Annotated in this window: 91 protein-coding genes and 4 pseudogenes (2 of these 95 running past the window's edge); 75 read left to right on the forward strand and 20 right to left on the reverse strand. The window is 69.0% G+C overall.

All coding sequences use genetic code 11. The features are described from left to right. The 5 genes from AB3X07_RS03865 to hemC all read left to right on the forward strand — a co-directional run. Positions 1-788, forward strand: partial view of a two-component system sensor histidine kinase NtrB gene (locus tag AB3X07_RS03865; protein ID WP_369942916.1) — the 3' portion only. It extends 508 nt beyond the left edge of the window; 788 of the gene's 1,296 nt are visible here — the last part of the coding sequence; the start codon falls outside the window, past its left edge; its stop codon occupies positions 786-788. Between the two features lie 413 nt (positions 789-1,201). After that, positions 1,202-3,133 (forward strand): glucans biosynthesis glucosyltransferase MdoH, encoded by a 1,932-nt coding sequence (gene mdoH, locus AB3X07_RS03870; RefSeq protein ID WP_369942917.1) that lies wholly within the window; start codon positions 1,202-1,204, stop codon positions 3,131-3,133. A 63-nt stretch (positions 3,134-3,196) separates the two neighbouring features. Further along, positions 3,197-3,862 carry an alpha/beta hydrolase gene (locus AB3X07_RS03875; RefSeq protein ID WP_369942919.1) on the forward strand — a complete coding sequence of 222 codons (666 nt, stop codon included), beginning with the start codon at positions 3,197-3,199 and terminating at the stop codon, positions 3,860-3,862. An 80-nt stretch (positions 3,863-3,942) separates the two neighbouring features. Further along, positions 3,943-4,710: a LytR/AlgR family response regulator transcription factor gene (locus AB3X07_RS03880; protein WP_369942921.1), complete on the forward strand. Its 768-nt coding sequence runs from the start codon at positions 3,943-3,945 to the stop codon at positions 4,708-4,710. A gap of 119 nt (positions 4,711-4,829) precedes the next feature. Further along, the gene (gene hemC, locus AB3X07_RS03885; protein WP_369942923.1) at positions 4,830-5,753 is read left to right on the forward strand and encodes a hydroxymethylbilane synthase; all 924 of its coding nucleotides are present in this window, start codon (positions 4,830-4,832) and stop codon (positions 5,751-5,753) included. Positions 5,754-6,118: 365 nt separating this feature from the next. Here hemC and AB3X07_RS03890 read toward each other — a convergent pair whose 3' ends face one another. Continuing rightward, positions 6,119-6,913: a DUF481 domain-containing protein gene (locus AB3X07_RS03890; RefSeq protein WP_369942924.1), complete on the reverse strand. Its 795-nt coding sequence runs from the start codon at positions 6,911-6,913 to the stop codon at positions 6,119-6,121. Between the two features lie 184 nt (positions 6,914-7,097). On the opposite strand from AB3X07_RS03890, the gene AB3X07_RS03895 reads away from it, so the two are divergent. Next, a complete protein-coding gene (locus AB3X07_RS03895; protein ID WP_369942926.1) occupies positions 7,098-8,069 on the forward strand; it encodes a helix-turn-helix transcriptional regulator in 972 nt (323 codons plus the stop codon). Between the two features lie 114 nt (positions 8,070-8,183). On the opposite strand, the gene AB3X07_RS03900 is transcribed toward AB3X07_RS03895, so the two are convergent. Further along, positions 8,184-8,600, reverse strand: coding sequence for a winged helix-turn-helix transcriptional regulator (locus AB3X07_RS03900; protein WP_369942928.1), 417 nt, complete (start codon positions 8,598-8,600; stop codon positions 8,184-8,186). 259 nt (positions 8,601-8,859) lie between these two features. Next, entirely contained in the window at positions 8,860-9,441 is a 582-nt protein-coding gene (locus AB3X07_RS03905) for a lipocalin family protein (RefSeq protein ID WP_369942930.1), read from the reverse strand. 131 nt (positions 9,442-9,572) lie between these two features. Between AB3X07_RS03905 and AB3X07_RS03910 the strand changes: the two genes are divergently transcribed. The 3 genes and pseudogenes from AB3X07_RS03910 to AB3X07_RS03920 all read left to right on the forward strand — a co-directional run. Next, on the forward strand, positions 9,573-9,875 hold the full coding sequence (locus tag AB3X07_RS03910) for a hypothetical protein (protein WP_369942932.1): 303 nt from the start codon (positions 9,573-9,575) through the stop codon (positions 9,873-9,875). Positions 9,876-9,942: 67 nt separating this feature from the next. After that, on the forward strand, positions 9,943-12,054 hold the full coding sequence (locus tag AB3X07_RS03915) for a prolyl oligopeptidase family serine peptidase (RefSeq protein WP_369942934.1): 2,112 nt from the start codon (positions 9,943-9,945) through the stop codon (positions 12,052-12,054). A 249-nt stretch (positions 12,055-12,303) separates the two neighbouring features. Beyond that, a pseudogene (locus AB3X07_RS03920) lies at positions 12,304-12,579 on the forward strand (AAA family ATPase); the annotation flags it as partial. 445 nt (positions 12,580-13,024) lie between these two features. Here the strand turns inward: AB3X07_RS03920 and AB3X07_RS03925 are convergent. After that, positions 13,025-14,221 carry a pyridoxal phosphate-dependent aminotransferase gene (locus tag AB3X07_RS03925; RefSeq protein WP_369942936.1) on the reverse strand — a complete coding sequence of 399 codons (1,197 nt, stop codon included), beginning with the start codon at positions 14,219-14,221 and terminating at the stop codon, positions 13,025-13,027. A gap of 203 nt (positions 14,222-14,424) precedes the next feature. Here AB3X07_RS03925 and AB3X07_RS03930 point away from each other — a divergent pair, with 203 nt between their 5' ends. The 9 genes and pseudogenes from AB3X07_RS03930 (at position 14,425) to hslU (ending at position 22,469) form a co-directional block, all read left to right on the forward strand. After that, on the forward strand, positions 14,425-16,512 hold the full coding sequence (locus tag AB3X07_RS03930; protein ID WP_369942938.1) for a S9 family peptidase: 2,088 nt from the start codon (positions 14,425-14,427) through the stop codon (positions 16,510-16,512). Between the two features lie 348 nt (positions 16,513-16,860). Beyond that, entirely contained in the window at positions 16,861-17,244 is a 384-nt protein-coding gene (locus AB3X07_RS03935; RefSeq protein ID WP_369942940.1) for a YbaN family protein, read from the forward strand. Between the two features lie 65 nt (positions 17,245-17,309). Then, positions 17,310-17,567 (forward strand): LPS translocon maturation chaperone LptM, encoded by a 258-nt coding sequence (gene lptM, locus AB3X07_RS03940; RefSeq protein ID WP_369942941.1) that lies wholly within the window; start codon positions 17,310-17,312, stop codon positions 17,565-17,567. Beyond that, positions 17,560-18,414, forward strand: a complete 855-nt coding sequence (gene dapF, locus AB3X07_RS03945) for a diaminopimelate epimerase (RefSeq protein WP_369942943.1) — start codon at positions 17,560-17,562, stop codon at positions 18,412-18,414. The genes lptM and dapF overlap by 8 nt, the downstream gene beginning before the upstream one ends. Continuing rightward, positions 18,411-19,076 carry a DUF484 family protein gene (locus AB3X07_RS03950; RefSeq protein ID WP_369942945.1) on the forward strand — a complete coding sequence of 222 codons (666 nt, stop codon included), beginning with the start codon at positions 18,411-18,413 and terminating at the stop codon, positions 19,074-19,076. Before dapF ends, AB3X07_RS03950 begins: the two co-directional genes overlap by 4 nt. Positions 19,077-19,222: 146 nt before the next feature. Then, on the forward strand, positions 19,223-20,053 hold the full coding sequence (xerC, locus tag AB3X07_RS03955) for a tyrosine recombinase XerC (protein WP_369942947.1): 831 nt from the start codon (positions 19,223-19,225) through the stop codon (positions 20,051-20,053). 112 nt (positions 20,054-20,165) lie between these two features. Beyond that, positions 20,166-20,252: pseudogene (locus tag AB3X07_RS03960) on the forward strand (DUF3079 domain-containing protein); the annotation flags it as partial. A 186-nt stretch (positions 20,253-20,438) separates the two neighbouring features. Then, positions 20,439-20,990, forward strand: a complete 552-nt coding sequence (hslV, locus tag AB3X07_RS03965; RefSeq protein WP_369942949.1) for an ATP-dependent protease subunit HslV — start codon at positions 20,439-20,441, stop codon at positions 20,988-20,990. A 114-nt stretch (positions 20,991-21,104) separates the two neighbouring features. Further along, positions 21,105-22,469, forward strand: a complete 1,365-nt coding sequence (hslU, locus tag AB3X07_RS03970; protein WP_369942951.1) for an ATP-dependent protease ATPase subunit HslU — start codon at positions 21,105-21,107, stop codon at positions 22,467-22,469. Between the two features lie 320 nt (positions 22,470-22,789). On the opposite strand, the gene AB3X07_RS03975 is transcribed toward hslU, so the two are convergent. The 3 genes from AB3X07_RS03975 to AB3X07_RS03985 all read right to left on the reverse strand — a co-directional run bounded on the left by AB3X07_RS03975 (position 22,790) and on the right by AB3X07_RS03985 (position 26,129). Continuing rightward, positions 22,790-24,154, reverse strand: coding sequence for a DUF2252 domain-containing protein (locus AB3X07_RS03975; protein WP_369942953.1), 1,365 nt, complete (start codon positions 24,152-24,154; stop codon positions 22,790-22,792). An 81-nt stretch (positions 24,155-24,235) separates the two neighbouring features. Further along, positions 24,236-25,423 (reverse strand): DUF1624 domain-containing protein, encoded by a 1,188-nt coding sequence (locus AB3X07_RS03980; protein ID WP_369942955.1) that lies wholly within the window; start codon positions 25,421-25,423, stop codon positions 24,236-24,238. 250 nt (positions 25,424-25,673) lie between these two features. Further along, the gene (locus AB3X07_RS03985; RefSeq protein WP_369942957.1) at positions 25,674-26,129 is read right to left on the reverse strand and encodes a nucleoside deaminase; all 456 of its coding nucleotides are present in this window, start codon (positions 26,127-26,129) and stop codon (positions 25,674-25,676) included. Between the two features lie 113 nt (positions 26,130-26,242). Between AB3X07_RS03985 and ubiE the strand changes: the two genes are divergently transcribed. The 12 genes from ubiE to AB3X07_RS04045 all read left to right on the forward strand — a co-directional run bounded on the left by ubiE (position 26,243) and on the right by AB3X07_RS04045 (position 42,114). Next, positions 26,243-27,004, forward strand: a complete 762-nt coding sequence (gene ubiE, locus AB3X07_RS03990; RefSeq protein ID WP_369942958.1) for a bifunctional demethylmenaquinone methyltransferase/2-methoxy-6-polyprenyl-1,4-benzoquinol methylase UbiE — start codon at positions 26,243-26,245, stop codon at positions 27,002-27,004. Positions 27,005-27,139: 135 nt separating this feature from the next. Next, positions 27,140-29,083, forward strand: a complete 1,944-nt coding sequence (locus AB3X07_RS03995) for a M1 family metallopeptidase (RefSeq protein ID WP_369942960.1) — start codon at positions 27,140-27,142, stop codon at positions 29,081-29,083. A 186-nt stretch (positions 29,084-29,269) separates the two neighbouring features. Continuing rightward, positions 29,270-30,256 carry an alpha/beta fold hydrolase gene (locus tag AB3X07_RS04000; protein ID WP_369942962.1) on the forward strand — a complete coding sequence of 329 codons (987 nt, stop codon included), beginning with the start codon at positions 29,270-29,272 and terminating at the stop codon, positions 30,254-30,256. Continuing rightward, the gene (locus tag AB3X07_RS04005) at positions 30,253-30,972 is read left to right on the forward strand and encodes a hypothetical protein (protein WP_369942964.1); all 720 of its coding nucleotides are present in this window, start codon (positions 30,253-30,255) and stop codon (positions 30,970-30,972) included. Before AB3X07_RS04000 ends, AB3X07_RS04005 begins: the two co-directional genes overlap by 4 nt. Beyond that, positions 30,963-31,604 (forward strand): HAD family hydrolase, encoded by a 642-nt coding sequence (locus AB3X07_RS04010; protein ID WP_369942966.1) that lies wholly within the window; start codon positions 30,963-30,965, stop codon positions 31,602-31,604. The genes AB3X07_RS04005 and AB3X07_RS04010 overlap by 10 nt, the downstream gene beginning before the upstream one ends. Before the next feature lie 801 nt (positions 31,605-32,405). Beyond that, on the forward strand, positions 32,406-34,424 hold the full coding sequence (locus AB3X07_RS04015) for a methanol/ethanol family PQQ-dependent dehydrogenase (protein ID WP_369942968.1): 2,019 nt from the start codon (positions 32,406-32,408) through the stop codon (positions 34,422-34,424). Further along, entirely contained in the window at positions 34,421-36,172 is a 1,752-nt protein-coding gene (locus AB3X07_RS04020; RefSeq protein ID WP_369942970.1) for a quinoprotein dehydrogenase-associated putative ABC transporter substrate-binding protein, read from the forward strand. The genes AB3X07_RS04015 and AB3X07_RS04020 overlap by 4 nt, the downstream gene beginning before the upstream one ends. A gap of 71 nt (positions 36,173-36,243) precedes the next feature. Then, positions 36,244-36,825 (forward strand): c-type cytochrome, encoded by a 582-nt coding sequence (locus AB3X07_RS04025; RefSeq protein WP_369942971.1) that lies wholly within the window; start codon positions 36,244-36,246, stop codon positions 36,823-36,825. Beyond that, a complete protein-coding gene (locus AB3X07_RS04030) occupies positions 36,822-37,865 on the forward strand; it encodes a beta-propeller fold lactonase family protein (protein ID WP_369942973.1) in 1,044 nt (347 codons plus the stop codon). The genes AB3X07_RS04025 and AB3X07_RS04030 overlap by 4 nt, the downstream gene beginning before the upstream one ends. 43 nt (positions 37,866-37,908) lie before the next feature. Continuing rightward, entirely contained in the window at positions 37,909-39,018 is a 1,110-nt protein-coding gene (locus AB3X07_RS04035) for an S-(hydroxymethyl)glutathione dehydrogenase/class III alcohol dehydrogenase (RefSeq protein WP_369942975.1), read from the forward strand. A gap of 15 nt (positions 39,019-39,033) precedes the next feature. Further along, positions 39,034-41,430, forward strand: a complete 2,397-nt coding sequence (locus AB3X07_RS04040) for a TonB-dependent receptor (protein WP_369942977.1) — start codon at positions 39,034-39,036, stop codon at positions 41,428-41,430. Positions 41,431-41,979: 549 nt separating this feature from the next. Then, the gene (locus AB3X07_RS04045) at positions 41,980-42,114 is read left to right on the forward strand and encodes a hypothetical protein (protein WP_369942979.1); all 135 of its coding nucleotides are present in this window, start codon (positions 41,980-41,982) and stop codon (positions 42,112-42,114) included. Between the two features lie 27 nt (positions 42,115-42,141). Here AB3X07_RS04045 and AB3X07_RS04050 read toward each other — a convergent pair whose 3' ends face one another. Both AB3X07_RS04050 and AB3X07_RS04055 read right to left on the reverse strand, forming a co-directional pair. Then, entirely contained in the window at positions 42,142-44,121 is a 1,980-nt protein-coding gene (locus tag AB3X07_RS04050) for a sigma-54-dependent Fis family transcriptional regulator (RefSeq protein WP_369942981.1), read from the reverse strand. A gap of 340 nt (positions 44,122-44,461) precedes the next feature. Beyond that, a complete protein-coding gene (locus tag AB3X07_RS04055) occupies positions 44,462-45,394 on the reverse strand; it encodes a carbohydrate kinase family protein (protein WP_369942983.1) in 933 nt (310 codons plus the stop codon). A gap of 259 nt (positions 45,395-45,653) precedes the next feature. Here AB3X07_RS04055 and AB3X07_RS04060 point away from each other — a divergent pair, with 259 nt between their 5' ends. The 15 genes from AB3X07_RS04060 to AB3X07_RS04130 all read left to right on the forward strand — a co-directional run bounded on the left by AB3X07_RS04060 (position 45,654) and on the right by AB3X07_RS04130 (position 65,800). Further along, positions 45,654-46,700, forward strand: a complete 1,047-nt coding sequence (locus tag AB3X07_RS04060) for a rod shape-determining protein (protein ID WP_263112328.1) — start codon at positions 45,654-45,656, stop codon at positions 46,698-46,700. Positions 46,701-46,870: 170 nt separating this feature from the next. Beyond that, positions 46,871-47,980: a rod shape-determining protein MreC gene (gene mreC, locus AB3X07_RS04065; protein WP_369942985.1), complete on the forward strand. Its 1,110-nt coding sequence runs from the start codon at positions 46,871-46,873 to the stop codon at positions 47,978-47,980. After that, a complete protein-coding gene (mreD, locus tag AB3X07_RS04070) occupies positions 47,977-48,462 on the forward strand; it encodes a rod shape-determining protein MreD (protein ID WP_369942987.1) in 486 nt (161 codons plus the stop codon). Before mreC ends, mreD begins: the two co-directional genes overlap by 4 nt. Position 48,463: 1 nt before the next feature. Beyond that, positions 48,464-50,524, forward strand: a complete 2,061-nt coding sequence (gene mrdA / locus AB3X07_RS04075; RefSeq protein ID WP_369942989.1) for a penicillin-binding protein 2 — start codon at positions 48,464-48,466, stop codon at positions 50,522-50,524. Beyond that, positions 50,521-51,639 (forward strand): rod shape-determining protein RodA, encoded by a 1,119-nt coding sequence (gene rodA / locus AB3X07_RS04080; protein ID WP_369942991.1) that lies wholly within the window; start codon positions 50,521-50,523, stop codon positions 51,637-51,639. The genes mrdA and rodA overlap by 4 nt, the downstream gene beginning before the upstream one ends. A 440-nt stretch (positions 51,640-52,079) precedes the next feature. Next, entirely contained in the window at positions 52,080-53,411 is a 1,332-nt protein-coding gene (locus AB3X07_RS04085; protein ID WP_369942993.1) for a virulence factor family protein, read from the forward strand. A gap of 407 nt (positions 53,412-53,818) precedes the next feature. Next, positions 53,819-54,964 carry an NAD(P) transhydrogenase subunit alpha gene (locus tag AB3X07_RS04090; RefSeq protein ID WP_369942995.1) on the forward strand — a complete coding sequence of 382 codons (1,146 nt, stop codon included), beginning with the start codon at positions 53,819-53,821 and terminating at the stop codon, positions 54,962-54,964. 3 nt (positions 54,965-54,967) lie between these two features. Beyond that, positions 54,968-55,282 (forward strand): NAD(P) transhydrogenase subunit alpha, encoded by a 315-nt coding sequence (locus AB3X07_RS04095; RefSeq protein WP_369942996.1) that lies wholly within the window; start codon positions 54,968-54,970, stop codon positions 55,280-55,282. A 4-nt stretch (positions 55,283-55,286) separates the two neighbouring features. Then, on the forward strand, positions 55,287-56,693 hold the full coding sequence (locus tag AB3X07_RS04100; protein ID WP_369942998.1) for an NAD(P)(+) transhydrogenase (Re/Si-specific) subunit beta: 1,407 nt from the start codon (positions 55,287-55,289) through the stop codon (positions 56,691-56,693). Positions 56,694-56,757: 64 nt separating this feature from the next. Beyond that, on the forward strand, positions 56,758-58,149 hold the full coding sequence (locus AB3X07_RS04105) for an NAD-dependent succinate-semialdehyde dehydrogenase (RefSeq protein ID WP_369943000.1): 1,392 nt from the start codon (positions 56,758-56,760) through the stop codon (positions 58,147-58,149). A 209-nt stretch (positions 58,150-58,358) separates the two neighbouring features. Further along, complete coding sequence (gene mltB / locus AB3X07_RS04110) at positions 58,359-59,498, forward strand: lytic murein transglycosylase B (protein ID WP_369943002.1); 1,140 nt, start codon at positions 58,359-58,361, stop codon at positions 59,496-59,498. Further along, a complete protein-coding gene (locus tag AB3X07_RS04115) occupies positions 59,495-60,949 on the forward strand; it encodes a septal ring lytic transglycosylase RlpA family protein (protein ID WP_369943004.1) in 1,455 nt (484 codons plus the stop codon). The genes mltB and AB3X07_RS04115 overlap by 4 nt, the downstream gene beginning before the upstream one ends. A gap of 164 nt (positions 60,950-61,113) precedes the next feature. After that, entirely contained in the window at positions 61,114-62,325 is a 1,212-nt protein-coding gene (locus tag AB3X07_RS04120) for a D-alanyl-D-alanine carboxypeptidase family protein (protein ID WP_369943005.1), read from the forward strand. A 356-nt stretch (positions 62,326-62,681) separates the two neighbouring features. Continuing rightward, the gene (locus AB3X07_RS04125; protein ID WP_369943007.1) at positions 62,682-63,032 is read left to right on the forward strand and encodes a hypothetical protein; all 351 of its coding nucleotides are present in this window, start codon (positions 62,682-62,684) and stop codon (positions 63,030-63,032) included. Beyond that, positions 63,029-65,800 carry a zeta toxin family protein gene (locus tag AB3X07_RS04130; RefSeq protein WP_369943009.1) on the forward strand — a complete coding sequence of 924 codons (2,772 nt, stop codon included), beginning with the start codon at positions 63,029-63,031 and terminating at the stop codon, positions 65,798-65,800. Before AB3X07_RS04125 ends, AB3X07_RS04130 begins: the two co-directional genes overlap by 4 nt. Positions 65,801-66,086: 286 nt before the next feature. On the opposite strand, the gene AB3X07_RS04135 is transcribed toward AB3X07_RS04130, so the two are convergent. After that, positions 66,087-67,145, reverse strand: a complete 1,059-nt coding sequence (locus tag AB3X07_RS04135) for a lipid A deacylase LpxR family protein (protein WP_369943010.1) — start codon at positions 67,143-67,145, stop codon at positions 66,087-66,089. 268 nt (positions 67,146-67,413) lie between these two features. On the opposite strand from AB3X07_RS04135, the gene AB3X07_RS04140 reads away from it, so the two are divergent. The 4 genes from AB3X07_RS04140 to AB3X07_RS04155 all read left to right on the forward strand — a co-directional run bounded on the left by AB3X07_RS04140 (position 67,414) and on the right by AB3X07_RS04155 (position 71,841). After that, positions 67,414-67,692 carry a DUF493 family protein gene (locus AB3X07_RS04140; RefSeq protein WP_369943012.1) on the forward strand — a complete coding sequence of 93 codons (279 nt, stop codon included), beginning with the start codon at positions 67,414-67,416 and terminating at the stop codon, positions 67,690-67,692. Then, on the forward strand, positions 67,680-68,396 hold the full coding sequence (gene lipB, locus AB3X07_RS04145; protein WP_369943014.1) for a lipoyl(octanoyl) transferase LipB: 717 nt from the start codon (positions 67,680-67,682) through the stop codon (positions 68,394-68,396). Before AB3X07_RS04140 ends, lipB begins: the two co-directional genes overlap by 13 nt. A gap of 22 nt (positions 68,397-68,418) precedes the next feature. Beyond that, positions 68,419-69,429 carry a lipoyl synthase gene (lipA, locus tag AB3X07_RS04150; protein WP_369943016.1) on the forward strand — a complete coding sequence of 337 codons (1,011 nt, stop codon included), beginning with the start codon at positions 68,419-68,421 and terminating at the stop codon, positions 69,427-69,429. Positions 69,430-69,663: 234 nt separating this feature from the next. Further along, entirely contained in the window at positions 69,664-71,841 is a 2,178-nt protein-coding gene (locus AB3X07_RS04155; RefSeq protein ID WP_369943018.1) for a carboxy terminal-processing peptidase, read from the forward strand. Positions 71,842-72,130: 289 nt separating this feature from the next. Here the strand turns inward: AB3X07_RS04155 and AB3X07_RS04160 are convergent, their stop codons facing one another. Beyond that, entirely contained in the window at positions 72,131-72,874 is a 744-nt protein-coding gene (locus AB3X07_RS04160; protein ID WP_369943020.1) for a sulfite exporter TauE/SafE family protein, read from the reverse strand. Between the two features lie 86 nt (positions 72,875-72,960). Between AB3X07_RS04160 and AB3X07_RS04165 the strand changes: the two genes are divergently transcribed. Then, positions 72,961-73,869 (forward strand): LysR family transcriptional regulator, encoded by a 909-nt coding sequence (locus AB3X07_RS04165; RefSeq protein WP_369943021.1) that lies wholly within the window; start codon positions 72,961-72,963, stop codon positions 73,867-73,869. A gap of 27 nt (positions 73,870-73,896) precedes the next feature. On the opposite strand, the gene AB3X07_RS04170 is transcribed toward AB3X07_RS04165, so the two are convergent. Further along, positions 73,897-74,772, reverse strand: coding sequence for an endonuclease/exonuclease/phosphatase family protein (locus AB3X07_RS04170; RefSeq protein ID WP_369943023.1), 876 nt, complete (start codon positions 74,770-74,772; stop codon positions 73,897-73,899). A 431-nt stretch (positions 74,773-75,203) separates the two neighbouring features. Here AB3X07_RS04170 and AB3X07_RS04175 point away from each other — a divergent pair, with 431 nt between their 5' ends. The 6 genes from AB3X07_RS04175 to AB3X07_RS04200 all read left to right on the forward strand — a co-directional run bounded on the left by AB3X07_RS04175 (position 75,204) and on the right by AB3X07_RS04200 (position 81,404). After that, entirely contained in the window at positions 75,204-76,259 is a 1,056-nt protein-coding gene (locus AB3X07_RS04175; protein WP_369943025.1) for a bifunctional nicotinamide-nucleotide adenylyltransferase/Nudix hydroxylase, read from the forward strand. A 63-nt stretch (positions 76,260-76,322) separates the two neighbouring features. After that, positions 76,323-77,747 (forward strand): nicotinate phosphoribosyltransferase, encoded by a 1,425-nt coding sequence (locus tag AB3X07_RS04180; RefSeq protein ID WP_369943026.1) that lies wholly within the window; start codon positions 76,323-76,325, stop codon positions 77,745-77,747. An 8-nt stretch (positions 77,748-77,755) separates the two neighbouring features. Next, a complete protein-coding gene (locus AB3X07_RS04185) occupies positions 77,756-78,862 on the forward strand; it encodes a hypothetical protein (RefSeq protein ID WP_369943028.1) in 1,107 nt (368 codons plus the stop codon). Further along, entirely contained in the window at positions 78,855-79,919 is a 1,065-nt protein-coding gene (locus tag AB3X07_RS04190; protein WP_369943030.1) for a DNA methyltransferase, read from the forward strand. The genes AB3X07_RS04185 and AB3X07_RS04190 overlap by 8 nt, the downstream gene beginning before the upstream one ends. A 78-nt stretch (positions 79,920-79,997) precedes the next feature. Beyond that, a complete protein-coding gene (locus AB3X07_RS04195) occupies positions 79,998-80,894 on the forward strand; it encodes a DUF2242 domain-containing protein (RefSeq protein WP_369943032.1) in 897 nt (298 codons plus the stop codon). A 141-nt stretch (positions 80,895-81,035) separates the two neighbouring features. After that, on the forward strand, positions 81,036-81,404 hold the full coding sequence (locus AB3X07_RS04200) for a glycine zipper 2TM domain-containing protein (RefSeq protein ID WP_369943034.1): 369 nt from the start codon (positions 81,036-81,038) through the stop codon (positions 81,402-81,404). Positions 81,405-81,640: 236 nt separating this feature from the next. Here the strand turns inward: AB3X07_RS04200 and AB3X07_RS04205 are convergent, their stop codons facing one another. Beyond that, positions 81,641-82,528 (reverse strand): TIGR01777 family oxidoreductase, encoded by an 888-nt coding sequence (locus AB3X07_RS04205; RefSeq protein WP_369943035.1) that lies wholly within the window; start codon positions 82,526-82,528, stop codon positions 81,641-81,643. Positions 82,529-82,700: 172 nt separating this feature from the next. Between AB3X07_RS04205 and AB3X07_RS04210 the strand changes: the two genes are divergently transcribed. Both AB3X07_RS04210 and gnd read left to right on the forward strand, forming a co-directional pair. Continuing rightward, positions 82,701-84,029 carry a hypothetical protein gene (locus AB3X07_RS04210; protein WP_369944644.1) on the forward strand — a complete coding sequence of 443 codons (1,329 nt, stop codon included), beginning with the start codon at positions 82,701-82,703 and terminating at the stop codon, positions 84,027-84,029. 70 nt (positions 84,030-84,099) lie between these two features. Next, complete coding sequence (gnd, locus tag AB3X07_RS04215) at positions 84,100-85,044, forward strand: phosphogluconate dehydrogenase (NAD(+)-dependent, decarboxylating) (RefSeq protein WP_369943037.1); 945 nt, start codon at positions 84,100-84,102, stop codon at positions 85,042-85,044. 10 nt (positions 85,045-85,054) lie between these two features. Here the strand turns inward: gnd and AB3X07_RS04220 are convergent, their stop codons facing one another. Next, complete coding sequence (locus AB3X07_RS04220; RefSeq protein ID WP_369943039.1) at positions 85,055-86,101, reverse strand: oxidoreductase; 1,047 nt, start codon at positions 86,099-86,101, stop codon at positions 85,055-85,057. A 152-nt stretch (positions 86,102-86,253) separates the two neighbouring features. Here AB3X07_RS04220 and AB3X07_RS04225 point away from each other — a divergent pair, with 152 nt between their 5' ends. The 6 genes and pseudogenes from AB3X07_RS04225 to AB3X07_RS04250 all read left to right on the forward strand — a co-directional run bounded on the left by AB3X07_RS04225 (position 86,254) and on the right by AB3X07_RS04250 (position 91,151). After that, complete coding sequence (locus AB3X07_RS04225) at positions 86,254-86,643, forward strand: BON domain-containing protein (RefSeq protein WP_369943041.1); 390 nt, start codon at positions 86,254-86,256, stop codon at positions 86,641-86,643. 294 nt (positions 86,644-86,937) lie between these two features. Then, a complete protein-coding gene (locus AB3X07_RS04230) occupies positions 86,938-87,177 on the forward strand; it encodes a hypothetical protein (RefSeq protein ID WP_369943042.1) in 240 nt (79 codons plus the stop codon). A gap of 309 nt (positions 87,178-87,486) precedes the next feature. After that, a pseudogene (locus AB3X07_RS04235) lies at positions 87,487-87,843 on the forward strand (CHASE3 domain-containing protein); the annotation flags it as partial. Positions 87,844-88,422: 579 nt separating this feature from the next. Then, positions 88,423-89,193, forward strand: coding sequence for an ATP-binding protein (locus AB3X07_RS04240; RefSeq protein ID WP_369944645.1), 771 nt, complete (start codon positions 88,423-88,425; stop codon positions 89,191-89,193). After that, positions 89,190-89,630 (forward strand): response regulator, encoded by a 441-nt coding sequence (locus AB3X07_RS04245; RefSeq protein WP_369944646.1) that lies wholly within the window; start codon positions 89,190-89,192, stop codon positions 89,628-89,630. Before AB3X07_RS04240 ends, AB3X07_RS04245 begins: the two co-directional genes overlap by 4 nt. Positions 89,631-89,636: 6 nt before the next feature. Continuing rightward, positions 89,637-91,151: a response regulator gene (locus AB3X07_RS04250; RefSeq protein WP_369943044.1), complete on the forward strand. Its 1,515-nt coding sequence runs from the start codon at positions 89,637-89,639 to the stop codon at positions 91,149-91,151. Positions 91,152-91,314: 163 nt separating this feature from the next. Here AB3X07_RS04250 and AB3X07_RS04255 read toward each other — a convergent pair whose 3' ends face one another. Further along, positions 91,315-92,154, reverse strand: coding sequence for a 20S proteasome subunit A/B (locus tag AB3X07_RS04255; protein WP_369943046.1), 840 nt, complete (start codon positions 92,152-92,154; stop codon positions 91,315-91,317). A gap of 96 nt (positions 92,155-92,250) precedes the next feature. Here AB3X07_RS04255 and folK point away from each other — a divergent pair, with 96 nt between their 5' ends. Continuing rightward, on the forward strand, positions 92,251-92,787 hold the full coding sequence (folK, locus tag AB3X07_RS04260; protein WP_369943047.1) for a 2-amino-4-hydroxy-6-hydroxymethyldihydropteridine diphosphokinase: 537 nt from the start codon (positions 92,251-92,253) through the stop codon (positions 92,785-92,787). A 104-nt stretch (positions 92,788-92,891) separates the two neighbouring features. Here folK and AB3X07_RS04265 read toward each other — a convergent pair whose 3' ends face one another. Next, the gene (locus tag AB3X07_RS04265; protein ID WP_369943049.1) at positions 92,892-93,626 is read right to left on the reverse strand and encodes a pteridine reductase; all 735 of its coding nucleotides are present in this window, start codon (positions 93,624-93,626) and stop codon (positions 92,892-92,894) included. Positions 93,627-93,680: 54 nt separating this feature from the next. Between AB3X07_RS04265 and AB3X07_RS04270 the strand changes: the two genes are divergently transcribed. Together AB3X07_RS04270 and AB3X07_RS04275 are read left to right on the forward strand one after the other, a co-directional pair. After that, positions 93,681-94,865 carry a class I SAM-dependent methyltransferase gene (locus AB3X07_RS04270; RefSeq protein ID WP_369943051.1) on the forward strand — a complete coding sequence of 395 codons (1,185 nt, stop codon included), beginning with the start codon at positions 93,681-93,683 and terminating at the stop codon, positions 94,863-94,865. After that, positions 94,865-95,266, forward strand: a complete 402-nt coding sequence (locus AB3X07_RS04275; RefSeq protein ID WP_369943053.1) for a VanZ family protein — start codon at positions 94,865-94,867, stop codon at positions 95,264-95,266. Before AB3X07_RS04270 ends, AB3X07_RS04275 begins: the two co-directional genes overlap by 1 nt. A gap of 51 nt (positions 95,267-95,317) precedes the next feature. Here the strand turns inward: AB3X07_RS04275 and AB3X07_RS04280 are convergent. From AB3X07_RS04280 to AB3X07_RS04290, 3 genes and pseudogenes are all read right to left on the reverse strand, one after another. Beyond that, positions 95,318-96,124 (reverse strand): annotated as a pseudogene (locus AB3X07_RS04280) (IS5 family transposase). A 150-nt stretch (positions 96,125-96,274) separates the two neighbouring features. Then, positions 96,275-97,753 (reverse strand): XVIPCD domain-containing protein, encoded by a 1,479-nt coding sequence (locus AB3X07_RS04285; protein ID WP_369943055.1) that lies wholly within the window; start codon positions 97,751-97,753, stop codon positions 96,275-96,277. A 9-nt stretch (positions 97,754-97,762) separates the two neighbouring features. Then, positions 97,763-98,335 carry a lysozyme inhibitor LprI family protein gene (locus AB3X07_RS04290; protein WP_369943056.1) on the reverse strand — a complete coding sequence of 191 codons (573 nt, stop codon included), beginning with the start codon at positions 98,333-98,335 and terminating at the stop codon, positions 97,763-97,765. Between the two features lie 351 nt (positions 98,336-98,686). Here AB3X07_RS04290 and AB3X07_RS04295 point away from each other — a divergent pair, with 351 nt between their 5' ends. The 3 genes from AB3X07_RS04295 to AB3X07_RS04305 are packed head-to-tail and all read left to right on the forward strand — an operon-like array spanning position 98,687 to position 101,993. Further along, positions 98,687-98,989 carry a hypothetical protein gene (locus AB3X07_RS04295; RefSeq protein ID WP_369943058.1) on the forward strand — a complete coding sequence of 101 codons (303 nt, stop codon included), beginning with the start codon at positions 98,687-98,689 and terminating at the stop codon, positions 98,987-98,989. Further along, on the forward strand, positions 98,986-100,794 hold the full coding sequence (locus AB3X07_RS04300; protein WP_369943060.1) for a CHAT domain-containing protein: 1,809 nt from the start codon (positions 98,986-98,988) through the stop codon (positions 100,792-100,794). Before AB3X07_RS04295 ends, AB3X07_RS04300 begins: the two co-directional genes overlap by 4 nt. Next, positions 100,791-101,993, forward strand: coding sequence for a hypothetical protein (locus tag AB3X07_RS04305; protein WP_369943061.1), 1,203 nt, complete (start codon positions 100,791-100,793; stop codon positions 101,991-101,993). Before AB3X07_RS04300 ends, AB3X07_RS04305 begins: the two co-directional genes overlap by 4 nt. A 205-nt stretch (positions 101,994-102,198) precedes the next feature. Here the strand turns inward: AB3X07_RS04305 and AB3X07_RS04310 are convergent, their stop codons facing one another. After that, positions 102,199-104,829 carry a TonB-dependent receptor gene (locus tag AB3X07_RS04310; protein ID WP_369943063.1) on the reverse strand — a complete coding sequence of 877 codons (2,631 nt, stop codon included), beginning with the start codon at positions 104,827-104,829 and terminating at the stop codon, positions 102,199-102,201. Between the two features lie 1,052 nt (positions 104,830-105,881). Here AB3X07_RS04310 and AB3X07_RS04315 point away from each other — a divergent pair. From AB3X07_RS04315 to AB3X07_RS04335, 5 genes are all read left to right on the forward strand, one after another. Continuing rightward, entirely contained in the window at positions 105,882-108,581 is a 2,700-nt protein-coding gene (locus AB3X07_RS04315) for a TonB-dependent receptor (RefSeq protein ID WP_369943065.1), read from the forward strand. 111 nt (positions 108,582-108,692) lie between these two features. Then, complete coding sequence (galA, locus tag AB3X07_RS04320; RefSeq protein ID WP_369943067.1) at positions 108,693-111,578, forward strand: beta-galactosidase GalA; 2,886 nt, start codon at positions 108,693-108,695, stop codon at positions 111,576-111,578. A 4-nt stretch (positions 111,579-111,582) separates the two neighbouring features. Beyond that, positions 111,583-113,937, forward strand: coding sequence for an alpha-N-acetylglucosaminidase (locus AB3X07_RS04325; protein ID WP_369943069.1), 2,355 nt, complete (start codon positions 111,583-111,585; stop codon positions 113,935-113,937). Continuing rightward, complete coding sequence (locus AB3X07_RS04330) at positions 113,934-115,088, forward strand: acyltransferase family protein (RefSeq protein ID WP_369943071.1); 1,155 nt, start codon at positions 113,934-113,936, stop codon at positions 115,086-115,088. Before AB3X07_RS04325 ends, AB3X07_RS04330 begins: the two co-directional genes overlap by 4 nt. 104 nt (positions 115,089-115,192) lie before the next feature. After that, positions 115,193-115,343, forward strand: partial view of a GntR family transcriptional regulator gene (locus AB3X07_RS04335; RefSeq protein ID WP_369944647.1) — the 5' end (the start) only. Its footprint extends 572 nt past the window's final position; 151 of the gene's 723 nt are visible here — the first part of the coding sequence; it begins with the start codon at positions 115,193-115,195; its stop codon lies beyond the right edge, outside the window.

The raw sequence follows: 115,343 nt of genomic DNA on the forward strand, positions 1-115,343 counted from the left end.
CCGCGCAGCGCGTCGCCGAGCGGGCGATGACCCAGGCGCAGAAGGGCGAGGCGGTCGGGCAGATGCTGGCCGGCGTCGTCCACGACTTCAACAACATGCTGCAGACCGCGATGACCTCGGTGAGCATGGTCGCCGACCAGCCGCAGCGGTTGCAGCCGGACCAGCGCAAGCTGCTCGGCATCGCCAGCGAGGCGCTGCAGCACGGCGCGCGGATGACCCGGCGCCTGCTCGGCTTCGCCCGCGCGCACCCGGTCAAGCCGGAATGGCTGGACTTGGGCGAGCTGGTGGTGAGGATGCAGCCGCTGCTGGAGCAGGCATTGGGCGGGGACATGCGCCTGCAACTGGCGAGCGCCGAGGGCGCCACCACCACCTACGCCGACCGCGGCTCGGTCGAGCAGGCGGTGATGAACCTGGCCTTGAACGCGCGCGATGCCTGCCGGCCCGGCGACCTGGTGTCGGTCCGTTGCGGCACCCTGCAGGTGCCGCTCGACGGCGGCGCCTCCACGCTGCGCCAGCCCGGCCGTTACGTGACCCTGGCGGTCAGCGATCAGGGCGAAGGCATGTCCGAGGACACCAAGTCGCGGCTGTTCGAGGCGTATTTCACCACCAAGCCCGAGGGCAAGGGCACCGGCTTGGGCCTGGCCCAGGTATACGGCCTGGTGCGGCAGGCCGGCGGTTTCGTCGACGTGGATTCCGAACTGGGCCACGGCACCACCATCACCCTGGCCTTCCCCTACGTCGCCGAGCCGCCGCCGGGCGAGGCCGACGACGGCGCGCCTCCGGCCTGAATCGCCTGCTCGATGCGGCGGCGGCCGCTCGCCCAGGTCGACCGCGCACGCGTCGCGCCGCCGCCGCACCGCGCGTTGTCGCCGCGCCGCGCCGAAGGTGGCGCAGCACGATGGCGGCACCTGCACTGCACCTGGCGCATGCGCGCGACATGCATGCTTGCTACACGCGGAAAACGCGGGTGAGCGCGGCGGAGCGGCTGAACGGATCGCGGGCGCCGCACGCTGCGCGGGTTCGGGCCATCTTCGCGAAAGCTTACTATTCCCGGTTTACAGTGGCGGCGGTAGTTTGCCCGCCTGATAGGAGAGAACGTGGGTACCAGCGGTAATCACAGCAACAGGGCGCCGGTGGCGCCAGGGCGCGCTGCGGCCGATCGCGGCATGCGGCGCGGGTTCCGGCGAGACTGGCGGATCGCATGAGCATGGTCGTTCCCCCACCGACCCTGTCCCGTCCCGCTGCGCCCGATGCCGGTCACGCGGTGCTGCCGCCCGAGGCGCCCCTGGCGATGCCGGTGCAGTCGCTGCGCGAAGGCAAGCTGCGCAACAAGCGCCTGCCGACCACGCCGATGGGCATGTTCTGGCGGCGCCTGTACGTGTTCGGCACCACCGCGCTGATGACCGCCTACGCCAGCATGCTGATCGGCAAGGTGCTGCTGATCGGCGGCGTCAGCGTGCTCGAAGCCTGCCTGATGGCGCTGTTCATCCCGCTGTTCGCGTGGATCGCGTTCTCCTTCGTCAGCGCGCTGGCCGGCTTCGTGACCCTGGTGTTCGGCGCCGGGCGCAAGCTCGGCATCGACCCGGACGCGCCGCTGCCGAGCGTGCGCAGCCGCACCGCCCTGTTGATGCCGACCTATAACGAGGATCCGCACCGGCTGATGGCCGGGCTGCAGGCGATCTACGAATCGGTCGAGGCCACCGGGCAGATCGCGCAGTTCGATTTCTTCATCCTCAGCGACACCACGCGCGCGGCGATTGGCGCCGAGGAGGAGCAGGTCTACGCCGATCTGGTCGCGCGCACCGGCGGCCAGGGCCGCATCTACTACCGGCGCCGCGGCGACAACGCCGAGCGCAAGGCCGGCAACATCGCCGACTGGGTGCGCCGCTTCGGCGGCGCCTATCCGCAGATGCTGATCCTGGACGCCGACAGCCTGATGACCGGCGAGACCATCGTGCGCCTGGTCGCCGGGATGGAGAACAATCCCGACGTCGGCCTGATCCAGACCTTGCCGGAAGTGGTCAACGGCAACAGCCTGTTCGCGCGCATGCAGCAGTTCGGCGGCCGCGTCTACGGCCCGGTGATCGCCTATGGCGTGGCCTGGTGGCATGGCGCCGAGAGCAACTACTGGGGCCACAACGCGGTGATCCGCACCCAGGCCTTCGCCGAACAGGCGGGCCTGCCGGCGCTGCCCGGGCGCAAGCCGTTCGGCGGCCACGTGCTCAGCCACGATTTCGTCGAGGCCGCGCTGATGCGCCGCGGCGGCTGGGCCACGCACATGGTGCCGTACCTGCAGGGCAGCTACGAGGAAGGCCCGCCGACCCTGACCGACCTGCTGGTGCGCGACCGCCGCTGGTGCCAGGGCAACCTGCAGCATTCCAAGGTGGTGTTCGCGCGCGGCCTGCACTGGATCAGCCGCATGCACATGATGATCGGCATCGGCCACTACTTCACCGCGCCGATGTGGGGCTTGCTGATGCTGATCGGCATCGCGATCCCGTTGCAGAGCGACGGCATCGACCTGGTCGCCACGGTGGTGGATCCGTTCTCGCCGGCGCGCTACTGGCACCAGCAGGATTCGACCCGGGTGTTCTGGGTGTTCGCGGTGACCATGTTCGTGCTGCTGGCGCCGAAGGTGCTGGGCTACTTCGCGATGCTGCTGCGGCGCGAGGAGCGGCGCGGCTGCGGCGGCGCGCTGCGCGCGCTGCTGAGCATGCTGCTGGAAACCGTGCTGGCGGCGTTGATGGCGCCGGTGGTGATGTACGTGCAGTCGCGCGGCGTGGCCGAGGTACTGGCCGGCAAGGACTCGGGCTGGGACGCGCAGCAGCGCGACGATGGCCGCCTGTCGTGGCTGGCGCTGGCGCGCAGCTACGGCGGACTCAGCGCGTTCGGGCTGCTGATGGGCGGCATGGCCTACGTGGTGTCGCCGTCGCTGGCGGCGTGGATGGCGCCGGTGGTGATCGGCATGGCGCTGGCGATCCCGGTGGTGGCGGTGAGTTCCTCGCGCGCGGTCGGGCTGTGGCTGCGGCAACTGCGCATCCTGTCCATTCCCGAAGAGCAGACGCCGCCGCCGGTGCTGTTGCGTGCCGGCGAACTGCGCCGTGCCGCGGCCGCGCGGCGCGCCGCCGGCTGACCCGCTGACCGACCGGCGGGCGCGGCAGGCATAATGCCGCGCATCTCGCCCGGACCACCGCACATGCTGGAAACAGTCGAACACGAAACCGCCGCCGCGCCGGCCTGGACCGTCCTGTGGCTGCACGGACTCGGCGCCGACGGCCACGACTTCGCGCCGCTGGTGCCGGAACTGCTGCGCCCCGACTGGCCGGCCCTGCGCTTCGTGTTCCCGCATGCGCCGGTGCGCCCGGTGACCATCAACAACGGCGTGCGCATGCGCGCCTGGTACGACATCGTCAGCCAGGACTTCTCCAACCGCGCCGATAGCGCCGGGGTGGCCGCCTCGGTCGCCGAGGTCGAGCATTTGATCGCGCGCGAGCACGAACGCGGCGTGCCCGCCGAACGCGTGCTGCTGGCCGGCTTCTCGCAGGGCGGCGCGATTACCCTGGCCGCCGGGCTGCGTCGCGAACGGCCGCTGGCCGGCCTGATCGCCCTGTCCACCTATCTGCCGGACGTGGCCGAGGTCGGGCGCTGGCATGCGCCGGCGGCGCTGGCGCAGCCGGTGTTCATGGCCCATGGCCAGGGCGACCCGGTGATCCCGCGCACCTTCGCCGCACAGACCGCGCAGGCGCTGCAGGCGCTGGGCATGCCGCTGCAATGGCAGCAGTACCCGATGGCGCACCAGGTCTGCGCCGAGGAGATCGCCGATCTGCGCGACTGGATGAGCGCGCGCTTCGCCGCCGGCTGAGGCACCCCGGGGGCGCCCCAGCCGCGGCGCGGCCAGCGCCACCATGGCGCGGATGACGGCCCGCCGGAAGCGGCGCTACTATGCGGCCAGGCCTCGCTCCAGCCGCTGAGGTGACGCACGTGAAGGTGTTGATCGCCGACGACGACCCCCTGGCGCGCGAGCGCCTGCGCGCGCTGCTGGCCGAGCATGCCGGAGTCGAGGTGGTGGCCGAGGCCGGCAATGGCCTGGACGCCTTGCGCGCCTGCGCCGGCACCGGCCCGGACCTGGTGCTGCTGGACATCGCCATGCCGGGCGCCGACGGGCTGGAGACGGCGCGCCACCTGGCCAGCTTCGAGCCGCGTCCGGCGGTGGTGTTCTGCACCGCCTGCGATGCGCACGCGCTGTCCGCGTTCGAAGCGGCGGCGATCGATTACCTGATGAAGCCGGTGCGTGCCGAGCGGCTGGCGGCGGCGCTGGAGCGTGCGCGCACCTTCCTGGCCGGCCGCGGCGGCGCCGGCGCGCCCACGTCGGCGCGGCGACGCAACCACCTGTGCGCGCGACTGCGCGGCAGCCTGCGCCTGATCCCGGTCGACGAGATCCACTACCTGCACGCCGAGGAAAAGTACGTGGTGGTGCACCACGCGCGCGGCGAGGACCTGATCGAGGAGTCGCTGAAGGCGCTGGAGGAGGAGTTCCCCGAGCGCTTCGTGCGCATCCACCGCAACTGTCTGGTCGCGCGCCACGAACTGGTCGAGCTGCGGCGCCTGGTCGAGGGCCAGGTGCAGGCGGTGTTGCGGCATGGCAAGCAACCGCTGGAGGTGAGCCGGCGCTGCGTGGCGCAGTTGCGGCAGGAGATCCGGCAGCGTTGAGGCGGGATTAGGGATTGGGGATGACCCGCCGTGTGGCCGGCGGGTGGGAGGCGGTCGGCTGACAGGACGCACGGGCTTGGTTGCGCACCCGCGGCGGCGCTTTCCGCGATAATGCGTCGATGAAGACCCTGCGCATCGCAACCCGCAAGAGCCCGCTCGCCCTGTGGCAGAGCGAACACGTCGCCGCGTGCCTGCGCCGGGCGCATCCGCAGTTGGAGGTGGTGCTGGTGCCGATGAGCACCCGCGGCGACGAAGTGCTGGATCGCTCGCTGGCCGCGATCGGCGGCAAGGGCCTGTTCCTGAAGGAGTTGGAGTTGGCGATGCTGCGCGGCGAGGCCGATTGCGCGGTGCACTCGCTCAAGGACGTGCCGATGGAACTGGACGCGCCGTTCGTGCTGCCGGCGATTCTGCCGCGCGCCGATCCGGCCGATGCGCTGATCTCCAACCTGTACGCCTCGCTGGACGCGCTGCCGCTCGGCGCGCGCGTCGGCACGTCCTCGCTGCGGCGGCAGGCGCAGTTGCGGGCGCGGCGTCCGGACCTGGAACTGCTGGACCTGCGCGGCAACGTCAACACGCGCCTGGCCAAGCTCGACAACGGCGGCTACGACGGCATCGTGCTGGCCTGCGCCGGCCTGCAGCGGCTGGGCCTGGACGCGCGCATCACCCAGCGCCTGCAGGCGCCGGACTGGCTGCCGGCCCCGGCGCAGGGCGCGATCGCGGTGGAATGCCGCGCGGATGCCGGCGCCGCGCTGGCGCTGTTCGCCGCGCTGGACGACGCGCCGACCCGCACCTGCGTGGAGGCGGAGCGGGCGATGAACCGCGCCCTGCACGGCAGCTGCCACGTGCCGGTGGCCGCCTTCGCGCAATGGCGCGGCGAGGACCTGCACTTGCAGGGCCTGGTCGGCGGCGTCGCCGACGGGCGCCTGGTGCGCGCCGATCTGCAGCGCAGCGCACAGGATCCGCAGGCCCTGGGCCAGGCCGTGGCCGACGCCCTGCTCGGCGCCGGCGCCCGCGAACTGCTCGACCTCGATCTGCCGGCCTGAAGGCCCACAGCCGCGCGCCACCCCTGTAGGAGCGGCTTCAGCCGCGACGGGCGTTACCGGGAATGCCCGTCGCGGCTAAAGCCGCTCCTACAATGGGCTACGTGGCGCTCGAAAGCTGCGGCCGTGTGCTGGCCGGTTGCAGCGAAAGCCGCTGCTGCGACGAGGTCGAACGCGCCTGGAGCCTGCCGTTGCCGACCCTATCCGGTCGCGGCTGAAGCCGCTCCTACAGAAAAGCGGGGTGCGCGCGATGTGGTGTCGCCCATTGCGCGTCGCGCGGCGACCGGCACCGCCACGCCGCCGTCAATCAATCCGACCCCGGAACCCCGGCGTTTCCCAATCCCGATTCCCGACTCCCCAATCCCGGCTCACTTGAACTTGTAGACCAGGTTCATCGTGGTCAAGGTATCGGTCTTCTTCTTGTTGTCGCTGACGTCGCTGTTGTAACGCGCCTGCCAGCCGGCCTTGAGCGCCAGACGCTCGTTCATGCTGACCGCGATGCCCAGGTCGTTCTGCGCGAAGGTGTTGTAGGCACCCGATTCGACCAGCAGGGTGTTGCCCAGCTCGGTGTTGCTGGTCAGGCCGTACTTGAAATCGACCAGGCCGCGGCCGATCAGGCCGGTCTCGGTGCGGTCCTCGACCACGTCGTGGGCGCGGCGCACGCCGGGACCGATCTGCACGTCGATGCTGCGGCGGTCGCCGTCCATGATCCGGGTGCCGTAGCCGATACCGATCGTGGCCAGGCGGTCGTAGGTGGCGAAGTCGTCGCGCTCGTAGCGCAGCGAGGCGGTCAACTGGCGGTGCTCGCCCAATTGCAGCGCGCTGCCGGCGCTGCCGGTGTAGCGGTTGGAGGTGGTCTGGCGCTTGCGCGTGGTGGTGCCGTCCGGGTTGGTGTCGGTGTACTCGGCGCTGGCGTGCAGGGCGAGCAGGTCCAGGCTGTGGATCCAGTCTCCGTCCACGTACTGGCCCTTGAGCCGGCCGTTGAGGCTTTCGTTGGTGCTGTTGCCGTGCGAGGAAGCGAAGCCGAGCTCGCCCGATCCGCTCCACGGCGAACTGGCCGGGTCCGTGGCTGCCGACGGGGTGGCGACGTCGGCGGCCCAGGCCGGGGACGTGCTCAGCAGCAATGAGGCGATGGCGGATACGAGGGTGGCGCGGCGGAACATGGCTTCTCTCCGGGAGGGGGAACGCAGCCTGCGGCTAACGAAATGGAAACGATTTCATCATACCGGATCCACATGACACCCTGGACGCCGCCCGGCACCGGCTTTCATCGACGGTTTGGGCGCCGGGCACGATCGCCGCGCCGGGCAGGCGTTTTCCGCCCGCGACTCAGACATAATCGGGGCCATGGACCGCTACGAACGCATCAACGCACTGCACCGCCTGCTCAAGTCCGCGCGCTACCCGGTGACGGTGGCGCGGCTGCAGGACGAACTGGGCTGCTCCCGCGCCACCGTCTACCGCGATCTGGCCTTCCTGCGCGACGCGCTGATGGCACCGGTGGAGGGCGACGGCGAGGCCGGTTTCCGCTACGAATCCGGCGAGAGCGACCGCTTCGAGCTGCCGGGGCTGTGGCTGAGTTCGGAGGAGCTGCACGCACTGCTGGCCTCGCAGCAGCTGCTGGCGCGGACCGGCGGGGGCGTGCTGTCCTCGGTGCTGGCGCCGCTGCAGCAGCGCATCGAGAGCCTGCTCGCGGCGCAGGCCGGCGCGACCCACTGGCCGGTGGAGCGGGTGCGGGTGATCCCGCACCGTGGCCGCAAGCTCGACGAGGCCAGCTTCCGCACCGTCGCCTCGGCGGTGTTGGAGCGCAAGCGCCTGTCGTTCGATTACCGCGCGCGCTCCACCGACGAATCGACCAAGCGCACGGTGTCGCCGCAGCGCATCACCCACTACCGCGACAACTGGTACCTGGACGCCTGGGACCATGGCCGCGACGCGGTGCGCAGCTTCGCGGTGGACCGCATCAACCAGGCGCGCCTGCTCGACCAGCCGGCGCAGGACGTGGCCGACGAAGAGCTGGACACGCAATTGGCGGCCAGCTACGGCATCTTCTCCGGCGCGCCCAAGGGCTGGGCCACGATCGTGTTCAGCCCCAAGGCGGCGCGCTGGGTCGCCGACGAGCACTGGCATTCCAAGCAGCAAGGCCGGTTCCTGGCCGACGGCCGCTACGAACTGAAGGTGCCGTACAGCGTCTCGCGCGAACTGCTGATGGACGTGCTGCACTACGGCTCGGATGCCGAGATCGTCGAGCCGCGCTCGCTGCGCGAACAGGCCAAGGCGCTGCTGTCGCTGGCATTGAGCAACTACAGCGACGATTGAGCGCTAGCCGCCGCGATGCATCGACGTGACCTGTAGGAGCGGCTTCAGCCGCGACAGGCCTTCCCGGGAAGGCCTGTCGCGGCTGAAGCCGCTCCTACAGGGGATGGATTGCGTTCACGCCGCGTCCAGCGGCGCGCCGCCGCCGAGGATCACCCCGATGTTGCGCTCGATCCAGTCCACCAGGGCGTGCACGTGCGCGGCCGCTTCCTCGCCGAGCGGGGTCAGGTCGTATTCCACGTGCGGCGGCACCACCGGGTAGGCGGTGCGCTGCACCAGGCCGTCCGCCTCCAGCGCCTGCAGGGTCTGCGACAGCATCTTTTCGCTGACGCCTTCCAGGCTGCGGCGCAGGTCGCCGAACCGGTGCGTGCCCTTGCGCAGCGCCACAAGCACCAGCACGCCCCAGCGGCTGGTCACATGGCTGAGCACGGCGCGCGAGGGACAGTTCTGCGCGAACACCTGGCCGCGCAGCAGGGGCGTATCCGCGCAGTCGCGCGGCGCATCGTCGAGAGCTTCGGAAAGAACGCTGGACACGCGGTGCACCTGTCTGTGGGGGGAGACGCCCCCGATCATACGGTCCGTGCGCGGCGCTTCGCTGAGCGGCAGGTGATCGGCGGCGCACGCCGCGATCCTGTGGGCTTCCGGTCGGCATGCGGGACGGGAGCGGCGTGCGCCCCGTCCGGCACTGCTTGCGGCCGTGGTAGCAGGGGGCGGGGCGGCGTTGGCGCCTCGATCGCGAAGGCGCGGCGGTTGCCGCGCGGCACAGTCTGCCGCCGGCGCGGGCGTGGCGCGATCAGGGCTCGCTCGGCACCTCGAAGCCGAGCTTGCCGACCTGGTCGCGGCGCTGTGGCACGCGCTTGAGCTTGTCGACGTTGACCCCGTAGTCGCGGTCCAGCTTGCCGACCAGTTCGCGGTACTGCTTGTAGTCCATGTCCGGCTCGCGCGCGAACACCCAGGCCAGGTCGCGGTCGGGGTAGTCCACCAGCGCCCAGGAATAGTCGGGCGCCACTTCCAGGATGCGGTACTTGGTCGGCACCACGGCGAAGAACCAGGTGGTCCAACGACGATTGCCGGTGTCTTCCTTGACCGTGGCACGCGAGGTGATTTCCTTGACCGGCTCATCGAAGCCCTTGCGGTACTGGTAGCGCACCGCGATCTTGCCGTCGTCCTTGAGCGTGTACTCGTCGCTGCTGGCGACATGGCCGCGTTCGGCGAAATAGGGGATGTGCGCGATCACGTACCAGCGCCCCATGAAGCGCTCGAGGTCGATCGGGGGTTGCGCCGATTCGCGTTCCGGGGACTTCGCCCGGGCCGCCGGCAGGGGGACGGCCATGCCGAGCAGCAGCACCGAGGCGAACAGGGGGAGCAGGCGCATAAGACGGAATCCGGAGACGTAAGGAGACAAGCTAGTGAGTATCGAGCGAAAGCCATGTCAATAGTGGGTCGCAGCCGTTGAGATGCGGGCGCGGCACGCTGCGCGCCTCATCGCCCTCCGGAGTCGCCGCCATGCCGATCGCCCATTCCTCCCGTTCCGCCCGCGCGCCGCACCCAGGCCTGCGCCGCCTGGTGCTACAGGCGCTGCTCGCCGGGCTGGCCCTGGTCCTGGTGTGGCCGGCCGCGCGCGGCTACAGCGACTGGCTGGGCTGGCGCCCGCTGTGGCTGCTGGGCATGCCGTTGAGCGCCTGGTGGGCGTTGCATCGCTTCCCGTTGCCGCTGCGGCCGTTGCGCCGCGCACTGGCGCGGGCGCGGCCGCGGGTCCAGGCGCGGCGGCGCGCGCCAGCGGCATGGCGGACCACGCGCGCGGCCTGACCTTCGGCAGGGGAGGGCCCTGGTTTTCGCGTGCTACGTTGCCAGCCTGACCTTTCTGGACCCTTCCATGCCCTCTCTTGCCCATGCCTGCCTGCTCGCCGGACTGATCGTCTCCGGCACTGCCGCGGCGAAGGAAACCGCGATGCCCCAAGACCCCTATGCCTGGCTCGAAGACGTCACCGGCGCCAAGCCGCTGGAGTGGGTCAAGGCGCAGAACGCCAAGACCGAGGCGCGGCTGACCGCCGAACCGGGCTTCCAGGCGCGCGAAGCCGGCATCCGCGAGGTACTGGATTCGGATGCGAAGATCCCGGGCGTGCAGAAGATGGGCAAGTACTACTACAACCTGTGGAAGGACCGCCAGCACGAGCGCGGGCTGTGGCGGCGCACCACGCTGGAGGAGTACCGCAAGCCCGAGCCCAAGTGGGAGACGGTGCTGGACCTGGACGCGCTGAACAAGGCCGAGGGCGAGAACTGGGTGTGGCACGGCGTCGAATGCCTGCGCCCGGAGTACCGCCGCTGCCTGATCGCGCTGTCGCGCGGCGGCGCCGACGCCGACGTCACCCGCGAATTCGACATGGACACCAAGCAGTGGGTCAAGGACGGATTCTTCCGTCCCGAAGCCAAGGGCGGCCTGGGCTGGATCGATGCCGATACCGTCTACCTGTACACCGACTTCGGTGCCGGCTCGATGACCAGCTCCGGCTATCCGCGCATCGTCAAGCAGTGGAAGCGCGGTACCCCGATGAGCAGCGCCACACTGGTCTACGAGGGCAAGCCGGACGACATGTATATCGCCGCGATGCGCGACGACACGCCCGGCTACGAGCGCGACTTCGTCAGCCGCACGCTGGCCTTCTACAACGACGAACTGTATCTGCGCGCCCCCGGCGCCGATGCGCGCCTGACCAAGATCGACGTGCCCAACTCGGCCAACAAGAGCGTGCACCGCGAGTGGCTGACCCTGGAGCTGCGCGAGCCGTGGAACGTGGGCGGCAAGACCTATCCGGCCGGCGCGCTGCTGGTCACCCGCTTCGACGACTTCATGGCCGGCAAGCGCGAGTTCCAGGTGCTGTTCACGCCGACCGAGACCGCCTCGCTGGCCTCCTTCGCCTGGACCAAATCGCGCCTGGTGCTGAACGTGCTCGACAACGTCAAGAGCCGGCTGTGGGTGCTGACCCCGGGCGCGGGCGAGTGGCCGCGCACGCCGTTCCCGGTCGGCGACCTGGCCTACGGCAGCACCAGCGTGTCCGCGGTGGATGCCGACGAGAACGACCAGGTGTGGTTGACCTCCACCGACTTCCTGACCCCGACCACGCTGATGCTGGCCGACGTGCAGCGCGGGCCGCAGAGCATCGAGACGCTCAAGGCGATGCCGAGCTTCTTCGATGCGTCCAAGGACGAGATCGAGCAACACTTCGCGGTCTCCAAGGACGGCACCAAGGTTCCGTACTTCCTGGTCCGGCCCAAGCAGCTCAAGCTCGACGGCAGCACGCCGACGCTGCTCTACGCCTACGGCGGTTTCGAGGTCTCGATGACCCCGTCCTACTCCGGCGGCATGGGCCGCGCCTGGCTGGACCAGGGCGGCGTGTACGTCCTGGCCAACATCCGCGGCGGCGGCGAGTATGGCCCGCGCTGGCACCAGGCGGCGCTGAAGCAGAACCGGCACAAGGCCTACGAGGACATGGCCGCGGTCGCGCAGGACCTGGTCGCGCGCAAGATCACCTCGGCCAGGCACCTGGGCGTGCAGGGCGGCAGCAACGGCGGGCTGATGGCCGGCAACATGCTGATGCAGTACCCGCAGCTGTTCGGCGCGGTGGTGGTGCAGGTGCCGTTGCTGGACATGAAGCGCTACAGCCACCTGCTGGCGGGCGCCTCGTGGATGGCCGAGTACGGTAACCCGGACACCGACGACTGGAAGTACATCCAGACCTTCTCGCCGTACCACCTGTTCGACCCGAAGAAGACCTATCCGCCGGTGATCTTCCTCACTTCGACTCGCGACGACCGGGTGCACCCGGGCCACGCGCGCAAGATGGCGGCGAAGATGATCGACGCCGGCAAGGACGTGACCTACTACGAGAACATCGAAGGCGGCCACGGCGGCGCGGCCAACAATGCGCAGGCCGCGCACATGGCGGCGCTGGCGTACAGCTTCCTGTGGGAGCGGTTGGCCGACTGAGCATCGGCAACGGTTGCATGCAGCGTCGATCGACACGGGCCCGCTGAGACAAAGCGGGCCCGTGTCGTTTGCGAAGGTGGGTAGAGGTCAAGTCGGACAGTGAGAACCGCGGACGATCGGTATCCGCAATGAGGCCCTCATGCAGGGCGGTGAATGTGGCATTGGCAGTGCTGGAGCGGCGCAATGAAACTGGAGGATCTCGGCCAACGGATCTGCATTCTCGGGCCTTCCAACAGCGGCAAATCGACCATGGCGCAGGCGATCGGGCAGGCGCGCGGCTGCGCGACAGTGCATATGGACCAGTTGTGGCATCTGCCCAATACCACCTGGACACCGCGGCCCAGCCAGGACTTCGCGGCGCTTTACGAGGCCGCACTGGCCCAGGAGCGGTGGGTGATGGAGGGCAACTATCTTCGCTTTCTTCCGCAACGTCTGGCGCGTGCCACCGGCATCATCGTGTTGGACATCCCCACCATCACCAGTGTGCTTCGCTATCTGCAGCGAAGCTGGCGCGACTCCCACCGTTACGGTGCGCTGGAAGGCGCCAAGGACCAGGTGACGTGGGCAATGCTCCGCCACATCACGGTCGTCGAACGTGGCAAACGAAAAGAACTGTCGAGGCTGGTCGACGCCGCGGCCTTGCCGACGCTCGTCTTGCCGTCGACCGTCGCCATCGACCGGTTCTATCGCTGCGAACGGTTGCCTCGTCCGGGCCGGCGTCCTTCGCCAGTCTGAAGCATGGTCTTGCAGACGAACCGGGCGCGGTGACAACGCTCCTGGCACGCAGGCAGCGTTTGCCGATGCGCGATGGTCGTCTGCAAGGCGCCGCTACAAACGTAGGAAGCGTCCTGTGGGAACGGCTTCGGTCGCGCCGGGGTTTGCCGGGAACGCCTTGTCGCGGCTGAAGCCGCTCCTACAGGGCAAGCGGCCTTCGTTATGATTGTGGCGACAGCAGGGTGCTGGAGGTGCCCTACAGCCGCTCCAGCCCACGCGCAATCCGCGCCACGGCCTGCTCCAGCCGCGGCAGGCTCTGCGTGTAGGCGATGCGCACGTGCTGGCGTGCGCGGTGCCGGCCGAAATCCACGCCTGGGGTGAACGCCACGTGTTCGGTCTCCAGGAAGTGCGCGCAGAACGCCTGCGCGTCGTCGGTGAACGCGCCGACATCGGCGTACAGGTAGAACGCGCCCTGCGGTTCGACGTCGATGCGGAATCCGAGCGCACGCAGCGCCGGCAGCAGGTAGTCGCGGCGTTGCGCGAATTCGGCGCGTCGCGCTTCCAGGATCTGCAGGGTTTCCGGCAGGAAACAGGCCAGCGCCGCATGCTGGGCGATGCTCGAGGCGCTGATGTACAGGTTCTGCGCCAGCTTCTCCAGCGCCGGCACCGCCGCACGCGGCGCCACCAGCCAACCCAGGCGCCAGCCGGTCATGCCGAAGTACTTGGAGAAGCTGTTGAGCACGTAGGCGTTGTCGTCCACTTCGAGCACGCTGGGCGCGTCGACGCCATAGCTGAGGCCGTGGTAGATCTCGTCCACCACCAGGTGTCCGCCGCGCGCATGCAGTGCCTGCGCCAACGCCGCCAGTTCGGCGCGGTCCAGCAACGTGCCGGTGGGGTTGGCCGGCGAGGCGACCAGCGCGCCGACGCTGTCGGCGTTCCAGTGCGCGTCCAGCAGGGCCGGCGTCAGTTGGTAGCGGCTGTCCGGACCGACCGGCACCAGCTGTGCGCCGCCCTCGACCAGGCGCAGGAAATGGCGGTTGCACGGATAGCCGGGATCGGCCAGCAGCCAGTGCTTGCCCGGATCGACCAGCAAGGCGCTGGCCAGCAGCAACGCGCCGGACCCGCCCGGGGTGATCATGATCCGCGCCGGATCCAGGTCCACGTCGTGGCGCTGCCGGTAGAAGCCGGCCAGCGCCTCGCGCAGCGCCGGCAGCCCGCGCGCGGCGGTGTAGCGGGTGTGGCCGGCCGCCAGCGCGGCCTGGCCGGCGGTCACGATCGGCGCGGCGGTGGTGAAGTCCGGTTCGCCGATCTCCAAGTGGATCACGTCGTGGCCGGCCTGTTCCAGTTCGTTGGCGCGGGCCAGCAACGCCATCACGTGGAAGGGTTCGATCTCGCGGCTGCGCTGGCTATAGCCGGGCGCGGCGGTCGGTGGGGGTGAGGGAAGGGAAGCCATGCCCCGATGATAGAGGAGCGCGCCGCAACAAAACGTTGCGCGCTTGCCAGGATGCGGCGTTGCGCGGAGACTCGCCCGCACCGTGCGGCATCGTGCCGTGTGCGTGCCGCCTCCCGGCCGGGTGGCGCCATCCCGTTGCGTTGCCGCCGCTGGAGCCCCATTAGATGCATCCCCGTCCCTTGCTAGCGAGCTTCCTCCTGCTCATGACCGCGCCCTTCGCTTCCGCCCTCGCCACCGACGCCACTCCCCCGCATCCGGCCAAGCAGCCGCACACGGTCAAGGCGCCGTTCGGCGCCACCCGCCAGGACGACTACTACTGGCTGCGCGACGACAAGCGCGAGAACCCGCGGATACTGGCCTATCTCAACGCCGAGAACGCCTACGCCGACGCGGTGCTGAAGCCGCTCAAGCCGCTGGAGGACACCCTCTACGGCGAGATCGTCGGCCGCATCAAGCAGGACGACAGCAGCGTGCCGTACCGCGAGCGCGGTTACTGGTATTACACCCGCTACGAGAGCGGCAAGGACTACCCGGTGCACGCGCGGCGCAAGGGCAGCATGGACGCGCCGGAAGAGGTCCTGCTCGACGTCAATGCCATGGCCGCCGGCAAGGGCTATTTCAGTGTCGGCGATGCGGTGGTCAGCCAGGACAACCGCCTGCTGGCGTGGACCGAGGACGACGTCGGCCGCCGCCAGTACGTGGTGCGCTTCAAGAACCTGGAGACCGGCGAGGTCTACGCCGATCGCGTGCCGGGCGTGTCGCCGGACGTGGTCTGGGCCGACGACAACAAGACCCTGTTCTACGTCGAGAACGACCCGGAGACCTTGCTCACGGTGCGGGTCAAGAAGCATGTGCTGGGCACGCCGGCGGTGCAGGACGCGCTGGTCTACGAGGAGAAGGACGACAGCTTCTACATGGGCCTGGGCCGCACCCGCGACGACAAGTACATCCTCATCGGCGTGGAAAGCACGGTGTCCTCCGAGCAGCGCTACGCGCCGGCCGCCGATCCGCAGCACTTCACCGTGCTGGCGCCGCGCGAGCGCGACGTGGAGTACAGCGCCGACCATTTCGACGGGCGCTGGGTGATCCGCACCAACTGGAAGGCCAAGAACTACGCGCTGATGACCGCGCCGGACGGCGCGACCAAGCGTTCGCAGTGGCAGGCGTGGTTGCCGTACGACGAGAAGGTGTTCATCGACGGCTTCGAGCTGTTCGACGGCTTCACCGCGATCGCCGAGCGCTCCGACGGCCTGGAACGGATCCGCCTGCATTTCGCCGACGGCCGGGAAGACTACGTCAAGGCCGACGAGCCGGCGTACTCGATGGGCCTGTCGGTCAATCCCGAGCCGGACACGCCGTGGCTGCGCTACAGCTACACCTCGCTGACCACGCCGGCCACCACCTACGAACTCAACACCCGCACCGGCGAGCGCAAGCTGCTCAAGCAGCAGCCGGTGATCGGCTACGACGCGAGCAAATACCAGACCGAGCGGGTGTGGGTGACCGCGCGCGACGGGGCCAAGGTGCCGGTGTCGCTGGTGTACAAGAAGGGCTTCAAGAAGGATGGCACCGCGGCGCTGTACCAGTACGCGTACGGCAGCTATGGCATGTCCACCGATCCCAACTTCAATCTGCCGGTGGTGAGCCTGCTCGACCGCGGCGTGGTCTACGCCATCGCGCACATCCGCGGCGGCCAGGAAATGGGCCGCGACTGGTACGACCAGGGCAAGCTGCTGCACAAGACCAACACCTTCACCGACTTCATCGACGTGACCCGCGCGCTGGTCAAGCTCGGCTATGCGGCGCCGGACCGGGTCGCCGCGGCCGGCGGCAGCGCCGGCGGGCTGCTGATGGGCGCGGTGGCGAACATGGCGCCGCAGGACTACCGGGTGCTGGTGGCGCAGGTACCGTTCGTCGACGTGGTGACCACCATGCTCGACCCGAGCATCCCGCTGACCACCAACGAGTACGACGAGTGGGGCAATCCCGAGCAGAAGACGTACTACGACTACATGCTCGGCTACTCGCCGTACGACAACGTCAAGCGCCAGGCGTATCCGGCGCTGTATGTCGGCACCGGGCTGTGGGATTCGCAGGTGCAGTACTGGGAACCGGCGAAGTGGGTGGCCAAGCTGCGCGAATACGACACCGGCAGCCGGCCGATCGTGTTCCGGGTCAACATGGAAGCCGGCCACGGCGGCAAGTCCGGGCGCTTCCGTCGCTACCGCGAGCAGGCCGAGTCGTATGCGTTCATGCTCGATCAGTTGGGCGTGGAACATGCGGCGAAGTAGCGTCGGCTAGGCTGGCATCCTGTCGCGGCTGAAGCCGCTCCTACAGTGCAGGCGGCCGGCGCATCGCCGGCTTCCTGTAGGAGCGGCTTCAGCCGCGACGGATTCCGAAGCCGCTGACTCAGGAACGCCGCGTCGCGACTGAAGTCGCTCCCACGCCGGCAGGTGCGCCGCCTGCCGGCTGGGTGCACTGTGGGGAGGGACTTCAGTCCCGACTGCAGGAAGCTCGGCCGCCGCATCGCGCGCGGCGACGGATGCAGAGTGGCGATGCGCGGCCGCTCTCGACGCAGCGAGGACACGCCGCGACGCACGGCCCGCATCCCCATCCGGCCGCGGCTTTATCATGCACCGATGGAACCCCCTTCCCGTTTCCGCTGGGCATGGTGGCTGCTGGCCTACGCCAGCCTGGCGACGGGCATTGTCGGCATCTTCGTGCCGGGACTGCCGACCACGGTGTTCGTGCTGATCTCCGCCTACGCCGCGTCGCGCGGCTCCGAGCGCCTGCGCCGGCGCCTGCTGGAGGATCCGCGCTTCGGCGCCAGCATCCGCGACTGGGAAGCGCACGGGGCGGTCAGCCGCCGCGGCAAGTGGATGGCCACGCTGACCATGGCGGTCTGCGCGCTGGTGCTGGTGCTGTTCGTGCACACGCGCTGGGTGCAGGTGCTGGCGATCGGGTGCATGAGCGGCGTGGCGCTGTGGCTGTGGCTGCGCCCGGAGCCGCCGCCGCGCGAGTGAAGGGGCGCCAGCGTGACGCCGCCCGCGGCACAGCCGGTTCATGCCCTTCTGGCTATACTCGGCGCATGAGCACATCGTTCCCTCATCCGATCCGTATCGCCCTGTTCGCCGCCGCCCTGCTGGCGCTGTCCGGGTGCGGCAACAAAGGCCCGCTGGTGATGCCGCAGAAGCCGGTCCCGGTGGAAACCGCGCCGGCCACCGCGCCCGACGCGACGCCGCCCGCCAGCACCGATCCGGCCGGCCAGGCGCAGCCGGTCGATGGCCAGCAGCAGCCGGTCGACGACACCCCCACCCCCACGCCCACCACCAATGGGAATGAGTGAGGCCACGCCCGCGGCGCGCCTGCGCTTTTCCAAGATGCAGGGAGCGGGCAACGATTTCGTGGTGCTCGACCTGCGCGACGGCACCCCGGCGCCCGACGCGACGCTGGCGATGCGTATCGCCGACCGCCATTTCGGCGTGGGCTGCGACCAACTGCTGACCATCGAGGCGCCGCGCAGCGCCGAGGCGGTGGCCAGCTACCGGATCTGGAATACCGACGGCAGCCTGGCCGGGCAGTGCGGCAACGGCGCGCGCTGCGTCGCCGCCTGGCTGGTGCGCGACGGCACCGCCACCAGCGACAGCTTCGTCATCGACAGCCCGTTCGCCTCGCATCGCATCGAGCGCGGGGCCGACGGCCAGTTCGCGGTGGCGATGGGCGTACCGCGCTTCGCCCCGGAGGACGTGCCGCTGGTCGGCTTCCCGCGCGCGCGCGAGGAATACGTGCTGCCGCTGCAGGGCGGCAGCGTGCGCTTCGGCGCGGTGTCGATGGGCAATCCGCATGCGGTGCTGGAAGTGGGCCTGGTCGATGCGGCGCCGGTCGAGCGGCTGGGGCCGCTGCTGCAGCAGCATGCGTCGTTCCCCGATTCGGTCAACGTCGGCTTCGCCCAGGTGATCGACCGCGGCCATGTGCGCCTGCGCGTGTACGAGCGCGGTGTCGGCGAGACTCTGGCCTGCGGCAGCGGCGCCTGCGCCGCGGCGGCGGTGCTGATCCAGCGCGGCCGCGTGGAACGCGACGTGCGCGTCACGCTGCCCGGCGGCGAACTGCGCATCCGCTGGCCGCACGACGACGCGCCGGTGGTGATGTCGGGGCCGGCGGCGTTCGTTTTCGATGGGGAGTGGATCCGATGAGCGAGACCCAGGACAAGCTCGGCGCGCACGACGTCGCCGCATGGCTGCGTCGCCACCCGACGTTCCTGAAACAGTTTCCCGATCTGGCGCTGACCCTGGTGGTGCCGCGCGACGACGGCCCGACGGCGTCGCTGGCGAGCTACCAACTGGAAGTGCTGCGCGACAAGAACCGCGAGTTGTCGCGGCGCCTGTCGGAGCTGGCCGCCAACGCCCAGGTCAACGAACGCCTCGCGGTGCGCACCCACCAGCTGACCCTGGCGCTGATGCGCCAGGGCAACGCCGCTGACAGCGTGCGCGCGATGGCGGCCTCGCTGCAGGAGGATTTCCAGGGCGACCTGGTCAGCATCGTGCTGCTGCAGCCGCTGCCCGGCCTGGAACAGGCGCCGTGGCTGCAGATCCTGGCCCAGGACGATCCGCGGCTGGCGCCGTTCCGCGACTGCCTGAAGGACGGCGAGCCGATCTGCGGCCGCCTGCAGCCTGAAAAACAGGCGCTGCTGTACGCCGAGCGTGCCGACGAGGTGCAGTCCACCGCGCTGCTGCCGTTGCCTGGGGTGGGCCTGCTCGCGGTCGGCAGCCGCGACCCGAACCGCTTCTATCCCGGTATGGGCACGCTGTTCCTGCGCATGATGGGCGAGTCGCTGGTGGTGGCGCTGCAGCGATGAGCGGCGCCGGGACCCGGGGAAGCGCCGGACCCCGGACTGCCGGCGACGACGCCGGGCAGGCGGCTGGTGCCGCGCAAGACGCGGTCGCTCCCGGATCTCAGGGGGCCGCGGCCCGGTTTCTTGCCTATCTGCATGTCGAGCGCCGCATGTCCGCGCATACGCTGGACGCTTATCGCCGCGATCTCGCGGCGTTGGCGGCATGGGCGGCGGACAACGCCAACGCCGACCTGGCCGCGCTCGATGCCGAGCAATTGCGCCATTTCATCGCCGCCGAGCACCGCCGCGGCCTGTCGCCGAAGAGCCTGCAGCGGCGCCTGTCGGCCTGCCGCAGCTTCTATGCATGGTTGCTCAAGCACGGCCAGATCGCCGCCAGCCCGGCGGCCGCGCTGCGTGCGCCGAAGGCGCCGCGCAAGCTGCCGCAGGTGCTGGACGCGGACGAGGCGGTGCGCCTGGTCGAAGTGCCGACCGATGCGCCGCTGGGCTTGCGCGACCGCGCGCTGCTGGAACTGTTCTATTCCTCCGGGCTGCGCCTGAGCGAGCTGTGCGCGCTGCGCTGGCGCGACCTGGATTTCGCCAGCGGCCTGGTCCGCGTGCTCGGCAAGGGCAACAAGCAGCGGCTGGTGCCGGTCGGCTCGCACGCGCGCAAGGCGCTGCTGGAATGGCAGGCGGAGACCAAGGCGGCGGTCGAGGCGCCGGTGTTCCCGGGCCGCGGCGGCGCGCCGATCGGAGCGCGCGCGGTGCAGATCCGGATCAAGCAGCTGGCCGGGCGCCAGGGCCTGTTCAAGCACGTGCACCCGCACATGCTGCGGCACAGTTTCGCCAGCCACATCCTCGAATCCTCCGGCGACCTGCGCGGCGTGCAGGAACTGCTTGGCCACGCCGACATCGCCACCACGCAGATCTATACCCACCTGGATTTCCAGCATCTGGCCAAGGTCTACGACGCCGCGCATCCGCGCGCCAAGCGCAAGACCTGAGCGGCCGAACGCAGACGGCACGGCGGTAGGGTCGCGCGCGCTTGTTCTGGATCAAGGCGCGCGCCGCGGGGAGCGGAGAGAGTGTCCGCTGAACATGCAGCGAGACAGATCGATGGCGAAACCCTTTCCATTGCACCCCGCGCATCCGGAGCGGATCTGCTGGGGCTGCGACCGCTATTGCGCGGCGGACGATCTGGCCTGCGGCAATGGTTCTGGACGCGTCATGCATCCCATCGAGGCGCAGGGCGAGGACTGGTACCTGCTGTGGGGCATCGAACCCGAGCCGCAGCGCCCGAGTCACGCCAGGATCGCCAACGGCCGAGCCGCCGACGCTTGAACGGGCGCTGGCATGCCCCCACACCTGAAGAACCGTTTCGGAGGCCGCATGGACCCCAGTCAGAATCCCAACGTTTTCCACGCCACCACGATCCTGTCGGTGCGCCGCGATGGCCGTGTCGCCGTGGCCGGCGACGGCCAGGTGACCCTGGGCCACACCGTGATGAAGGGCAACGCGCGCAAGGTGCGCCGGCTCGGCCGCGACGGCCAGGTGCTGGCCGGTTTCGCCGGCGCCGCCGCCGACGCCTTCACCCTGTTCGAACTGTTCGAAGCCAAGCTGGAAAAGCATGGCCAATTGACCCGCGCGGCGGTGGAACTGGCCAAGGACTGGCGCACCGAACGCCGCCTGGGCAAGCTCGAGGCGCTGCTTGCGGTGGCCGACAAGGAAACCTCGCTGATCATCAGCGGCACCGGCGACGTGATCGAACCGGAGGACGGCATCATCGCCATCGGCTCCGGCGGCTCCTACGCCCTGTCGGCGGCGCGCGCGCTGCTCGGCCACACCGCGCTCGACGCGAAGACCATCGCGGTCGAAGCGCTGAACATCGCCGGCGACATCTGCATCTATACCAATCGCAACGTGGTGGTCGAAGAGCTGTGAATCGGGAATGGGGAATCGGGAATCGCCACGGCGGTTCCTGTCTCCGTTGCCGATGACGCCTGCTTTTCCCATTCCCGATTCCCCATTCCCCATTCCCTCTTCGATTCCCCGACCATGACCGATACCCATAGCACCATGACCCCGCGCGAAATCGTGCAGGAACTGGACCGCCACATCGTCGGCCAGCACGACGCCAAGCGCGCGGTGGCGATCGCGCTGCGCAACCGCTGGCGGCGCATGCAGCTGCCCGATGCGCTGCGCAACGAAGTGATGCCCAAGAACATCCTGATGATCGGCCCCACCGGCGTGGGCAAGACCGAGATCGCGCGGCGCTTGGCGACGCTTGCCAATGCCCCGTTCGTCAAGGTCGAGGCCACGCGCTTCACCGAGGTCGGCTACGTCGGCAAGGACGTGGAGCAGATCGTGCGCGACCTGGCCGACACCGCGGTCAAGCTGTACCGCGAGCAGGCCAAGGTGCGCGTGCGCACCCAGGCCGAGGACCGCGCCGAGGACCGCATCCTGGATGCGCTGCTGCCGCGGCGCAGTGCCGGTATCGGCTTCGATCCGGAGGCCGCGCGCAACGAGCCGTCGGCGCAGGACAGCGACACCCGCAGCAAGTTCCGGCGCATGCTGCGCGCCGGCGAACTGGACGAGCGCGAGATCGAACTGGACGTGGCGGTCAACGTCAACATGGATATCATGACCCCGCCGGGCATGGAGGAAATGGGCCAGCAGCTGCGGCAGATGTTCGCGAACCTGGGCGGCAGCAAGTCGCAGGCGCGCAAGCTGACGATCAAGGCGGCGCGGCCGCTGCTGATCGAGGAAGAGGCGGCCAAGCTGGTCAACGAGGAGGACGTGCGCGCCGCGGCGATCGAGGCCTGCGAGCAGCACGGCATCGTGTTCATCGACGAGATCGACAAGGTCGCCAAGCGCGGCGAAGCCGGGTCCTCCGGCGGCGACGTGTCGCGCGAAGGCGTGCAGCGCGATCTGCTGCCGTTGGTGGAAGGCTCCAACGTCAGCACCAAGTACGGCACGGTCAAGACCGACCACATCCTGTTCATCGCCTCCGGCGCGTTCCACCTGGCCAAGCCCAGCGACCTGATTCCGGAACTGCAGGGACGTTTCCCGATCCGGGTGGAACTGTCGGCGTTGTCCAAGGAGGACTTCATCCGCATCCTCACCGAACCCAAGGCGGCGCTGACCAAGCAGTACGAAGCCCTGTTGCTGACCGAGGGCGTGAGCCTGCGCTTCACCGACGATGCGATCGACCGGCTGGCCGAGATCGCGTTCCTGGTCAACGAACGCCAGGAGAACATCGGCGCGCGGCGGCTGCATACCGTGCTCGAACGCTTGCTCGATACCTTGAGTTACGAGGCGCCCGACCGCGACGGGCAGAGCGTGGTGGTCGACGCCGCGTACGTGAACGCGCACCTGGGCGAACTGGTGCAGGATCCGGATCTGAGCCGGTACATCCTGTAACCGCTGGTCTGCGGCGCGTCTCGCGTCCCGGGACGCGTCAGGCGCGCGTGGATCCTGTGGGAGCGACTTCCGTCGCGACGGGTTATATCGGTAAAGCCTTGTCGCGACTGAAGTCGCTCCTACAGACGCTTCATCTGCAAACCATGAATCGGACGAGCGCGTCTGCGCATGGCGTCTACCGGAGCCCTGTAGGAGCGGCTTCAGCCGCGACCCGGTCTTCGGAAAGGGCAGGTCGCGACTGAAGCCGCTCCCACAAGAAGCCCTTTCACCATGGCCGTCGCAGCAGCGCAGTGCGCGCGATTCGCATGCGCCCGGCAAAGTCAGTACAGCGGTGTCCCCGCCTGGTACGCGGCCACGAAGCCCTGCCAGTCCAGTTGCACCTGCGCGGCGTAATCGAACGCGAACTGGCGCAGTTCCGACTTCAGGCCGCTCTTGCTGGTGACCGCCTGGTCGATCTGCTTGTCGATGCTGTAGGGCACCACGTTCGCGTCGTAGTCCTGGTCGGACAGCGCGTGCGCCGAGGCCAGCGCCTGGCCCAGGTAGGTGGCCGCGGTCGCGAGCTTGCCGGCGCTGCTCAGCGCGGTCGGGTCCAGGTCTTCCTGGAACGGAGATTTCTCGTGCACGTAGAACGGCACGCCGGCCACGCTGGCGTAGCCGATCAGCACGTCCGCATCCAGGGTCTGCGCCTTGGCGGTGCGCGCCACGCGCGCGCCCTCGTTGTTGGCGTAGCCGGAGGCCGGCATCTGCGACGGTGCCGCCACGGCGACCACGCTGGCCGCTTCCTGCTTCCATTCCAGGATCACGTCGTCGCCGGTCGCCGCGCTCGGGCCTTCGATCAGCACGTACAGGCGCAGGCGGCCGAGGCTGCCGGTGCCCGAGCCCAGTTTCTGGCGCACGTCCTTGATGGTGTAGTAGCTGCTGGCATAGCGCTTGGACGCGGCGATCGAGCCGATGTAGCCGTTCATCGCTGCGGCCACCGCCGAGGCGGTGCTGGCGTCCACCGCGACCAGGGTGTCCAGGTCCTGGAACTGGCGCTTGCCGCCGCTGACCGCGGTGTACTTGGACAGCAGGCTGCCGCGGCTCTTGCCGTCGGCGTTGTCGATGGCCTTGGCCACCACGCCGCTGGTGTTGCTCTTGCTCAACTGGAAGCTCTTCTCGGCGTCGCTGCCCTTGAAGTCGCCGATCTTGTCCAGGTAGGCGCCGACCATCGTGTCGATGGCATCGCCGATGTCGCTGTCGGACAGGCCATTGTCGCGCCCGGCCAGGACCATGCTCGCCGCCAGCCGGCGCAGGTCCCACACGTACTGGCCGAGGTGGCCTTCGTCGAAGTCGGCGACCTTGAACACCGCCTTGCCGCTGCTGTCGCGCGCCGCGTCGAAGTTGCCGAGGTGGGGGTCGCCGCCCAGCCAGGTATAGCCGGTTTGCGGCGAGGTCCACAGCGAGCCCGGCAGGGTCTTCATGTCCTGGTAGAACAGATGGTCGGTGCCGCGGTAGAACGCGTAGGCGCTGCCGGCCATCGCCGCCAGCTTGGTGTCCAGTTCGGCGTGTTGCGCCGCATACGCATGGTTGTAGTCGTGGATCTGCTGCACGACCCAGGCGTCGCGCTGGCTGGCGGCGGTGGCGCAGCCGGCGGTGGCGGCGAGCAGCAGGCCGATCGGCAGCAGGCGCGGCAGGCGGATGGGCATGGCGGGGCTCCGGACACGGACAGGGCCGCCAGTGCAGCATGCCGGCGTTGCACGGCGATGAATCGCGCCGCCACGCCGCGGCTACAGATAGCGCAGCCAGGCCAGATCGCGACGGCGCGCCTTCAGCCGCGCGAACGCGGCGGTGGGCCAGTACAGCGCCAGCCCCAGCGCCGCGGCGATCGCCCACAGCGCCGCCACGCTGTCCACGCCGAACAGGCTGCCGTGGCTGGCGCCCCAGAAGGCCAGCGCCGCCAGGTAAAGCAGCTTCAGCACGTACAGGTGCAGCAGGTAGAAGAACATCGGCGCCGCGCCGATCGCGGCCAGCGGCGCCAGCGCCCGCGCCAGCCGCGGCCGTTCGTACAGGCGCAGCAACAGCAGGCCCACGCCCACGGTCAGCAGCAGGAACAGGAGCGATGGCGGGTACTTGGTCAGGTTGAAGAAGCTCATCGCGGTATGCGCGAGGTCGTCCTGGGCCTGCCAGGGCGCATCGCCGTAGCCGTTGTGCCAGCGCAGCAGGTGGAACAGCGCCAGCGCGCCGAGTCCGCAGGCCAGCAGCCGCTGCTGCCGCTGTGCCGGCGCGGTGTCGGCGCCGTACCAGGGGCCGGCCGCATAGCCCAGCGCGATCACCCCGATCCACGGCAGCAGCGGATACGAGGTCCGCAGGCGCAGGTCGCCCAGTTGCAGCCAGCCGCGGTCGTGCAGCACCGCCCAGGCCGTGGCCAGCGCGCCGTCGCCCTGCACGTGCACGCCGTCGAGCAGATTGTGCCCGGCCACCAACAGCGCGCCGAGCAGGGCCAGCAGCGGCCGCGGCAGCCACAGCAGCGCCGCCAGCGCCAGCATGCTCAGGCCGATCGCCCAGATCACCTGCAGGTACAGCACCTGCGGCGGGAAGGCGAAGGTCCAGGCGAGGTTGACCAGGGTCAGCTCCAGCACGATCAGGAACAGCCCGCGCTTGAGCAGGAACGCCGCCGCCGCGGCACGGCCGCGCGGCTGCCGCGCAGCGTACAGCCAGGCCGACAGCCCGGTCAGGAACACGAAAACCGGCGCGCACAGGTGCGCCAGCAGGCGGGTCGCGAACAGCGCCGGCGCGGTGCGCTCCACGTCCATCGGGTCGCCGATCTGGTGCTGCATGTAGAAGGTCTCGCGCACGTGATCCAGCAGCATCAGCAGCATCACCGTGCCGCGCAGCAGGTCGATCGAGGTCAGGCGCGCGGCCGGCGCTGCGGGGACGACGGGGGAAGCGGGCGAAGCGAGGGCAACAGGCGGCATGCGGCGCGATCAGTGTTCGTCTATTGAAATAATATAACATTAGACCTGCGGGCATCTGCGCGCCAGTGATGACGCCCCTGGTCTTGCTGGTGTTATGGCTGCGCTGTCTATCGAGGCCGCGGCCGCAGCGAGCGGCGAGCGATGTCTTGCGGGTGCACGTTGCTGGCTGCGCCGGCCGCTAGCCCGGTTTGGGAGCGGCCGAGATCGCGGCCCGTTGCCTGTGGCCGTTGCGCCCGGCCCCGCGCGGCGCTCAGTCCTCGCCGATGTCCTCGTTCCACACGTCCGGGTTGGCGGCGATGTAACCGCCGAGCAGGTCGATGCATTCCTGGCTGTGCAGGTCGATCACGTTGACGCCGCTCTCGCGCAGCCAGTCGATGCCGCCCTGGAAGGTGACCGACTCGCCGACCACCACGGTGCCGATGTTGAACTGGCGCACCAGGCCGCTGCAGTACCAGCACGGCGCCAGCGTGGTGACCATGATGGTGTCCTTGTAGCGGCGCTGGCGGCCGGCCTTGCGGAACGCGTCGGTCTCGCCGTGCACCGAGGGGTCGCCCTCCTGCACGCGGCGGTTGTGGCCGCAGCCGAGCAGGCGGCCGTCGTTGTGGTACAGCGCCGCGCCGATCGGGATGCCGCCTTCGGCCAGGCCCTGGCGGGCTTCGGCGATGGCGGTGTCGAGCAGGGCGCGGTAGTCGGGGGTGGTCAGCATCGTGCGGGCCGGCGGGGGTGTGGCTACGCAGTCTGGCCCAGGCGGCCAGGGCTGTCATCCGCCGCGCGGCCGGTTGACCGCCACGGAGCGGCCGGCAGTGCGATAATCCCGGCATGAGCGAATCTCCCTACAAGTCAGGCACCACCCATTTCGGCTTCCGTGACGTCGCCGCCAAGGACAAGCAGAAGCTGGTCGGCGAGGTGTTCACCTCGGTCGCCGGCAACTACGACCTGATGAACGACCTGATGAGCCTGGGCATCCACCGGGCCTGGAAGCGCTATTTCGTCGCCACCGCGCAGGTCAAGCCGGGCGATCGCGTGCTCGACCTGGCCGGCGGCACCGGCGACATCGCCGCGCTGCTGAAGGACCGGGTCGGCGCCGACGGCGAGATCGTGCTGGGCGACATCAACGCCGGCATGCTGTCGGTGGGCCGCGACCGGCTGACCAACCGCGGCCTGGTCGCGGGCCTGGACTACGTGCAATGCAATGCCGAGGCGCTGCCGTTCCCGGACCAGAGCTTCGACCTGGTGACCATCGCCTTCGGTCTGCGCAACGTCACCGACAAGGATGCGGCGCTGCGCGAGATGTACCGCGTGCTGAAGGTCGGCGGGCAGGCGCGGGTGCTGGAGTTCTCCGAGGTCACCGCCGACTGGTTCAAGCCGCTCTACGACTTCCATTCGTTCAAGATCCTGCCGCGGCTGGGCCAGTTGTTCGCCAGGGATGCCGACAGCTACCAGTACCTGGCCGAGAGCATTCGCAAGCACCCGCCGCAGGACGCGCTGAAGGGCATGATGGCCGAGGCCGGCTTCGCCCGCAGCCACTACAAGAACCTGACCGGCGGCATCGTCGCGATCCATTCGGGCTATAAGATCTGAGAGGCCGGGATTCGGGAATGGGGATTGGGGATTCGTAAGGAGCGGGCTGCTGCGCTTTGCGAATCCCCACTCCCGAATCCCCAATCCCGGCCTTCCGGTAAACTGCGGGTTTTCCCCGAACCGGTGCTGTCCGCCATGCGTTCCCCGTTCCTGTTGTTGTCCCTGGCCGCGGTCATCGCGACCGGGTGTTCCCGCGAGGCGCCCACCGAGGCCGCCGCTCCCGCCGCCGCCAAGCCCGCGCCCGCCGCCGCCGTGAAACCCGCCGACCGCAGCCACGACGAAAGTTCCTACGCCGATCCGTCCAAGGTCGTGATCAAGGATCTGGCGCTGGACCTGAAGCTGGATTTCGACAGCAAGCAGATCGGCGGCACCGCCACCTACACGCTGGACTGGAAGGACAAGAGCGCCAAGCAACTGGTGCTGGACACGCGCGAGCTGACCATCGAGAAGGTCCAGGGCGACGACGGCAAGGGCAACCCGGCGCCGCTGCAGTACGCGCTGGCGCCGGTGGACAAGATCTACGGCAGCAAGCTGACCATCGAGGCGCCGACCCAGCCGCAGAAGGTCACCATCGCCTACCACACCGCGCCGACCGCCTCGGGCCTGCAGTGGCTGGAGCCGTCGATGACCGAGGGCAAGAAGCTGCCCTTCATGTTCAGCCAGTCGCAGGCGATCCACGCGCGCTCGTGGGTGCCGCTGCAGGACACGCCGAGCGTGCGCTTCACCTATAGCGCGCATGTGACGTCGCGTCCGGACGTGATGGTGCTGATGAGCGCCGACAACGATCCCAAGACCGCGCGCGACGGCGACTACAGCTTCAAGATGCCGCAGCCCATCCCGTCCTACCTGCTGGCCATCGCCGCCGGCGACCTGGTGTTCAAGCCGATCTCGGCGCGCTCGGGCGTGTGGGCCGAGCCGGCCATGGCCGACAAGGCGGCCAAGGAGTTCGAGGACACCGAGAAGATGATCGTGGCCGCGGAAAACCTGTACGGCCCGTATCGCTGGGGCCGCTACGACATGCTGGTGCTGCCGCCGTCGTTCCCGTTCGGCGGCATGGAGAACCCGCGCCTGACCTTCGCCACCCCGACCGTGATCGTCGGCGACAAGTCGCTGGTGTCGCTGATCGCGCACGAACTGGCGCATAGCTGGTCCGGCAACCTGGTGACCAACGCCAGCTGGAAGGACATCTGGCTCAACGAAGGCTTCACCACCTACGTGCAGGCGCGCATCACCGAGGCGCTGTACGGCGCCGAAGCGGCGGAGATGGAGCGCGAGATCGACCAGACCGATCTGCTCGCCGAACTGAAGGGCATGAGCCCGGCGGACCAGGCGCTGGCGCTGCCGGCGCTGACCGAGCGCGATCCGGACGATGCTTTGAGCCAGGTCGCCTACGTCAAGGGCGCGTGGTTCCTGCAGTTCCTGGAGCAGCGCTTCGGCCGCGCCACCTTCGATCCGTTCCTGCGCGGCTGGTTCGACGACCACGCGTTCCAGAGCGCCAACACCGACCAGTTCGTGGACTACCTCAAGAAGAACCTGCTGGCCAAGAAGCCCGGTGCGGTGAGCGAGGCGGAACTGCACGCGTGGCTGGACGAGCCGGGCATTCCGGCCTTCGCGCAGAAGGCGCGTTCGCGCAACTTCGCGATGGTCGATACTGCGCGCATCGCCTGGGTCGGCAGCGGCACCTTGCCGGGCAAGCAGGTCACCGACGCCTGGAGCACGCAGGAGTGGACGCGCTTCCTGAGCGGCCTGGGCGAGACGCTCAAGCCCGAGCAGCTCAAGCAACTGGATGCGGCCTACCACTTCACCGGTACCGCCAACGGCGAGATCGCGATGCGCTGGTATCCGCTGGCGATCCGCAGCGGCTATGCCGAGGCGCGTCCGGCCGCCGGCGAGTTCATCGCCCGCGTCGGTCGTCGCAAGCTGATCCTGCCGATCTACGCCGAACTGGTGAAGACGCCGGACGGCCTGGCCTTCGCCAAGCAGGTGTTCGCCCAGGCCAAGCCCGGCTACCACCCGATCACCACGGTGTCGGTGGAGGACATGCTGGCCAAGGCCGACAAGGGCGCCGCCGCGCACTGAGTCGGCACGCCAAGCGTGACACCCCCAGCGGGAGCGGCGTTGGCGAGCCGCTCCCGCGTTCGTTCTGGCGTGCCCCTGAGGCGCATCGCACCTGATGCCGAATGCGCCGTCCGCGCGGGGCTTGGCGCCGGCTGCGGCCGCATGCGAAGGTAGCGGCATGGCACGCCACAGGTTTCCTTCTCTTCCATGATGCTGCTCGTCGCGTTGCTGCTGGCGGTGCTGGCCGCGAGCCTGTTGCTGGTCCTGCTGCTGTGCGCGCTGTTCGCGCTGCGCCGCGATCCGTTCCTGCTGGTGCGCCTGGAAGGCCGGCGCCTGCGCCTCGGTAGCGGCCTGCAGCGCCTCCAGGCGCAGGTCGCGGGACATCGTTGGACCTACCTGCATCGCGCCGCGGCCGACCCCGCCGCACCGGCGCTGTTGCTGGTGCACGGCTTCACCGGCAGCAAGGAGAACTGGCTGCCGCTGGCGCGCGCGCTCGGCGAGCGCTATCACCTGTTCATTCCCGACCTGCCCGGCTGGGCCGAGAGCCAGCGTATCGACGGCGCCGACTACGGCTTCGTCGCGCAGGCCGAGCGCGTGGCCGCGTTCGCCGCGCAATGTGTGCGCCATGCCGATCGCGCGTGCGTGCTGATCGGGCATTCGATGGGCGGCGGCATCGCCGCGCTCGCCGCTGCGCGTCATCCCGAGCTGTTCGACCGCGTCGGCCTGCTCAATGCCGCCGGCGTGCGCTTCGCCGACAACGCGTTCGGCCAGGCGGTGCTGGACGGCGCCAATCCGTTCGCGGTGGAGGACGCCGACGCGCTGCGTCGCTACATCGACACCGTGTTCCTGCTGGAGCCGAGCAAGCCGCGGATCCCGTCCTGGGCGGTGTCGACGATCGTCGCCTGGCGCCGCCGCGAGGCCGGCTTCGAGCAGCAGGTGCTGGCGCGGATCGGACGCAGCGAGGAGGCCTTCCTGCCGTTCGAGGAGGCCGCGCGCATCCGCCAGCCGGCGCTGCTGCTGAACAGCGCGCAGGACCAGGTGATCGACGCCAGCGCGCTCGGGCTGTACGCGCAGCAGGTGCCGCAGGCGCTGCAGGTGCTGCTCGACGGCAGCGGCCACATGTCCATCGTCGAGAAGCCGGCCGAGGTGGCGCAGGCGATCGAGACGCTGATCCAACGAGGAGTCCCCCGATGAAACGCATTCTGCTCGGCGCGCTGTGCGCCGTCGCCCTGGCCGGTTGCGGCGACCGCGAGGCCGAACGCAAGGCGCAGGCCGCGGCCGAGGCGCAGGCCAGGCAACAGGCCGCCGACGATCTGGCCAAGCAATACGACGCCGCGGTGAAATCCGGCAACTGGGACCTGGCGCGCATCCATGGCGCGGCGCTGCTGGAGCAGTACCCGGGCTCGGACGCGGCCACGCGCATCGAATCCAGCTATGCCGAAGTCAAGGCCAAGGGCGAGGCGGCGCGCGAGCTGCGGCGCATGCAGGCCGCCTGGGAGTATTCGCAGGTGCCCGCCGGCAAGGGCACGCAGCGCTCGGCGATGCTGTACAGCCGCGACAAGGTCGATGTGGATGGCAGCGGTCCCAAGCCGGTGCAACTGGTGTTCCGCGATCACCCGGAGTGGAAGCGCAGCGCCTATCTGGTGCTGCAGGCCGGCGATTTCCGCTGCGCCGGCGGCTGCAAGGTGCAGCTCAAGGCCGACGACGCGGCGCCGCGCGCGGCCGCGGCGTGGCGCCCGAACACCGACGAGGCGATCGCGATGTTCATCAGCGACGACAAGGCGCTGTGGAAGCTGGCGCGCAAGACCAAGGTGTTGCAGATCGAGTTTCCGGTGAAGGCGGGCGGCACCCGTACGGCGGTGTTCGAGACCGGTGGACTGGACGGGTCGCAGATGCCGGGATGGGACTGAGCACGCTGGGCGAGGGCGGTGCCGCGCGCGCCGCGGCGTTGCGCGGGGTGCGCCACTGGGTGTTCGACATGGACGGCACGCTGACCTGTGCGGTGCACGATTTCGCGTTGATCCGTCGCGCGCTGGGGATTCCGGAACAGGCCGACATCCTGGAGCATCTGGCGGCGTTGCCGGTGGAGCAGGCGGCGGCCAAGCATGCGTGGCTGTTCGAGCACGAGCGGGCGCTGGCGTTGCAGGCGGTCGCTGCGCCTGGCGCGGTGGCGTTGTTGCGTGCGCTGCGTGGGGCTGGCTGCACGTTGGGAGTGCTGACCCGCAATGCGCAGGAATTGGCGCGGGTGACCTTGCGCGAGATCGGGGTGGAGCATCTGTTCGAGGACGCCAGCATCCTTGGTCGCGACGAGGCGCCGCCGAAGCCGCATCCTGGTGGTCTGCAGCAGTTGGCTGCGCGTTGGGGTGTGGCGTCGCGTTCGCTGGTCATGCTCGGCGATCACGAATACGACCTGCAGTGCGGGCGCCATGCCGGTGCGACGACGGTGTTGCTGCACGCGGACAATCCCTGGCCGGCGTTGGCTGATTTGCATTTCGCCGATTGCGCGGCGCTGCTGGCGTGGTGGCAGGACGCGGCTGAGTAGTGTGGCTTCTCTGTAGGAGCGGCTTCAGCCGCGACAGATAGTTGATGCAGCCTGTCGCGGCTGAAGCCGCTCCTACAGTTTCCTCTCGATCCGACACGCAAAACCTAAAGCAACAGCAAAGCTTTCGCCTTACGGCGAGTCACTTTTCTTTGCTTGTGCAAAGAAAAGTAACCAAAAGAAGCGCTTCACCACAGCCGAAGGCTGGTCAAGCACACCCTGCCTGTGCGCGCTCCGGGTCCGCGAATAGGGCGGGATTCGCGGAAGGGGCATCCTGCCCCTGCCGCGAACGGCGCACATCCATGTGCGCCGCCCCTGCGGGGTTTTTCCCACTCTATTCGCCGCTACGGAAGGGAACCCGGAAAATCCAAAGCAATAGCAACAGCCACAGCAGCAGCCACAACCATGGCCACAGCCAGAGCCACGGCCAGAGCCACGGCCAGAGCCACGGCCAGAGCCAGAGCTACGGCCAGACCCACGGTCGGGGGCGTACCGCGGTCGGATGAGACCGACGCTCCAAGAGAAGAGGCGCCGATGTGCCGATCTCGGCCAGCCGAGCGCACCGCTGCGCTGATCGCGATACAGGTCCGTGGCACAAAGTGTGGCGATATCGATACAGCGCCGCCGCTGGACGGGGCCGCGCTGGTGTCCCGTGGGCCGGCGATGCCTGTCCTGGCGGCGATGCCGCGCTGCAGCAGGGCGCTGGCACGTGGGTTGCTCGTTCTTCTCGCGATGTTCCCGCATCCCGCCGCGCCGCATCGGCCGACGGCAAGCGCCACGGCACTCAACGAGGGGAGTAGAACGATGCACAGTCATCCATGTCGTACCCGCACCTGGACGCTGCTCGCGCTGGCCACCGCGCTGGTGCTGGCCGGGTGCAAGAAGCAGGAAGAGGCCGCGGCGCCCGCCGCGCCCGCCGCGCAGCCATCGGCCGCGGCCGCTCCCGCGCCTGCCGCGGCGGCCGACACCGATAGCGAGTTCGCCAGCACCGCCAGCAACCCCGACAACTGGGGCGGCATCGGCCGCGACTTCGGCCTGACCCGGCATAGCCCGTTGGCCGAGATCAATCGCGACAACGTCAAGAATCTGAAGATGTCGTGGGAAATGAAGACCGACGCCACCCGCGGCCACGAAGGCCAGCCGCTGGTGATCGGCAACATCATGTACATGGTCAGCGCGTATCCGAACAACGTGTTCGCGATCGACCTGGCCGCGCAGGACGACGGCGGCAAGGTGCTGTGGAAGTACACCCCGCAGCAGGACGAGCGCTCGGTGGCGGTGGCGTGCTGCGACACGGTCAACCGCGGCGCGTCCTATGCCGACGGCAAGGTGGTGTTCGGCAGCCTCAGCGGCGATGTGATCGCGCTCGATGCCAAGACCGGCAAGGAAGTGTGGAAGCAGAAGCTCGCCTATCCGGAAAAGGGCGAGACCATCACCATGGCGCCGATCATCGCCGACGGCAAGGTCGTGGCCGGCATCAGCGGCAACGAGTTCGGCGTGCGCGGCCGCGTCGCCGCGTACGCGCTGGCCGACGGCAAGCAGGCCTGGTCGTGCGAGGCCACCGGCAGCGACAAGGACATCTGCCTGGGTCCGGATTTCAACAAGGCCAATCCGCAGCATGGCCAGCTCGGCGACCTCGGCGTGAAGACCTTCCCCGAGGAGGGCTGGAAGCGCGGCGGCGGCGCGGCGTGGGGCTGGTACAGCTACGACCCGAAACTGAAGCTGGTCTACTACGGCACCGGCAATCCCGGCCTGTGGAGCCCGTCGTACCGCTGCGGCAAGACCACGCAGAAGGAGTGCGATACCGGCGAGTACGACAACAAGTGGTCGATGACCCTGTTCGCGCGCAAGATCGATACCGGCGAAGCGGTGTGGGGCTACCAGAAGACGCCGTTCGACCAGTGGGACTACGACGGCATCAACGAGCCGATCCTGGTCGACCTGACCATCGACGGCAAGCAGGTGCCGTCCGTGGTGCAGTTCGACCGCAACGGTTTCGCCTATGTGCTCGATCGTCGCGACGGCACCCTGCTGCGCGCGCACAAGTTCGTGCCGGCCAACTGGGCCGAGCGCATCGACATGAAGACCGGGCGTCCGGTCAAGGTCGCCGCGCATTCGCCGTTGGAGCGCGGCAAGAAGGTCGAGGCGTTCCCGTCGGCGATGGGCGGCAAGGACCAGCAGCCGTGCTCGGTGGATCCGGCCAATTCGGCGGTGTTCTTCTGCGGCACCAACAACTGGCACATGGAACTGGAACCGCAGGAACGCGGCAACACCATGATGGGCCTGCCGTACGTGTTCGCCAACGTGATGATGAAGCCCAACGAGCCCGGCGCGCTGGGCATCGTCAAGGCGTTCGACGTGGTCGAAGGCAAGTCCAAGTGGGAGATCAAGGAGAAGTTCCCGGTGTGGAGCGGCACCCTGGTCACCGACGGCGGGCTGGTGTTCTACGGCACGCTCGACGGCTGGTTCCGCGCGGTCGACAAGGACACCGGCAAGAAGCTGTGGGAGACCAAGCTGCCGTCGGGCATCATCGGCAATCCGATCGCCTACAAGGCCAACGGCCACCAGTACGTGGCGGTGTTCTCCGGCATCGGCGGCTGGATCGGCCTGCCGGTCGCCGGCGGCCTGGATCCGGGCGATCCGTACGGCGCGCTCGGTGCCGCGGGCCTGGCCTTCAGCAACGGCTTCGACAAGATCCCGTTGGGCGGCATGGTGCATACGTTCCGCATCGACGGCGCCGGCAAGACCATCACCGCCAGCGCGACCGCCACCGCGGCGACCGGCGGTGGTGCTGCGGCCGCCGCGGCCAAGACCGCGCGATGAGCCGGCGGCCACGCGTCCACGGTGCGGGCGAACGCCGGACGGCGTTCGCTGCGCGGCGACTGTCCGTGGGCGCGCGTGCCGTGCTGCTGTTTTGCAGCCTCGGACTCGTCGCCGCAGGTTGCACGCGCGAGCCGTCGTCCGCGACGGCTCGCGTTCCTGAAGCGGCTTCCAGTGCGGCCGCCAAGCCCGCCGCGGCCACGCCCGCGACCGCACTCGCCGCCGATGCGCCGGTGCTGCGGGTCTGCGCCGACCCGGGCAACATGCCGTTGTCCAACCGCGCCGGCGAAGGCTTCCAGAACAAGATCGCGCAGGTCCTCGCCGAGGCGATGGGCCGGCGCCTGCAATACGAATGGCGCACCTACTACCAACGCGGGTTGGCGCGCAGCACCATCAACGCCGGCAAGTGCGACGTGCTGATGGACATGAACAGCGATTTCGAGATGGGCCTGCCCACGCAACCGCTGTACCGCTCCACCTATGTGCTGGTGACCCGCAAGGGCCTGGCGCTGCAGCCGGCCTCGCTGGACGATCCGGCGCTGAAGAAACTCAGGATCGGCGTGTTCCAGAGTTCGCCGGCGCGGCAGGCGCTGTTCGACCATGGCGTGTCCGGCGACGTGCAATACCTGTTCTACGATTCGGCGACTTCGCCGCAGGACCATCCGGGCAAGCTCGCCGAGCGCGTCGCCGGCGGCCAGCTCGACGCCGCCGAATCCTGGGGTCCGGTCGCCGGCTACTACGCCGCGCGTGGCGGACTGGGCGTGGTGCCGCTGAACGTCATCGACGACGAGGTGCTGGAGTATTCGATGGCGTGGGCGGTGTCGCGCAAGAACGCCGCGCTGCGCGATGCGTTGAACGCGGCGATGCAGCGCAGCGCCGGCAAGATCGGCGCGATCCTGCGCGATTACCACGTGCCGCTGGTGGCCTGCGCCGACTGCATCGTCAACGGCGAGCTGCGTTCGCACGGCAGCTACGACACGCCGACCGACGATGTCACCACGCCGAGCGCGCAGGCCTCCTCGGAGATGCTGGCGCAGTTGCAGTTGCGTATCGCCGGTGGCGCCGACCCCAACCAGGAACTGGCGCATGCGCTGGACGCCGGAGATGGCGTGCGCGTGGCCTGGTTGCTGCGCCACGGCGCCAGCGCCGACCGGCCCAACCTGCTGGGCGAGCCGCCGCTGCATCAGGCGATCCGCAACCAGGCGCCGGTGCTGGTCGGCGAGCTGCTGGCCGCGGGCGCCAACGTGGAAACCCGCGACGGCAACGGGTGGACGCCGCTGATGAAGGCCGCGTGGTCCAACGATGCGCAGAGCCTGGCACAGCTGCTGGCGCGCCGCGCCAAGGTCGATGCGGTGTCCAGGGATGGCTGGACCGCGCTGGACCTGGCGATCTCCTACGCCGATGTCGATCTGGTGCAGGCGCTGCTCGGCGCCGGCGCCGACGTGCGCCGCGCCAATCCGGCCGGCTTCACCCCGGTGATGTTCGCGGTGGCGCGCAACGACCCGAAGATGCTCGACGCGCTGTTGGCGCACGGCGCCGCGGCCGACCGGCCCAACCGCGCCGGGATCACCCCGCTGATGCTGGCGGCTGCGGCCGGCCGCGACGAGGCCACCCGTCGCCTGCTCGCCGCCGGCGCCGACGCCCGCACCCGTGATCCGGAGGGCAAGACGCCGGCGGCGCTGGCGCAACAGCGTGGCGACGCGCCGCTGGCGCAACTGCTGACGGAGGCCGAACACCGCCGCACGCAATGACCGCCGTATCGCTCCACGCAGGCCGCACCCGCGGCCTTCCCCACAGACCGTCCCGCAAAGGTTGTTTTCCCATGCGCAATGTCGTCGTCCGCTCCGGTGCCGTCCCGAATCTGCTGCAACTGTTCCTGCTCGCGTTGACCTTGACCCTGGCCGCCTGCGGCAAGGATGCGCCGCCGTCCACGCCCGCCGCCGCGCCGGCCCCCGCCGCGCCCGCGCCCACGGCACCTACCGCACCAGCGCCAAGCGCCGCCCCGGCGGCCGCGCCCGCCGCTGCTGCCGCGACGCCGCCGGCGGCCGCGGTCACCCCGATCCCGAAAGGCCCGCCGGTGAAGGTGACCCCGGAGCTGGCCGCCGAAGGCAAGAAGATCTTCCTGTCCGCCGGCTGCAGCGCCTGCCACGGCGGCACCGGTGGCGGTGGCATGTGCCCGCCGCTGACCAACGATATCTGGGTCTACGGTCACGACGACGACACCCTGCGCGCGTTGATCAACGAAGGCACCGCCGGCATGGCCGCGCACGGCAAGACCCGTATCGGCCACGAAAAGGTGGTGGGGCAGATGCCACCGTTCGCGCCGGTGCTCAAGGAGGGCGACACCGAGAAGCTGCTGGCCTTCATCCACTCGATCAACAAGACCGCGGGCGCCGCTCCATGAGGCCAGGCGCGCGCTCCAGGCTCGGTGGCGCGGCGCTGGCGCTGGCGCTGGCCGTGGTGGGCTGCCAGCGTGCGCCTGCACCGGCGCCGACCGACGCCGCGGACCCTGGCGCAGGCGCGCAACCCAAGCCGGCCGCGGCGGCGTCGCCGGCGTTGGCCTATGTGCCGAACCAGCGCAGCGGCACCATCTCGGTGATCGACACCGACAAGGACGTGGTGTTGCGCACGTTGTCCGCGCAGGGCCAGCTCGGCACGCGCCTGCAGCAGGTGCTGCCCGGGCCGAGCGGGCACCTGTACGTGATCGACGCGCAGGGCCACCGGCTGCTGGAGCTGGACACGGTGCAGGATCGGATCCTGCGCAGCGTGGACATCGGCGAGAACGCCGAGGGCATCGCCGCGTCGCCGGGCGGCGACCAGTTCGCGGTGTGCGTGGAAGGGCAGAACCAGGTGATGCTGATCGATCCGGCCAGCTTCGCGATCGGCGCGCGCATCGCCACCCAGGGGCAGGCGCCGGAACACTGCGTGTACAGCCCGGACGGCGCGCTGCTGCTGACCAGCAACGAAGGCTCCGACGATCTCGACGTGATCGACCTGAAGGCGGGCAAGTCCGTCGGCGTCATCGCCACCAGCGGCCATCCGCGCGGCCTGGCGTTCGCGCCGGACGGCAACACCGCCTACGTGGCGCAGGAAGGGGTCGGCGTGGTGGACGTGGTGGATCTGGTCGCGCGCCGGCGCGTGGCCAGCATCCCGGCCGGGCAACGCACCGCCGGCATCGCCATCGCGCGCGACGGCAGCCGCGTGTATGCCTCCAATGGCGGCGCCGGCACGGTCAGCGTGATCGATCCGGCCGCGCGCAGCACGCTGGCCGAGATCCCGGTCGGGCAGCGACCCTGGAACCCGGCGCTCACCGCCGATGGCAAGAAGCTGTACGTGGCCAATGGCCGCTCCAACAGCGTGAGCGTCATCGACACGACCACGATGAAGGAGATCAAGCAGATCGCGGTGGGCGAGTTGCCCTGGGGAGTGGTCATCGCGCAGTGAAGCCGGGCGCGCATGCAGCGCGGCCGCAGGAGGGGAGGGGCGAATGAAGACGCGAGCCGCGGTCGCCTGGGCGGCGAACCAGCCGCTGGCCATCGAGGAAGTGGACCTGCAGCCGCCCAAGCCCGGCGAGGTGCTGGTGCGCATGGTCGCCAGCGGCGTCTGCCACAGCGACGCCGGAACCCTGTCCGGCGCCGATCCCGATGCCGTGTTCCCGGTGATCCTGGGCCAGGAGGGCGCCGGCGTGGTCGAGGAGGTCGGGATCGGCGTGAGCAGCGTGCGGCCCGGCGACCACGTCATCCCGCTGTACATGCCCGAATGCGGCGTGTGCAAGTTCTGCCGCTCCGGCCGCACCAACCTCTGCCAGGCGATCCGCGCCAGCCAGGACCGCGGGCTGATGCCCGACGGCAGCAGCCGCTTCTCGCTGCGCGGGCGGCCGATCCTGCACTACATGGGCACCAGCACCTTCGCCGAGTACACCGTGCTGCCGGAGATCGCGGTGGCCAGGATCCATCCGGCCGCGCCGCTGGACAAGGTGTGCCTGCTCGGCTGCACCGTCACCACCGGCATCGGCGCGGTGCTCAACACTGCGCGGGTGCGCCCGGGCGACAGCGTAGCGGTGTTCGGGCTCGGCGGCATCGGGCTGTCGGTGGTGCAAGGCGCGGTGATGGCGCGCGCCGGACGCATCATCGTGGTCGACATCAACCGCGACAAGTTCGAGCTGGCGCGCGCGCTCGGCGCCACCGATTGCCTGGACCCCAAGGACTTCGGCGCGCCGGTGCAGCAGGTGATCGTCGACCTGACCGACGGCGGCGCCGATTACAGTTTCGAATGCGTCGGCGACGTGCGCGCGATGCGCGCGGCGCTGGAGTGCTGCCACAAGGGCTGGGGCGAGAGCATCATCCTGGGCGTGGCGCCGAGCGCGCAGGAGATCAGCACGCGGCCGCTGCAACTGGTCACCGGCCGCGCCTGGCGCGGCAGCGCGTTCGGTGGGGTCAAGGGGCGCAGCGAGCTGCCGGCCTATGCCGAGCGCTACCTGGCCGGCGAAATCCACATCGATGCGCTGATCAGCGAGACGCTGCCGCTGCAGGACATCAATCTCGCCTTCGACGCGATCCGCGCGGGCCGGGGCATCAAGTCGGTCGTTCTCTACTGACAACAAGGAGCAGGCATGGCAAGCAGAGAAGGAAGCATCGTTCCGCGGACCAGCCCACTGGTGTTGGCCATCGTCGGCGCCATGGCCCTGGCGCCGACCCAGGCCCGCGCGCAGGCCACCGTCAATGCCGACGATGCGCAGGTCACCGCATTGGACCGGGTCGAGGTCACCGCCACGCCGATCCCCGGCACCCTGATCGACGCCGACCACCTGCCGTACACGGTGCAGACCGCCAATGCCGACGACCTCGCGCGCAGCCAGGCCGGCAACCTCAGCGACTTCCTGCTGCGGCGGATGAACGGCGTGGACACCAACGAGGTGCAGGGCAGTCCGTTCCAGACCGACCTCACCTTCCGTGGCTTCCGCGCCTCGGCGTTGCCTGGCGCGTCGCAGGGCGTGTCGGTGTACCTGGACGGGGTGCGCATGAACGAGCCGTTCGCCGACATCGTCAGTTGGGACATGATGCCGGAGGCGGCGATCCGCAGCGTCGCGCTGATGCCCGGCTCCAATCCGCTGTTCGGCCCCAACACGCTCGGCGGCGCGTTGGCGTTCACCACCCAGTCGGGCCTGACCGCGCCCGGCCTGCGCGCGGACCTGTCGTTCGGCAGCGGCGCGCGCAAGCGCCTGGACGCGTCCTACGGCTATGCCGGGCGCGATGGCATGCATGCCTTCGTCGCGGTCACCGGCTTCGACGAGAACGGCTGGCGCGACGCGTCGGCAGGCCGCCTCGGCACCGTGTTCGGCAAGGTCGGGCGGCAGGGCGAGGACACCGACTGGGACGTGTCGCTGCTGCACGGGCGCAGCCGCCTGATCGGCAACGGCCTGCTGCCCAGCGGCCGCTACACCGACGAGGGCGTCGCGCCGGGCCTTTACGAGGCCGATCGCAGGGCGGTCTATACCTCGCCGGACCTGACCCGCAACCGCAACACGCTGCTGACCGCGCAGTTCGACCATCGGTTCGATCCCGACACCGCGCTGCATCTGCTGGCCTACTACCGCGAGGGTCGCCGCAACACGGTCAACGGCGACATCAACGAGGACTACGAGGAATTCGTCGAGAACTGCGCCGACGGCTATGCCGCCGACGGCACGCCGCTGGACGACGACTGCGCGGTCGCGCGCGGCGACGCCGATGCGCTGCACAGCGGCGTACTCAACACCACGCAGATGCGCCAGCACGCGGAGGGTGTCGCCTTGAACTTCAGCCGCCAGGCCGGCGCGCACGCACTGAGCCTGGGCGCCACCTACGACCGCAACCGGGTGCGCTACCGGCAGTACGAGCAGGAGGCATTCGTGGAGGACGACCGCTCGGTGGTCGCCGATCCCGACGAGGAGCGCGAATTCTTCTCCGGCGTCGGTGGCCGTAGCAGCACGCTCGGCGTGTTCGTCGCCGACACCTGGGAAGTGAGCGAGGCCACGCACGTGACCGGCGCGCTGCGCTGGAACCGGGTCGCGGTGAGCAACGTGCTATCCACCGCCGAGGACGGCGCCCTGCCACGTGAGCGTTTCGTGTTCGCCAAGGCCAATCCGTCGCTGGGCATCACCCAGCGCCTGGGGGGCGGCTTCACCGCCTTCGCCTCGGTCTCGCAGAACAGCCGCGCGCCGACCGCGATCGAACTGGGGTGCGCCGATCCGGAGCAACCGTGCCGGCTGCCGACCGGATTGCAGGCCGATCCGCGGCTGGAGCAGATCGTCTCGCGCACCTACGAAGTGGGCCTGCGCTGGAACCCGTCGCCGGAGCAGGCGTTCAACGCTTCGCTGTACCGTGCCGACAATCGCGACGACATCCTGTTCCTGCGCGCGCCCAACACCCAGTTGGGTTACTTCGACAACGTCGACCGCACCCGCTACCAGGGCGCGGACCTGAGCTACCGCGGCAGCCGCGGCGCATGGCGCTGGTTCGCCGGCTACAGCTACCTGGATGCCACCTATCGCAGCGACGGCGAACTGCAATCGGGCGAACGCAGCATCGATCTGCGCCCGGGCATGCGCATCGCCGGATTGCCGCGCAACACGCTGAAGCTGGGTGTGGAATGGCAGGCGCTGGCGCCGCTGACGATTGGCGCGGATCTGCGCGCGTTCTCGCGGCGCGTAGCCAGCGGCAATGAGGATGGCCTGGTCGAGAATGCCGAGGACGGCGAGGAGGCCGCGCGCCACGATCTGTCCACGGGCGGCTATGCGGTGGTCGACGTGCACGGCACCTGGCAGATCGCCGAGGGCCTGTCGGTGTACCTGCGGGTCAATAACCTGTTCGACCGCCGCTACGAGACCTATGCGGCGATCGCCGAGGATCTGTTCCCCGATGGCGCGCTGGCGCGCCCGCAGGACGCCGCCGTCGAGGACGGCCCCTCGCGCTTCGTCGCCCCCGGTGCGCCGCGGCAATATCAGGTCGGCTTGCGCTGGCGGTTCTAGCTGGATGGCGGTGGGGGCTTGGAAACGCGGGAGCGCGCCCGGCTTTGGTGGCAGTCGGGACTGAAGTCCCTGCCACAACAGCGATGCGGCGCGGATGCATCGTGACACCAGACACCGGCTCTTGTAGGAGCGGCTTCAGCCGCGACATCGAAGCCGGCAAGCATCCGGTGACGACGAAACGCGATCGGAAATGAAGATTTTCTTTCAGCCGATAGTGCGAATGAGCGCCGCCGTGGCACATCGGTGCTTTCGCGAACAACGCTGTCTGCTTTTCGAATCAATCTTGCTTATGCACCATGGCGGTTGCAGGCGTTCTGTCGCGGCTAAAGCCGCTCCTACAAACGCCGCTACACCGTTGTAGGAGCGGCTTTAGCCGCGACAGGCAAGCCGGAAGAGGATCGAGTTTCGGCAGCGGGGACTAAAGTTCCTCCCAAAACTGCAAGCGCAAACAAGCATCGCCACGGCAGGCGTCGACTTCTTTGTGGGAGCGGCTTCAGCCGCGACATCGAAGCCGGCGAGCCTGCGGTTGCGATGAAATGCGATCGGTAAATGAAGATTTTCCAGCCGATAGCGCGAACGAGCGCCGCCGCCGTGTATCAGCGCTTTCGCGAACGCCGCTTCCTGCTTTTCGAAGCGCTCATTGCCTGTGGATCATGGGTTTTGCCGACGTTCTGTCGCGGCTGAAGCCGCTCCTACAAATGCCATTGTGCGCTACATCGTCGCCAGACCGTGCTTGCGCAGCTTGCGGTACAGGGTGTTGCGGCTGATGCCGAGCGCGTCGGCGGTGCGGCTGACGTTCCAGCGGTGCCGTTCCAGTTGCTGCTGCAGCACGCGGCGCTCGGCGCTGTCCAGGGCGGCGCGGCCGGGCATGTCGTCGGCGGCGACCGCGTCGCCGTTGACCAGGCACGGCCCGCTGTCGGCATCGACGATCTCCTGCGGCAGGTTGGAGATGCGGATGACGCCGTCGGCGCACAGCACCGCGGCGGTGCGCAGCACGTTGCGCAACTGCCGCAGGTTGCCCGGCCAGGCGTAGCTGAGCAGCTTGTGCAGGGCGTCCTCGCTGATCCGCACGGCGCGCTCGCCGCTCTCCTCGCGCAGCAGGGTGCGGATCAGTTCGGCCTTGTCGCTGCGCTCGCGCAGCGGCGGCAGATGCAGCACCACGCCGTTGAGGCGGTAGTACAGGTCCTCGCGGAATTCGCCGGCTGCCACCATCTGCGCCAGGTCGCGATGGCTGGCGCTGATCACGTGCAGTTCCAGCGGCATCGCCCGATCGCTGCCTAGCGGGGTCACGCTCTGTTCCTCCAGCACGCGCAGCAGGCGCGTCTGCAACGGCAGCGGCATGTCGCCGATCTCGTCCAGGAACAGGGTGCCGCCACTGGCCTGCAGCAGCTTGCCGTGGCGCCCTTCGCGCGCGGCATCGGTGAAGGCGCCGCGCGCGTAGCCGAACAGTTCGCTTTCGATCAGCGCTTCCGGGATCGCCGCGCAGTTCACCGCCACGAACGGCCGCGCCGACCACGGCGAGCCGCGGTGCACCGCCTTGGCGAATTCCTCCTTGCCGGTGCCGGTGGCGCCGCACAGCAGGATCGAGACGCGGTGCGCGGCCAGCTTCAGGGCGTTGTCCAGGTTGTGGCGCATGCGCGGGTCCGAGCCGACATGCTCGCGCGCGTAGGCGGCCTCGCTGTCGCCGGCGGCGTTGCGCGGACGCGCGTCGGCGGCATGCCGCGGCGGTTGCGCCAGGGCGAAGAAGCGGCGCCCGTGGCAGGCGCAGCGGATCGACCACAGCGTGCTGGCGTCGTTGCGCGCGCGCTGCTCCACGGTGTCGAAGTCCAGTTGCATGATCTGCGAGATGTCGCGGCCGACCAGCAGGCCGCGCTGGCCCTTGCCGAGCTGCTCCAGCGCCGCTTCGTTGACCGCCAGCACGCAGCCGTCGTCGCCGATCGCCATCAGCGCCTCGTGCAGCAGGCCGGCGAATTCCGGGCGGCTGTGGAAGCGCAGGATCCACGCGTGCCGGTACTGTTCCAGGAAATACGACCGCGCGATCTGCGCCGCCGACATGCGCACCAGCGCGCTGGTATGGCGCTGCACCAGCTTGGTGTCGCGCGCATCCGGCGTGGAAGCGTCCAGCACCGCCAGCAACTCGCCGTGCGGGTCCAGGATCGGCGCGCCGCTGCACGACAGCGGCAGATGCCGGGCCAGGTAGTGTTCGCCGCGGTGCACGCCGAGCGCGCTGCGTTCCACCGCGCAGGTGCCGATGCCGTTGGTGCCCTGGTAGCGTTCGGCCCAGCTGGCGCCGCAGAACAGTCCGGTCTGGCGGAACTCGCGCAGCAGCGCCGGGTCCTGCACGCTGTGCAGCACGGTCGCCTCGGCGTCGGCCACCACCACCGCGTAGCCGCCGCCGGCGATCTGCTCGTAGAGGTTCTCCATCTCCACCTTGGCCAGGCGCAGCAGGTGCTCCAGCCGCTGCTGGCGTTCGCGCAGCCCGCTGCCGTCGTGCACCATCGGCGAGGGCGTGGCGTCCGGATTCAGCCCGTACTCGTCCAGGCAGCGCTGCCAGGAGCGCGCCAGCACCGGCGGCAGCGGTTCGATCTGGCGGAACCGGCGCATCCGCGCCAGCAAGGCGGACTCGGCCTCGGCGGCGGTTGGCGCCGCGGCCGCGGCCTGCGGGAGGTTGGCTACAGTCAACTCCGACACGTGCGCCCCTCGATCCGACCCCGGATCAGGGCGCCAGTGACGCACAATCGGGTGCTGGGCTCAAACCGCAGTGCAGCAAAGGCCGGGAGTGGGGAGTCGGGAGTGGGGAATGGTAAGAGCGGCTTGGCTGGCGCGGAGTCCGTTTCGCGCTGCGGTCAGAACAAAAAAGCCGGGATTGGGGGGCGGGAATGGGCAATGGTAAAAGCGGCTTGGCTGGTGCCGATTCCGTTCCGCGCTGTGGCCAAAACGAAAAAACCGCGCGATGCGCGGTTCTTCGTGGTCTCAGAATGCCGGGGTCCCGCTCTTACGATTCCCTACTCCCGATTCCCCAATCCCGGCTTCACAACGCATAACCGAACTGCTGCTTGAACTGGTCGTTGAATTCGTCGAAGTCGAAGCGCTGGTTCTGGGTGCCCGGGTGCTCGACCTTCAGGGCGCCCATCAGGTTGCCCATGCGGCCGATGGTTAGCCAGTCGCAGCCGCGCTCGATGCCGAAGATCAGGCCGGCGCGGAAGGCGTCGCCGCAGCCGGTCGGGTCGACCACGCGGCGCTCGTGCGCCGGCGGGATGTCGTAGGTCTTCTCGGGGGTATAGACCAACGCGCCTTTCGGACCCTGGGTGGTGATGTAGGCCTGCACCCGCGACACGATGTCCTGCTCGTTCCAGCCGGTGCGTTCCTGCAGCAGGTTGGACTCGTAGTCGTTGACCACCACGTAGTCGGCCTGCTCGATGAAGGTGCGCAGTTCCGGGCCGTTGAACAGCGGCATGGCCTGGCCGGGGTCGAAGATGAACGGGATGCCGCCCGCGGCGAACTCCTCGGCGTTCTGGATCATGCCCTCGCGCCCGTCCGGGCCGACCAGGCCCAGGGTCACGCCTGGCACGTCCCTGACGTGGTTCTCGTAGCTGCGCATCATCGCGCCCGGATGGAAGGCGGTGATCTGGTTGTTGTCGTGGTCGGTGGTGATGAACGCCTGCGGGGTGAACAGGTCCTCGATCACCTTGACCCGCGACAGGTCGATGCCGAGCGTCTCGAAATGCTCGCGGTACGGGCCGAAATCCTGGCCCACCGTGCCCATCGGGATCGGGTGGCCGCCGAGCAGGTGCAGGTTGTAGGCGATGTTGCCGGCGCAGCCGCCGAACTCGCGGCGCATCCGCGGCACCAGGAACGACACGTTCAGGATGTGCACCTTGTCCGGCAGGATGTGGTTCTTGAACTGGTCCGGGAACACCATGATGGTGTCGAAAGCGAGGGAACCACAGATCAGTGCGGACATCGGGCAGGCCTTGGCGGAGGGATGAGCCCGCATTCAGGCGGGCGAGGCGCGGGGTCGCCGCGGCGCAAAGGGTAACGGCTACGGCCGCGCAGGGCCACCGGTACGATGCGCGGCGGGGTCGCCCGAGGCGCGCAAGGCGTGGTTTTAGCGAGAATTTTCCTTGCCCGCACCCAGGTGGGTTGCTAGGCTAGCGGACTTCGTTTTCTGCCCATTTTTTCGCCATTCGGCGACGGCGCGCGCCCCAGGACCCAATCCCCCGATGTTCAAGAAACTCCGCGGCATGTTCTCCAACGACCTGTCCATCGATCTGGGCACGGCCAACACCCTCATCTACGTGCGTGGCCAGGGCATCGTGCTGAACGAACCGTCGGTGGTGGCGGTGCGCCAGGACCGGGCGATCGGCGGCACCCGTTCGGTGGCCGCGGTCGGCGCCGAGGCCAAGCAGATGCTCGGCCGTACTCCCGGCCACATCACCACCATCCGCCCGATGAAGGACGGCGTCATCGCCGACTTCACCTACACCGAGGCGATGCTGAAGCATTTCATCAAGAAGGTGCACAAGTCGCGCTTCCTGCGCCCCAGCCCACGCGTGCTGGTCTGCGTGCCGGCCGGCTCCACCCAGGTGGAGCGCCGCGCGATCAAGGAATCGGCCGAGGAGGCCGGCGCCCGCGACGTGTACCTGATCGAGGAGCCGATGGCCGCGGCGATCGGCGCCGGCATGCCGGTCACCGAGGCGCGCGGCTCGATGGTCATCGACATCGGCGGCGGCACCACCGAGGTCGCGGTCATTTCGCTGAACGGCATCGTCTACTCGCAGTCGGTGCGCATCGGCGGCGACCGCTTCGACGAGTCGATCACCAACTACGTGCGCCGCAACCACGGCATGCTGATCGGCGAGGCCACCGCCGAGCGGATCAAGCTGGAGATCGGTTGCGCCTACCCGCAGTCGGAAGTGCAGGAAATGGAGATCTCCGGCCGCAACCTCGCCGAGGGCGTGCCGAAGATGATCAAGATCAACTCCAACGAGGTGCTGGAGGCGCTGCACGAGCCGCTGTCGGGCATCGTCTCGGCGGTCAAGCTGGCGCTGGAGCAGACCCCGCCGGAACTGTGCGCCGACGTCGCCGAGCGCGGCATCGTGCTGACCGGCGGCGGCGCGCTGCTGCGCGACCTGGACCGGCTGATCTCCGAGGAGACCGGCCTGCACGTGCAGGTCGCCGACGACCCGCTGACCTGCGTGGCCCGCGGCGGCGGCCGCGCGCTGGAGCTGGTGGACATGCACGGCAACGAGTTCTTCGCGCCGGAGTGAGTGTGAGGCCGGGAATCGGGAATGGGGAATGGGGAATCGAATGGCCCCTCCGCACCCGCATTGCCGGCGCAGTCTCCACCGCCTTGCCCGCGCCCCGGCCTGATCGTGCCAGGGGCGCGCTTCTGCTTTCCGATTCCCCACCCCCGATTCCCCATTCCCGGCTCTAGCCCGTGCCTCCTTACGCCGGTCCTCCCGTCACTGCCCGTCCCGGCGAAGCCGCCAGCACGCCGCGCCTGCTGGCGTACCTGGCGCTGGCGGTGGTGCTGATCGTGCTCGACGCGCAGGCCGGCTGGCTGGCCCAGCTGCGCGCCCAGACCAACCTGCTGGTGCAGCCGCTGTGGGCGCTGGCCGGGCTGCCGGGCCGGCTCGGTTCGCAGGTGCAGGAGAACGCCGCCAGCCATGCGCAGCTGGTCAAGGAAAACCGCGCGCTGCGCAACGAACTGCTGATCGCCAAGGCGCGCCTGACCCGGCTGCAGACCGCGGCGCTGGACAACGCGCAACTGCGCGAACTGCTCGGCGTGGCCGAGCGCCGCGGGCTGGACGTGCAGTTGGCGCCGATCCTGGACATCGACCTGGACCCGACCCGGCAGCGCCTGGTGCTCGACGCCGGCAGCCGCGACGGCGTGCACGTCGGCCAGGCGGTGATCGACGCCGGCGGCCTGATGGGCCAGGTGATCGAGGTCACCCCGCTGCACTCCACCGTGCTGCTGCTGACCGACCCCGACCACGCGGTGCCGGTGACGGTGGCGCGCAACGGCGTGCGCCTGATCGTCTATGGCCGTGGCGACACCCTGCAACTGCGCGACGTCCCGCTCAGCGCCGGGGTCGAGGTGGGCGACGAAATCGTCACCTCCGGCCTGGGCGGCCGTTTCCCGGCCGGCTTCCCGGTCGGCACCATCTCGGCGCTGCGCCCGGACGACACCCATGCCTTCCTGGTCGGCGACCTGAAGCCGGCGGCGAAGCTGGATCGGGGGCGGGATGTGCTGTTGTTGAAGAGCCGGGAGTGGGGAATCGGGAATCGGGAATTGGTGAAGCCGGCGTCCACGGCATCTGCGGAGGCGCCGCCCGCCGCTGCCGCGACGGCAGGTGGTCACGCTCCGGCCGCGGCGCGAGGCACGGCGCTGGCGGCTCCCCCGGCGGCGGCCGCCACGGCATCGCCGACGACCCACCCATCCAGCGCCGCGCCCACCTCGGCGCCGCCCAAGCCCGCGCGCGCGACCACCGATTCCCCATTCCCCACTCCCGATTCCCGTCCGTCTCCACAGGAGACGGACCAATGAGCCGCCTGCGCAGCAAAGGCTGGGTGCTGCCGGTCAGCGTGATCGTGGCGCTGTTGCTGGGGTTGATCCCGTTGCCGCTGCTGCTGCAGCCGCTGCGCCCGTACTTCCTGGCGTTGGTGGTGGCGTACTGGGTGATCGAGACGCCGGACAAGGTCGGGCTGGGCTTCGCCTTCGCCATCGGCGTGGTCGCCGACCTGCTGTACGGCGGCGTGCTTGGCGAGCAGGCGCTGCGGCTGGTGATCTTCAGCTTCATCCTGCAGCGCTTCCGCGCGCGCATCCGCTTCTTCCCGATGTCGCAGCAGGCGCTGGCGATCGGTGGGCTGCTGCTCAACGACCGCATCGTCGCCGCGGCCGTGCACCTGGCGGTGGGCGAGCCGCCGCTGCCGTGGAACTACTGGTGGGCGCCGCTGCTGGGCATGGCGCTGTGGCCGCCGCTGTTCGTGCTGCTGGACGCGCTGCGGCTGGGCCGGCGGAGCAAGTAGCATGGCCCTGCATCCGCGCCGCGCGCAGAAGAACCCGCATGCCGAGGCCGAGCAGTTCCGGCGCCGCGCCGCGCTGGGCTTCCTCGGCGTGCTGCTCGCGCTGGTCGGCCTGGGCGGCTGGTACTTCAAGCTGCAGGTGCTGGACCACGACATCTACGCCACGCGCTCGGACGCCAACCGCATCAAGCCGCGGCCGGTGGTGCCCGGGCGCGGCATGATCTACGACCGCAACGGGCGCCTGCTGGCCGAGAACGTGCCCGCGTTCCGGCTCGACGTGACCCCGGACAAGGTCGACGACATGGACGCGCTGCTGGCCGAACTGGGCAAGGTCATCGCGCTGTCGCCGGAGGACATCGAACGCTTCCAGGCCGCGCGCAAGGCCAGCCGCAGCTTCCGCCCGATCACGCTGAAGCTGCGCGTCAGCGAGGAGGAGCGGGCGCGCTTCGCGGTGGACCGCTGGCGTTTCCCGGGCGTGGAGCTGGAGCCGTACCTGACCCGCCACTACCCCTACGGCGACCTGTTCGCGCACATCATCGGCTACGTCGGCCGCATCGACGAGAAGGACCTGGAGACGCTGGGCGAGGGCAATGCCGCGCTGACCCACATCGGCAAGTCCGGGCTGGAGCGCTATTACGAGGAGGAGCTGCGCGGCAAGGTCGGCTACGAGCAGGTCGAGACCAACGTGCAGGGCCGCGCGATCCGCACCGTCGGCCGGGTGCCGGCGCAGTCCGGCGCCGACCTGCGCCTGTCCATCGACGCCGACCTGCAGCGCGCCATGGTCGCCGCGTTCGGCGACTACCAGGGCTCGGCCATCGCCATCGATCCGCGCACCGGCGAAATCCTGGCCATGGTCAGCCTGCCGTCCTACGACCCCAACCTGTTCGTCAACGGCATCTCCCACGCCGATTTCCAGGTGCTCAACAGCGACCCGTCGCGGCCGCAGTTCAACCGCCTGGTGCTGGGCGGCGTGGCGCCCGGCTCCACCATCAAGCCGTTCATGGGCCTGGCCGGCCTGGACAGCGGCACCCGCCGCCCGGAGGACAAGATCCTCTCCACCGGCATGTTCTACCTGCCCGGGGTCAGCCGCGGCTGGGGCGACTCGCACCGCGGCGGCCACGGCTGGACCGACCTGCGCAAGTCGATCTCGCAATCGGTCAATACGTACTACTACAAGCTCGCCATCGACATGGGCATCGGCAAGGTCGACCAGTACATGACTCGCTACGGCTTCGGCATGCCCACCGGTATCGACCTGGTCGGCGAGAGCGGCGGCATCGTGCCGTCGCCGGCCTACAAGGCCAAGAGCCGCAAGGAAGCGTGGTACCCCGGCGATACGGTCAACATCGCCATCGGCCAGGGCGACTGGAAGGTGACGCCGCTGCAACTGGTGCGCGCGGTGGCGGGCATCGCCGACGGCCAACTGCGCACGCCGCATCTGGTGATGGCGCAGCGCGGTGCGTTCGACCAGCCGTGGACGCCGGTGCCGCTGGCGCCGAGCAAGCCGATCAGCGACAACCCCGGCAATCTGCAGGCGGTGCGCGAAGGCATGATGGACACCATGCGCCCGGGCGGCAGCGGGCATGCGATCGCGGTCAGCGCGCCGTACCAGATGGCCGGCAAGACCGGCACCGCGCAGGTGGTCAGCCGCAAGGGCATCGCCGCGGTGGATCCGCGCAGCCTGCCGATGCACCTGCGCCACCGCTCGTTGTTCGAGGGCTTCGCCCCGGCCGAGCAGCCGACCATCGCCCTGGCGATCGCGGTGGAAGGCGGCGGCTACGGCGCCAGCACCGCCGCGCCGATCGCGCGCAAGATCTTCGATGCCTGGCTGCTCGGCCGGTTGCCGCCGGGCGTGGAGCCGCTGGACAGCCTGCGCGGCGCCACCGCGTTCGGCAGCCGGCTGTACTACGCCGAGGATCCGGGCTCGCGCGCCGCGGCCGACGCGGTCGCGCTGGCCGCCGGCGAGCGCCCGGTGCTGGTCGGGCCGGTCGCGGTGGATGCGGCCAGCGCGCCGCCAGCGGATGCGCCGCCGCCGATCCCCGACGAGATCCCGGACGAACGATGAAGGACTTCCTGCGCTGGCTGGCCGATCTCGGTGGCCGCTTCACCCGCACCCTGGACTGGCCGATGTGCCTGGCCCTGGCCGCGTTGATGGCGATCGGCCTGGCGGTGCTCAAGAGCGCAGGCGGCCAGGCCGGCGGCAACCACCTGATGCTGGCGCAGGGCATGCGCTTCGCCATCGGCGCGGCGGCGATGTGGGGCCTGTCGCGGGTCTCGGCGCTGCGCCTGCGCGCGTGGACGCCGCTGATCTACGCGCTGTCGATGCTGCCGCTGCTGGCGGTGTTCGTCTTGGGCACCGGCAAGTACGGGCGGCAGTGGCTGGACCTGAAGGTGTTCTACCTGCAGCCGGCCGAACTGCTGAAGATCAGCATGCCGATGATGGTGGCCTGGTACCTGCACCGCATGCCGCTGCCGCCGCGCATCCCCACCGTGCTGGTCAGCGCGGTGATCATCGGCATCCCGACCGCGCTGATCATGCTGCAGCCGGACTTCGGCACCGGCGTGCTGATCGCCGCCAGCGGCGCGTTCGTGCTGCTGCTGGCCGGGCTGCCGTGGTGGTGGGTGGGCATCGCGGTCGGCGGCGTCGCCGCGGCCGCGCCGGTGGCCTGGCTGTGGCTGCTGCGGCCCTACCAGAAGGACCGCATCATGATGTTCCTCAACCCGGAGAACGACGCGCTCGGCGCGGGCTGGAACATCATCCAGTCCAAGATCGCGATCGGCTCCGGCGGCCTGCACGGCAAGGGCTGGGGCCTGGGCTCGCAGTCGCACCTGAACTTCATCCCCGAGCAGACCACCGACTTCGCCTTTTCCGTGCTCAGCGAGGAATTCGGCTGGATCGGCGTGGCCACGGTGCTGACCCTGTACCTGGTGGTGATCGGGCGTTGCCTGTGGATCGCCGTGCAGGCGCGCGACACCTTCTCGCGGCTGCTGGCCGGCGCCACCGGCCTGGCGTTCTTCGTCTACGTGCTGGTCAACGGCGGCATGATCTCCGGACTGTTGCCGGTGGTCGGGGTGCCGATGCCGCTGATGAGCTACGGCGGCACCTCGGCGGTGTCGCTGCTGGCCGGGCTGGGCCTGGTGATGGCGGTCAAGTCGCATCGTCCGGTGCACGGCTACTAGCGACGCTGCGCAATTCCTGGAGCGGCTGGGGCGTGTCGACGCATCGGGGCCAGCCGGTCCCCGCGCCGCCCGCTGCGCGCGATCGATGGGTGACGGCCCAGGTACATCGCCAGCGCTGCCCGTCACGCTGGCTTAACGGCGAGCAAGCGCGAACGTGGCGACCGATTGCGGCGCATGTCGGCGCTGCGCACAATCCGCAACGATGCCACGCCGCGGTGCCGTTCGCGCCCCCGCGGCGAGCGCAGGATCTGTTCAGAGCGAGCCGTGCGGCGTCGACACCGCCCAGGCCGCCCGCGTCCACCAAGGGAGCCCAGCGCAGCGCAACGTGATCCGGGCCTGGCCCGTCCCGTGCCTCTGCGTCCGCCCGTTCTTCGGCAGTCCCTTGATTCCCTCGTCCGTGATTCCTGTCCGCCCGGCGCTGCCGGCATGGATGCGTTTTGATGAAATTCCCGCGTATGTGGTTGCTGGCGTGTCTGTTGCTGGGTCTGGCTGGCTATGGCATCGCGCATGTCTATTTCGCGCCCGGCATCGTGCATTGCTGCGGCTATGGCCGCGTGGTGCTGACCCAGCCGGCCGGGCCGGTGCGCGGCATGGTGATCCTGCTCGCCAACGGCAGCCCGGAGCAGCGGCGCGCGGCGGCCGCGCGCATCGCCGCCACCGGCGCGCTGGTGGCCACGGTCAATGGCGATCGCTACCAGGCGCGGCTGCAACGCGCCGGTCGCGGCTGCAGCCATGCCTGGCACGATGCCGAGCAACTGAGCCGGCGCCTGCAGCGCGACCTGCACGGCGACAGCTACTTCCTGCCGCTGCTCGCCGGTAGCGGCAGCGCGGCGACGCTGGCCGAGCGCATCGTCGGCGCGGCGCCGGCGGCGACCCTGGGCGGCGCGATCGGCGTGGCGCCGCTGCCGACCGAGGTCTGCGCCGGCACCGCGCAAGCCACCGCCGCGCAGGGCTTCGTCGACATCGCGCCCGCCGCTGCGGTGGCGACCGATACCGCGCTGGCCACGCGCGTGGCCGTGCATCTGAACGCGCCGGCCAAGGGCGGTGCGCTCGACGACCTGCCATTGACGGAACTGCCGGTGCGCACGCCCGGCGCGCCGCTGGCGATCGTGCTGTCCGGCGACGGCGGCTGGCGCGATATCGACAAGGGCATGGCCGAGGCGCTGCAGCAACGCGGGATCGCGGTGGTGGGCTGGGACAGCCTGCGCTACTTCTGGCATGCCAAGCCGCCGGCGCAGTCCAGCGCCGACCTGGGCCGGGTCATCGCTTACTACCAGCAGCGCTGGCATCCGCAGAAGATCCTGTTGGTCGGCTATTCCTTCGGCGCCACCGCGATGCCGTTCATGTACAACCGGCTGCCGCCGGCGCAGCGCGCGCAGGTCGGTCTGCTGGCACTGTTCGGCATCGAGCACAAGGCCGACTTCCAGATCCGCGTGCGCAACTGGCTGAACCTGGGCGACGCCGGCGACGCCAAGCCGGTGCTGCCGGAGATCGCGCGGATCGCGCCGGCGCAATTGCTGTGCGTGTACGGCGACAAGGAAGACGACACGGTGTGCCCGGAGCTGCGCGGCACCGGCGCGCAGATCGTCACGCTGCATGGCGGCCACCACTTCGACAAGCACCCGGCCGGTCTGGCGACGATCGTGGACACGCGCTGGCAACAGATCGCCGAACACGCGCACCGCCCCGTCGCCGTCCTCGACGACGGCCATCCCGGCGCGGCCGCGGCGCCCGCCGTGCCGCCGCAGGAAGCGGCGCACGGTATCCAGTGACGCCGACCGGCCGCACAGCGCGGCCGGAGGCGCGTGCCATCCAGGAGCGGGGCGCTGGCGCCGAATGTGCCGGCGCCGGTCGCCTGTGGGTGGCGCTGCGACGCGTGCGTTCGCGGCCCGCACGCGCACATCTGCCGCACGTTCGCTGAGCCGCTTTCGCCGCTGAGCGCGCCACGGCCGCGGCGTCGCTGGCGCGATGGGGGCGTGTGGCATGACGCCGTCGCCCGCGTCGTTGCGTCCTCGCCCGACGCGACACGGGCGCCATTCCCGATCGCATTGGACGCGGACGACCACGGCGTTCACGACCACCTGTCTCGCGCCCCAACGCGGCGGCCGCGATTGATCGCAATCAATGTGCGCGCCAGGCCGCGGGCGCATCGTGCCCGCAGTCCCCCACAGGCACGACCATGGCGTTCACCGTCGCGGTAATGAAGGAAGAACAGGCCGGCGAGCGGCGCGTGGCGATGGTGCCCGCGCTGTTGCCGAAGCTGGCCAAGCTCGGCGCGCAGTTGCGCCTGCAGGCCGGCGCCGGCAGCGCCTCGCGCCTGGACGATGCGGCCTACGCCGGCGCCACCGTCCTCGCCGATGCGCAAGAGGTCGTCGCCGGCGCCGACCTGGTGCTGGCGGTGCAGGCGCCGTCGCTGCAGACGCTGGCGGCGATGCGGCCGGGCAGCATGCTGGTCGCGATGCTGTATCCGGCCAAGGCGCCGGGCCTGCTGGACCTGTTGTGCGAACGCCGCATCACCGCGTTCGCGATGGAGACGGTGCCGCGGATCAGCCGTGCGCAGGCGCTGGACGTGCTGTCCAGCCAGGCCGCGCTGGCCGGCTATTACGCGCCGCTGCTCGGTGCGGTGCACCTGCCGCGGATCCTGCCGATGATGACCACCGCGGTCGGCTCGCTGCGCGCCGCGCGGGTACTGGTGATGGGCCTGGGCGTGGCCGGCCTGCAGGCGCTGGCGACCGCGCGTCGCCTCGGCGCGATCACCGAAGGCTACGACGTGCGTCCGGAGACGCGCGAACAGGCGCAATCGGTCGGCGCCCGCTTCGTCGACACCGGCATCGATGCGCGCGGCGAGGGCGGCTATGCGCGCGATCTCACCGACGCCGAGCGCGCCAAGGCCGCCGCGGTGCTGACCCAGCACATCCAGCAGGCCGACATGATCGTCACCACCGCCAACGTGCCCGGCCGCACCGCGCCGATCCTGATCGACCGCGCGCAGATCGCCGGCATGAAGCCCGGCGCGGTGATCGTGGACCTGGCCGCCGACAGCGGCGGCAACTGCGAGGGCAGTGTGCCCGGGCAGACCGTGGAGGTCGGGCCGGCGACCATCGTCGCCCCGTGCAACGTGCCCTCGGCGCTGGCCCAGCACGCCAGCGAGCTGTACGCGAAGAACCTGCTGAACCTGCTCGAGCTGCTGGTGCGCGATGGCGCATTGGCGCCGGACTTCGACGACGACGTCGTGGCCGGGACCGCGCTCACCCGCGATGGCCGGCGCTGCCATCCCGCGCCGCCGGCCGTCGCGCCGGCGCCCGCACCTGCCAAGGAGTCCTGAGCGATGAATCTCGATCTGTCGATGAGCTGGGTGATCGCGTTGTACGTGTTCATGCTCGCCGCATTCACCGGCTACGAAGTGATCGGCAAGGTGCCGTCGATCCTGCACACGCCGTTGATGTCCGGCTCCAATTTCATCCACGGCATCGTCGTGGTCGGCGCGATGCACGCGCTGTTCAACGCCGACAGCGTCGCCGGCCAGGCGCTCGGCTTCGTCGGCGTGCTGCTCGGCGCCGGCAACGCCGCCGGCGGCTACGTGGTCACCGACCGCATGCTGGCGATGTTCAAGCCCAGCGCCAAGCCCGTCGCGAAGGAATAGCGCCATGTTGCAACTTCTGGTGGAAATCAGCGGGTTCGCCGCCGCCCTGTTGTTCATCCTCGGCCTCAAGCGCATGTCCTCGCCGGTGACCGCGCTGCATGGCATCGTGCTGGCCGGCGTCGGCATGCTGGTCGCGGTCGCCGCCGCGTTCGGCTATCTGGCCGACCTGCAGCCGAGCGCGCGGCCGCATGCGCTGACCAATCTCGCCCTGGCGCTGGTGGCGCTGGCGCTCGGCGGCGCCTGGGCCTGGCGCAGCGGGCGCCGCGTCGCGGTGACCGCGATGCCGCAGATGGTGGCGCTGTACAACGGCATGGGCGGCGGTGCCGCGGCCGCGGTGGCGGCGGTGGCCTTGACCTCGCGCACGCCGCAACACGGCGGCCTGCATCTGGCGGTGACCGTGCTCGGCGCGCTGATCGGCGCGATCTCGTTGTCCGGCTCGGTGATCGCCTGGGCCAAGCTCGATGGGCGTATCAACAGTGCGTGGCGCTTCAAGGGCCAGAGCGCTTTCAATGCCTGCGTGTTCGTCGCGGCGCTGGTGCTCGGCGCGCTGGTGGTGGCGCAACTCGGCGGCGGCTGGGCGGCGCTGGCGTTCTTCGCCGCCGCGCTCGGCTTCGGCGTGCTGATGACCCTGCCGATCGGCGGCGCCGACATGCCGGTGGTGATCTCGCTGTACAACGCCTTCACCGGCCTGGCGGTCGGCCTGGAAGGCTTCGCGTTGCAGAACCCGGCGCTGATGATCGCCGGCATGGTGGTCGGCTCGGCCGGCACGCTGTTGACCGTGCTGATGGCCAAGGCGATGAACCGCTCGCTGGCCAACGTGCTGTTCAGCAATTTCGGCGACGGCGCGGCCGCCGCGCAGGGCGATGTGCAGGGGCGCATGACGTCCGTCGACGCCGGCGATGCGGCGGTGGCGATGCGCTACGCCTCCAGCATCATCATCGTGCCCGGCTACGGCCTGGCGGTGGCGCAGGCGCAGACGCGGCTGTACGAACTGGTCAAGTTGCTGCAGGCCGCCGACGTGGACGTGAAGTTCGCGATCCACCCGGTCGCCGGGCGCATGCCCGGGCACATGAACGTGCTGCTCGCCGAGGCCGGCGTGCCCTACGACCTGATCTTCGACATGGACGACATCAACGACAGCTTCGCCAGCACCGACGTGGCGCTGGTGATCGGCGCCAACGACGTGGTCAACCCGGCCGCGCGCAGCGACAAGGCCTCGCCGATCTACGGCATGCCGATCCTCAACGCCGACCAGGCGCGCCAGGTCTACGTGATCAAGCGTGGCCAGGGCAAGGGCTACGCCGGCGTGGAGAACCTGCTGTTCTACGGCGACAACTGCGACATGGTCTACGGCGACGCCGCCGCGGTGCTCAACCGCATGGTGCAGGCGGTCAAGGAACTGGCCGTGTGACCGAACGCTTCCCACGCCGTCGCGACGCGCCGGCGCTTCCGCACTTTCCCACGAGGGCACGACCATGGCTTATGCAACCCGCAATCCCTACACCGGCGAACTGCTCGCCAGCTTCCCCGAGGCCACCGATGCGCAGGTGCTGGCCGCGATCGGCGCGGCCGACGCCGCCTTCCAGAAGTGGAAGAAGGCGTCCTTCGCCGAGCGCGCCAAGGTCATGCACGCGGCGGCGCAGCTGCTGCGTGCCGACGTGCGCGGCTACGCGCGATTGCTGACCCTGGAAATGGGCAAGCTGATCGGCGAAGCGGAAGCCGAGGTGATCCTGTCGGCCGACATCTTCGAGTACTACGCGGTCAACGCCGAGCGCCTGCTGGCGCCGGAGACGCTGCCGGTGGCCGATCCGGCCGAGGGCCAGGCGATGGTCGTGCACGATCCGCTGGGCGTGCTGCTGGCGATCGAGCCGTGGAACTTCCCGTATTACCAGATCGCGCGGATCATCGCCCCGCAGTTGTCGGCCGGCAACACGGTGCTGCTCAAGCATGCCTCCAACGTGCCGCAGTGCGCGGCGAAGTTCGAGGCGCTGATGGCCGAAGCCGGTCTGCCCGCCGGCGCGTTCGCCAATCTCTACGCGACCCGCAGCCAGGTCGAGACCATCCTCAACGATCCGCGCGTGCATGGCGTGGCGCTGACCGGCTCGGAAGGCGCCGGCGCCATCGTCGCCGCGCAGGCGGCCAAGGCGCTGAAGAAATCGACCATGGAGCTGGGCGGCGCCGACGCGTTCGTGGTGCTGGCCGACGCGGAACTGGACAAGACGGTGAAGTGGGCGGTGTTCGGCCGCCACTGGAACGGCGGCCAGGTGTGCGTGTCGTCCAAGCGCATGATCATCGTGCGGGAGGTGTACGCCGAATTCCTGCGCCGTTACACCGACGGCGTGGCTGCGCTGAAGGCCGGCGATCCGATGGATGCGGCGACCACGCTGGCGCCGCTGTCCTCGCAGGGCGCGGCCGACGAGCTCAAGCTGCAGATCGCCGCGGCGGTCGAACATGGCGCCACCGCCACCGAGGTCGGGCCGTCGGTGCCGACGCAGGGCGCGTTCGTGCAGCCGACCATCCTGACCAACGTGACCAAGGACAACCCGGCCTACTACCAGGAGTTCTTCGGCCCGGTCTCGATGCTGTTCCAGGCGCAGGACGAGGACGACGCGGTGCGCATCGCCAACGATTCGCCGTTCGGCCTGGGCGGTTCGGTGTTCACCGCCGATACCGCGCGTGGCGTGGCGGTGGCCAAGCGCATCTCCACCGGCATGGTGTTCGTCAACCATCCGACCATGGTCAAGGCCGACCTGCCGTTCGGCGGGGTGCGCCGCTCCGGCTACGGCCGCGAACTGATCGGGCTGGGCATCAAGGAGTTCGTCAACCACAAGCTGATCGACGTGGTGGACATCGACGCGCCGTTCTGACCTCCGCCGCCATGCAGACCCGGCCGCCGGTGGGCAACCACCGGCGGCCTTGCGTTTGCGGGTGGGGAGGGGCGTGCCGCCGGCGGTCTGTCCCGCGGTCCGGCGTCCGGCGGCGGATGAATACGTCGGTACGCTTGAATCGCGGCAAAGTTCTTTTGTTTCATGGCGTTATTGGTGGAAATTCATCTGGACTCTGTTAACCTGCCGGCATGATTCGACGCTCGCTGATTTGCCTGATCACGCTTGGCCTGGTCGCATGCGCGACCCAGCCCAAGGCGCCGCCGTCGCCGCCGCAGGCCACGACGCTGCCGCAACCGCCACCGTCCGCGCCGCCGCCCGCCGGTACCGCGCCCGAAGCGGCGCCCGCGCCGCCGGTGGACCTGACCCCGGTCCCGTTCGAGATCGCGCGCGCCAACTTCGTGCGCGACACCGCGGCCAAGTACGGGTTGGACCCGGCGCAGATCGAAGCCACGCTGGCGCAGGCGCAGTTCAAGGATCCGATCGTGGCGGCGATGTCGCGCCCGGCCGAGCGGGTCAAGCCCTGGAACGAGTACCGGCCCATGTTCATCAGCCAGGCGCGCATCGACGGCGGTCGCGCGTTCCTGGCCGCGCATCGCGAGGAATTGCTGCGGGTGCAGGCGCGCACCGGCGTGCCGGCCGAGATCATCGTCGCGATCATCGGCGTGGAGACCAGCTACGGCAAGAACGCCGGCAGCTATCGCGTGCTCGACGCGCTGTACACCCTGGCATTCCGCTATCCGCGCAGCGGCGATCCGGCCAAGCTCGAGCGCGAGGTGCGTCGCGAACTGTTCTTCCGCGACGAACTGGGCCAGCTGTTCGCGCTCGGCCGCGAGGAGAACCTGGACATCACCACGCTGATCGGCAGCTACGCCGGCGCGATGGGCATGGGCCAGTTCATGCCGTCCAGCTACCGCCAGTTCGCGGTCGACGGCGATGGCGACGGCAAGCGCAATCTGTTCACCGACTACGACGACGTGTTTTCCTCGATCGCCAACTACTTCGTGAAGAAGGGCGGCTGGGTGCGCGACGGGCTGGTCGCGGTGCCGGCCACGCTGCGCCCCGGCGCCGAGGAGTTCAATCCGACCGACTGGACGCCGACCTACACCCTGGCCGACCTCGCCGCGCGCGGCTACCAACCCAGCGCACCGGTCCCGGCGGGCGCCACCGCCACGCCGATCGCGCTCGACGACGGCAGTGCCGGCAAGCAGTACTGGCTGGGCTTCCAGAATTACTACGCGATCACCCGCTACAACATTTCCAAGATGTACGCGATGGCCGTGTACCAACTGTCCCAGGCCATCGCCGGCAAGGAGCTCCCCCCGGCATGAATCCGAACGCGCTGCTCCGCATCGTCCCCGTCGTCGCCCTGCTGGCGCTGGCCGCCTGCAGCAGCGCCCCGAAGAAGACCGCCGGTGCCGGCGCCGCGCCCGGCGTCAAGGTGCAGGGCCGCGGGCCGGCGCATGTCGCCACCGGCTGCCCCTCCACCTCGCCGTATGCGCCGGCCAAGGAAGATCCGTCCAAGCGCGGCAACTACACCGCCGGCGGCCTGTACGCGCCGGGCGTGTCCGACAGCACCCCGGATTACGTGCCCAACGTCGCCTGCATCCCCGAGCCGCTGGTCACCGACGAACCGCGTTCGGCGATCGGCAACCGTTCGCCGTACACCGTGCTGGGGCGCGAATACACCGTCATCGACGACCCGCACAGCTATGTCGAGCGCGGGACCGCCTCGTACTACGGCAGCAAGTTCCATGGCCGGCTGACCTCCAACCGCGAGGTCTACGACATGTACGCGTTCACCGCCGCGCACAAGACGTTGCCGCTGCCGAGCTTCGCCCTGGTCACCAACCTGGACAACGGCGAATCGGTGGTAGTCCGGGTCAACGACCGCGGCCCGTTCCACGACGACCGGGTCATCGACCTGAGCTATGCGGCGGCGGTCAAGCTCGGCATCACCGGCAAGGGCACCGGCCGCGTCGAAGTGCGCGGGCTGACCCCGGCCGACAACGGCAACCTGCTCGCCTCCCGCCGGACCGGCAAGCAGGTCGCGGGCGGCGCCGTACTGGCGAGCGCGGGCGCGGCCAGCGCCGCGCAGACCGCGGCCGCGCGCCGCGCCACCGACATGGACAACCTGGTCAAGGCGCTGCCGGCCCGCTCGGCCACCGTCGCCACGGCCAAGACGCCCGTGACCGCATCCGCGGCCAGTGTCACGGCGGCCGCACCGACCGCCGCCGGCGCTGCCGCGACCGCGGCCACGCTGCCGGAAGGCGAGCGCTGGCGCTACCGCGTGCAGGCCGACGCCGACACCGCGGCCAATGCCGACCATTTCGACGACTGGATGAAATCGCGTGGCGTGCGCGTGGCGACCGGCAAGCCGACCAAGGTCGAGCCGCCGGCCAAGGCCAAGGCGGACACGCGCGTGGCCGCCGCGCCGGAGCCGTCGCGGCGCGCGCCTGCGCCGACCGCCACGGTCGTGGCGGCCACGGCAGCCGAGCCGACGCCCCCGGCGCCGCGCGCCGCGGCGGACAGCGCGGCCTCGCGCGGCCCGCTCGGCATCCTGCTGCAGGTGGCCAGCTTCGCCAGCCGCGAGAACGCCAACCGCGCGCTGTCGCAACTGGCCTCTGCCGGGATCGTCGGCGCCAGCGTCAGCGACATCGTTTCCGGCGGGCGCACGCTGTGGCGGCTGCGGGTGGCGGCCGAGGACCACGGCCGTGCCGCCGAACTGGCCAGCCGCATCGCCAGCCTCGGCTTCGGCCGCCCGCAGATCGTCAAGGACTGAGCGCGAGGCGCGCGCCGCGTGCCTCTGGGCGCGGCGTCCGCCGCGTCCGCACGTCGCTTAACGCCGGCTCCTGTCCGCGCGCCGCACGCGCCTGGCGCGGTGCCGGCTGGCCCTACAATGCCTCGTTTACCATCGGCCCTCGGGCCCGCCAGGAGTCGTTTTAGATGAAATTCCGCTTCGCCGTCGCTGCCGCGGCCACGTTCGCCGTCGGCCTGGTTTCCGCGCAGACCCCCGGCCCGGTGCCGGCGCCGCCTGCCGCCGCTGCCACCGCGCCTGCCGCCGTCGCGATCCCGCCGGCGCCCAAGCCGGCCGTGTCCAAGTCCTGGGTGGTGATGGACTACGCCACGGGCCAGGTGCTGGCCGGCGAGAACGAACACCAGCGCGTGGCCCCGGCCAGCATCACCAAGGTGATGACCTCCTACGTGGTCGCCGCCGAACTGAAGCTGGGCAAGATCAAGCGCGACGACCAGGTGATGCTCAGCGAGCGCGCCTGGCGCGAGGGCGGCGCCGGCACCGACGGCAGCTACAGCGGCTTCCCGGTCAACCAGACCGCGCGCCTGGAGGACATGGAAAAGGGCATGGCGGTGCAGTCGGGCAACGACGCGGCGATCGCGCTGGCCGAACACACCGCCGGCAGCGAGGAAGCCTTCGCCGCGCTGATGAACGAGTACGCGAAGAAGATCGGCATGACCGGCTCGCACTTCGTCAATGCGCATGGTCTGTCCGCCGAAGGTCATTACACCACCGCCTACGACCTGGCGCTGCTGGGCCGGGCGATGGTGCGCGACTATCCGGAAACCTACGCCTACAACAAGATCAAGGAATTCAAGGTCGGCGACATCACCCAGCCGAACCGCAACCTGCTGTTGTGGCGCGACCCGAGCGTGGACGGCATCAAGACCGGCCATACCTCCGAGGCCGGCTACTGCCTGCTCAGCTCGGCGCAGCGCGGCGACCAGCGCCTGATCGCGGTGGTGATGGGCGACAGTTCCGAGAAGCAGCGCGCCGACGATAGCCTGGCGCTGTTGAACTGGGGCTTCCGTTTCTTCGAGACCCACCGCCTGTACGAACCGGGCAAGCAGGTCGCGCAGCAGCGCGTGTGGAAGGGCACCGAGAAGGAAGTGCTGCTGGGCGTGGCGCAGCCGCTGCTGGTCGGCGTGCCGCGTGGCCGCTACAACGACCTCAAGCCGTCGATCGACGTGCCCAAGACCCTGGAAGCCCCGATCAAGCAGGGCCAGGCGATCGGCACGGTGAAGGTCTCGCTGGACGGCAAGGTGGTCGCGCAGGCGCCGCTGGTCGCGCTGAAGGCGGTCGAGGAAGCCGGCTTCTTCAAGCGCCTGTGGGATAGCTTCTGGATGTGGTGGGAAGCGGAGTGATGGGGGTTTGCCGATGACGCGCCTGCGTTGCGACGCAGGATGATTCGCTACTAAACGCCCCGCCAGGGGCGTTTTCTTTGGTATCGCGGGTTTCATGCAGTTGTTCGACGTGATCTTCCGAGACACCTACCTGAAGGGCGTATTTCCTGTTCTCGCTTGATTGGAAAGGGTCGCAATAGCTGCGATAACGCGCTTGCACTATTCATTGGCTACTCGTAGGCTTTTAAGGTGTAGTGGGCGCTAGCTGCTTTCAATCCTGACCTGCCTGGAGTCAGGGGCTGCAAGATGGACCTGCGCCGCATGCTCTATGAGCTATTTGCGTGGATTTAGAATCTCATCTAGCAAGGATATGTCCTATGAATACACTGCCTCTCCCTCCGGTGCCGCAGAAGGTGCGTAATATTCTTAAGGAATATCCTGAAAAAATTCAAAAGTTGCAAGATATACTAAGTGGTTACTTCAAAAATCCCAATCCTGTCATGCCATTCGATGGTGCGGTGTGGATTCTTGAAGATGCGCTTGCTTCCTTCATCTCAGAAGCTCGTTATGAGCTCAAGGTGGCTGAGTCTTCTGGCGATCCTGAAGTTATCAGGAGGGCGGAGGAAAAGGAAAAGGTAATGCATTATGCACGGTCTGGCAATCGTGGCATGTCTGACTTGAATGAGCTTTTGGAATACATCGAGGCGCATAAGGAGATGCTGTCGTGAGTGGTGAAGATTCCCGCTTGAGTGAGGCTGACCATCGCGGCGTCTTTGAAAAAAAGATTCTCGCCAACGCGGCGCTTGATGAAAAATCATCATTGGAGCATCCTAGTGCGATCATATTGGCGGGCCAGCCAGGATCGGGAAAAGGAGGGCTTGCCCGATTTGCACGAGATGAAATGCAAAGCAATGCGGTTTTGATCGATCCCGACGAATTGCGTGAGTTCCATCCGCAAGTGGATGATTTTCGCAGAACTCACCCTTACACTTGGTCTGGTATGACCCATGCAGATGCAAGTCAATGGGCAGGCGAGCTGCTAAAAACTACGATCGATGGCAAGAAAAATCTAATCTTTGATACCACGCTCAGCGATGGCGAGTGGAGCGCAGGGTTAATCAAGGATCTGCAGGCGCGCGGGTATGAGGTAGAAGTACGGGCGATGGTTGCGCACAAGCTGGAGAGCGAGTTTGGCGTCGACAATCGCTTCTCGAAATCCTTGGATGCGCTTGGCTACGGTCGCTACGTCCCCGGCGACAGGCGTGACGCAAGTTATGAAAAATTACCGGAAAGTCTGGATACGGTGCAAGAGCGGACCACGGCGCCCATCCGTCTTTTCAATCGAGAGGGCATTGAACTTTACGACAGTCGCCAGGATTCCCGCGCCGCTGGGCAAGCTCTACAAGAGTTGCGTGAAGCACGGCTAAAGGATCCCGCCATCACGCGCGGTCTCAACGCGGGTTGGCAAACGCAACGCAGTTGGCATGCCGAGCTTCCCGAGCGGTTGCCGCACAACGAAAGCGTAGCGCCTCAGACGGCCTCGCAATTGCTTCATGAACGCACGACACTGCAGGTGGTGGAGGGCGTGGAGCGACAGGCCACGGTCGCGCATACCGCTGACTTCAACGTGCGGGTCAAGCCGGTGGTGATGCGCGGGATGGGCGTGCTTGGTGCCGCCGCCACGGCCTACGATGCCGCCGAGACCGCACATAACGTCGGTCACTTGTATGCGCAAGGCAATGACGTCGGTGCACAGGCGCAGATGCTGCGGTTCGGTGCGCGCAATGTCGGCGCTTGGGCGGGCGGCGCGGTAGGCGCACAGATCGGCGCGGCGGCGGGGGTGGAGACGGGCCCGGGATTGCTGGTGACCGGGCTGGTGGGTGGCGTGCTCGGTTCCATGGGGGCCAACGAGGCGGTGCAATGGCTCGAGCAGCGCCGCATCAACAATCAGACCGATCACACCGGCGTTGCCTGGAGCTTCGATCCGAAGGCGCCGGAAAAGGGCTGGACCCGCACGGTGGTGGATGCCTTCGGCGATCACGGCCTCTCGGCAACCCACATAGAGACTGCCCCACCGCAAATCGCCGACGAACTGAACTTCAAGGCGACCAGTCGCGCGGTACAACTGCGTTTGGCAACGCCGGATGTGCCGGTCGATCCCTACAAAATTCCAGCTGACTCGACCGACAGGCCAAGTCTGCGCGACGCTCCATGGGAGCGCGGGGCGCACAAGGGGCAATGGACCAGGCAGATCGCTGACGGACTGCTCGAACGCAACGTCATGCATACTTATCGTGATCCCTCAGGTCCGGAGAAGGGCGCCGAATTGGACGCCTTCGCGCAAGTGGTGATGGCCAACAACGCGTCGCGCTCGCCGGCGGTGATCGCCGCGCGCTACGCTGAGTTGCATGCACAAGCGGGATGGGATCGCTATGGCCCTGTTCCGGAGGCAGTGACCCAGGCACGGGACAACCCGCAGAGGCAGCCGGGGTCTGATGGAAATACCTACACACGCGACGCGGCTGGCCATTGGACGCGCGAGAGCTGGCGGGGCACGCTCACCGCTGATGGCACGCTGCAAGACGAACTCGAGGGTACTTATGCCTTGGTGAAGGGGATGGTGGCCGAGCAGCGGGATCAGGCGAGGGAGCAAAAGCAAGCTTCCGCGCACGAAGTGCCCGATGCGCCGGCGCCACACACCGATACCGCTCGATCCACGCAGGCCGTCGAACCATCCACGAAATCCGCGCTGCCCATCGATCACGCGAAAGCGCACGACCTGCGCGATCCCTGCCATCCAGGCCATGCCGAATTCTCGCGGACCTTGCGCGAAGTGCATTACATGGAGGCCGGGCAGGGCATCGCGTCCGGTCCGCACAGCGAGAAGGTGGCCGCGGCGCTGCTGGTCAAGGGCGAGCGCGAGGGGCTGCGCCTCACCAACGTGACGATGGGCGCCGATGGTCAGGTGCAGGGACTGCAGCGGCTCGGGGCGTTCGATGCGCCGAAGGCGGTCACGGTAGATCCGCGCCAGGCACAGGCGGTCGAGATGTCCGATTACGCCGCGCAGTGGGCGCAATTGCGCTCGCCGCACCTGCTGAGCCAGGCGGCGCCGGCCGAGCGCAGCGCCGCGCAGGCGCAGGGCCTCGCGGCCTTGTCGGCGGCCGACCAGGCGATGTTCGCGCGGATCCGCCAGGACGTGCCCGCGCATATCGGCGACGACCACGTGGCGCAGGCGATGCTCGGCGCCAAGCAGGTCGGGATCGCCGATGCCGGCAGGATCGACCGCGTGCTGATGACCGGCGACAGCGTCTGGGTGGCCGGGACGACGCCCGGCTTCCGCGCGTCCATCGATGTGGCGCAGCCGGCCGCGCCTCTGCAGGCGACGGCGCAGCAGGCACAGGCGTTCAATCAGCAGCGCGACCAGCAACTGGCGATGGAGGCGCAGCAGCGCCAGCAGGAAGGTCCGGGCGGCAGGGCCGCGCCTGCGATGGGCTAACAAGGCAGGCCGACCGGTTCGCCGCGGGGCTAGCTAACGCGCAAGCCTGCACGCAGGAGCCTGTTTCCGCAGCTCGGCTCGCATCCGCCCTCGGCGATCGCGAAACAGCCTGCGCGCAACTCACCAGCATCCGCGATTGCGTGGCGCAGCTCGCTGTCGCCATGCAGCGGCGCCAGCGGCCAGAAATGGCCGGGACCAGCCAGGCGGATCAGTTGGCTGCGGCGGCGACTCGCGGAGAGAGTGAAACAACCACCCGGCGTGCCTCTTCCCAACGTGCGCTGGCCGGTCACAGCCTCCGGCTGATCGTGAAGCTGCCGAACACCGGCGTCTGTTTCTGCAGGTCGAATTCGCGCGTGCTCCAGTAGCGCGCCAGGGCGAACTTCCAGTGGCCGCGCATCACCGCCAGGCCGAAGCCGGCTTCGCCGACGAAGGGACGCTTCTTCACGCTGTGGCTGTCGCGGAAGGTGTTGCCGTCCAGGGTGATGTCGCGCAGCACCCAGCGCGCGTCGCTGGTCAGGAACAGGTGCGCCGACCAGCCGCGACCCAGGCCGTAGCGGGGCGGTGCGGTGTTCTCGCCGGCCGGGCGCAGCGGCGAACTGCCGAAGTCGTCCGGCAGTTTCCAGCCGAAGCGCACCTCGCCGCCGGCATTGGCGTGGGTTCGCAAGGTGCCCAGCGAGCCACCCCAGTGGCTGATCGCGTCCCAGCCCCAGCCGTCGGCATTGACCGCAGCATCCCCGGGCCAGCGCCGCATCCGCTCGTGCAGCACGCGGAACACCGGTTCGTCGTGCAACTGGTTGTCCCAGCCGAGGAATTTTTCGTCGCCGAGCACGTCGTGCACCGCGTCCTGCACCTGCTTGCCCTGCGCCGACGGGCCGACCATGCCCAGCGCCAACTGGGTGGTGCGCAACCGGTCCTGGGTACGCGCGTTGTAGCCGAAGTTCACCAGCAGCACGCCGGCGTAAGGACGGTCGTCCTTGATCAGGTCGCGGCGCGTCTTGTCGGTCGGAGTGAAGATCCCCTGGCCGAAGCTGAAGACCATGTTCTGCTGTTCGAATTCGCCTGGATGCAAGCGTTCCAGGTAGCGGTTGACCGCTCGCGCCAGCCGCGGCAGGCAGGGGTCGTTAGTGAAGTCGACCAGGTTCGGCGAAACCAGGGTGACGCCGAAACCGTTGGTGTAGCCCTGGTCCTGGCCGGCACCGCCGAACAGGTCGTTGTCGACCCGGAGGTTGACGGTGGGCGGGGTGTCCTGCAGCGCGCTGCCCGCGCAGCGCTCCGCGGCGGCGGCGGGCAGGCAGGCGAGGACGAGCAGCACGGATACGGCGAGAGGCAGACGCGATGACGGCATGGCGACGTCCCTGAACGGGGGGAGGGTGTGGCGACGCTAGCTGGCTGACTGCGCGGATGCCGTGAAAGCCTGTCCGCGGGAGAGGCTGAACGCAGCATAGAGGCCGGTACGGGCCGGAGGAAGGCGCGCGGCCGTATCGCTTCGTCCCATCGGCGTCGCTTGCCAAGTGGCTGCCGGTTGATGGCACGCCGTCGCATTGCGGCCTGCACGACAGGCGCCCCTGCGCGGCGGCCTTGGGTTTGGCCATGGCCGGCCCGATAATGCAGCGATGGACATCACTTCCGACAACCCCGAACACGGTTTCCAATTCCCCGGCGTCTTCGAGCTCAGTGCCATGGGCACCGCCAACATCGGGCTGGAGAGCGAACTGCCGCGCCTGCTCGCCCAATCCGGCGTGGACGTGCTGGAAGAGCGCATCAGCTGGAAGCACTCGTCCAACGGCAAGTACGTGTCGGTGCGCATTGCCTTCCGCGCCGCCGATCGCGCCCAGTACGATGCCGCGCATCTGGCGCTGCGCGATCACCCGGAAGTGAAGTGGACGCTGTAACCGGCGACCCGGCGCCGCTGCCGGCATCCGTTGCGGCGCCGCCCCCGCCGTGCCTGGTGCGCGACCTCGGTCGCCAGCCCTACGCGCCGGTGTGGCGCGCGATGCAGCGCTTCACCGACGCGCGTACGGAGGCTGATGCCGACGAACTGTGGGTGGTCGAACACGAACCGGTGTTCACCCTCGGCCAGGCCGGCAAGCCCGAGCACGTGCTGGCGCCCGGCGAGATTCCGGTGCTGCATGTGGACCGCGGTGGCCAAGTCACCTATCACGGTCCCGGCCAGTTGGTGGTGTATCCGCTGCTGGACCTGCGCCGACTGAAGATCGGGGTACGCGACTACGTGTGCCGGATCGAGCAGGCCATCATCGACACCCTCGACGAATGGAACATCCTCGGCCAGCGCCGCGACGGCGCACCCGGGGTCTACGTGGGCGCGGCCAAGATCGCCGCGCTCGGCATCCGCGTGCGCCGCGGGTGCACCTTCCACGGCCTGTCCTTCAACGTGGACATGGACCTGGAGCCGTTCCACCGGATCAATCCCTGCGGCTACCAGGGCCTGCAGGTGACCTCGGTGCTAGACTTGGGCGGTCCCTCCGGCATGCAGGCCGTCAAACCGGTGCTGCTGGCCCAACTGGCGCGCCAGTTCGGGCTGACCCTGCAGCCGCTCGACGCCTTGCCAGACCTCACGCTCACGCACGCGGCCTGACCGCCTGCCCGCCGACGACGCCATGACCCAGCCCAGCGCACGCACCATCCCCTTGCAGGTCCTTTCCGGCGACAGCGCGCCCGCGCCGCTGCAGGCCGGCGTCAAGCAACTGGGCGGGGACAAGATCAACCGCTCGCCGGTGCAGTTCGCCGACGCGCCGGTGCTGCGCAAGCCGTCCTGGATCCGGGTGCGGATTCCGTCCGGCAACGCGGTGCAGAATCTCAAGGCCAAGCTGCGCGAGAACCGCCTGGTCACGGTCTGCGAGGAAGCCAGCTGCCCGAACATCCACGAGTGCTTCGGCCACGGCACCGCCACCTTCATGATCCTCGGCGAGGTCTGCACCCGCCGCTGCTCGTTCTGCGATGTCGCGCATGGCCGGCCCAAGCCGCCGGATGCCGGCGAGCCGGCCAGCCTGGCGCAGACCGTGGCCGACATGGGCCTGAAGTACGTGGTGGTGACCAGCGTCGACCGCGACGACCTGCGCGACGGCGGCGCCCAGCATTTCGCCGACTGCATCGGCGCGATCCGCGCCGCGGCGCCGGCCACCCGCATCGAGATCCTGACCCCGGACTTCCGCGGCAAGGGCCGCATGGACCGCGCGCTGGAGATCCTGGCGACCAATCCGCCGGACGTGTTCAACCACAATATCGAGACGGTGCCGGACCTGTACCCGAACGTGCGCCCGGGCGCCGACTACCAGTGGTCGCTGACCCTACTGCAGAAGTTCAAGGCGCAGCACCCGTCCATCGCCACCAAGTCCGGGATCATGCTCGGCCTGGGCGAGACCCTGGAGCAGGTGCAGGCGACCCTGCGCGACCTGCGCGCGCACGACGTGGACATGGTCACCATCGGCCAGTACCTGCAGCCGACCGCCCATCACCACCCGGTGATGCGCTACTGGACGCCGGACGAGTACAAGGCGCTGGAGGAGTACGGCAATGCGCTGGGCTTCAGCCACGTCGCCTCCGGGCCGATGGTGCGCTCGTCCTACCACGCCGACCGCCAGGCCGCCGGCGCCGGCGTCGCCGCCTGAGAGCGTCGCGCTCGGTCGCCGCGCCCATGGGGCTGCGGCGGCATCCCCCTGCTGTTCACCGCGCCGCCCGTCGCGCGGGCGAGATGCACCCGCATCGGCGCCATTCACACTTCGGTACAGGGCCGCGGCTAGTCTGGTTCAGGAACAGGTGACAGGGTCTGCAACTTGCGGCACTGTCATCTGGTCTTACGCGATCTGCAGCCCCCCTGACGGCCTGGTGCCGAGAGTACGTAGATGAAATTCAAAGCTTCCGCCTTCCTGCTGGCGTTCGCCCTCACCGCGCCGCTGGCGCTGTTCGCCCGCACCGATGCGCCCGCGCTGCCGGCCGCGTCCACCGCCGACCAGGCGACCACCGCCAAGCTGGTGTACGGGCTGCTCTCCGACAGCCGCTACGCCTATCGGCCGCGCGCGCTCGACGAGGCGACCTCGAAGGAAGTCTTCAAGAAGTACCTGGAGACGCTGGACGGCAGCAAGCAGTTCTTTACACAGGCCGACATCGACAAGTTCGCGCCTTTCCAGGCTAGCCTCGGCGCCAACATCGCCTCCGGCCAGCTGGATCCGGCGTTCCAGGTGTTCGCCGTGTACCGGCAGCGCGTGGACGAGCGCATCGGCTATGCGCGCAAGCTGCTGAAGCAGGATTTCGATTTCAACGGCGACGAGAAGTTCGAGTACGACCGCAAGGACGTGCCGTGGCCGAAGGACAACCAGGAGCTGGACGAACTGTGGCGCAAGTCGGTGATGAACGACTGGCTGCGGCTCAAGCTCGCCGGCAAGAAGCCGGAGGACATCCGCAAGACGCTGGACAAGCGCTACGCGAACCTGGCCGATTCGGTGAAGGAACTGAAGAGCGAGGACGTGTTCCAGTTCTTCATGAACGCCTACACCAACACCGTCGACCCGCACACCGACTACTTCACCCCGCGTACCGCCGAGAACTTCAACCAGCAGATGTCGCTGTCGCTGGAGGGCATTGGCGCGCAGCTGCAGAAGCAGGACGACATGGTGGTGATCCGCGAGGTCATCCCGGGCGGTCCGGCCGCGGTGGACGGCACGTTGAAGCCGGGCGACCGCATCGTCGGCGTCGGCCAGGGCAAGTCGGGTCCGGTCGAGGACGTAATCGGCTGGCGCATCGACGACGTGGTCGCCAAGATCCGCGGCGACAAGGACACCCAAGTGCGCCTGGAGTACATCCCGGCCGAGGCCGGCGTGGACGGCAAGCACCGCCAGTTGCTGCTGACCCGGCAGAAGGTGCGCCTGGCCGAGCAGGCCGCCAAGGGCGAGACCATTTCCCTGCCGGCGAAGGACGGCGAACCGGCGCGGCGCATCGGCGTGATCAAGCTGCCGGCGTTCTACCAGGACTTCGAGGGCCGCCGCCGCAACGCCAGCGACTACGCCTCGGCGACCCGCGACGTGGCCAAGCTGCTCGCCGGCTTCAAGACCGACAAGGTCGACGGTGTGGTGCTGGACCTGCGCAACAACGGCGGCGGCTCGCTGGACGAGGCGATCGAACTGACCGGCCTGTTCATCGAGCAGGGCCCGGTGGTGCAGGTGCGCGAATCCGGCGGCCGCGTCACCGTCAACAGCGACGACAAGCCGGGCGTGGCCTGGGACGGCCCGCTGGCGGTGCTGATCAACCGCGGCTCGGCCTCGGCCTCGGAGATCTTCGCCGGCGCCATCCAGGACTACGGCCGCGGCCTGATCATCGGCGAAACCAGCTTCGGCAAGGGCACGGTGCAGAACATCGTCGACCTGGACCGCTGGCCGGCCAACGAGACCGACCGCTTCGGCCAGGTCAAGCTGACCATCGCCCAGTTCTTCCGCGTCAGCGGCAGCAGCACCCAGCACAAGGGCGTGGTGCCGGACATCGCGTTCCCGGCCAGCGTCGACGCCACCGAATTCGGCGAGAGCACCTACGACAACGCCTTGCCGTGGACCCGCATCGCCGCCGTGCCGCACACCCAGTACGGCAACTTCGCCACGCTGCTGCCGCGGCTGGAGACGCTGCACGCCAGCCGCATCGCCACCGACAAGGAATTCCAGTGGTGGGAAGAGGACGTGCAGCAGTTCCGCACCGAGGCGGCGAAGAAGTACGTGGTGCTCAACGAGGCCGAGCGCCGCGCCGAGCGCGAGAAGCAGGACGTGCAGCGCAAGCAGCGCCAGGAAATGCGCAAGCAGCTCGGCCTGCCGCTGGACCCGCTGGCCGACGACAGCAGCGACGACGGCCTGACCGGCAACGAGCGCGACATCGTCAAGGATGCCGCGCGCGAGAAGCTGGTGGACAAGCGCCCGGATCCGCTGCTGCGCGAGTCGGCGGCGATCCTGGCCGACGCGCTGAACCTGCTGGAGAAGGACCGCCCGCTGGCGGTACAGGTGCTGCCGCAGTCCACCGGCCCGGGGCGCTGGGCGGACTGAGTCCAGCCCTCACCGTCGCGCGAAGACCAGACGCGCCATCGCCTAGCGGTGGCGCGTTTTTCGTTGGGCGTTCGCGCGATGCCGCGTCATCGCCTGCGTGCCGCGTTGGGCGAGCTAACGCAAAGTAGGGTGACCAGCACGGTCACATTGTTGGTAAGCAGTGCCGCCGCAAACGCCTTGATGGCTTTTTGTAGGAGCGGCTTCAGCCGCGACCGGGGCGTTACCGGTAACGCCCGGTCGCGGCTGAAGCCGCTCCTACAGGGAGGCGCTCCTCGGACCGAAAGCCACGCTACCCCAGCGCCTGCCACACCTGATGCAGGCCCAGCGCCAGCAGGGTCAGGAAGAACACCCGGCGGAACGCCTCGGCGGAGATGCGCTGGCGCACCCGCGCACCCAGCCACAGGCCCGCCACGGTGGGCAGCAACGCCAGCAACGACGGTCCCAGTGCCGCGCGCGCGAACGCGCCATGCCAGGCCAGCGCCGCGGCCAGCGCCAGGGTCGCGGTGCCGAAGCAATAGCCCAGCGCGCGCATCAGCGTCTCGCGCGGCAGGCCCAGCGCGACAAGATACGGCAGCGAAGGCAGCACGAACACGCCGGTGGCGCCGCTCAGCAGGCCGGTCGCCAGCCCGGCCAGCGGGCCGGCCCAGGGTTCGTGCCGCGGCGCCAGCCGGCCCTGCCAGCGGCTCAGGCCGAGCAGCGCGTACATTGCCAGCAGTAAGCCGAGTCCACCCCGGACCAGTGCCGGATCGGCGCCGACCAGGATGCCGGCGCTGAGCCAGGTGCCGGCCACGATCGCCGCCAGCAGCGGCCACAGCCGCCGCAACAGCAGTGCCGCGCCTTCGCCCCAGGCCTGCTGCAGATTGGTCAGCAGCGACGGCAGGACCAGCAGCGCGGCGGCTTCAGGTGGCGCCAGCCACAGCCCGAGCAGACCCATCGCCACCGTCGGCAGGCCGGTCCCGGCAACGCCTTTGACGAAACCGGCCAGGCAGAACACCGCGGCGATCGGGAGCAGATGCAGGGCGAGGGAGTCCATGGCGCGCAGCATCGGCCGCCCGGCGGCGCCGGACAATGCGCGATCGCTTCAGGCAGACTTCGGCCACGACGAAGGCTGGAGGGGCGATGCATCTGGATTTCACCGACCTGCGGCTGTTCGCGGCGGTCGCCGATGCCGGCAGCATCACTGCCGGGGCGGAGCGCGCCGCGCTGTCGCTGGCCGCGGCCAGTGCGCGCATCCGCGCGCTGGAACAGCAGGCAGGCGCGACGCTGCTGCAGCGCGGCCGCCGCGGCGTGACCCTCACCGTGGCCGGCGCGGCGGCCGCGCTGCGGCACGCGCGGCAACTGCTGCGCCAGGCCGAGGCGATGCGCGCGGAACTGGGCGATCACGCCGGCACCAATCAGGCCACGGTGCGGCTGCTGGCCAACACCGCGGCGCTGTACGAATGGCTGCCGGAACTGCTCGCCGAGTTCCTGGTCGCGCATCCGCGCATCGACCTGGCCTTGCGCGAACGGGGCAGCACCGCCGCCGCCGACGCGGTGCGCGAGGACCGCGCCGACCTGGCGGTGATCGCCGACCATGCCGATCTGACTGGCCTGCAGGCGCGGGCGTTCCGCCGGGACCGACTGGTACTGGTGGCCGCCGCCACGCACCCGTTGGCGCAGGCGCCGCAGGTGCGCCTGGCGCAGCTGTGGCAGGCGGAATTCCTCGGCCTGGCCGACGACAGCGCGCTGCAGCGGCACCTGCGTGCGCAGGCCACGCGCGCCGGCGGGCAGTTGCGCATCCGTGCCCATGTGCACGGCATCGAACCGCTGTGCCGGATGCTGGCACGCGGCGCGGGCGTGGCGATCCTGCCGCAGGCGGCGCTGGCGCGGGTCAGCGTGCGCGATCGGCTGGTCGCGGTGCCGCTGGATGAGCCGTGGGCGCCGCGGCAATTGTCGATCGTATGGCGCGCGACGCCGACGCCGGCGGCGCGCCAGTTGCTGGACTGGCTGTGCGCGCATGCCGATGCGGCAGTGGAGGACGCCGGCTGAGTCGGCGTCGTTGCGTGCTGGCGCGGCTCAGGGCGACCAGGCGAACTCGGCCATGACCGGGAAGTGATCCGACGGCCAATGGCACTGTGGCCGCGCATCGAGCGTGGCGAAGTGCGTGGCGCGCAGGCCGCGCGACAGGATCCAGTCGATGCGCCGGTCCGGATGGCCGGTGAAATCGTGGAACGTCGCCTGCGGCCCGAGCGGCTTGGCCACCTGCGCGCGCGCATCGGCCAGGCCGGCGGTGAGGGTGCGGTAGGTCGGCGACTCCGGCACGGTGTTGAAGTCGCCGGTGACCACCACCGGCACGTCGGCCGGCAGCGCCTGCACGCGCGCCAGGATCAGCGCGGCGCCCTTGGCGCGGGCGGCTTCGTCCTCGTCGCGGTAGGGCAGGTGGGTGTCGAACAGGTAGAAGCGGCGCCCGTCGGCGACGCGCTCGAACAGGCCCCAGTTGACCATGCGCGGCAGCGGGTGGCCCCAACTGATGCTGCCCACCACCGACGGCGTGTCCGACAGCCAGAAATCGCCGGACTCCACCAGCTTCAGGCGCCGGCTGTCGTAGAAGATGCCCATGCGCTCGCCGTCCTCGCTGCCGTCGCGGCTGCGCCCGAACCAGCGGTACTCGGGCAACTGTTCGGCCAGATAGTCGGCCTGCCGCTTGACCAGTTCCTGGGTGCCGACCACGTCCGGTTGCTGTGCGCGGATCAGCGCCGCCATCGCGCTGCGGCGGACGTCCCAACGCTTGTCGCCATCGGTGTCGACCGGCACGCGCACGTTGAAACTCATCACCTTGAGCGGCGCCGGTGCCGGCGCGGCGCCCGCCGGCGCGGCGAGCAGGGCGAGCAAGGGGAGGGCGAAGGCGAGCGCCATGGCGCGTGCGCGCAGCGGAAGCGAAAAGGTCGGCATCGGAACGTCTCTTGGAGGACAGCGGGAACGCGAACGCAAACGCGAACGCAATGGTGGCATGCGTGCCAGCAATGGCGCGCGGAAATCGGCGGCCAGGTTACGCCAGGCGGGTTGCGGTGGTGTAACGAAGCCGGGGTGGCGTGGCATGACAACGGGCATTGCAGGGCGTTGCCGCGGCGCGCGATGTCCGCGGCGATCCGCCGAACACCTCAGGCGACGCGATGCGTTGACGCGACGTCGCACAGGCGCCAGGCGTGCCTCGCACGCGGGACGCAGCGGCATCGCGGCATTGCGTGAAGCATCCAGGTCCTCGCGCGCCCCTTCGCCGGCGCGCGACCGGCGATGCATGCGACTTGACGTTCATGTGCATCGGCGTAGCATTCGCACCACGCCAAGGGATAGACCCGCGGCGACCCCAATCACCGTGAGGGATGCTCATGGAATACGACTATCTGGTGTTCATCGGGCGCTTCGAGCCCTTCCACAACGGCCACGCCGCCGTTGCCCGCCACGCCCTGGCGCGTGCGCAGAAACTCATCTTCCTGATCGGCTCGGCCGACACTCCGCGCACCATCCGCAATCCGTGGACCGTCGCCGAACGCAGCGTGATGATCCAGGCCGCGCTCGAAGGCGCCGGCGAACGTCTGATCCTGCGCCCGTTGCGCGACCACCTGTACAACGAGAGCCAATGGATCGCCGCGGTGCAGTCGGCGGTGGCCGACGCGGTGCGCGCCGATGGCGGCGGCAGCGAGGCGCGCATCGGCCTGGTCGGCATGGACAAGGACGCCAGCAGCTACTACCTGCGCGAGTTCCCGCAGTGGCCGCTGGTCGATGTGCAGCACACGGAAACGCTGTCGGCGACCGAACTGCGCCGTTACCTATTCGAGGCCGGCAGCATCGACTTTCACGGCGCACTGCTGATGCTGCGCGGCAACGTGCCGGCGCCGGTGTTCGACATGCTCGAGGCGTTCCGCAAGAACTCGCCGTCGTACGCCGAACTGCTCGCCGAATATCAGTTCATCGAGCAGTACCGCGCGGCCTGGAAGGAGGCGCCGTATCCGCCGACCTTCGTCACCGCCGACGCGGTGGTGGTGCATTCGGGCCACGTGCTGCTGGTGCGCCGCCGTGCCGCGCCGGGCAAGGGCCTGTGGGCGCTGCCGGGCGGTTTCGTCGGCCAGCACGAGAGCATCCTCGATGCCTGCCTGCGCGAACTGCGCGAGGAGACCCGGCTGAAGCTGCCGGTGCCGGTGCTCAAGGGCTCGCTGAAGAACCGCCACGTGTTCGACCACCCCGAGCGCAGCCTGCGCGGGCGCACCATCACCCATGCGTTCCACTTCGAGTTCACCTTCGGCGAGCTGCCCGACGTGCGCGGCGGCGACGATGCCGACAAGGCGCGCTGGATTCCGGTCAGCGAAGTGCTGGGCATGGGGCCGAAGCTGTTCGAAGACCACCTGCACCTGCTCGAATTCTTCCTGGGCCGCGGTTGACCGCGGCCTTCCCGGCCGGCGGACAGACCGCCGGCCTTCCCCGACGCGAAGGAGCTTCCCGTCATGCAATGCCTGAACAACCTGCTGCTCAACACCGATAGCTACAAGGCCAGCCACTGGCTGCAATACCCGGCCGGCACCGATGCCACGTTCTTCTACGTGGAATCGCGCGGCGGCGTCTACGACCGCACCGTGTTCTTCGGCCTGCAGTCGATCCTCAAGGAGGCGCTGGGCCGCGCCATCACCCATGCCGACATCGACGAGGCGCGCGACCTGTTCGCCGCGCACGGCGAGCCGTTCAACGAAGCCGGCTGGCGCGACATCGTCGACCGCCTCGGCGGGCAGTTGCCGATCCGCATCCGCGCCGTGCCCGAGGGCAGCGTGGTGCCGACCCACAACGCGCTGATGACCATCGAGTCCACCGACGCGCAGGCCTACTGGGTGCCGTCGTATCTGGAAACGCTGCTGCTGCGCATCTGGTATCCGGTCACCGTGGCCACGGTCAGCTGGCACGCCAAGCAGACCATCCGCCAGTTCCTGGAGCGCACCAGCGACGATCCGGACGGGCAGTTGCCGTTCAAGCTGCACGACTTCGGCGCGCGCGGCGTGTCCAGCCTGGAGTCGGCGGCGATCGGCGGCGCCGCGCACCTGGTCAACTTCCTCGGCACCGACACCGTGTCCGGACTGTTGCTGGCGCGCGCGCACTACCACGAGCCGATGGCCGGCTATTCGATCCCCGCCGCCGAGCACAGCACCATCACCAGTTGGGGCCGCGAGCGCGAAGTGGACGCGTACCGCAACATGCTCAAGCAGTTCGGCAAGCCGGGCGGCATCGTCGCGGTGGTCTCCGACAGCTACGACATCTTCCACGCGATCCGCGAGCACTGGGGCACCACGTTACGCGAAGAGGTGATCGCTTCGGGCGCGACCGTGGTGATCCGCCCCGATTCCGGCGACCCGGTCGCGGTGGTGCACCAGTGCCTGGAACTGCTCGACGAGGCCTTCGGCCACAGCGTCAACGGCAAGGGCTACAAGGTGCTCAACCACGTGCGCGTGATCCAGGGCGACGGGGTCAACCCGACCAGCATCCGCGCGATCCTGGAACGCGTCACCAGCGCCGGCTACGCCACCGACAACGTCGCCTTCGGCATGGGCGGGGCGCTGTTGCAGCGGCTGGACCGCGACACCCAGAAGTTCGCGCTGAAGTGCTCGGCCGCGCGCGTGGACGGCAAGTGGATCGACGTCTACAAGGATCCGATCACCGACAAGGGCAAGCTCAGCAAGCGCGGCCGCATGAGCCTGCTGCGCCATCGCGAGTACGGCGGCTACCGCACCGAACCGGTGCCGGCCAGCGCCGCCTCGCTGGATGCGCTGGCGCGGCCGGCCGGCTACGACGACGCCATGGTCACTGTGTGGGAGAACGGCCGCCTGCTGCACGACTGGACGTTCGCGCAGGTGCGAGAACGCGCGGACGCGGCGCGCCTGTAGGTGCGGCGATGGACGCCGACATGGAGTTCGCGCCGCCGCTGAGCGGCGCGTCGCCGCTGTTCGCCGCGCTGCGCGCCGGCACCCCGCGCCTGGAATGGCGGGTGCCGGCCACCACCGATGCCGCGCGCTGGCACACGCAGCGCATCGGCGATCGCGACCATCGCGTCGCGCAGCCGGTCACCTTCACCCCGTATGCGTCGGTGCGGCCGTGTTCGGCGCGCTGCCGCTTCTGCTCGGAAACCCTGCGTCCGCACGCCGGTGGCACCGCCGCGGCCAGCCTGCGCCCGCCCGCGGACTACTTCGCGCTGCTGCGTCGCGCGCTGGAACAATTGCGCGGCCTGCCGCTGTCGCATTCGCTGTCGGGGCTGGAAATGACCGACGACGAAGCCTGGTTCGTGCAGTTGCTGCAGACCCTGGGCGAGGCCGAGCGCGAGGGGTTGCTGGTCGAGCAGCGCGTGCTGTACAGCAACGGCGCCGGTTTCGCCCGCAGCCGAGGCGAACTGCTGCTGCAGGCGCTGCAGCGCTTCGGCCTGTCGTGGATCGAACTGTCGCGGCACCATCCGCGGCAGGCCGGCAACGACGCGATCATGCGCTTCCGCGAGGGCGAGGCGATCGCCGATGCCGACGTCTTCGCCGCCACCGCGCGCCGCATCGCCGAGGCGGTACCGCTGCGCATGGTGTGCATCCTGCAGCATGGCGGGGTCGGCGACGCCGACGGCGTCGCCGACTACCTGCGCTGGGCGCGCGCCTGCGGCGCCGGCACGGTGATCTTCCGCGAGTTCTCGCGCCTGGGCGACGGCTACCGCGCCACCGGCACCCAGCGCTATCTGGCGCAGGCCCGGGTCGGCGTGGAGCGGGTGCTGGCCGCGTGCATGGCCAGGCCATGGTGGCGCACCTTGCGGCCGCTGCAGATCACCGAGGGCTACTACTTCTGGAATCTGCGCATGGCCACCGCCGACGGCATGGAGGTGGTGTTCGAGACCTCGGACTACGCCGCGATGCATGCCCGCCACGACAGCGGCGACGTCTACAAACTGGTGTTCTTCGCCGACGGCCGGCTGTGCGCGGGCTGGCAGCCGGACCGCGATCTGCTGTGGCAGGCCACGCATGGATAGCCGCAGCTGGTGGACGCCGCCGCCGGACCCGCCCGAACACCGGCTGCCCGAGGACCTGCGCCAGCGCGACCCGCTGGGTGCGCGCGACGTGGGCTGGGTCAGCCAGATGCGGCCGTTCGTGCGCCAGTTCAGCGCGCCGGACGCCTGCGTGCTCGATCCGTTCTGCGGCTTCGGCAGCACCTTGCTCGCCGCCGCGCTGGAGGGCCGGCGCGGGCTGGGACTGGAAATCGACGCAGCGCGCGCGGCGCTGGCGCGCGAGCGTCTGCAGCGGCTCGGCGTGCAGGCGCAGGTGCGGGTCGGCGCGTTGCCGCAGCGCGCGCTTGAAGCGCCGGTCGACCTGTGCCTGACCAACGTGCCGTATTTCGGTTGCGACTGGCCGGGCGCGGCCACGCCCGGCCAGCTCTACGCCAGCGCCGACTATGCGGCCTATCTGCGCGGGCTGCGCGCGGTGTTCCATGCGGTGCGCCGCAACCTGCGCGAGGACGGCTTCTGCATCGCGATGGTGGAGAACATCGACCTCGGTGGCGTCGTGGTGCCGCAGGCCTGGGACCTGGCGCGCGTGCTCGGCAGCCTGTTCGTGCCCTGCGCCGAGCGCGTTCTGTGCTATCCCCGCGATGGCGCGCAGGCGCTGGCGCCCGGCGACGCGCGCAGCGACCGCAGCCACGAATACGCCTTGATCTTCCAGAAGCGACGCGAGCCGCTCGACCTGGCTGGCAGCGCGCAGTTGCTGCAGGCTCTGCGCGCCGACGGATTCGACTACACCGTCCATGGCAGTTATGCGGCCTGGTGCGCCGATCCGGCCGCGGCCGCGCGCCTGCCCGGCGACGTGGACCTGTTGCTGCCGCGCGATCCCGGGCTGCTGCTGCGGCTGCTGGACTGGCTGCGGACGCGCGGCTTCGCGCTCAGTCTGTGGGGCGAGCCGTTGGCGTCGCCGCCGACTCTGGCGGTGCTCGATGCCCATCACTACCTGCGTGCCGAGCGCCGCGAGCGCGGCGGCGGCCTGCTGCGACTGGACCTGTCGCTGCGGCCGGGGCCCGATTCGCTAACCGCAGGGTGAGCGCCGGAGCGGCATCACGGCCGTCTCGACATGCTTGCGGCTATCCTTGGCCGGTTCCTTTTCTTCGGGTTCACGGCCATGTCCGCTTCCTCCAACGTCCTCGCCCTTCCCGCGCTCGTGCTGGTCGCGATCGGCCTGAGCGGCTGCTTCAACCGCAAGCAGGACAACCTGGTGAAGGAGACCTTCAACTCCGAGAACACATATTCGCGCAGCTACCCGGTGCAGGCCGCGCAGGCCTGCGAATCGGCGCGGCGCACCTTGCTGAGCCAGGGCTACGTGGTCTCCAAGGCCACCGCCGACACGGTCGAGGGCACCAAGAATTTCCAGCCCAACGACGAATCGCACGAGCAACTGGAGTTGCGCGTGTCGTGCGTGGCGCATGGCCAGAACGAATCCTGGGTATTCGTCAGTGCGCTGCAGGACCGCTATGCGTTGAAGAAGAGCGCCAACTCGGCCAGCGTCGGCGTCGGCGTGCTCGGCTCGGTGTCGCTGCCGGTCGGCAGCAGCGACGACTCGCTGGTGCGCGTGGCCAGCAGCACGGTACAGGACAGCGATTTCTACAAGCGTTTCTTCGAGCGCATGGCGGAGTACCTGCCGAAGGCCAAGCCGGCCACCGCCGAACCGCCATCGGCCACGCCGGCCAAGCCGGAACCTGCTGCTGCGGCACCGGCATCGGCATCGGCATCACCATCACCATCACCATCACCAGCAGCAGCAGCACCAGCAGCACCAGCACCAGCAGCACCAGCAGCACCGGCAGTGCCAGCAGTGCCAGCCGCGGCACCCGCGGCACCCGCCGCGGCGACAGCGCCACCGGAACCTGCCGCGCCGGCATCGACACCGCCCGCATCGGCGGCTGCGCCTGCACCGGCGGCAGAGGTGACGCCGGCGCCTGCGGTGGCGGCACAGGCGCAAGCCGACACCACACCCGCGCCGGCCGCACCGACTTCGAGCACCACCGCCACGTCCGAGTAATTGGTTCGTTCATGTGCTGCTTCGCAAGCTGAATACAGCGATTTCGCTTCACGATTCGTTCGCAATCGCGATGCAAAGGTGGCAGCCGTCGGGAGCGCGTTGCGTGCCAAGCAGCGTCTCCGCCACCCAGGAGCAACCAGCATGAATACCGTCAAATCCGCGTTGTGTCTCACCGTGCTCGCCGTCGCCACTGCTGCCGCGCCGTTGGCGCAGGCGCAGCGTCACTACGGTCCGGAAGACGCCGGGCGCCGCTTCAACGACGGCACCCGCGTGCACTGCAAGAAGGTCGCGGTGCAGAAGAACAGCACCGACCCCGATCGTATCGGCGGTACCTTGGCCGGCGCGGCCATCGGTGGCCTGCTCGGCAACCAGGTCGGCAAGGGCGACGGCAAAAAGCTGGCCACGGTCGGCGGCGCGGTCGCCGGTGGCGCCACCGGTCGCTACATCCAGGGCCAGCGCCAGCAGGCCAATGGTAACCGTCGCGTCGAGACCGTCTGCAAGCGCTATTGATGTTCCCGCCGCGATCGGCCGTCGCGGCATGCGCTGATCACCTACAACGCCCCGGCGGAGTGCATCCGCCGGGGCGTTGTGCGTTGCGTGGCGCGGCGCGTTCTGCGCCTCGAAACACTCCCGTTCGCCATCGCCAACGCGTTTTTGTAGGAGCGGCTTTAGCCGCGACCGGGCGTCCCCGGGAACGCCCGGTCGCGGCTGAAGCCGCTCCTACAGGGGGGCGTGTCGCGACGGCTCTAGGCGATCGCGGCGCGTAGCGCCGGCTCCAACTCCCGATAGCGGAACACATAGCCTTCCTGCTGCGCGCGCGCTGGCACTACCCGTTGGCTGCCCAGCAACAGGTCGGCCATTTCGCCGAAGGCCAGACGCAACGCCGCGGCCGGTGCCGGCAGCAATGCCGGCCGATGCAGGACATGGCCGAGCTGCGCGGCGAAGTCCGCATTGGTCGCCGGCGCCGGCGCGGTGGCGTTGTAGGCGCCTTCGCCGCCGTGCTGCAGCAGCCACAGCAACAGGCCGACGTGGTCGTCGCGATGGATCCAGCTCATCCACTGCCGGCCATCGCCCATGCGCCCGCCCAGGCCGAGCCGGAACGGCAGCAGCATCCGCGCCAGCGCGCCGCCGTCGCCGTCGAGCACGACACCCGTGCGGACCAGGCTGGTGCGCACGCCCAGGGCCTGCGCCTGCAGCGCCTCGGCTTCCCAGTCGCGGCATAGCTGTGCCGCGAAATCCGCGCCGGCCGCGCTGCGTTCGTCGAGCAGGTCGCTGCCGCGGTCGCCGTAATAGCCGATCGCCGAGCCGGACAACAGGCAGCGCGGGCGTTGCGCGGCGTCGAACTGCGCGATCCAGTCCAGCAGTGCGCGCGTGGTGCCCAGCCGCGAGGTGCGGAAGCGGCGCTTGCGGGTCTCGTCCCAGCGTCGGTCGCTCAGCGGTTCGCCGGCCAGGTTGATCACCGCGTCCGCTGGCGCCGCCTCGCTCAGATCCTGTAGCGGCTGCGCGCCTGGCACGCTGCGCGCCGCGCGCGCCGTATCGCGGGTCAGCACGCTGACGCGGTGGCCTGCCTGCAGCAGGGCGGGGCACAGCGCACGGCCGATGAATCCGGTGCCGCCGGTGACGAGCACATGCATGAGGTTGCTTCCGCGAGCGGGAGCGGCAGTGTGGGTCGCCCGGCATCGCGGCCGGGTGAACGCGCTGGCGCGCATACCGGTCTGGCGACTTCGCGGTACGTGCACGGCACGCTCGGCATCGTAGGCATTCGCGCCCTGGGGGCGCCACTGGCCGATCGTCCTGCTCTTGCGCATCCGCTTCGCCCGCGTCACCGTTCCGCCCGCGCTTCGGCCGCGGCCGTGCCGCGCTGGCCGAGGCGCGCGCCTGCTGCTGGCGCTGGTCTTGGTCGCCGGCGGCGCACTGGCAGCACCACCGGATCCGGCGGATCAGGCCAGCGCGGATTGCCTCGCGGCACTGCTGCGCCAACTGGGCTGGCGCATCGACGCCACCACGGCCGCGCAGCCGCAGATGCTGCCGGGCGCGCCGTGCACGCGCGCTTCGCTGGCCGAAGCGCAGGCGCAGGGCGACCTGCAGGTGACATTGCCGGCGCAATGGAGTGCTGCGCAACGGCGCGAAGCGCTGCGCGCGCTGCTGGACACCCCCGCCACCCAGTGCGGCTATTTCCTGCGGCTCGGCGCCGCCACCCAGAGCGCGGTCGCGCGGTTGCAGGGCAACCCGGGCTACCGTTTCTCCTCGCTGCAGCTGGGTTGGATCGGATTCGGGCCGGGTGGGGCGCAGCGGCAGGGATGGCAGCGCTTCCGCAGCTTCGGCCGCGGTTATCGTCCGGCGCACGGCAATGCGCGCGCGATCGAGGCGTTCTACAGTGGCCGGGTGCGCTCGGAGTGCGGCGTCGGCCGGCAGATCGCGCAACTGGCCACCCAGCGCGAACTGTATGGCGACGCTGGCTTCGACCGCGCCTTCAGCGCCGACGAATTGTCGATCGGCACCTTCCTCACCCTGCATCGGACCGACAGCATCCTGCTCGGCGCGCACGCCGGCGACTTCTTCGCCGACGGCAAGGCGGCCAAGACCTCGCAGTTGGGCCGTGCGGCCTTCCTCGGCGCGCCCGGCTTCATCGCCCATGTGTTCGAGCGCCGCTACCTGGACGACATCAACAACCAGGCCGAGAACTTCGTGGTCGTCGCGGTCAGCGCCGAGGCCGCGGCGGCGTTGCGCGCGCATGGCGGCTTCGCCTACTACGACCGCAGCAACCGGCTGATCTGGGAGCTGGCGCAGGCGCTGCGTGGCGGCGGCCGCGAGCGCTTCGAGACGCTGCTGTTCGAGCGCGATCCCACGCTGCGCGCGACGTTGTCGCCGGCGCAACGCAGTGTCCTGGCGCAGATCGATGCGCTGCTCGACGATCCCTTCTACCGCGGTTTCGAGGTGTACGTGCACCCCAAGGGCACCAAGCCGATCGGTTACCACGTGGCGCGCCTGCTGGACCGCAATCCGCGCACTCCGTTCGCGATCGATCTGACCCTGCACAACCTCCACACCACCTTGTATCGGCGCTGGCGCGACCAGCAGTTGCAGGATTGTGCGCAAGCGGCGCGCGGTGCCGGGTCCATGCCGCCGCCTTAGCTGCGCGTCATGCCGGCGGCGCCGCTTCGTGCGACCCTAAGGCCCCGCATTTTTCGAGACAGGAACGACAATGGATCTGGGACTTGTAGGGTTGGGCCGCATGGGCGCCAACATGGCCGAGCGGCTGGTGCGCGGCGGCCATCGCGTGGTCGGGTTCGACCTGGGCGAGGCGGCGCGCAGCGCGGCGCAGCAGCGTGGCGTGGAAACGGTGGAGACGATGGCGGCACTGGTGGCGGCGTTGCCCGCGCCGCGCGCGCTGTGGCTGATGGTGCCGGCCGGCAAGATCGTCGACGACACCCTGGCCGCGCTGTTGCCGCTGCTGAGCCGCGGCGACGTGGTCGTGGACGGCGGCAATTCGTACTACAAGGATTCGATGCGCCGCGCCGCCGAGCTGGCCGCGCACGGCATCGACTATGTCGACTGCGGCACCAGCGGCGGCGTGTGGGGCCTGCAGGAGGGCTACAGCCTGATGATCGGCGGCGACGCGGCGGCGGTGCACCGGCTCGATCCGCTGTTCGCCACACTGGCGCCGGCCGCCGACGCCGGCTGGGGCCGGGTCGGTCCCAGCGGCGCCGGCCACTTCACCAAGATGGTCCACAACGGCATCGAGTACGGAATGATGCAGGCCTATGCCGAGGGCTTCGCGCTGATGGGGCGCAAGCAGGAGTTCGATCTGGACCTGCACCAGATCGCCGAGGTCTGGCGCCAGGGCAGCGTGGTGCGCTCGTGGCTGCTGGATCTGTGCGCCGACGCGCTGGGCAGCAATCCGAACCTGGCCGGCATCGCGCCCTACGTGGAGGATTCCGGCGAAGGCCGCTGGACCGTGGCCGAGGCGATCGACCTCAACGTGCCGGCGCCGGTGATCACCCTGTCGCTGCTGGAACGGCTGCGCTCGCGCGATACCGATTCGTTCACGGACAAGCTGCTGGCGGCGATGCGCAACCAGTTCGGCGGGCACGCGATCAAGCACGAGACACCGAGCGTGCCGCCATCCGGTCCGGTGGCCGGGAGCTGAGCGCCGCCGCTCAGTCCAGCGCCAGCGTGCGGCCTTCGGCGGCGCTGCGCTGGCCCAGTTCCAGCAGCCGCATCACCGCCAGCGCCTGCGCCGCATCCACCGGCGCGGGCGCGCGTCCGGCCAGCGCGTCGCGGAAGCCGGCATAGCAGCGGCGGTAGTCGCCGCGCTCGGTTGGCAGCGCCTGCGTGGTGGCGCTGCCGTCCTCGTCGACCAGGGTCAACTGGCCGTCGAGCGGATCCTCGCCCCAGTGCGGCACGGCCGGCGTGAGGCCGGCGCGCAACTGCGCCTCCTGCGTGTCCAGGCCGTGCTTGACGTAGCTGCCGCGCTCGCCATGCACGGCGAAGCGCAGCCCATTCGCGGCGACCAGCGCGCCGGCATGCAGCACCGCGCGCAGCCGCCCGTAACGCAGCACGGCATGGAAGTAGTCGGTCGCCTGCGCGCCATCGCGCTGTTGCGCCAGGTCCACCTGGATCGTCTCGGGCGCGCCGAACAATTGCAGGGCCTGGTCGAGCAGGTGCGGCCCCAGGTCGAACCACAGGCCCGAGCCGGGCAGCGCATGCTCGCGCCAGCGGTCGCCGACCCGCGGACGGTGGCGGTCGAAATGCGAGTGGAACTCGGCGATCGCGCCCAGGCGCTGGTCGGCGAGCAGGCGCTGCACGGTGAGGAAGTCGCCGTCCCAGCGTCGGTTCTGGAACACGCTGGCGACGCGCCCGACCCGCTGCGCCTGCGCCAGCACCTGCTGCGCCTCGTCCAGGTCCAGGGTGAACGGCTTGTCCACCAGCACGTGCTTGCCCTGGGCCAGGGCCGCCAGCGCCAGCGGCGCATGGGTCTGGTTGGGCGTGGCCACCACCACCGCGTCGATCTGAGGGTCGGCGAACGCCTGCTGCGGGTCGGCGACGATGCGCGCCTGCGGATAGGCCGCGGCGGCTTCGTCATGCCGGCTGGAGACGATGGTATGCAGCCGCAGGCCCGGCGTGTGCGCGATCAGCGGCGCGTGGAACACGCGGCCGACGAAGCCGTAGCCGAGCAGGGCGAGGTTGAAGGGACGATCATCCATGGCAAGTGCGGGGGCGGGAACGGGAGGTCCAGTATCGCGGCAGCGACGGCGAAGCGGCGTTCATGCTCTTCACGCTGTCCGCATTCTGCGGTCACGTCGCCTGGACGCCACCCCACGGACACTGCGACCACACTTCAACGGAGGAAGCGGTCATGAAGAAGTTCACATCGCCCACGCTGCTCAGCACTGCTCTCGCCTTCGGCCTGACCGTGGCCGCCGGCCAGGCGCTCGCCGTCGATCCGCCGACCACCGCCAGCAAGGACCATGACAGCATGGCCCACGCCGACGGCACCAAGCACGACTCCAAGGAGCCGGTCACCGATACCTGGATCACCACCAAGGTGAAGGCCGACCTGCTCGCCACCAAGGACGTCTCCGGCACCGACATCAAGGTGGAGACGGTCAACGGCACGGTCAAGCTGTCCGGCACCGTCGAGAGCAAGGCCCAGCACGACAAGGCTGTGTCGGTCACCAAGATGATCGACGGGGTCAAGAAGGTTGACGCCTCCGGCCTGAAGGTCAGCAGCGCCGCCAAGCGCTGAGCCACGGCGGGCGCGGGGCGCGAGACGAGGCGCGCCCCGCGCCCGGCCTGTTCCAACGAAGCGCACCCACTGGGTGCGCTTCTTTTTTGCGTCGCGCGGCGGCGCGGGGCGTTGAACCGCTTCGCGCTGCATTGACATGCATTCAGCGATCATCCAGGCGTATTGGTTATCTGGTGAATCGCCATGTTGGATGCTTGCTCCCCCGCCGCGTCTGGCGACGCGCGCGCGGTGCCGCAGACCGCAGCCGTCGGCACCGCAGTCCCCCTCCCGGTCGAGCCGTCGCTGGCGCCGGCCATGCGCCAGCTCGAAGCGCAGCTCGGCATGCTGCTGACCACCTTCCACGACGACACAGGATTCTGGCCGGCCTTCGCCGGCCTGATGCAGGAACTGGAAACGGGTCTGGTCCGCGCCGAGCGCGCGCGCCTGCGCAGCCATGCCGATTTCCTGCTGGTGCGGGCCGGCATGCCGTCGTGGACGCTGGTCGGCGCGGCGTTCGGCGTACCCGATCGCACCCCTGCGGCGCCGCCGCGCTGATTTGCTTGCCGCACAGCGGCTTGATCGGAACGGGCGGCCTGCAGCCGCCCGTTTCTTTGTTTCCGGGCATTAGGATAAAGTCCTATTCAGGTGCCGCGAGGGGACAGACGCGGCACCTGAATAGTTCACTTGAGGCGGTCGGGGATCGGCGACAATCCCGCACCCTTTCGTGCCGCCGTCGCTTCTCATTTTCTCCGAACAGGTATGCAGATCACCGCCAAACATGACGCTTGGGACCGTTGGCGCCTGCCGTTGCTGGCATTGGCGGTGGTCCTGATCGTGATCCTGCCGTCGTTGCTGTCGCGGCAGATGAACGCCAGTACCCTGCGCGCGGCCGATTGGGTCGGCCACAGCCAGCAGGTGACCGCGACGCTGCGCGGCCTGGAAGCGCATATGCGCGACATGGAATCGGCGGCGATGGCGATGTCGCACGAGCTGCAGTCGCCGATCCTGAGCGCGCGCTTCAGCGAGTCGCGCGCGGCGATCGCCCCGACCCTGGCGCGCCTGGTCGAGCTGACCCGCGACAATCCCGACCAGCAGGTCCGCATCGGCCGCCTGCAGAGCACCCTGGAGCGCCGCAGCGCGCTGGCCGCGCGGATCGCGGACAACCACGATCCGGCACAGACGCGCGCGCTGATCCAGGAGATGACCGCCGACAACCCGGTGCGCGGCCTGATCGCCGAACTGCAGCGGCGCGAGGACGCGCTGCTGGCCGAACGCACCGCCGACGCCGGCGAGCGGCGCATGCTGGCGTCGGCGATCAGCTGGATTTCGCTGGCGGTGCAGTTACTGCTGCTGGGCCTGGTGATCTGGCTGCTGCAGCGGCAGATCGGCCGGCGCCTGGATGCGGAGCGGCACCTGTTGCGCGCCAATGCCCGCGCCGCCGCGGTGCTGCAGACGGTGCGCGAACCGATCGTGCTGCTGGACAATACCCAGCGCATGATGATGTACAACGCCGCCTTCGGCGAACTGTACGGGCTGGATCCGGCGCAGCCGCCGAAGATGCTCGATGAGGTCGGCGACGGCGCGTGGCGGGATCCCATCGTGCGCCAACGCCTGGCCGACGTGCTGTTGCGCGGGCGCGAGCTGTGGGATTTCGAACACGAGCAGGCCGCCGCCGATGGCGTCGCCCGCACCATGCTGCTGAACGCACGGCGCATGCCGCTGCCGGACAGCGAGGACGAAGTGGTGCTGATGACGGTCAGCGACATCAGCCTGCAGAAAGCCACGCAGCAGCGCATCCAGATGCTGAACCGGCAGTTGGAAGGCAAGGTGGAGCAGATCTCCGAGGTCAACCGCGAACTGGAGGCCTTCAGCTACTCGGTCTCGCACGACCTGCGCGCGCCGTTGCGGCACGTCGCCGGCTTCGCCGACAAGCTGGCGCGCCACCTGGGCGCCGATGCCGACGAGAAGAGCCGCCACTACCTGGAAGTGATCGGCACCTCGGCGCGGCGCATGGCCTCGCTGATCGACGACCTGCTGGTGTACTCGCGCCTGGGCCGCAGCGCGCTGCGCCTGCAGGCGGTGGACATGCAGTCGCTGGTGGCGGAAACGCGCTCGGTGCTGGACGCCAATTTCCAGTCCGACCATGCCGACAGCGGCCACCGCATCGAGTGGACCATCGCGCCGCTGCCGATCCTGGTCGCCGACGAGAACATGATGCGCCAGCTGTGGCTGAACCTGCTCGGCAACGCGGTCAAGTACAGCGCCAAGCGCGAGGTCGCGGTGATCGAGGTCGATTACCAGTTGCAGCCCGATGGCAGCCACCATTTCAGCGTGCGCGACAACGGCGCCGGCTTCGACATGGCCTACGCGGCCAAGCTGTTCGGCGTGTTCCAGCGCCTGCACAAGGCCAGCGAATACTCCGGCACCGGCATCGGCCTGGCCAGCGTGCGCCGCGTGCTGACCCGCCACGGCGGCCATATCTGGGCCGATGCGGCGCCGGACCAGGGCGCCACCTTCCATTTCGTGTTACCCCCCGCGCTAGAAGCGCCCTCCAACGAGTCGATCGCATGACCGCCATCCGCACCATCCTGCTTGCCGAAGACAGCCCCGCCGATGCCGAGATGGCGATCGATGCGCTGCGCGACGCGCGTCTGGCCAATCCCATCGTGCACGTCGAGGACGGCGTGGAGGCGATGGACTACCTGCTGCGCCGCGGCGCCTACGCCGACCGCGAGGAAGGCCTGCCGGCGGTGCTGCTGCTGGACATCAAGATGCCGCGCATGGACGGGCTGGAAGTGCTCAAGCTGGTGCGGACCGACGAGGCGCTCAAGCGCCTGCCGGTGGTGATCCTGTCGTCCTCGCGCGAGGAAAGCGATCTGGCGCGCAGCTGGGATCTGGGCGTCAATGCCTACGTGGTCAAGCCGGTGGACGTGGACCAGTTCTTCACCGCGGTGAAGACCCTGGGCACGTTCTGGGCGGTGATCAATCAGGCGCCGGACGAAGAGTAAGCGCGCATGCCCACGACCGGCCCCAAGCTCGGCCCGATCCGGATCCTGATGGTGGAGGATTCGCCGGAGGATGCCGAGCTGCTGTCCGATCAGTTGCTGGAATCGGGACTGGAAGCGACCTTCCAGCGCGTGGAGAGCGAGGACGCGCTGCGCGCGGCGCTGCGCGACTTCGCCCCCGATGTCGTGCTGTCGGACCTGAGCATGCCGGGCTTCTCGGGGCATCAGGCGCTGCGCGTGCTGCGCGAACACGGCAACGCGGTGCCCTTCATCTTCGTCTCCGGCACCATCGGCGAGGAGACCGCGGTGCAGGCGCTGCGCGACGGCGCCAACGACTACATCATCAAGCACAACCCGACCCGGCTGCCCTCGGCGGTAGCGCGCGCGATCCGCGAGGCGCGCACCGAGCGCGAGCGCCAGCGCGTGGAAGGCGAACTGATGCGCGCGCAGCGGCTGGAGAGCCTGGCGCTGCTCGCCGCGGGCCTCAGCCACGACCTGCGCAACATCCTGCAGCCGCTGCTGATCGTGCCGGAGTTGATGATCGGCCGCAGCGACGACCCGCAACTGCGGCACCTGGCCGAGGTCATCGCCGAGTGCGGGCGCCGCGGCCACGAGATGGCCGAATCGATGCTGTCGTTCGTGCGCGGCTCGCGCACGCCCAGCGAGCGGGTCTCCATCGCCGGCCTGTTCCAGGCGATGCAGATGCTGCTCAAGAGCAGCCTGCCCGATGGGGTCCGCCTGCAGGTGGACGTCGCCGATGCCGAGCTGTCGGTCGAGGCCAACTACACAGAATTGCAGCAGTGCCTGCTCAATCTCGGCCTGAACGCGATCCAGGCGATGCCCGAGGGCGGCACGCTGACCTTCTCCGCGGTGCCGGCGCTGGGCGCCGACGGCGGCGAGCAGGTCCGCATCCTGGTCCGCGACAGCGGCATCGGCATGGATGCGGACACGCAGGCGCGGCTGTTCAGTCCGTTCTTCACCACCAAGCCCGACGGCACCGGCCTGGGCCTGATCTCGTGCAAGCGCATCGTCGAAAGCTACGGCGGCAGCATCCGAGTGGACAGCACGCCGGGCGAGGGCACCTGCTTCGAGCTGCTGATCCCGCTGCGCGGCCATGCGCCCTCGGCCGAGCCGGAGCAGGCGCTGCCGATCGGCAAGGGCCAGCGCGTGCTACTGGTGGACGGCGAGGCCACGCGCCTGTCGCTGCTCGGCAACGCCCTGTCCAGCCAGGGCTACCGGCCGCAGCTGGCGTCCGACGGCGCCGCGGCGCTGCGCGAGGTGCGCGAACACGGCATGCCGGACCTGGTGATCGTGGACAGCGACATCATCCTGCTGTCGGCGGTGAGCCTGCTGCTGGCGCTGCAGGACATGGACTATCGCGGCCCGGCGATCGTGCTCGAGGACGCCGACACCGCACTGCAGCGCGGCCACTTCCCGCGCGAGATCGCCGTGCACGTGCTGCGCAAGCCGCTGGAAATGCAGCGCGTGTTCCGCGCGGTGGCGCATGCCCTTGAGAGTGGTTGAGTGGCTGGGAATGGGGAATAGGGAATAGAGAATCGGAAAAGCGGGCCGCCGCGTCCCAACGTCCATGCCTACGCCAAGCGTGATTTACCGCTGACGTCGAAGCGGTGAGTTGTTGCTGTCGCTTTTACGATTCCCCATTCTCCACTCCCCATTCCCAGCCCCACTACTGCTGCGCCGACTGGTCTTCCGGATCGCGGCGGGCCGGGGTGCGGCGCGGGGGGAGCGGCGGCAGGGTGCCGCGGTTGTCGTTGTCGTTGTCGGCGCTCAGCGCCGGCTCCCACGGGAAGCGCGGCAAGGTGCGCACCGCGTTCTCCAGCTTGCGCGACCAGGTGTCGTGGATCTCCGCGTACAGCGGCGTGTCCGCTTCCAGGCGCAGGCGCTCGGTCACGCGCAGGTCGTTGCGGCGGATCAGCGCCAGGTCGATCGGCATGCCCACCGACAGGTTGGAGCGGATGGTCGAGTCCAGCGACACCAGCGCGGTGCGCGCGGCGTCCTCCAACTGCATCTCCGGGCGGATGATGCGGTCCAGGATCGGCTTGCCGTACTTGGACTCGCCGATCTGCAGGTAGGGCGTTTCCGGCGAGGTGGCGATGGCGTTGCCGAGCGGGTAGATCATGTACAGCCCGGGCCGTTCGCCGGCGATCTGCCCGCCCAGGATCAGCGTGGACTGCACGCTGACGCCGCTGTGCTGGGACTGGTCGGAGAGCTTGACCTGGCTGGAGACCAGCACCTCGCCCACGTACTCGGCGACCTCGAACAGATGCTTGAACGAGCGCAGGCTGCGCGGCGCGTCCGGATCGTCGGCGTCGCGCTGCAGCTTGGAGATCGCCAACTGCGTGGTGGCCAGGTTGCCGGCCGACATCAGCGCGAACACCGCCTGGCCCGGATACTCGAACACATGCAGCTTGCGATGCACGCGCACGTCGTCCAGCGAGGCGTTGGTGCGTGTGTCTGCGGCGAAGACCAGGCCTTCGTCCACTTCGATGCCTACGCAATATGTCATGGCAATGCCGGAAGCTCAGTGCGTCTCGATTCTATGCGGGGGGGATGGGCTTGGCTACCGGTTGACGGTCGCGGCCACGGCATGCGCGAATATCGCATGACCACCGTGCTCCTCAGCCTGGGCAGCAACCTGCGCCCGCAGCACTACCTGCATGCCGCGATCGCGGCGCTGCGACAGCGTTTCGGCCCGATCGCGGTGTCCCCGACCTACCGCACCGCGGCGGTCGGGTTCGACGGCCCGGCCTTCCTGAACAATGCGGTATCGCTGCAGACCGATTGGGAGCTGGAGCCGCTGGATGCGTGGCTGCATGCGCTGGAGGACGCGCACGGGCGCGACCGCAGCGGTCCGCGCTTCAGCGACCGCACCCTGGACATCGACGTGGTGTTCTATGGCGACCGCATCGTCGAGGGCCCGGGCCACCTGCGCATCCCGCGCCCGGAGCTGCGCCACGCCTTCGTGCTGAAGCCGCTGGCCGACATCGCCGCCGACTTCGTCGACCCGGTCAGCGGGCGCACCCTGGGCGCGTTGTGGCAGGCGCATGCGCAGTTCGGGGAGGCATTCGAGGTGGTGGCGCTCGGTGAAGCCGGGAGTGGGGAATCGGGAATGGGGAATCGGGGAGCGCGCTGCGACTGACCCCGTGCCGGGCCCCATACCTTTTCGCGCCACGATCGTTCCACGGCGCAGCCCAGTGTCCGGCCTTTACCGATTCCCCATTCCCGATTCCCCATTCCCAGCCTTCAAGAAAGCCCCCGTCCCCCATCCACCCGCAGCGTCTGCCCGGTGACGAAGCCGGCGTCGTCGAGCAGCCAGCGCACCGCTTCGGCGATCTCCTCGACACGGCCGGTCCGCGCCAGCGGCGTGCGCGCCAGCAGCGCCTGTTGCGCGGCGCTGTCCTTGCCGGCCTCCGGCCACAGGATCGCGCCCGGGGCGATGGCGTTCACCCGCACCTGCGGCGCCAGTTCCAGCGCCAGCGAGCGGGTCAGCATGGCCAGTGCCGCCTTGGCCGCGCCGTATAGCGGGTGCGCGCGTAGCGGTTGCTCGGCGTGCAGGTCGGTGATGTTCACGATCGCGCCGTGGCGCGCGCGCAGCGGCGCGGCCGCGGCCTGGGCCAGAAACAGCGGCGCGCGTGCATTGACCGCGAACAGGTCGTCCCACTGCGCCGGCGTCGCCTCGGCCAGCGGGGTGGGGTAGAAGTTGGAGGCGTTGTTGACCAGCGCGTCGAGCCGGCCGAAGCGCTGCACGCACTGCGTCACCAGTGCCGGCAACTGCGCCACGTCGCGCAGGTCGGCCGACAGGGTCAGGGTGCTGCCGGCGCGTGCGCGTTCCAGTTCCTCGGCCAGCGCCTGCAGTTCGGTCTGCGAGGTATGCGCGTGCAGCGCCACCCGGTAGCCGGCCGCGTGCAGGCGTCGGGCGATGCCGGCGCCGATGCGGCGCGCGCTGCCGGTGATCAGGGCGACTTTGGTTTCGGTCATGTGGGCATTCCACGCTCGGCTATGCTGTGCATTGTCCACGCAATCCGGCGCCGCATGCCTATCGACCTTCCCACTCCCGACGCCGACGCGCTCGCCCACAGCGAGCGCCTGGCCGCGCATCTGCGCGCCGAGATCGCCGCCGCCGGCGGTGCCATCCCGTTTTCGCGCTTCATGGAGCTGGCGCTGTACGCGCCGGGCCTGGGCTACTACAGCGCCGGCAGCAGCAAGTTCGGCGAGGAGGGCGACTTCGTCACCGCGCCGGAACTGGGGCCGCTGTTCGCCGCCACCGTTTCCAACGCGCTGGCGCCGGTGTTGCGCCAGCTCGGGCCGCAGGCGCGGATGCTGGAGGTCGGCGGCGGCAGCGGCGCGTTCGCCGAAGTGATGCTCAAGCGCCTGCTGGCGCTGGATGCGCTGCCGGAGCGCTACGCCATCCTCGAACCCAGTGCCGACCTGCGCGCGCGCCAGCGCGAGCGCCTGAAGCGCGCGCTGGTTCCGCCGGTGTTCGATCTGGTGGAATGGCTGGACCGGCCGTTCGAGGATGACTGGAACGGCGTGCTGTTCGCCAACGAGGTGATCGACGCGCTGCCGACCCCGCGCTTCGCCCTGCGCGAGGGCGAGGTGTTCGAAGAGACCGTGACCCTGGACGGCGAAGGCCGCTTCCGCCGCGGCGAGCAGCCCGCCGATGCGTTGCTGGCGGCGGCGGTGCGCCATATCGAGCGCTACCTGCAGGCGCCGTTCGCCGACGGCTATCGCTCCGAGCTGCTGCCGCAACTGCCGTACTGGGTCCAGGCGGTGGCCGGCGGCCTGCGTAGCGGCGCGATGCTGTTCGTCGACTACGGCTATCCGCGCAGCGAGTTCTACCTGCCGGAACGCGACGACGGCACCCTGCGCGCGTTCTACCGGCACCGCAGCCACGCCGATCCCTACCGCTGGCCGGGCCTGCAGGACCTGACCGCGTCGGTGGACTTCACCGCGCTGGCCGAGGCCGGCACCGGCGCCGGCTTCGACCTGGCCGGGTACTGCACCCAGGCCAGTTTCCTGCTCGGCAACGGCCTGGACGCGCTGCTGGCCGAGGCCGAGGCGCGCAGCGACGAACGCGGTCGCCTGCGCCTGCGCGAGCAGGTGAAGCGGCTGACCCTGCCCAGCGAGATGGGCGAGCGCTTCCAGGTGATGGGCTTCGAACGCGACGTGTCGCTGGCGCCGGCGTTCCTGGCCGGCGACATGACCTGGCGGCTGTGATGGCGGCGGTGCGCGATTTCCGTTGGCCATGGCTGTGGCAGGGATTGTGGTGGCTGGGGATCGTGGTGCTGATCTACGTCTGCCTGATGCCGCATCCGCCGCAGTTGTCGGACATGCCCGACAGCGACAAGGTCGAGCACTTCCTCGCTTACCTGCTGCTGGCCGCGGCCGCGGTGCAGGTGTACGCAGGACCGCGCGCCTGGACCTGGGCGGCACTGGGCCTACTGGCGCTGGGGGTGGGCATCGAGTTCGCGCAGGGCGCCTGGACCACGACCCGCTCCGCCGATCCGATGGATGCCCTGGCTGATGCGCTGGGCGTGGCCGCCGGCATGGTCACCGCCGCCACGCCGTGGCGCGACCTGCTGTGGCGGCTGGAGCGTGGGGCGGCGCGGGGCCGCTGAGCCGCTGAGCCACGCGTGCTCGCCGGCCGGGCGTAAGCACATTAAGAGCGGCTAACAAAACCCTGGAAGCCGCCGTACGCAGATGACACAGCACGCCAAGGACAGCAACGCCAGGTGGATGTCGATCCGGCGTTCGAAGCGGGTGCGCAGTTTCCCCATGCCGGCAAACCAGGCATGCGTGCGCTCAACCACCCAGCGATACCGGCCCAGCCGATCGTTCCGCTCCAAGCCCTTGCGGGCGATGCGCGGGGCGATCCCGCGTCGCTTCAGAGAGTCCCGGCACCGATCCATATCGTAGGCCTTGTCGGCATGTAGTTTGTCCGGCCAGCGTCGTGGCCGTCCTGGCTTGCCGGTGATCGGCGGCAACGCATCGACCAGCTCCTCGAACACGATCGAATCGTGCCGGCTGGCCCCGGTCACGCAAAACGCCAGGGGAACTCCGTGCCGATCCGTGATTACGTGCCGTTTGCTGCCGCGTTTGCCGCGGTCGGTTGGGTTCGGCCCGGTTTAGGCCCCCCCCCCGGGGGAAGCCACGCTGGCCGCGTCCAGGCTGGCTCGGCTCAGGTCCAGCTGGTCGGCCCGGCGCAGTTCGGCCAGCAGCACCTGGTGCAAGCGATGCCACACCCCCGCAGCCTGCCAGTCGCGCAACCGGCGCCAGCAGGTCATGCCGCTGCCGTCGCCCAGTTCTTGTGGCAGATCTTCCCAGGGGATGCCGGTACGCAGCACGTAAACGATCCCGTTGAGTGCGCGCTGGTCGTCCACTCGCGGTCTGCCACCCTTCGGGGAAGAGGGCACTTCCGGGATCAAGGGCTTGATGCGCTTCCACAGCGCTTTGCTGATTTCTGTGCGATGGGCCATGCTCCGCACTGTGCGGGCTCAATCGCCGAGCTCAAGGGGCTTTTGTTAGCCGCTCTAAGTCAACCTGACCCCAGTTACCTCTGCACTGTTCAATGTCGCCACTGGCTTCCCCGCACACGTTGGAAGTGAGGCTACAAAGCCTGTCTCGTCTCAACTCATGACCGGCCCACTGCGCCCCTGTTCCTGCTGATGTTCTCGGCCCACCATCTGTGCAGACCGGTCCTGCAGGATCTGCGCGGCACGTTGCATCGAGGTCTCCACGGGCGTATTAATCGCAGCGTCCGTTGCCACCTGGGCTCGCAGCTTGGCGGGATCGTTCAGATCACCCTGTACGGCGAGCAGGTATTCACCCCGGCGCAAAGACGACGTCGCCTCATTGAGCATGACGTGATCCACTCGCGTCAGGCCGTTCGCCACCGCCTGAGCGGCCAAGCAGGCGGCTGCACGATCACTTTGCTCATCGGGCAAACGCCCAAGAGAACGATCCAGGGTATGGACATGCTCCCGGCACTGTCCAAAGACCGGTGACGGCGTCAAAGACGCTTCTCCAAAGATTCCCGGGGGGCCAAATGGATGCGCCCCTCCTTGATACTGTGGATCAACCTGCCGCTCCGAGCCTGACCACTGGCGTCCGTCCCAGACACGGAGGTCTCCCGATGGGCTCGTGACTGAAAGACCTCCCTCTCGATCCACATGCAAACGGGAGATTTCCAGACGCGCCAGTTCGCTCCCGCCTTGGATGGTCAACGCCGGACCAGTGCGGACGTCGTCCATCCGCGAGAGAACGCGTGCTCCGTTCGCCGGGTCACGCAGCAGTGCGTCAAACATCTGCAGACTGGGATTGCCATTGAATCCTTCGGCGAGCGCGGTGTTACCTGCCACTCTGACTTCGTCATGCCATTGCTGCGCACCAGCCCCGTCACCCAACTCAAGAGCGTTTACCAGACCGACACCTAACAGCGTGGCGTCGCGGCCTGAGACGATGGCTGAACGCGCGGCCGGATTTAGGCCGTTTATGCCCTGCGCCCCGATCCAATCACGCACCTCATTCGCCGTCATGCCATCAGACTGTTGAAGGCTCTCCACCAACAACGCCCCCCGCGCCTGATTCTGATTGTAGAGCTTTCCAGCCATCGCGACGATTTTAGCTACATCCTCCGGATGCTCGCGATTGAGATCCTGCAGCCACGCGATCCGAGCAAGTGGCTCGCCAACGGCCTGCCACTTGCGCTCAACCTGCTGATCATTCAAATCCTGAACGAATGTGCGGCCCGGATCTGATCTAAGAAATTCGTTCAACCGAGCCTGCTCTGTCGCGGACAGCGCATTTCCTTCCTGCCCGCGCGTCTGCAGGCGCTGAAGCAGGTCTGCGGATTCTTCCTCGGTGAACTGCTTCTGCGGCGAGGCCCACTGTGCATACTGACGCAGCATGTCTTCTGCCGCCGCGCCGCGGCCTGGCTGCCCAAAGTCCCACTGCATGATGCCGACGGACCAACCCGAATTTCCTGTGCTGTGCTGCAGGGCGTACGCGGCGCCAAGATTCACTTCGCTGGCACGCCCGACTGCATTGTATGACAGCACTTCAAAGCTCTCACGACTGAGAGCGTCATACACATATCCCTGTGCCATGGTCATCTCCTATGGAATGGCTTTTCCCAGTTGTTTGAGTTGTTCGATCCGGGAGTGCGTAAGCCGCAGCCGGCAGTCCGACGCAAGTGCTTCCTGCTCATCACGCGACATGCCCTGCACCAGTGGCTCGGCCTGGCAATACGCGTCTCGATATGTGCGCCACGCCGCCGCAGACGATGTAAAGCTCTTCTGGAGATCGCCGAGGTATTCCGCATCGTCGGCAACGTAGCTCGCATACCGCGCCTGAGCCCTCGCGAGGATAGCCTGCTCGATACGGGTCAACTCGGCTTCCTGCCTGTGCGCGCTTTGCACCTTGGTGCAGGCCGTTCCAATGGCCCTGCATCGATCTTCCGGCAGCGACAAGAAGCATGCTTCACGATCCCGAACAGAAACAATGCTTGAACAATCGCCTGTTGCCACGGCTGCCGGGCTGGCACCGCTCAAGGGGGACTTTGCATGGGCCAACGCACTTTGGAAGCTTGACACCATCAGCAAAAACACCGCCACCGCACCAACCCATCGCGGCACTTCGCAGCCTCGAGCATGCACATCAGTTCCCGTCCCTATCTCCATATCAAACATCGACGTGTCTCTAGGCGGACGTCTCCCGGAAGCTACCAAAAGCGAGCGAAGCACTCAACTGTCGGCGGCAGGCCCGCCCGTCGGTAGCGCAAACCCTCAACGATGCCGACCAAGTTAACCTGATCCGAGGTTCCCCCAAATTTTTTGCACGCTATATCAATAACTTGCATCGACCCTGGTGAAAACAAGTGCGCGCATGACGCAGCCTTCGAGGTGCCTAAAGACGCGCATGGCGCAATGCCGAACGGCAACGACCGACTCTCACCCCGCGACATGGGCTGAACCGCCGGGTGCACAAGGTTGACATACTCATTTTTTCCTCATAATGTGAGGACTCTTTCGGTGGGAGTCATGATCATGACCGAGGCAGCTATGCAACAACCGCGATCGGGGCGAAGCGTGACGCGCGTACAACTGGACCTGCCGAGCGATCGCGTCGATCAACTCGATCAATTGGTGAACGAGGCGGGCTTTGCGACGCGCAAGGAGTTGTTCAACAACGCCCTTGCTCTGCTGCAGTGGGCGGTGAAAGAGGCGCGGCGCGGCAGGGCCATCGCATCCGTGGACGAGGCCAACGACCGCTTCACCGAATTGAACATGCCGTTCCTCAGTGAACTGAGTCACCAGATCGCGTCCAATCCGAACAAGCCATGACCTCCGGGCCGGCCCGCCAGGATGGCGATGACGATCCAGCCGAACCGCTGGCGTCGCCGGCGCCCGAGGACCGGCCGCTCTCCAGGGCGGGTTGGCGCCAGCGCGAGGTGGAGACCGTCGTCCCCGACGATCTCGTCGTGGACGTGACGGATCGCGCCGAGGCGGCGCCCATCGTGAGCTGGGACACGGTCGACGATGTGCAGCTGCCCCGACGTTTCCGCTTGCCGACGACGCCTGAAGACGAACGCCCGGTGCCCTTCCAGGGGTATCCGCGCGACGATCACGGCATGGCGTTCGAGTCGAACCTGCGGGAACCCGACGCTCCGTTCTTGGCGCTGGATGCCGCCGACGTCCCGGTCGAATCCCGCTCGCTGCATGTCGAGCTGCCCGAGTCCGTCCGGCCCGGACAGCGGTTTGCCCTCTCCGCGCAGTTGCGCTGCGTGCCCGCCGCCACACAGGACGAGGTCGATTTGCGCCCGTTCTCCGTGCCCGACGCCGGGCGGCGGGTGACGATCGATCTGCATGTCTCCGGTGAGCTGCAGGTGCTGTCGGATGCCACGTGTACAGTGAACGTACTGCCCGGCAGGGAATCGGATCCGGTTCGCTTCGAGTTGCAGGCGGGCGCGCCGGGGCCGGCGAGCGCCACCTTGCGCGTATTCGCGCTGCCCGCGGACTACCTGGGCCAATTGCGGTTGGCGTTGTCTGTCGCGGACGTGGCGCCCGGGGAACATCGCGCGGCCGACAGTGGCGTGCTCCGGGTCGGCACGCCGGCCGAGCGCACCGCCACGCTCGAGGTCGATGTGGATGCGCAGGGACGCCGGTTGTCCTTCCGGCTGCGTGGACCCGGCGAGATCGGCGTGCAACGGCCGGTCTTCGTGTCGCTGGACAGCGCGGTCGAGCAGGTGGCGCTGGGTCTGCAGCGCAAGCTGGATCAGGTCGCCAAGGGCAATGGACTGTCGCCCAAAGCCGTGGAGGCCTTGTTGCGCGGGACCGGCGCGGACATGTGGAACCGGTTGCTGCCTGGCTCCGTCAAGGACCTGCTGCTTCGCAACCTGCAGCACCTCGATGCGCTGGTGTTCGTCGGTGCCGACGATCCGATTCCGTGGGAACTGCTGGTGCCGACGACACAGGGACGGACGAGCGCGTTTCTTGCGGACCAGTTGCTGATCGCGCGCTGGGCGTTCGATGCGGCATCGCCCAAACGGTCGATCGGCAGTGGCGCGACCTGCTACGTGTTGCCCGATGCCGCGCCTCCGGCCGCGCAGGAGGAGATCCAGCAGTTGGAAGCCCTGCTCGGGCAGGGCAAGCGCGTGCGCACGCTCGATGCGCTGCTCAGCGAGTTGGAGAGCGCGGCGTTCGGCCTGCTGCACTTCGCCGCGCACAACATCGTCGCCAGCGATCTGCCGGCGTCGGCCTGGGTCAAACTCGATCAGCCGTTCCAGCAGGATATGCTCGGTGCCGATCGCGCCAATGCGTTCGCAGCCACCGCACCGCTGGTATTCATGAATGCCTGCAATTCGAGCGCGGGATCGCCGCTGTGGGTCGGTTCGACCTGGTGGGCCGGCCGCTTCCTGGCGGCGGGCGCCGGCGCCTTCCTGGGCAGTCTGTGGCAGGTGCGCGATGGCCCGGCCAAGGACTTCGCTGCCGCGTTCTATGGCCAACTGCGCGCGGGGCATACGCTCGGCACGGCGTTCCAGTCGGCGCGGCGCGATGTCGCCAGGGATGGCGACCCGACCCGGCTTGGCTACACCTTGTTCGGCAACGCGGCGGCCACCCTGGCCGCCGGCATCAGAGATTCCAGATGAGCGAGCCTGTCTTGGTGGTGCATGGCGTGGCCAATCACGACCTTGAGCATTTCAAGGAGAGGGTGGATGCATTTCAGAAGCGCGTCGGTGCGCGGTTCGAGCTGATCCCGGTTTTCTGGGGCGACCTCGGCGGCCAGTTCACCGGCCTGAGCGACACCCTGCCGGTGCTGTTCCCGCGCATCGACACGACCCGCGCGGGCGTGGAGGACACGGAGGCCTTCTTCGGACTGGTGCAGGAGCAACGCGCGGCATTGATGGGCGCCGAGCTGACCCGCGGCGCGGAGGCGGCAGTCGTGGACGCGTTGCATGCCGCGACGCTGCAGGCCGTCGGGGCGCAGCCGGCGGGCATGCAGGTCACGCGCGGCGATGATGCGCTGCATCGGGCGTTGTCCGAGCAGGTGCCATCGACGCGCTACCTCAAGCAGGTGTACGAGCCGCAGCTGCAGCAGGCGGTTGGCGAACTGCTCGCCGGCTATCTGCGCGCGCCGCTTGTCGAGGGAGCCGTCGGCGTGCGGCAGGAGAGCTTCGTCATGCGTGGATTGGTGGGCGACGGCATGCAGGCGTTCAAGACCTTCATCGGTAAGGTCGACGAGCTGATCGGGCGGGTGGTCTCCAACGTTGCCGGCAGTGCCAACCAGTGGATTCGCGGCGCGCTGGCCAAGCCCATCGCGTTGACGCTGGGCGACGTTGTCGCCTACCACCAGGCCCGCTGTCTGATCCACGAGCGACTGTTCGAGGTGCTCGATAAGGAGGCGCGTGGCTACGGCACGCAGCAGCAGCCCATCACCGTGATGGCACACAGTCTGGGGGGGCTGGTCACCTTCGACGCGGCGCTGGGCAGCGACGTGCTGCTTGATGACGTACCGCGCCGCCTGCACATCAAGCGCTGGATCACCTTCGGCAGCCAGCCCGCGTTCTTCCACGTGATGGCGCCGCGCAAGGGCATCGAGAAGTACACGTCGGACAAGCGCGTGCCTCTTCCGGACAGCATCGGATCCTGGACCAATCTTTGGCATCCGCTGGATCTGCTGGCGTTTTCCGCCGCGTCCGTGTTCTGCCTCCACAACGATTCCTTGCCCTTGGACGTGCGCGTGGACTCCAGCGCATCGGAGATCGTGAGGGACAAGGGGTGGCTGCACTCCTCCTACTGGGAAAGTACCGAACTCCAGGACGCGCTTCTGGCGAGCGTTGTGCATTGAGCGAAGCGTCGGCGCGCGTTCCGGGCGGCCTGTTCTCCGCCCGGCGCGCCGCCGAACGTGGCCAGGAAGCCTGCGCCGAGGCGGGGCATGTAGCGGGCCCGCGCTCCAGGCAGTTCCGCAACTGCGGCAGAAGTGCGCCACAGCCGCAACCAAAACCGACAGGCGGGCGGTGCGAACCTTCCGCACCGCCCGCCGCCGCAACCCCTTAGAACTTGAAGTGCAGCGTCGCCATGTAGCGGCGGCCGTTCTTGTAGCGTCCAGCGGGGTGGTCCTTGTCGCCGAGGTACTGGAAGTACTCTTCGTCCAGCAGGTTCTGCGCATCCAGCTGCAGCGACCATTGCGCGTTGAACGCATAGCCGATGCTCGCGCCTAGGTCGGCGTAGTCGTCCACGCTGGCCGGCGCGGCGCCGGCGACATAGCCGCCGGCCAGATAGCTGTCGCGCCAGTTGTAGGTGATGCGGGCGTTCAGCGGTCCCTTCTCGTAGTACGGGCTGAAGGCGATGGCGTTGCGCGACTGGTAGGGCAGGGCGTCGCCGGTGTTGTTCTCGCCGTTGGCATAGGTGTAGTTGGCGGTGAGCCCGAAGCCGCTGTCGCCGAACGGCTGCTGGTAGGCGATGGTGAAGCCCTTAACCTTGCCGTCGCCGGCGTTGCGCGGACGCTGGATGCTGTAGTCGCAGTAGCCGTCGGCGGTGCAGCCGTTGCTGCCGAGCATCTGCGCCCAGGTTTGCGGCGAGGTGTCGCGGATCGAGTTGTACTGGCGTTCGATCGTGGCCGAGGTGTCGATGTAGTTGTCGATCTTCTTGTAGAAGATGGACCAGGCCACCACCGATTGCTCGGCGAAGTAATACTCGGCCGACAGGTTGAAGTTCCACGATTCGTACGGCGACAGCTCGGCGTTGCCGCCGCTGCCGGTGAGCGTGGTGTCGTTGAGGAAGGTGTTGTTGACCATCTGGTTGTACGGCGCCCAGGCGATGACCTTGGCGGCCGCGAAGCGGAACACCCAGTCGTTGCTGGTGTCGTAGACCAGGTTCAACGACGGCAGCACGAAGTCCTGCTTCTTGGTGCGGGTCTGCCACTTGCTGTCCAGGTCGTCCAGCGTCGGCGTGCCGCTGTAGACGAAGCCGCTGCCCTCGGTCTTGGAATCCACGTAGCGCACGCCGAGGTTGCCGCGCAGGCCACCTTCGGAGAAGTTCAGCTGCGCATAGGCGGCGTTGTTGGTCTGCTCCAGCGCCCAACTGTTGTTGAGGAAGCTGGCGGGGTCGGGATTGGCGTAGTCCACCGGGCTGTTGCGGATCCAGTCCATCACGTTGCCGCGCCCGGCCTGCACGTGCCGGCCGTGGTCGGGGTAGAAGCCCTGGATGTCGGTCAGGCCGATGGTGCCCACGTCCGCCAGCGTGCCGGGGGTGACGCCGCCATACACGTTGAGCTCGAAGTCCTCCTTGTGCTTGCCCTGGCGCACGCCGAACAGCAACTGGTTGAACACGCCATCGAAGCGCACATCGAAATCGAGCTGGCCGTAGGTGTCCTTGCTCTCGGTGGAGAAGATGCCGTTGTTGCCGAACCAGCCGCCGGCCGAACCCCAGTTGGCCGGGTCGCGCGCGCCGGCCGCGTCGTCGAAGCGGATGCCGCGGTCCAGGTCCCAACTGAAGCCGCCGTTGTAGAACGGCTCGATGAAGTACTGCGCCAGGTGCTTGTTCTCCGACTTGCTCTGCCCGACTTGGCCGCTCACGCCCCACGTGTCGCCGCGGAAGGCGCCACGCAGGTCCAGACCCTTGGTGGTGACCTCGGACTGGCGCACGTTGTTGTCGTAGATCACCGTGCCGCCGTCGGGATTGGCATTGGCGCTGGAATGGCCACTGCGGACCACGCCGTTGCGCACGCCGCCGAGCGCGTCCACGGCGTCGATGGTGCCCTGGTTCCAGGTCAGGAAGCTGTACATCGACTGGTTGTAGTTGTCGAAGTTCTCCTTGATGTACAGGCCGCTGAGGTTGAACTCGAGTGCATCGCTGGGCTTGAGCTGCAGGTTGACCACCGCGCTGTCGCGCTTGCGGTCCTGCTGGAACCAGGCGGCATTGACCGAGTTCGGCACGTCGGCATCGGCCGGCACGCCGCTGGCGTTGCCGAAGGTGGACGCCTTGGCGTAACCGAACACCTCCATGCCCTGGCGATCGACCCGCTCTTCGTAGTGCTGCGCGGATACCGCCACGCCGAAGGTCTCCTGCGGATTCTTCCAGCTGTACAGCAGCGAGGCGTTGGGCTTGCCCTCGCTGGCCTGCTGGCTGTAGCTGTAGCCCACCGAGCCGGCGAACTCGTTGGCCTTCATGTCCAGCGGCTGGCGGGTGTGCATCAGCACGGTGCCGCCGAGGCTGCCTTCGGTCAGGCGCGCCTCGGAGGCCTTGACGATCTCGGCGCGGCCGAGGATCTGCGGCGACAGCAGGGTGTAGTCGAAACCGCGGTTGGGCTGTTCGCCGTACAGCCAGATCGCCTGCGCCACCGGGTGGCCGTCCAGGAACGACAGGTTGAGGCTGGGATCGGTGCCGTCGATGCTGACGCGCTCGCCCTGGCCGAAGCGGCGGTCGAGGGTGACGCCGGGGATCTGCGAGAACGCCTCGGCGACGTTGGTGCTGGGGAACTTGCCGATGTCCTCGGCGGTGATCGCCTCGGAGATGGTGACGTTGTTGCGCTTGGTGTCCAGCGACTTCTCGAGGCTGGCGCGGATGCCGACGACCTGGACGGCGTCCAGATCGGTGGCGGCGGTGCTCGCCTCCTGCGCCTGCGCGGTGCAGGCCAGGGTGGCGAGGATGGTGGCGGACAAGACGGAACGGCGGTATTGCATGATGTCTCTCCTCATCATTCAATGAATCGACGCGGCGCGCGTGCGTTCGCCTGCGCGCCGGGTGTGTCGGTTGCCTTACTGCCTGCGGTGCTGCTGGTATCGCTGGATGGAAATCTTCAAGCGCGATGCTGAGGGGACTTGCCCGCCGCGCCGAGGCGCCCGCCATGGCGCTCTCCGGCCGCACGCGGTCGAAGCGGGCCGGTCGTCGCGAAACGCCGCAAGCGCCTGAGCGCGCCGGCCATGCTGGCGGAGCGAACGGCGACGACCGTCGGACAGTGCAATGGCGTGCCGAGTGCGGCACGCGACAAGCGCGTACGGATCATTGCGATCACATGCCTCCCATGTCCCGCGTTGCGCCGCGATGCGCGGCCTCAGTCCCCATGGGCATGGATTCTTACGAGGTCATGACAACGATGTCAAGCTATGTCCGGAAAATTTGTCTGGTGCTGGTTGGAGCTCACGAACGGCAGCCCGATTCCTGATAATCGCCCTCACCCCAATGCAGAAATTCTATTTATCAATGGGTTATGCGATGCGCGACGCCTCGGGGAGATGCGTCCAAATGAGAACGGTGCGCAGCTATGTGGCAGCGCACAAAATTGGTCTCATTCGTAGAATTGGTGCGGCATAGGTATCTTGACAACGATGTGTGAAGACGCCCGCGCAAAAAATATTTTCACAGACTAAGTTTTTGATCGAAAAGCCATTTTTTTAAATTCCAAGGCGAGTCCAGACGTCAATTGCCAGTTGTGCGCCTCGTGGCGTTGACACAATCTTTCTAAGACCATAAGAATCGAAGCGCCTGGAATTGGTCTTTGCCAATTCGGGTCGATCCGTCCAGCAGCATGCATCGTCCGCTCCGGGGTAGGGGCGGGAGGCGCCTCCGCAGCACGAGGCGCAGCAACAGACAGAACGCTCCATCGACTCCGTGCCCACACGGACGGCACCGCCCTGCGCGTCGCGTGGGGCGCAATGGAGGGGGCTGCCTGCCGATCGCTGCCGCTGGGCCTCAGACGCCGCCGTGCCGCTCAGCCATCAACCAGGATAGCCCAATGCCACATGTCGTCCGCTCCCGTCCGCACCGCTGTTCCCTGTCCGTCCTCGCCAGCGCCATCGCGTTCGGCCTGCTCAGTCCCGGCGCGCAGGCGCAGGAAGCGCCGGCGTCGGACGCGATCTCGCAACTGGATACGGTCACCGTCACCAGTTCCTACCAGAAGAGCCTGATCACCGCGCTGGACAACAAGCGCGAGGACGCGCGCATGACCGATGGCATCTCCTCGGAGGACATCGGCAAGTTCCCGGCCGAGAACATCGCCGAGGCGATCCAGCGCATTCCCGGCGTGCAGATCTCCACCATCAACGGCCGCGGCTCGACCATCAGCATCCGTGGCCTCGGCCCGCAGTATTCGGCCACCACGATCAACGGCCAGACCATCAAGAGCGCCGATTTCACCGATGGCTTCCGCTACGACATCATCCAGCCGGAAGTGGCCGCGGCGATCGAGGTGATCAAGTCGCCATCGGCGGACATGGACGCCGGCGGGCTGTCGGGCACGGTCAACATCCAGACCACCAAGCCGCTGGACTACAAGGAGCGCAAGCTGATCTTCTCGGCGAAGGAGCAGTACTCCGAATTCGCCGGCGGCGCGCCGACGCCGAAGGGCGTGCTGACCTACATCGACCAGTTCAAGCTAGCCGACGGCGGCGAACTGGGCGTGTTCGTCAACGCCGGCTACCAGAAGCTCAAGGACCGCGCCGACTACCTGTGGATCGACCGCTGGTACACGCAGGACACCGACGACGGCACCTTGTACATCCCGCGCCGCCCGCGCTACCGCTCGATCGAGCGCGAGACGGACCGCAAGATGCTCACCGCCGGCCTGCAGTGGAAGCCCAACGACCGCCTGGAAATGAACCTGACCGCGCTGTACACGCAGGACAAGACCGACAACGACATGAATCAGTTGGTCTATTCCTTCGAGCGCAACGCGCTGAACGTGCTGGAGACCGACGGCCTGACCGCGACCAAGGTGTCGGCGTCCAACTACTGGCTGGAGAACAACCGCCAACTCGAGCGCCACGATCTCACCTCGCAACTGCTGACCTGGGACGCCAAGTGGAAGGGCGATGCATGGACCTTCAGCGGCGTGGCCAACTACACCGAAGGCAAGACCGACGAGGACGAGCGCGCGGTGATCCTCGGCCGCCTGCCGTCGGCGACGCTGTTCGACATGTCCAACCCCGGCGCGATCTCGCTGACCACCGATGCCGACGCCACCGATGCCAGCGCCTGGGACCAGGCCAACCTGGTCCGCGACGAATACCCCAACGGCGCGATCACCAAGCTCAGCAACAAGGAGTGGTCGCTGCAGTTCGATGCCGAGCGCTACGTCGGCGCCGGCTTCCTGGACTCGGTGAAGGTCGGCACCAAGTTCCGCCGCGAGACCTTCGACCGCAACGTCTGGCGCCGCGACTTCCTGTACCTGATCAACTCCGGCGCGGTGTCCGGCTACGCCATGTTCCCCGAGTTGTCGGCGGCCAGTTCCAGCGTCAAGAACTTCCTCGACGGCAACCTGGCCTCGCAGGACAGCTGGGTGGCGCCGGACGTCTACGCCTACGCGCAAGCGCTGGCCGCGTCCGGCATCACCGTGCCGGTGCTGTTCGCGCCGCAGGCCAGCTACCACATCCGCAACGACATCTTCTCCGCCTACGCGCTGGCCAAGATCGACACGGACATCGGCAGCATGCGCCTGCGCGGCAACGTCGGCGTGCGCTACGAGAACACCAAGCGCACCACCGATACCTATCTGACCACCGCCTCGCAGTACAGCGAGGACGCCAACGAGGTGGTCGGCACCGAACGCGCGCCGTACGACTACCACAACTGGCTGCCCAGCCTGAACCTGGTGCTGGACATGCGCGAGGACCTGCTGCTGCGCTTCGCCGCCGGCAAGGTGCTGGTGCGGCCGATCCTGGACAGCAACACCGCCATCGCCACCACCATTTCCTCGGGCAGCAACACCGGCGGCACCACCACCTACGACGTGTCGCTGGGCCAGACCGACCTGAAGGCGCTGACCGCCGACCAGGCCGACCTCAGCCTGGAGTGGTACTACGGCCAAGGCGGCGGCCTGACCCTGGCCGGCTTCTGGAAGCAGGTCAAGAACGGCACCTTCAACAGCATCGTGTGTCCGGCCACGTTCAACGGCACGGCGCTGTCCGCCAACAGCGCCGGCGACTGCGTGGACGGCAGCGGCAACATCTACGAGATCACCGCCACCCGCAACGATCCGAGCAAGGTCAAGATCAAGGGCTACGAGGTGGGCTGGACGCAATCGTTCGACGCCTGGCTGCCGATCCAGGGCTTCGGCCTGACCGCCAACTTCACCCGGGTGATCCCGCAGCGCGACACCGACTTCCAGATCCGCAACCTGTCGGAGAAGACCTGGAACGCCACCGGTTACTGGGAGAATGCGATGTTCTCCGCGCGGCTGTCGCTGAATCACCGCAGCGAGTACGAGCAGGACAGCAGCGACAGTTTCTTCGCCCGCGAAGGCCACACCATGAAGGCACGCACCCAGCTCGACGCGGTGCTCGGCTATCAGGCCACCGACAAGCTCAGCTTTCAGCTCGGCGGACTCAACCTGACCGACAAGAAGGAAGAAGCGTACAAGGACATCAGCAGCCGCTGGCAGATGACCGGCGTCACCGGCCGCAGCTTCTACGTGTCGATGCAATGGGACATCCTGTGAGCCCGGTGCGATCGCGTGCGGGGTAGCCCGCGGCCAGCCCGGCGCCGCGCTGGCGCCGGGCATGGCAACCTGCATCGTCCCGATCGCGTCCATAGGTTCTAGGGCAAACGCATGCAACGACGAGACTTCCTCGCAGGCAGTGCGGGCGCCGGCCTGCTGCTGGCGGCGCCGCGCTGGAGCTGGGCCGGTGCGACGGCGGATGCCGGCGTGGCCGGGTCCCCCGTTGGCGCTGCCGCGGCGGCAGTGCCCGGCTTGGCGCTGCCGATCGATCCCGGCCTGTTCTGCCTGGACGAGGGCTGGCGCTTCCACGAAGGCGACATCCCGTTTCCACCGATCAGCGGCCAGGATGCCAGCTACGACAACGCCAAGGCCGGCAAGGCCTGGGGCGCGGCCGCGGGCGACTTCGACGACAGCCAATGGCGGCAACTGCGGCTGCCGCACGATTTCGCCATCGAGCAGCCGATCGAGGCCAGCGCCAATGTGGCGCAGGGCTATCGCCGCCGCGGCATCGCCTGGTACCGGCGCAGCCTGCGGCTGGACGCGGCCTTGCGCGGCAAGGCGCTGGAACTGCGCTTCGATGGCGTTTCCAGCCGCGCCACGGTGTGGGTCAATGGCTTGCTGATGGCGCGCAGTTGGAGCGGCTACGACGGGTTCGCGATCGACCTGAGCGCGATCGCGCGCTACGGCCAGGATCTCAACAGCATCGCGGTGCGCGTCGATGCCGACGCGATGGACGGCTGGTGGTACGAAGGCGCCGGCATCTACCGGCACACCTGGCTGGCGGTGCGCGATGCCTTGCACATCGTCGGCGACGGCGTACAGGCGGTGCCGCGGATCGGTAGCGGCGATCTGTGGACGCTGCCGGTCGCGGTGACCGTCGCCAATGTCGGCGAACAGGCCGATGCGGCCATGCTGGACGTGGCGCTGTACGACGCGCACGGCACCGTGGTCGCGCAAGGCAGCAGCGCGGTGCAGGTCGGCGCGCTGGCGCAGGCGGTGGCGCGGGTCGAACTGCAGGTGCGGCAGCCGCGGCGCTGGGATGTGGCCGCGCCGCATCTGTATCGGGTCGCGGCAGTGCTGCGCAGCGAGGGTCGTGAGCGCGACCGCCGCGACTGCGCGATTGGCTTCCGCACGCTGCGCTTCGACGCGCAGCAGGGCTTCTTCCTCAACGAGCGGCCGCTCAAGATCAAGGGCGCCTGCCTGCACCAGGACCATGCCGGGGTCGGCGTGGCGGTGCCGGACAGCCTGCTGGAATTCCGCATCCGCCGGCTCAAGGCGCTGGGCTGCAATGCGATCCGCCTGCACCACGCGGTGGCCAGCGAATTGCTCGACGTCTGCGACCGCCTGGGCATGCTGGTGATGGCCGAGAACCGGGTGTTCAATCCTTCGCCCGACTACGCCGCGCAACTGCGCTGGTTGGTGCGCCGCGACCGCAATCGCGCCTGCGTGTTCCTGTGGTCGGTGTTCAACGAGGAGCCGATGCAGGGCACTGTCGCGGGCTATGAAATGGTGCGCCGCGCGGTGGCGCTGGTGCGCGAGTTGGACGACAGCCGCCCGGTGACCGCGGCGATGAACGACGGCATGCTGACCCAGCGCAATGCCGCCGATGCGGTGGACGTGGTCGGCTTCAACTACCGCCAGTTCAACTACGAACGGGTGCGCGCGGCGATGCCGCACAAACCGCTGCTGTCCAGCGAGGACACCAGCGCGTTCCAGACCCGCGGCGCCTGGTTCACCGACATGGACGCGCACGTCATCGCCGAGGACGACTCGGTCGCCGCGCCATGGGGCAACACCCATCGCACCTCATGGAAGCTGATCGACGAGCGCCCGTATCTCGCGGGCAGTTTCGTCTGGACCGGCTTCGACTACCGCGGCGAGCCGACGCCGTTCGAATGGCCGTCGGTGTCCTCGTTCTTCGGCATCATGGATATGTGCGGCTTTGCGAAGGGCGCCTACTGGTTGCGCCAGGCGCAGTGGATCGACGAGGCGCCGGTGCTGCAACTGCTGCCGCACTGGAACTGGCCGGGCCGCGAGGGCAAGCCGATCAAGGTGATGGCGTTCTGCAATGCGCAGCAGGTGGAGCTGTGGCTCAACGGCCGGTCGCAGGGGCGGCAGGCGGTGGACCGGATCGAGATGAATACCTGGCAGGTGGCGTACGCGCCGGGCGTTTTGGAGGCGGTGGCGTACCGCGATGGCCGCGCCGTGGCGCGGCAGCGGGTGCAGACGGTCGGTGCGCCGGTCGCGCTGCGGTTGACCCCGGACCGTGCGCGGATGCGCGGCGGCGGCCGCGATGCGCAGCCGATCACCCTGGAGGCGGTGGATGCGCAGGGCCGCCACGTGCCGTTCGCCGATGCGCAGATCGCGCTGCAGGTCGAGGGCGGGCGCCTGCTCGGCGTCGGCAACGGCGATCCGAACCGGCACGCGGCCGACAACGTGCCGCAGGTGCAACTGTTCAACGGCCTGGCGCAGGCCATCGTCGAAGCCGGGCACGGCCGCCGCGCGCTGCATATCGAAGCGCGCGCGCCGGGCTTGCGCGCCGCGCAGGCGACGATCGGCTTGGACGCGGCGGTCCCGCCGCCGTCGCTGCCGCCGGCCGCGGCGGCAATGGTGGTGCCCGGCTGGCGGCGCACGCTGCCGTTCGCCGCGCCGCCGGATCCGGCATTGCCGCGCGCGCCCAACGACAACAACAGCTGGAGCTTCTGCCAGCCGGGCAACCTGGAGACGCGCGCCGAGCGCGATGGCTATGTGCTGTACCGCACCGCGTTCACCCCATGGGCCGGCATCCAGCAGCGCGGCGGCGTGCTGCGGCTGGGGCGCACCACCGGTGCGGCGCAGGTGTATCTGGATCGGCAACCGGTCGCGCGCGTGGCCGCGGGACAACAGGCGCAATTGCGCTTGCCGCCCGCGGCCGGCGAGCGGGTACTGGCGGTGGTGATGCAGGTGACGGCCGGAATGCCTTTCGGCTTCGACGATGTCGTGACTGTGGAGTATTGACCGAATGAAGCGAACCTTCCGCCATCTCGTCGCCAGCGGCCAAGCCTGGTTGCGCACGCGGTGCGCAGTGCCGCCGCGCAGCCACGTTGCATTGCTCCTGATCTGTGCGTTGCTGGCGCCGGCCGCGCTCGCCGCAGCGGCGCCGGAGACACAAGGCGAAGCCGCGCGCGGTGTGCTGCTGCGCACGCTCGGCCCGGGTGCCGCCCGGCTGGCGCTGCAACGGCAACCGCGCGGCGATGGCAACGACTGGTACCAGGTCGCCGCCGAGGCCGGCACGCTGCGCGTGTCCGGCTCCTCGGAAGTGGCGCTGGCGCATGGCGCGTACAGCTATCTGCAATCGATCGGCGCCGCCTCGGTGAGCTGGGAGGGCAGCCGGATCGCGTTGCCTGCGGCCTACGCCGATTTCCGCGGGAAGCGCGTGGTCACCCCGTTCGCGTACCGCGCCTATCTCAACGTCTGCACCTACGGCTACACCACGCCGTGGTGGGACTGGGCGCGTTGGGAGCGCGAGATCGACTGGATGGCGTTGCACGGCATCGACATGCCGCTGGCGATGGAAGGCCAGGACTACGTGTGGCAGGCGCTGTGGCGCGAGTTCGGGGTGAGCGACGCGGATCTGGCGCAGTATTTCTCCGGCCCGGCATTCGCACCGTGGCAGCGCATGGGCAACATCGAGGGCTACGACGCGCCGTTGCCGCAGCAATGGATCGACGACAAACATGCGCTGCAGCTGCGCATCCTGCAGCGCATGCGCGCGCTGGGCATGAAGCCGGTGCTGCCGGCCTTCGCCGGCTACGTGCCGAAGGCGTTCGCGCAGGCGCATCCGCAGGCGCGCATCTACCGCATGCGCGCCTGGGAGGGTTTCCACGAGACCTACTGGCTGGATCCGGCCGATCCGCTGTTCGCGAAGATCGCCAAGCGCTTCATCCAGCTCTACGACCGCACCTACGGCAAGGGCACCTATTACCTGGCCGACGCGTTCAACGAGATGCTGCCGCCGATCGCGGCTGACGGCAGCGACGCGCGCCTGGCCAGCTACGGCGACAGCACCGCCAACTCCGCCAAGACCGCGCCGCCTGAGGTGCCGCCGGCGCAGCGCGACAAGCGCCTGGCCGACTACGGCCGTGCGCTCTACGCCTCGATCCAGCGCGCCAACCCGGACGCGGTGTGGGTGATGCAGGGCTGGCTGTTCGGCGCCGACCGCCATTTCTGGACGCCGCAGGCGATCGCCGCGTTCCTGCGCGACGTGCCCAACGACAAGCTGCTGGTGCTGGACATCGGCAACGATCGCTATCCGGGCACCTGGAAGCTGTCCGACGCCTTCGACGGCAAGCAGTGGATCTACGGTTACGTGCACAACTACGGCGGCAGCAATCCGGTGTACGGCGACCTGGCGTTCTATCGCGACGACCTGCGCGCGCTGCTCGCGGACAAGGACAGGCAGCAACTGGTCGGCTTCGGCGCATTCCCCGAAGGCCTGCACAACAATTCGGTGATCTACGAATACATGTACGCACTGGCCTGGGGCGGGCAGGAACGTTCGCTGCAGGACTGGCTCGGCGAGTACACCCGCGCCCGCTACGGGCACACGTCGCCGGCGCTGCTTGCGGCCTGGGAGGATTTGCAGGCGTCCGTGTTCTCGACCCGCTACTGGACGCCGCGCTGGTGGCGCAGCCGCGCCGGCGCCTACCTGCTGTTCAAACGGCCGACGCTGGACATCGGCGAATTCGAGGGCGCGTCCGGCGATCCGCCGCGCCTGCGCCGTGCGCTGGAGCGACTCCTGGCATTGGCGCCGGACTATGCCGATGCGCCGCTGTACCGCTACGACCTGGTCGACTTCGCCCGCCACTACGCGACCGGCCGCGTGGACGCGCAGTTGCAGCAGGCCGTGGCCGCCTACAAGCGCGGCGATGTCGCGGCCGGCGACGCCGCCTTTGCCCGTGTGCAGGCGGCGGTGCGGCAGCTCGACGGCCTGGTCGGCGGCCAGCAGGAAACCCTGTCGAGCTGGCTCGGCGATGCCGCCGGCTACGCGAAGACGCCGCAGGACGCCGCCTACTATCGGCGCGACGCCAAGGCGCAGATCAGCGTGTGGGGCGGCGAGGGCAATCTCGGCGACTACGCATCCAAGGCCTGGCAGGGGATGTACGCCGACTATTACCTGCCGCGCTGGGCGCTGGCGATGCAGGCGCTGCGCGCGGCCGCGGTCGGCGGCGGCCGCGTGGACGAGGCCGCGTTGCAGCAGCGCTTGCGTGCCTGGGAGCGGGACTGGGTGGCGCGCGAGACCACGTACACGCGGCAAGCGCCGGCCGACCCGGTCGCCGCGGTGCGCACCCTGCTGCGCCAGGTCGATGCCCCATGAGTGCCGCGTCCGTGACCATTCCCGCCGCCGCGCCGCCGCGCGAGCGCTTCCTGTCGCTGGACGTGTTCCGCGGCCTGACCATCTTCCTGATGATCCTGGTCAACACGCCGGGCGCCGGCGCCGATGCGTTCGTGCAGCTGCGCCACGCACCCTGGTTCGGCTTCACCGCGGCCGACCTGGTGTTCCCGTCGTTCCTGTTCGCGGTCGGCAACGCGATGAGTTTCGCGCTGGACCGCGGCCAGCCGCTGGGCGCGTTCCTGCGCCGGGTCGGCAAGCGCAGCGCGCTGATCTTCCTGCTCGGGTTCCTGATGTACTGGTTTCCGTTCGTGCACCAGGGCGCCGATGGCCACTGGAGCCTCACCGCGATCGACCAGACCCGGGTGCCGGGCGTGCTGCAGCGCATCGCGCTGTGCTACGCGCTGGCCGCGCTGCTGTGCCGCTGGCTGCCGCCGCGCGGGCTGCTGGTCGCCTGCGTGGCGCTGCTGCTCGGCTACTGGGCGGCGCTGTACCTGTGGGGTCAGCCGGGTGCGGAACTGAGCAAGCTCGGCAACGCCGGCACGCGCCTGGACCTGTGGTTGCTGGATCCGGCGCAGCTGTACCGCAAGGACGGCGGCTTCGATCCGGAAGGCCTGCTCGGCACGCTGCCGGCCACGGTCAATGTCATCGCCGGCTACCTGACCGGCCTGTACGTGCGCCGCGCCGGCAAGCAGGCGCGCACGGTGCGCTGGCTGCTGCTGGCTGGCATCGCGCTGAGCTTGCTGGCCCTGGCCTGGCAGCCGTGGTTCCCGCTGGCCAAGAAGCTGTGGACCGGCTCGTTCGTGCTGCTGACCGTGGGCCTGGACCTGCTGTTGCTGGGCGCGTTGCTGTGGGCGATCGAGGTGCGCCAGTGGCGCGCGGGCAGCGGCTTCTTCACCGTGCTCGGACGCAATCCGCTGGCGATCTATCTGTTCTCCGAGCTGTTCGTGATCAGCCTGCGGCTGATCCCCGTCGGGGCCAGCGGCATGGACCTGTACCAATGGGTGGGCATCGCGATGTTCCAGCGGCTGCTGCCCGGTCCCTGGGGCAGCCTGGCCTGTGCGCTGGCCTACACCCTGGTGTGCTGGGCGGTGGGCTGGTGGATGGACCGGCGGCGGCTCTACCTGCGGCTCTGACCCGGCGTGCACGGTCGGCGAATTGGTACTATATTGGACCTAACGACTTCCTGCGGTCCGGAGCAAGCACGATGACCAAGCCCAAGCCGCAGACCGATCCCAGACTGGCGGGGCTGGCCGTGGACCCGAGCGCGCCGACCCCGCTGTACCTGCAACTGGCGAGCAAGCTGGTGGACGCGATCAAGGGCGGTCAGTGGAAGCCGGGCGAGGCGTTGCCGGCCGAGCGCCAGTTGTGCGAGCAACTGCAGGTGTCGC

The organism is Xanthomonas sp. DAR 35659, assembly GCF_041242975.1.
GTDB classification, from domain to species: domain Bacteria; phylum Pseudomonadota; class Gammaproteobacteria; order Xanthomonadales; family Xanthomonadaceae; genus Xanthomonas_A; species Xanthomonas_A medicagonis.

Excerpts from the sequence above, each read along its gene's own strand:
- mdoH (WP_369942917.1), top strand. The coding sequence starts at position 1,202 with ATGAGCATGGTCGTTCCCCCACCGACCCTGTCCCGTCCCGCTGCGCCC.
- AB3X07_RS03875 (WP_369942919.1), top strand. The coding sequence starts at position 3,197 with ATGCTGGAAACAGTCGAACACGAAACCGCCGCCGCGCCGGCCTGGACC.
- AB3X07_RS03880 (WP_369942921.1), top strand. The coding sequence starts at position 3,943 with ATGCGGCCAGGCCTCGCTCCAGCCGCTGAGGTGACGCACGTGAAGGTG.
- hemC (WP_369942923.1), top strand. The coding sequence starts at position 4,830 with ATGAAGACCCTGCGCATCGCAACCCGCAAGAGCCCGCTCGCCCTGTGG.
- AB3X07_RS03890 (WP_369942924.1), bottom strand. The coding sequence starts at position 6,913 with ATGTTCCGCCGCGCCACCCTCGTATCCGCCATCGCCTCATTGCTGCTG.
- AB3X07_RS03895 (WP_369942926.1), top strand. The coding sequence starts at position 7,098 with ATGGACCGCTACGAACGCATCAACGCACTGCACCGCCTGCTCAAGTCC.
- AB3X07_RS03905 (WP_369942930.1), bottom strand. The coding sequence starts at position 9,441 with ATGCGCCTGCTCCCCCTGTTCGCCTCGGTGCTGCTGCTCGGCATGGCC.
- AB3X07_RS03910 (WP_369942932.1), top strand. The coding sequence starts at position 9,573 with ATGCCGATCGCCCATTCCTCCCGTTCCGCCCGCGCGCCGCACCCAGGC.
- AB3X07_RS03915 (WP_369942934.1), top strand. The coding sequence starts at position 9,943 with ATGCCCTCTCTTGCCCATGCCTGCCTGCTCGCCGGACTGATCGTCTCC.
- AB3X07_RS03925 (WP_369942936.1), bottom strand. The coding sequence starts at position 14,221 with ATGGCTTCCCTTCCCTCACCCCCACCGACCGCCGCGCCCGGCTATAGC.
- AB3X07_RS03930 (WP_369942938.1), top strand. The coding sequence starts at position 14,425 with ATGACCGCGCCCTTCGCTTCCGCCCTCGCCACCGACGCCACTCCCCCG.
- AB3X07_RS03935 (WP_369942940.1), top strand. The coding sequence starts at position 16,861 with ATGGAACCCCCTTCCCGTTTCCGCTGGGCATGGTGGCTGCTGGCCTAC.
- lptM (WP_369942941.1), top strand. The coding sequence starts at position 17,310 with ATGAGCACATCGTTCCCTCATCCGATCCGTATCGCCCTGTTCGCCGCC.
- dapF (WP_369942943.1), top strand. The coding sequence starts at position 17,560 with ATGAGTGAGGCCACGCCCGCGGCGCGCCTGCGCTTTTCCAAGATGCAG.
- AB3X07_RS03950 (WP_369942945.1), top strand. The coding sequence starts at position 18,411 with ATGAGCGAGACCCAGGACAAGCTCGGCGCGCACGACGTCGCCGCATGG.
- xerC (WP_369942947.1), top strand. The coding sequence starts at position 19,223 with ATGTCCGCGCATACGCTGGACGCTTATCGCCGCGATCTCGCGGCGTTG.
- hslV (WP_369942949.1), top strand. The coding sequence starts at position 20,439 with ATGGACCCCAGTCAGAATCCCAACGTTTTCCACGCCACCACGATCCTG.
- hslU (WP_369942951.1), top strand. The coding sequence starts at position 21,105 with ATGACCGATACCCATAGCACCATGACCCCGCGCGAAATCGTGCAGGAA.
- AB3X07_RS03975 (WP_369942953.1), bottom strand. The coding sequence starts at position 24,154 with ATGCCCATCCGCCTGCCGCGCCTGCTGCCGATCGGCCTGCTGCTCGCC.
- AB3X07_RS03980 (WP_369942955.1), bottom strand. The coding sequence starts at position 25,423 with ATGCCGCCTGTTGCCCTCGCTTCGCCCGCTTCCCCCGTCGTCCCCGCA.
- AB3X07_RS03985 (WP_369942957.1), bottom strand. The coding sequence starts at position 26,129 with ATGCTGACCACCCCCGACTACCGCGCCCTGCTCGACACCGCCATCGCC.
- ubiE (WP_369942958.1), top strand. The coding sequence starts at position 26,243 with ATGAGCGAATCTCCCTACAAGTCAGGCACCACCCATTTCGGCTTCCGT.
- AB3X07_RS03995 (WP_369942960.1), top strand. The coding sequence starts at position 27,140 with ATGCGTTCCCCGTTCCTGTTGTTGTCCCTGGCCGCGGTCATCGCGACC.
- AB3X07_RS04000 (WP_369942962.1), top strand. The coding sequence starts at position 29,270 with ATGATGCTGCTCGTCGCGTTGCTGCTGGCGGTGCTGGCCGCGAGCCTG.
- AB3X07_RS04005 (WP_369942964.1), top strand. The coding sequence starts at position 30,253 with ATGAAACGCATTCTGCTCGGCGCGCTGTGCGCCGTCGCCCTGGCCGGT.
- AB3X07_RS04010 (WP_369942966.1), top strand. The coding sequence starts at position 30,963 with ATGGGACTGAGCACGCTGGGCGAGGGCGGTGCCGCGCGCGCCGCGGCG.
- AB3X07_RS04015 (WP_369942968.1), top strand. The coding sequence starts at position 32,406 with ATGCACAGTCATCCATGTCGTACCCGCACCTGGACGCTGCTCGCGCTG.
- AB3X07_RS04020 (WP_369942970.1), top strand. The coding sequence starts at position 34,421 with ATGAGCCGGCGGCCACGCGTCCACGGTGCGGGCGAACGCCGGACGGCG.
- AB3X07_RS04025 (WP_369942971.1), top strand. The coding sequence starts at position 36,244 with ATGCGCAATGTCGTCGTCCGCTCCGGTGCCGTCCCGAATCTGCTGCAA.
- AB3X07_RS04030 (WP_369942973.1), top strand. The coding sequence starts at position 36,822 with ATGAGGCCAGGCGCGCGCTCCAGGCTCGGTGGCGCGGCGCTGGCGCTG.
- AB3X07_RS04035 (WP_369942975.1), top strand. The coding sequence starts at position 37,909 with ATGAAGACGCGAGCCGCGGTCGCCTGGGCGGCGAACCAGCCGCTGGCC.
- AB3X07_RS04040 (WP_369942977.1), top strand. The coding sequence starts at position 39,034 with ATGGCAAGCAGAGAAGGAAGCATCGTTCCGCGGACCAGCCCACTGGTG.
- AB3X07_RS04045 (WP_369942979.1), top strand. The coding sequence starts at position 41,980 with ATGAAGATTTTCCAGCCGATAGCGCGAACGAGCGCCGCCGCCGTGTAT.
- AB3X07_RS04055 (WP_369942983.1), bottom strand. The coding sequence starts at position 45,394 with ATGTCCGCACTGATCTGTGGTTCCCTCGCTTTCGACACCATCATGGTG.
- AB3X07_RS04060 (WP_263112328.1), top strand. The coding sequence starts at position 45,654 with ATGTTCAAGAAACTCCGCGGCATGTTCTCCAACGACCTGTCCATCGAT.
- mreD (WP_369942987.1), top strand. The coding sequence starts at position 47,977 with ATGAGCCGCCTGCGCAGCAAAGGCTGGGTGCTGCCGGTCAGCGTGATC.
- mrdA (WP_369942989.1), top strand. The coding sequence starts at position 48,464 with ATGGCCCTGCATCCGCGCCGCGCGCAGAAGAACCCGCATGCCGAGGCC.
- rodA (WP_369942991.1), top strand. The coding sequence starts at position 50,521 with ATGAAGGACTTCCTGCGCTGGCTGGCCGATCTCGGTGGCCGCTTCACC.
- AB3X07_RS04085 (WP_369942993.1), top strand. The coding sequence starts at position 52,080 with ATGAAATTCCCGCGTATGTGGTTGCTGGCGTGTCTGTTGCTGGGTCTG.
- AB3X07_RS04090 (WP_369942995.1), top strand. The coding sequence starts at position 53,819 with ATGGCGTTCACCGTCGCGGTAATGAAGGAAGAACAGGCCGGCGAGCGG.
- AB3X07_RS04095 (WP_369942996.1), top strand. The coding sequence starts at position 54,968 with ATGAATCTCGATCTGTCGATGAGCTGGGTGATCGCGTTGTACGTGTTC.
- AB3X07_RS04100 (WP_369942998.1), top strand. The coding sequence starts at position 55,287 with ATGTTGCAACTTCTGGTGGAAATCAGCGGGTTCGCCGCCGCCCTGTTG.
- AB3X07_RS04105 (WP_369943000.1), top strand. The coding sequence starts at position 56,758 with ATGGCTTATGCAACCCGCAATCCCTACACCGGCGAACTGCTCGCCAGC.
- mltB (WP_369943002.1), top strand. The coding sequence starts at position 58,359 with ATGATTCGACGCTCGCTGATTTGCCTGATCACGCTTGGCCTGGTCGCA.
- AB3X07_RS04115 (WP_369943004.1), top strand. The coding sequence starts at position 59,495 with ATGAATCCGAACGCGCTGCTCCGCATCGTCCCCGTCGTCGCCCTGCTG.
- AB3X07_RS04120 (WP_369943005.1), top strand. The coding sequence starts at position 61,114 with ATGAAATTCCGCTTCGCCGTCGCTGCCGCGGCCACGTTCGCCGTCGGC.
- AB3X07_RS04125 (WP_369943007.1), top strand. The coding sequence starts at position 62,682 with ATGAATACACTGCCTCTCCCTCCGGTGCCGCAGAAGGTGCGTAATATT.
- AB3X07_RS04135 (WP_369943010.1), bottom strand. The coding sequence starts at position 67,145 with ATGCCGTCATCGCGTCTGCCTCTCGCCGTATCCGTGCTGCTCGTCCTC.
- AB3X07_RS04140 (WP_369943012.1), top strand. The coding sequence starts at position 67,414 with ATGGACATCACTTCCGACAACCCCGAACACGGTTTCCAATTCCCCGGC.
- lipA (WP_369943016.1), top strand. The coding sequence starts at position 68,419 with ATGACCCAGCCCAGCGCACGCACCATCCCCTTGCAGGTCCTTTCCGGC.
- AB3X07_RS04155 (WP_369943018.1), top strand. The coding sequence starts at position 69,664 with ATGAAATTCAAAGCTTCCGCCTTCCTGCTGGCGTTCGCCCTCACCGCG.
- AB3X07_RS04160 (WP_369943020.1), bottom strand. The coding sequence starts at position 72,874 with ATGGACTCCCTCGCCCTGCATCTGCTCCCGATCGCCGCGGTGTTCTGC.
- AB3X07_RS04165 (WP_369943021.1), top strand. The coding sequence starts at position 72,961 with ATGCATCTGGATTTCACCGACCTGCGGCTGTTCGCGGCGGTCGCCGAT.
- AB3X07_RS04170 (WP_369943023.1), bottom strand. The coding sequence starts at position 74,772 with ATGCCGACCTTTTCGCTTCCGCTGCGCGCACGCGCCATGGCGCTCGCC.
- AB3X07_RS04175 (WP_369943025.1), top strand. The coding sequence starts at position 75,204 with ATGCTCATGGAATACGACTATCTGGTGTTCATCGGGCGCTTCGAGCCC.
- AB3X07_RS04180 (WP_369943026.1), top strand. The coding sequence starts at position 76,323 with ATGCAATGCCTGAACAACCTGCTGCTCAACACCGATAGCTACAAGGCC.
- AB3X07_RS04185 (WP_369943028.1), top strand. The coding sequence starts at position 77,756 with ATGGACGCCGACATGGAGTTCGCGCCGCCGCTGAGCGGCGCGTCGCCG.
- AB3X07_RS04190 (WP_369943030.1), top strand. The coding sequence starts at position 78,855 with ATGGATAGCCGCAGCTGGTGGACGCCGCCGCCGGACCCGCCCGAACAC.
- AB3X07_RS04195 (WP_369943032.1), top strand. The coding sequence starts at position 79,998 with ATGTCCGCTTCCTCCAACGTCCTCGCCCTTCCCGCGCTCGTGCTGGTC.
- AB3X07_RS04200 (WP_369943034.1), top strand. The coding sequence starts at position 81,036 with ATGAATACCGTCAAATCCGCGTTGTGTCTCACCGTGCTCGCCGTCGCC.
- AB3X07_RS04205 (WP_369943035.1), bottom strand. The coding sequence starts at position 82,528 with ATGCATGTGCTCGTCACCGGCGGCACCGGATTCATCGGCCGTGCGCTG.
- gnd (WP_369943037.1), top strand. The coding sequence starts at position 84,100 with ATGGATCTGGGACTTGTAGGGTTGGGCCGCATGGGCGCCAACATGGCC.
- AB3X07_RS04220 (WP_369943039.1), bottom strand. The coding sequence starts at position 86,101 with ATGGATGATCGTCCCTTCAACCTCGCCCTGCTCGGCTACGGCTTCGTC.
- AB3X07_RS04225 (WP_369943041.1), top strand. The coding sequence starts at position 86,254 with ATGAAGAAGTTCACATCGCCCACGCTGCTCAGCACTGCTCTCGCCTTC.
- AB3X07_RS04230 (WP_369943042.1), top strand. The coding sequence starts at position 86,938 with ATGCGCCAGCTCGAAGCGCAGCTCGGCATGCTGCTGACCACCTTCCAC.
- AB3X07_RS04240 (WP_369944645.1), top strand. The coding sequence starts at position 88,423 with ATGCTGAACCGGCAGTTGGAAGGCAAGGTGGAGCAGATCTCCGAGGTC.
- AB3X07_RS04245 (WP_369944646.1), top strand. The coding sequence starts at position 89,190 with ATGACCGCCATCCGCACCATCCTGCTTGCCGAAGACAGCCCCGCCGAT.
- AB3X07_RS04250 (WP_369943044.1), top strand. The coding sequence starts at position 89,637 with ATGCCCACGACCGGCCCCAAGCTCGGCCCGATCCGGATCCTGATGGTG.
- AB3X07_RS04255 (WP_369943046.1), bottom strand. The coding sequence starts at position 92,154 with ATGACATATTGCGTAGGCATCGAAGTGGACGAAGGCCTGGTCTTCGCC.
- folK (WP_369943047.1), top strand. The coding sequence starts at position 92,251 with ATGACCACCGTGCTCCTCAGCCTGGGCAGCAACCTGCGCCCGCAGCAC.
- AB3X07_RS04265 (WP_369943049.1), bottom strand. The coding sequence starts at position 93,626 with ATGACCGAAACCAAAGTCGCCCTGATCACCGGCAGCGCGCGCCGCATC.
- AB3X07_RS04270 (WP_369943051.1), top strand. The coding sequence starts at position 93,681 with ATGCCTATCGACCTTCCCACTCCCGACGCCGACGCGCTCGCCCACAGC.
- AB3X07_RS04275 (WP_369943053.1), top strand. The coding sequence starts at position 94,865 with ATGGCGGCGGTGCGCGATTTCCGTTGGCCATGGCTGTGGCAGGGATTG.
- AB3X07_RS04285 (WP_369943055.1), bottom strand. The coding sequence starts at position 97,753 with ATGGCACAGGGATATGTGTATGACGCTCTCAGTCGTGAGAGCTTTGAA.
- AB3X07_RS04290 (WP_369943056.1), bottom strand. The coding sequence starts at position 98,335 with ATGTTTGATATGGAGATAGGGACGGGAACTGATGTGCATGCTCGAGGC.
- AB3X07_RS04295 (WP_369943058.1), top strand. The coding sequence starts at position 98,687 with ATGATCATGACCGAGGCAGCTATGCAACAACCGCGATCGGGGCGAAGC.
- AB3X07_RS04300 (WP_369943060.1), top strand. The coding sequence starts at position 98,986 with ATGACCTCCGGGCCGGCCCGCCAGGATGGCGATGACGATCCAGCCGAA.
- AB3X07_RS04305 (WP_369943061.1), top strand. The coding sequence starts at position 100,791 with ATGAGCGAGCCTGTCTTGGTGGTGCATGGCGTGGCCAATCACGACCTT.
- AB3X07_RS04310 (WP_369943063.1), bottom strand. The coding sequence starts at position 104,829 with ATGCAATACCGCCGTTCCGTCTTGTCCGCCACCATCCTCGCCACCCTG.
- AB3X07_RS04315 (WP_369943065.1), top strand. The coding sequence starts at position 105,882 with ATGCCACATGTCGTCCGCTCCCGTCCGCACCGCTGTTCCCTGTCCGTC.
- galA (WP_369943067.1), top strand. The coding sequence starts at position 108,693 with ATGCAACGACGAGACTTCCTCGCAGGCAGTGCGGGCGCCGGCCTGCTG.
- AB3X07_RS04325 (WP_369943069.1), top strand. The coding sequence starts at position 111,583 with ATGAAGCGAACCTTCCGCCATCTCGTCGCCAGCGGCCAAGCCTGGTTG.
- AB3X07_RS04330 (WP_369943071.1), top strand. The coding sequence starts at position 113,934 with ATGAGTGCCGCGTCCGTGACCATTCCCGCCGCCGCGCCGCCGCGCGAG.